The organism is Neobacillus sp. GCM10027624 (assembly GCF_042675345.1).
GTDB classification, from domain to species: Bacteria; Bacillota; Bacilli; order Bacillales; family Cytobacillaceae; genus Neobacillus; species Neobacillus cucumis_D.
Genome location: NZ_JBHTHD010000002.1, coordinates 1 through 115,343, shown reverse-complemented (window position 1 = coordinate 115,343; position 115,343 = coordinate 1). Strand labels below are relative to the sequence as shown.

The following is a 115,343-nucleotide window of genomic DNA, read 5'->3' as shown; positions in this document are numbered from 1 at the left end:
ACCATTTAGCGGATGAACGGTTCCCCGGGTCAATGGATTTTGATTGGGAAACGAACTGGGGCTTGGTTGTCCAATGTGTTCGAAATGTATTAAAAGACACAGGAATTAATGCAAGGAATATCAAAGGCATCAGCGCAACCGCGATGCGTGAAGGAATTGTCCTTTATGATGATCAGGGCAAGGAGATCTGGGCGTGTGCCAATGTGGATGCAAGGGCCTCAGAAGAGGTAAAGGCGCTAAAAGATCTAAATTCCGGAATAGAAAAAGAAATTTATAACGTATCTGGACAAATGTTCGCTCTAGGGGCATTGCCAAGGCTGTTATGGATCAAAAACCATTTACCGGAAATCTATGAAAAAGCTGCGGTGATGACGATGATTAATGATTGGCTTCTATTTAAACTATCCGGCAAGCTTCAGGTAGATCCATCAAATGGCTGTACCACCGGTATTTTTGATTTAAGGAAACGGGATTGGGAAAAGAAAACGGCCAGTTTATGCGGAATTAAGGAGAAACTATTTCCGTCTGTAAATGAGGCAGGGACAGTCTTAGGGGCATTGACCGATGAGACCGCAGTCTTAACAGGATTATGTCCTGGAACCCTTATCGTCTCAGGTGGGGGAGATGCGCAAATGGCTTCTGTTGGCGTAGGGGCTGTTCTCGAAGGGCAGACTGTGGTTTCAGGCGGCTCCTTTTGGCAGCAGGAAGTCAATGTTTCAGAGCCCATAGTAGATAAAGGGGGACGAATCCGGGTGAACTGTCATGCAGCACCAAATCTCTGGCAGCTTGAAACCATCGTCTTTTTCCCTGGTCTTGTAATGAGATGGTTCCGTGACGCATTTTGTGACATGGAAAAAGCGGAGGCGGCTGCAACCGGCCGCGATCCATATGAGATTTTAGAAGAAAAAGCCAAGGATGTGCCGATTGGCGCGAATGGAATTATCCCGATTTTTTCCGATACGATGAATTTTGGTTCCTGGCGACATGCCGCTCCATCCTTTATAAACCTCACACTTGATCCTCAGAAAACAGGAAAAAAAGAACTCTTTAAATCCCTTCAAGAAAATGCAGCCTTAATTACTTTAGGAAACTTAAAATTGATTGAAGAAGCGACAGGTACTTATCCAGAGGAGGTTATTTTTGCAGGGGGAGCTTCGAAAGGAAAGCTGTGGAGCCAAACACTTGCAGATGTCTTAGGGGTTCCGGTTAAGGTTCCTGTGGTAAAAGAAGCTGCCGCTTTAGGCACAGCTTTATATGCAGGAATCGGGGCAGGACTCTATGAAAATATTGAAAAAGCAGTCGAACAGGTAGTGAAGTGGGAGCGGACCTACCAACCTAATTTAGAAAATCATAGGGTTTATCTTGAAATTTTTGAAAAATGGAGGCGTGTCTATAAAGAACAACTGATCCTAGCCGACCGTGGTTTAACCACTAATATGTGGAAAGCACCTGGATTGGATTAAGTTTTGAAAGGGGTGAGAGGGATGAAGAAGGTGAATGAACATGAATTTGAATACCGGTTTGGGGACAACGGACCGAAATACTTAACAAAGGGGCCCAATGTGGATGTAGGAGTTGTCGTATTGAAGCCGGGACAGGACTTTCAAAACCATTATCATTCCGTTTGTGAAGAAATTTTCTATATTTTAGAAGGTGAAATTGACTTTTATATCAATGGAGACCATATACAGGCAAAGCCGGGGGATATGATTCAATGCCGGCCACATGATTCCCATTATTTAATCAATCAATCAGAGCAACTATTTAAGGCTGTGTTTATAAAGTCCCCGCATATTACGGAACGGGATACAGTAAATATACCGAATCCCGTCATTAAATAAAGGAGTGTGTTACGAATGAGCTGGGGGTTTCAAAACCGTTTGAATAAAATTTTACCCAAAAGAAGGGCCGTCATGCTGGCAATTGACCATGGTTACTTTTTGGGGCCAATCAGGGGATTAGAAAAGCCGGGTGAAACGGTAAAAGATCTACTTCCCTATACAGATTCCCTCTATTTAACGAGGGGTACACTAGCATCTTGTATTCCAAATGATACAGAAAAACCGATGGTCCTGCGTGTATCCGGCGGTCCGACAACGGTTGGTAAGGATCTGGCAAATGAAACGATTGTCACCTCTGTGAAAGAGGCAATCCGTCATAATGTGGTCGGAGTGGGTGTTTCTGTTTTTATTGGTTCTGATTATGAAACGCAAACGGTTACGAATCTTGCTCATGTTGTCAGTGATGCCCATGATTACGGGCTACCGGTTTTAGGAATTACTGCAGTAGGCAAAGAGCTTGAAAAACGGGATGCGAGGTTCCTTGCATTAGCTTCGAGGGTAGTAGCGGAAATGGGGGCAGATATTGTAAAAACCTATTACTGTGAAAATTTTGAAGAGGTGACAAGCAAGTGCCCGGTACCGATTGTAATTGCCGGGGGACCGAAGTTTGATACAATCGGGGAAGCTCTCGAAATTACATTTAATGCAATGGAGCAAGGAGCGGTCGGGGTGGATATGGGGAGGAATATTTGGCAGTCTGATTACCCGCTTGCGATGATCCAGGCGATCCATTCGATTGTGCATGAAGGTTTTTCAGTGAAAGAGGCAGTGGAATTATATGAAACGAATACGAAAATGAAAGCATAAAAAAATACACGCCTGAAACCTCTAGTGTAGGTTCAGGCTTTTTTAATCCAAAAACCTCTTTTTCAACTCCGGGGAAGGAAGTATACAGCTGTTTTTCCTGCCAAACCATGTATAGCGATTTTTCGCAATGATATCATATATGTAGTCTCTACTATTCGTTGGGATCATCTTCATTAGGATTGCGAACAGTTTCCATGTACCCTTGAGCTCCTGACAAACCCGTAATGCAGCGGTCGATTTTATATAAACCTTATCGTTTTCAATTAAAACAAAGCTATTCAGATCTGGAGGGAGACCGTATTTCGTCATCATTCGTTTTCCAGTTTCCCCTTGAAGGGATGCGAACTTAAATTTCTCAGATGCATCTCGCTTGATAATAAACTGCACACTATGATTACATAAATTACATACACCATCAAAAAGAACAATTCGCTCCATCTGATCACCACCCATTCTGATACAAATCCGGTGTCCACTCCACACGGACAAAACAAACGATTTGTCCACGGACGGTGCCTGTCACTATTATATTATGAAAGGCGGAAGAAAAGCATGTGGCAAAATGATTTAACAAATAAGTTAGGTATTCAATATCCAATTATTCAAGCTCCAATGGCGGGGGGGCCGACTACGTCAAAATTAGTTGCGGCTGTTTCGAATGCAGGCGGCCTCGGAACAATTGGTGCGGGTTATCTCACTCCAAGTCAAATTCGGAAGCAAATACAGGAAGTAAAACAGTTAACGGAGAAAAACTTTGGAATTAATTTATTTGTTCCTTCCAACTATCAACAGGATGAGCAAAAAATAAAGACAACCAAAGAACTTCTCCAACCAATTGAACAGGAGCTTAAAGTTGACTCCACCGCTAAAATCCCAACTTTCGAACAGGACCTGGAAACTTTTCATGAGCAGGTACAGGTCGTTGTGGAAGAACAAGTGCCGGTTTGTTCATTTACATTTGGATTGCCTTCCCAAGAAATCATCGATCATTTAAAAAAGAATTCAATCATCGTCATCGGTACCGCCACAACCGTTCAAGAAGCCATCCTAAACGAAAAGGCCGGTATGGATATGGTCGTTTTGCAAGGAAGTGAGGCCGGCGGACACCGCGGCACCTTCGAAAATAATGCCGAGCAAGGTTTAATCGGCTTAATGTCGCTAATTCCTCAGGCGGCAGACCAAATAAACATTCCAATCATCGCTGCCGGAGGCATTATGGATGCACGGGGAGCAATCGCTGCAAAATGCCTTGGAGCGCTGGCTGTTCAAATGGGAACCGCCTTCCTCGTTTGTGAAGAGAGTGGAGCATCGCAAGTACATAAGGAAACCATAATCAAAGCTTCCGAAGATCAGGTGGTATTAACAAAAGCTTTTTCAGGGAAAATGGCAAGAGGAGTGAACAATCGTTTTATAGAAACAATAAAAGAAATGGAGCCCAAATTGCCGCCATACCCAATTCAAAATGAATTGACAAAAGGGATCCGCAAAGCATCCTCAACATCACGAAACCCAGACTTTATGTCCCTTTGGGCAGGTCAAAGCCCGCGATTAGCGAAAGCCTCAACTGTTCAAGAATTAATAAACAAGTTAATTGAGGATACAGAAGCTTTAAAAATGAGGTTATCATTTTAAATTGTAAGGAAAAAATGTTAAAATAAAACTACTGTTCATTTTTCAGTTTTAACATCAATCCTTACAAAATTCTATTCAGCCAACAAATGTAAGGACCGAACGAAGGTGTCAGCCTCCGTTTTGTCCTTTTTCTTTTACCAATTTTTATTATAAATTTGTAGTTTAATTGGAAAAATTATGCACAAAAACTATGTATATGGTACTATAAACTAGGAGTCTATTGCTTTTTAAAAAATGAATGGCTAAAAACGGACTACCAATCTTTAAAGGGAGGAATAAACAATGAAAATAGTTATCAAAAAAGCTCCCTACTTGCTTTTATTGTTTGTAATTCCCCTATTGGCGGTTATTTATCAGATCCTAAATGAACGGACACATAAAGCAGTAGATATTTCCACTTCCATTGACCAGGTTATTCCCTTTCTGCCTTTATTTATCATTCCCTATATTGTGTGGTATGGCTATATTTTCTGTTATTTAATTTATTTTTGCTTTAAAGACACAAAAGTATATTTAAAAACATTGATCCTTATTGTCGCTGCAGAACTTATTTGTTTTGTCGTGTATTTCTTTTTCCAAACGACCGTGCCAAGGCCCGAGTTAACAGGAAATGGCTTGCTAATCAAGCTTGTCCAATGGATATATGCGAATGATCAACCAGTCAATTGCTTTCCAAGCATTCATGTCCTAACTACTTTTACAATCATGCTTGCTTCACTGCATTTAAAAAACAAACACATTCTCAACACACTGTGTATAAATATAGTCGGGACCTTAATTATTGTTTCCACATTATTTGTTAAACAGCATGTTATTTTTGATATGATTGGCTCAGTCATTTTAGTAACCTTTTTATACGGGGTAACTTTTGAACTATTATCCTTTCGTGTTAGTGAAAAATCAGAAACGGTTTATCTCAAAAATAAATAGATCCTTTTGAAGGAAAGAAGCGGACTAAATCAGTCCGTTTTTTTTTCAAAAAAAAGTGTCCTGAAAAGACACTCCGTTAAATATTTTAGGTCATATGAACAGTTTTGACGTGTTGGAGATGCAAGTACACCGGGTCTTCTTTAGCCCTAATAATTTCCACAAAATTATTTTTAATCCCCTGAACTTTCCCTATAAAATTTTCACTTTCTCCCATATTAAAAACAATTAATTCTCCAACTAACTTTTCAATTTGCACTTCAAAAGACCTTGCAAAGGAAATGTTTGAAGGATTCACTGGAAAATTCGTGTTGCTTAGTCCATAAGGACGTTGGTTTTCCGAATAAGGAATTAACCATTTTAGATGGTTGAGGGAAATAAACATTGTTTTGTAAATGGGGGAGTAAAAAATGAAATAATTATTCATGATGCTAATTATATAGCCATGCAATGCTTTGTTTCCAGTTACATAAATTTCTGTAAAAATTCCTTTTGCGGAAGTAAGTGTCTTTCGTAGGGATATTTCTTCGTTATGATTATAGATCGGGGAAGGTTCTGATGAAATATAAAGCTCGTCAATTTCATCTTCGGCAAGAAATTGCCAATTTTGAATATGGATAGTAGGAATATATAAATAATCATAGCCGTCAAACAGGACCCATAAATCACTTCCGATGTCGATAAGCATGCCACTTAAAATTTTTTTACCTGAAATCTCTAGTTTTATATATTTTCCGATCTGTTCTTTTAAATTCATAAAATCTTATCCTTTCATAGGACTCGCAATTTACAAGATGAGATGGACTAGTGTTTAAGGGGAATGACCTTGAAAAACCAGTCCAAATCATTTTGTAAGGATTTCTTTAGGATGCTATAAGGGACATTGACACGGAAGAGAAATATGATGATTTTCATATCGACTATCCTTGATAGAGGCTGTGGAATTAGAAACGGTTCGCTCTATTTCTCCTACTTGGCCAGCCGGCGAATGGGAAAGCACCTTCGCTATTATGTGTAATCGGTTCGCCTGCAAAACGATTTGACCGTTTCTCTTCAGCCTTCTGAAGGTTCGCAGCACTGGTTTCCACGGTTTTCTTCGTTTCTCTATTTTCCTTCACTGAGCCGAAGATATTTGCTGTATCGGTAAACTTTAAGGCAGTTGTTTCTTTCGTCGTTTCTTTCGTTGTTTCTTTCTTTCCTTTTACCTCTTCGACCTCTTTCCTTGAGGAACTCTTAGACTTTGAACTTCTCTGTTCCTTACTGGAACTGGAACGTTTGCTTTTCTTACTTTTTTCTTCCTTGGAGGAAGTAGTGCGATCACTTTTGGATGATTTTGTTTGTTGGTTTGTTGATTCCTCTTTTTCAACAGTTTTCGGTTTAATGGATTGTGACCAAACCATCGCAGAGGAATTATCAACGGGCAGTAGGCTGGAAAGATCGATGCTTTCTTCTTCCTCGACAGCGGTAATTTCCTCTACAATGTCGTTTGTTTCGTTAGAACTATTTTCAGCTTCTTCCTCTTGATATGTTACCTCGGTTTCATTTTGCTCTTCATCATTGGAATCTGAGTCTGAGTCTGAATTCGAATCTGAACTTGAGTCTGAATTCGAATCTGAACTTGAGTCTGAACTGCTTGAGTTTTCTTCAATAACTCCTTTTACAATATTGGAGACATGAGATAGTTTAATAAGAATTCTTTCCTCACCGCTAACTAAGGTGACGAAATCGGAGTCCACTTCACTGACAATCCCGCTGAACGTTTGTTTATTTAAACAAAGGATACTTACCCAAGAATGAGTTAATGAATCAAGTAAATCTTTTAAGCTGGTCGTTTTTAAAAATTGACTTGAAACTTCCTCACTTTGGAACTCTTTTGTGTTCTTTGTGATCGCTTGGATCTTATCAAGACTATAATAAAAAATGTAATTATTTTCGTTTTCTAAAATGATATGGTCTTCTTCTACGCCCATTAGTTTTCCTTTGACTACTTCTTCACCTACATACAGATTTACACTAAAGCCTTTTAATAAATCCAGAGTAGATGAAAATCGATCTTGGCTCATTCATAAATCCTCCTTATGGGATTAATTGTCGCTTCCCTGTGAAGAGAAGCGACGAGTTTCAACTCATTACTTTTTCTTATCGTTATTTTTGTTCTTTTCTTCTTTGCCCTTCTCTTCAGACCCTTTTTCGCCTTCATTCGTATTTTCAACTTTTAGGCCGTAGCTGATATTTCGAATATGGAACATAGAGAAGCGAACAATTTCATCCTTCACAATAATGGCTACATACTCCGGAGTAATCTCACTAAGCACACCTTCAATGCTCTCAGGACCACGGTTCATGTGTACCCATTGATATTGCAAGCTTTTTAACAAATCGTTGAAGGTATTTGCCTTTTTATATTCAAATCCTTCTGGTGCTTCTACCCCAGCATCGATTTTGTCCTGGGTGCTTTCCGTAATACTTTTGATATGCTGCATATTGTAGTACAAAATCCCATCCTTTTCGGTTAATAAGATAAATCCGTCATCGAAAACCTCTAATAATTTTCCGACCCTTGAATTTGGACCATGTCTATCAACCTTGATGGTTTTGCCGACAAAGTTACTCATCATTTCTTTATTCATACCACCATTTTCCTCCTTAAAATTAAATAAACATTTACACTGCATCTATATGTATCACGGGGTGATGTTGTACTATTATAGGTGCCTGTTTTTCAATTTTGAGTAAAAAATAGGCAAAAAAAAGTATATGGTATTTGCCATATACTTCACTTTGCCTATATAACGGTCATCGTCTTTTCTTTAAGGTAAGAATTTCGTTTTTTAATAAACCTTAGAATGTATAATTTTTCTTTTTCAAGTGTTTGTTCATTAATGGTTAAATAAGGATCTAAACTAATATAGGGCTTTAGTTCATTGAATAGGTCTGTGATAATGGGTTCAAGTTTATTAACAGTAAATTGATTTTCTAAGGCAGATGAAAGGGTGGTTACATACTTTTCTTTGAAATGAGGGATAGTGAGAAGTCTGTTCGTTAATGTATTGTAACCAGTAATCGGCACGAAATCATGGCTTAATTTCCTCCCGTGAAGATCCCTTCCCCAAGTGCCATCATAATCCCAGGGAGTCATTTCATAAAGTTTGCTTTTCCCATTATGATATAAAGCATAATTATGGATAAACCCATCAAAATTTTGCGTACAAACGACTCCTGTCAGCCATTTTACATATTGATCTATATCCAAAAATTTAGGGATAACTTTTTCAAAGTCATCGTTATTTAAAGTGTTTACCTTTGCGATAAAATCTTCTAGTCTTGCAAGATCCTTTTCTGACCCATATTTGACTGTATACCCTTCGTCTAAGCTGTTTTTCAATTTATTTTTGGGAGTGGTTAGGGAGAAGTTCGCATGATAATTAGTGGCATAAATAATTGCCCCATGAGGCAGATTTCTTTTATTCAATAAGTACTTATCGAAAGATTCAAGCTCTAAATAAATCCCTTTACAATATCCATTAATAAAAAGAAGAACATGCTTAGATTGCGGCGAAATTACTCCTAAGGAATGAAAAAAATCCAGTGCGAGTTTGTTTCTGCTTAGTGAGATATCCGAATACTCTGCATTAAGGTGGATTTCATGGGCTCCATTTAGGGTATAGGGTTTTTTAAAAATAATGTGATAAGATTTTTTTTTCTTCTTTCTGATGACGTTTCCGCGGTAGGCAAGGGTAATTGCATATTGATTTCCCTCCATTTTTAGTACTGCGGGCACAGGATCTGTCCAAATATCCTGTTCTAAGTTTTTTAGTATTTTTGGATTTATAAAGATTTCATATTTAAGCAACTTATATACCCCTAAATAAATTATTTTTTAGAATTGTATGCTTTGAGATAGGTAAATGTGCAGTTTGGTAAAATTCGAATAGGCAAAGAATTAGGTGAATTTTATTAAAAATATATAAATGTCCATGTCAATCCCGACAGTTTTCCCATAAGTTAGAAAGGAAAATATTTATTTTTGGAAGTGGTGAAAAAATGGTATTAAAGTTGGACATGGACCAATTATTAGCTAAGGCGAAAGAAAATGGTGTGTTAACCTTTTTAGATAGTAATCCAAAAGAAGTCGTTGCAAAGCATAAAGGGAAGGGGCCTAAATCGCAAGGTGGTAAAAAAGGCCCTAAATCTAAAGGGAAAAAGCATAAGTCCGACAGCAGTGGATCTAGCGGAAGCAGCGGATCCAGCGGTAGTAGCGGCTCCAGCGGTAGTCATGGTAAAAGGGGATCCAGTGGCAGCAGTGGCAGCAGCGGGTCCAGCGGTAGTCACGGTAAAAGGAGATCCAGTGGAAGCAGCGGGTCCAGCGGTAGTCATGGTAAAAGGAGATCCAGTGGAAGCAGCGGATCCAGCGGGTCCAGCGGTAGTCACGGTAAAAGAAGATCCAGTGGCAGTAGCGGAAGCAGCGGCTCTAGCGGCAGTCATGGTAAAAGAAGATCCAGTGGAAGCAGCGGCAGCAGCGGCTCCAGCGGCAGTCGTGGTAGAAGGAGATCCAGTGGCAGTAGCGGAAGCAGCGGATCCAGCGGCAGTAGTGGTAGAAGGAGATCCAGTGGCAGTAGCGGAAGCAGCGGCAGTCATGGTAAAAGAAGATCCAGTGGCAGTAGCGGAAGCAGCGGATCCAGCGGCAGTCATGGTAAAAGAAGATCCAGTGGCAGCAGCGGCTCCAGCGGTAGTTCCGGGAGCATTGGTAGCAGTGGGTCCAGTGGAAGACAAAGTTCAAGTCGGAGCAAGGGTATCCGCGGCCCATTAGGTAGACGTCATCGTTCAAGTTCTTCAGGCAGCAGTGGCTCACGTGGAAGCAGCGGATCGAGCGGTAGTAGTGGGTCCAGCGGTAGTCACGGCAGCAGTGGATCCAGCGGTAGTCGTGGTAAAAGAAGATCCAGTGGAAGCAGCGGCTCCAGCGGTAGTCGTGGTAAAAGAAGATCCAGCGGAAGTAGCGGCAGCAGCGGCTCCAGCGGCAGTCGTGGTAAAAGAAGATCCAGCGGAAGTAGCGGCAGCAGCGGCTCCAGCGGCAGTCGTGGTAAAAGAAGATCCAGCGGAAGTAGCGGCAGCAGCGAATCCAGCGGCAGTCGTGGTAAAAGAAGATCCAGCGGAAGTAGCGGCAGCAGCGGCTCCAGCGGCAGCAGCGGATCCAGCGGTAGTCGTGGTAAAAGAAGATCCAGCGGAAGTAGCGGCAGCAGCGGCTCCAGCGGCAGTCGTGGTAAAAGAAGATCCAGCGGAAGTAGCGGCAGCAGCGGCTCCAGCGGCAGTCGTGGTAAAAGAAGATCCAGCGGAAGTAGCGGCAGCAGCGGCTCCAGCGGCAGTCGTGGTAAAAGAAGATCCAGCGGAAGTAGCGGCAGCAGCGGCTCCAGCGGCAGTCGTGGTAAAAGAAGATCCAGCGGAAGTAGCGGCAGCAGCGGCTCCAGCGGCAGTCGTGGTAAAAGAAGATCCAGCGGAAGTAGCGGCAGCAGCGGCTCCAGCGGCAGTCGTGGTAAAAGAAGATCCAGCGGAAGTAGCGGCAGCAGCGGCTCCAGCGGCAGTCGTGGTAAAAGAAGATCCAGCGGAAGTAGCGGCAGCAGCGGCTCCAGCGGCAGTCGTGGTAAAAGAAGATCCAGCGGAAGTAGCGGCAGCAGCGGCTCCAGCGGCAGTCGTGGTAAAAGAAGATCCAGCGGAAGTAGCGGCAGCAGCGGCTCCAGCGGTAGTCGTGGTAAAAGAAGATCCAGCGGAAGTAGCGGCAGCAGCGGCTCCAGCGGTAGTCGTGGTAAAAGAAGATCCAGCGGAAGTAGCGGCAGCAGCGGCTCCAGCGGCAGTCGTGGTAAAAGAAGATCCAGCGGAAGTAGCGGCAGCAGCGGCTCCAGCGGCAGTCGTGGTAAAAGAAGATCCAGTGGAAGTAGCGGCAGCAGCGGCTCCAGCGGCAGTCATGGTAGAAGGGGATCCAGTGGTAGTAATGGCAGCAGCGGATCCAGCGGTAGTTCCGGTAGCAGTGGTTCCAGCGGGAGCGGTGGTAGCAGTGGTTCCAGTGGTAGACAAAGTTCAAGTCGGAGCAAGGGTATCCGCGGACCATTAGGTAGACGTCATCGTTCAGGTTCTTCAGGCAGCAGTGGCTCACGTGGAAGGAGCGGATCGAGCGGTAGTAGTGGGTCCAGCGGTAGTCACGGCAGCAGTGGATCCAGCGGTAGTCACGGCAGCAGCGGCTCCAGCGGTAGTCGTGGTAAAAGAAGATCCAGCGGAAGTAGCGGCAGCAGCGGATCCAGCGGTAGTCGTGGTAAAAGAAGATCCAGCGGAAGTAGCGGCAGCAGCGGATCCAGCGGCAGTCGTGGTAAAAGAAGATCCAGCGGAAGTAGCGGCAGCAGCGGATCCAGCGGCAGTCACGGTAAAAGGAGATCCAGTGGCAGTAGCGGATCCAGCGGGTCCAGTGGCAGCAGTGGATCTAGCGGTAGTCATGGTAGCAGCGGTTCCAGTGGTAGACAAAGTTCAAGTCGGAGCAAGGGTATCCGCGGACCATTAGGCAGACGTCATCGTTCCGGTTCTTCAGGCAGTAGCGGATCTAGCGGTAGTAGTGGAAGCAGCGGGTCCAGCGGCAGTCACGGAAGCAGCGGGTCCAGCGGCAGTCACGGAAGCAGCGGGTCCAGCGGTAGTCACGGAAGCAGCGGATCCAGCGGTAGTCACGGAAGCAGCGGATCCAGCGGTAGTCACGGAAGCAGCGGATCCAGCGGTAGTCACGGAAGCAGCGGATCCAGCGGTTCTAGCGGTAGTTCCGGAAGCAGCGGATCCAGCGGTTCTAGCGGTAGTTCCGGAAGCAGCGGTAGTAGTGGATGTAGCTGCGGTAGTTCTGGTTCATGTGGTTCTTGCGGAAGCAGCGGCTCCAGCGGTAGTCATGGAAGTAGTGGATGTAGCTGTGGTAGTCCCGGAAGCAGTGGTTCTAGCGGTAGTTCCGGAAGTAGCGGATCGAGCGGTAGACAAAGTTCAAGTCGGAGCAAAGGAAGTAGTGGACCATTAGGAAAACGTCACCGTTCAGGTTCCTCAGGAAGCAGCGGCAGTTCCGGCAGCAGGGGTAGCAGTGGATCACGTGGAAGTTCCGGAAGTAAGGGAAGTCATGGTTCTAACGGTAGTTCCGGAAGTAAAGGAAGTCATGGCTCTAGCGGTAGTTCCGGAAGTTCTGGAAGCAGCGGTTCCAGCGGCAGTTCCGGCAGTTGGGGAAGTAGCGGGTCAAGTGGACGAAAAAGCACAAGCGGAAAAAGAGGCAGTTCAAATGGAGATAATGGTTCTAAAAGTAAGCGCCGCAAGCATACCAGTATAAGCAGCGGCTCCAGCGGCAGTTCCGGGTCAAGTGGCAGTAAGGGGAATCATAAATCTGCCGGAAGTAAAGGCTCAAACACCAACCCAGGAGGCCATACATCTAGCGGAAATAATGGCAGCACGGGCAACTGTGCCTGTGAAGATAATAATCATGGTTCCAGTGGAAGCACAGGAGACCATGATTCTGAAAGAAAATCGAAATATCGCGGAAGTACAGGTAACAGCCAAAATAGAAGAGAATTCCGAGGGAGTCTTGGTTCACTTGGAAAAAGGAGTAAAAAACGGTAACTAAATAGGATTATAGAAACTAATTGGAACTTTATAGTTTCAATGATCCAGAAAATATTAAAAAAACCGGTACATTCAACTGTACCGGTTTTTTTATTTTTACTAAAAGCTTGGGCCGATACCCGTCAAAACCTTTTTGGGTATTCGCCTGTTGGACAAAAAGTGGGTACAAATCTAGTAAATATTTGTAGGGTTTTTGCTGAATTATCAATAATTCGAGATATTCGTTTAGTTCAAGCCTCCAAAATTTACGTATGATAAAACAAAGGACAAGGGGTGAACGAAACGCAAAATAGAAAGGTTTTAATCAGAAGTTTGACATCAAGGGAGTGAAAAATTTACATGTATTCGTTGTCGACGGTAATCATCACCATCTTATCATTTATCCTTACCATGGTTTTGATATTCCTCCGTCCTAAAAACATGAACGAGGCAATCCCTGCAACAATCGGAGCAATTATAGTTTTCCTTAGCGGAAGTGTTTCGCCCGGGGATTTACTGGATATAAGTTCAAAAGTAACAGGAGCAGCCATAACTATCATAGCCACAATTGTCATGGCCATAGTGCTTGAAAGTTTCGGATTTTTCAAGTGGACTGCTGCTCTCATGTTAAAAGTTTCAAAGGGATCGGGAATTCGACTATTTTGGTATACGTTGTTGCTTTGCTTTTTAATGACTCTATTCTTTAATAATGATGGAAGTATTTTAATCACTACACCCATCTTAATTTTAATTTTAAAAAACCTAGGGTTAAAGAATCGTCAAAAAATTCCATTCCTACTAAGTGGCGCCTTAATTGCAACCGCCTCCAGTGCGCCAATCGGTGTAAGTAATATTGTCAACCTAATTGCCCTAAAAATTATCGGAATGGATCTTTATTTACAAACGGAAATGATGTTTGTACCGGGGGTGTTAGGTCTACTCTTCTTAGCCTATTTATTGTATTTAATCTTTAAAAAGGATATTCCAAAAGAAATTCGCTTCCATTCCTATTCGATTCCACTCCAAAAAAACCGCCGCTACCATCCACTCCAAAAAAGTAATGACAGTTTATTTCAACAACAAAAGAAACTCATGATTTATATGCTGTTATTTGTATTTTTGGTTCGAATTAGTTTATTTGTTGCCTCCTTCATTGGAATATCCGTATCATTGGTTGCCGTTTTAGGTTCGTTAGTTTTATTAATTTGGCGATGGATTTATCTTAAGGTAAATCCCAAAGATGTAGCCGGCAAAATTCCATGGCATATCTTAATATTTGCCTTCAGTATGTATGTGATCATATTTGGTCTCCACAATATTGGTCTAACAGATTATTTATTAGTACATTTAAAGCCAATTGTTAATGATAGTCTATTCCATGCGAGTATTACCATGGGGATTATTACTGCAGTGTTATCGAACATATTTAATAACCATCCTGCCTTAATGGTTGCTACATTAACCTTAACCGAAATGGGACTAGACTCACTTTTATTAAAAACCGTATACTTATCTAATATTATTGGCAGTGATATTGGTTCGCTTATTCTGCCTATTGGTACTTTAGCCACTTTAATATGGATGCATATTTTAAAGAAAAACCATATTCCCATTTCATGGAAGGATTACATGAAAGTCACCATTATCGTGATTCCACTAACAATGATTTTTACCCTCATATCTTTATACCTCTGGCTTTTACTAGTATTTGTAAAATAAATAATTCCAGGATCCATCATTGATGGATCCTTTTATTTTGATAAGAGAATAAATCATCCAGTTTATATGTATTGGAAAGATTTTTAACCTTTTTTATACAAAATGTATAAAATTTAGAAAAAAAACTATACTCCTTGTCTAATAGATGCACTTTCTTTCTTTTGATATAATATTTGAAGAGAATGAAAATTCAGAATTTTAATTCGGAATGAATTCGCACACAATTTAACAATAATATTATACTTTGAAAAATTGTGTAATTAAAGGAAAGAATACTTTTGTAGTTTTATAGTAAAGCCTTAAAGGGTTGTTATTCCTTAAATCGCAGTACTAAGTGAACCTAAAATTTTATATACACCAAAAGGAGGTAGACATGATACAAGTAAAAAAACTAGTTAAAGCATTCGACACTAATACTGTGTTAGATGGAATTGATTTAACCGTAGAAGAAAAAGAAGTTGTTGTTTTAATTGGTGCCAGCGGTTCAGGAAAAAGCACACTCCTTCGATGCCTTAATTTCCTTGAGATGTATGACCAAGGGGAGATCACCCTACTTGGAAAAAGGGTTGTTCCCAATGAGACAAATTTGAATAATATCCGGGCGGAAGTAGGGATGGTGTTTCAACATTTTAATCTTTTTCCCCATAAGAACGTTCTAGAAAATATTATGGAAGCCCCTTTATTTGTAAAAAAATTGGACAAGCAGCAAACAAAAGAAAAAGCGCTTGATTTGCTCGAAAAAGTAGGGTTAAAGGACAAAGCTCAAGCATATCCAAGGAATTTATCAGGAGGGCAAAAACAAAGAGTAGCTATCGCCCGTGCTTTAGCAATGGAACCTCGTATTATGCTCTTTGATGAGCCGACCTCTGCATTGGACCCCGAACTTGTCGGTGAAGTTCTCCAAGTTATGAAGCAACTCGCTAAAGAAGGGATGACGATGATTGTAGTAACCCATGAAATGGGATTTGCTCGTGAGGTTGCCGATCGTGTTGTATTTATGGGGAATGGCAAAATTTTAGAAGAGGGACCACCAAATGAATTCTTTCTTAATCCAAAGCATGAAAAAGCTAAACAGTTTTTAAATAGTATTTTATAAAAATAACGAGGAGGATTTTCATGAAAAAGAAATGGGGATTGGGTCTATTTATCGGTGTTATTATTGCTGCTTTGATGCTCTCAGCCTGTAGTAATAAAACAAGTACTGACTCAACAAAGGAAAAAGAATTCCATTACGCGATGAGCGGATTATACAAGCCTTTTAATTTCAAAGAAAATGGCAAATTACAAGGCTTCGATGTAGAAATCGGAGAAGCACTTGCTAAGAAAATGGGAATGAAGCCTGTTCCTGTCACAAATCCTTGGGAAACTCTCATTCAGGGACTACAAACAAAAAAATATGACGCAATTATTGGCAGTATGACAGTAACAGACGAACGAAAAAAATCAGTTGATTTTACTGACACGTATTATCGTTCAGGAGCACAAATTTTTGTATCTGAAAATAACAATAGTATTCATTCAGATTCTGATTTAAAAGGCAAGAAAATTGGTGTTGTCAAAGCAAGTACTTATAAGGACCTGGCATTAACCTATACGGATAAAAAGAATGTTGTAGAATATGACAGTGATATTACTGCACTTATGGATCTACCAACAGGCAGATTAGATGCAGTGATTACCGATCAAATGGTTGGCCTTCCAATTATCAAAGCAGGTTCAATTAAAATAAAAGATATTGGAAAACCGTTAACTCATGATGATCAAGCGATTGCTGTACGAAAAGAAGATAAGGAATTAAAGGAAAAACTTAATAAGGCGTTAAAGGAAATCATAAAAGATGGAACCTATGAAAAAATTAGCGATAAATGGTTTGGACGCAATATTTTAGGAGAATAAGAGCAGGGAAAGGGTGTGGATTGAATCGCACCCTTTTCAATAAGATAGGAAGGTGATTATTATTTTTGATATTTTTTTAAACACCTTTGATGTTTTTCCAAAGGCAGCCTTTCTAACCTTGAGGTTAACCATTACATCGTTATTTATTGGAAGTATCATTGGACTGATATTCGCATTTTTTAGAATATCTACAAATAAATGGTTAAATAAATTTGCAACTCTATATATCGGATTAATTCGGGGAACTCCTTTAATTGTTCAAATTGCTATCCTCTATTTTGGAATTGCTTCGGTTGTTACACTTTCACAATTTTGGGCAGGGGCCTTAGCATTAGCCATTCATAATGGGGCCTATATTGCTGAAATATTTCGAGGCGCCATTCAATCTGTTGATAGCGGACAGATGGAAGCGGGACGTTCACTAGGCATGAGTTATCCTCTAACAATGAGAAGGATTATTTTACCGCAAGCATTTAAATTTTCCATTCCGCCGCTTGGAAATCAATTTATCATCGGGTTAAAAGATTCTTCGTTAGTTGCCTATGTGGGAATGTCGGATTTATGGGGTTCTGGGTTAAGTGAAGCAGCAGCCAATTACCAACAGCTGCAAACATATATAGTTGTTGGCTTTTACTATTTGGTCCTAGTTTTAATTTTTACCTTCCTTTTAAGAAAAATGGAGAATCGTATGAGTCTAGATCTCAAATAGAATGCAAAAAAGGACGGAGGGGGCAAGTCTCTGTCCTTTTTCGTTCTCAAATCATTTCAGTTTAGGCAGCGATTTAACATATTGATCTGAGAGTTTCATGTATTCGATGATCTTTTTTTCTTCCTTTATGGCACGATTCGGTGCCGGACTTTCAATTCGACGGTTTATACTTAATATTTTCCCCTGGTCATTGGTTTTTCCAGGAGAAAAACGATAAGATTGGTTCACAAATGTTCCCGTCGGGGCATAAAAGCGAATTCCGATTTGATTCTTATTTGCATTAAGCAAATCAGTACCAAATACAATTTGTTTGCTAATATTGAGGCCTAAAAGATTCGCAACGGTTGGATAAATATCTACCAAACCCCCGACAGTAGAAATCTTCTTCGCTTTTTCCACTGATGGAACCTTCACAATTAAAGGGATATTTAAATGGTCTAAAACAGAATCATATTTTCTCCCAAAAATCTGCTGAACTAATTGTTTATCCTGTTCACTTTTCATTTGCAGTCCTTGATGGTCCCCATAAACGGCTATTACGGAGTCCTTATAAAGACCTTCTCGCTTCAAACCCTCGACGAACTTTCCGAAAGCATAATCCGCATAGCTAACCGATTTAATATAGGAGCCTACGAAGGAATTGTCATATTCCTTTGGCAATTGAACCGCATAGGGCTGTTTTGATTCCGGAAGCTTAAAGGGGAAATGACTGGATAAAGCAATAATATTTGCATAAAATTTCTTTCCGTCTCGATGAAAGTCAGCTAATTTTTCAATTGTTTTTTTATACATCACCTCATCCGAAACACCAAATGAAATGATATCGTTTGTACCAAAATACTTTTTATCATAAAATTCATTAAAACCTAAGGACTGATAAAGCTGATTTCTGTTCCAAAAAGAAACACTATTGGCATGAAAGGTAGCAGTATGGTAGCCATTTTCCTCGAGCATTTTAGGAAGACTCGGCACCGCTTTTCCTTCAATTGCAGTAGACATCGGCACATCTCCTAGAGGATAGATCGATGTATTGGTAATAAATTCAGCATCTGATGTATTGCCTTTTCCCACTTGGGAGTAAAAATGGGGGAAATAATAGGAGCTCCTTACCAGCTTATTTAAATTAGGAGTTACCTCTTTGCCATTTATTTTTAAGTTAATAAAAAAATTTTGAACGGATTCTAATTGAATAATGATCAAATTTTTATCCGATGCAACCCCGCGCAGTCTCATACTGCCATTATCCGAGCTATTCCGATTCTTTTCTAAGGATTCAGCGCTAATGTCATTATTTGAAAAAATAGACTGAATATCCGTAGCCGCCTCTGAGAACTGATAGCCCATAATCCCTAATTTTTCATATTTACTTAATTCATTTATGATTTTAGATGAAGAAAATAGGCTTGTACCGGTAAAAAATAATAAAAAGGCAATGGTTAACCCGAAAAGTTTTGGCCCTAGATGCAATTGACTAAAAGGTAAAATCCGCTTAAGTTTTGGCCAAAAGCAAAGCAAAATAAAATCGAAAAATAACCATATATATTGGAGTTTGAATAGTGCAACGATACTGTCAGAAATTTCTCCAACCTGATCAATCTCTCCTAAAGATTTATACGTAAAAATGGTGTTGTAGTAATCAAAATAGAGTAGGGTGGTTAAGCAAAGAATGGAATAGCCAAAGTTCAGGATTAAAAGCAAAATACTTGAAACCCTGTTTCGAATAGAAGAGACTGTAATAATAAATAAGGCCAAAAAGGCCATTTCCGTTAAAAAACCAACTATATTTAGCTCATCCATAATCGAATATTTTACATAGAGTGATTTTAATAATAACGATAAAAACACAAATAGTCCGAGTTGAGAAGATCTTTCTTTCATCCTGCACCTGCCAGTTTTATTTTTGATTGTTTCTTTTCTATCCTTGCCAATATGATATGCCTGATATAACTCCAGAATCGAAAAACCTGTTTTAGTTTAAACCTTCCGTTTTAAATGCGTTCTTTATGGATACCCTTATTGAAAAGGGGTAACAGACACACACCCCATTAAAGTTGAGGTGTACTATGTTTATCATATTAGTGGCAATTTGCTTAGTGCTGACGGTTGGATATGGTGTTTTTACACATGGCTGGAGTGAAGCTTCGGAGTTTGGGATTTACCTTTTTTTATTAGCCGTACAGGCCATATCTCTATTTTTTGTCGGCTATCAAACCTTTATGAGTTATGCAGGACTTCGAAAATTTAAAAAGACGGTCATTAAAGAGCCTAAAAATAGGTTTGCCGTCCTTGTTGCAGCACATAATGAAGAAAATGTGATCAGCCAAATTTGTGAGAATTTAAAAAATTTAAATTATCCGAAAGACTTATATGATGTATATGTTATTTGTGATAATTGCTCAGATAGTACAGCATCTGCGGTCCGTGCTACAGGTGTGAAGGCGATGGAAAGACATGATCCGACTCACAAGGGGAAAGGCTTTGGACTTGAGTGGATGTTCGAACGCTTATGGGAGATTGAAGAGGACGGAACCTCCTATGATGCTGTGGTCATGTTTGATGCCGATAACCTGGTCGGAAGGGATTTTTTACAGATCATTAACTCCAAACTGATGGAAGGGAATGATGTCGTTCAAGCCTACTTGGATTCTAAAAATCCTGAAGATACATGGGTAACCAAATCCTATTCGTTTGCGTACTGGTCAACGAATCGAATTTATCAGCTAGTCAGGGAGAATTTAGGTTTAACTGCCCAACTAGGCGGGACAGGGGTTACGGTCACCACCAAGGTTTTAAAAGAAATTGGCTGGGGGGCAACTTCCTTAACAGAAGATCTTGAATTTACACAAAGATATATTTTAAAAACAGGAAAAAGAGTGGCTTGGGCCCACGATGCAAAACTATATGATGAAAAACCGTTAGGCTTTAAGCAATCCTTTAGACAGCGAATCCGCTGGATGCAGGGACATTTTGACTGTATGACAAGATATACATTCCCATTATTACTCGAAGGAATAAAAAAACGAAAGTTCATGCTTATTGATTCTGCAATCTATTTAGTCATGCCTTCCCGATCGATTTTGGCATTAATTCTGATTATTGCCGGATTTCTTTCATATACGGGTGTATATGAGGTGGATGGCTTTTTAGGAGATGTTGTCGATAAGTCCATAATCTTTGATGGGTGGATTTACGGGACCTTTATTGCGGCCTATTTATCCTTGCCAATTCTTGCGATGATTTTAGAGAAAAAAGGGAAAAAACTTCACTGGTTTTTTGTTTCTTATATTTTTGGACTCTCCTGGATTCCCGTTACGATTTTAGGGTTTCTAAAAAAGAATCAGAGAGAATGGAATCATACCGTGCATACTCGTGCTGTAGCCATCGAGGAATTAGAGTTAGAACCGGAAGAAGAAACAGAAACAGCCTATCAAGCATCACCAACAAAATAATAAAAAACATTGGGTATGGATGCCCAATGTTTTTTTGTTGATTAAATTTTGGACGATCGTTCAAGCCCTTTTTGATAGTAAACCTCAAGCGATTCTTGCGGAACCATACTTCCGCCAGTTGCCCAAACAATATGGGACGCGTTTTTCATCTTATCCTTTAAATTGTGTTTCGCGATATAATCAGAGCCTTTTTTAAATAATTGGACCGGACCCGCCATTCCTGCTAATGCGGAAGGTTCTAAGCGAATTTCTTCTTGGTCCACTAATTCCTTTAAAAGCCAGTAAAGCTGCTCATCACTGACGGTATAACAGCCACTTAAAAAAGGCTCCATGGTTTTCCCAACAAAACCAGAGGGTCTGCCAACTGCCAACCCATCGGCATCTGTACAATTATCAATTCCTATATCCTGAACAGAAATTTTATCGTGAAGTTCGGTTACTAACCCAAGCAGCATACAAGGGGAGTGTGTGGGCTCGGCAAAGAAACAATGGACATGATCTCCAAACAATTGTTTTAACCCAAAGGCTACACCACCGGGACCGCCACCAACACCGCATGGCAGGTATACAAATAGCGGATGATTTTCATCCACCATTACTGCTAATTCCTCTAGTTGTTTTTTTAAACGAGAGGCAGCAACAGCATATCCTAAAAATAAATCATGGGAATTTTCATCATCGATGAAATAACAGTTCGGGTCAGCTTCCGCCTGTATTCTGCCTTCTTCAACTGCTTTACTATAATCTGCCTCATATTCAATCACGTTAACGTTTTTGCTGCGTAGAAGGTCTTTTTTCCATTGTTTTGCATCGGCAGACATATGAACCGTTACATGAAAACCTAGCTTTGCACTAATAATGCCAATACTAAGACCTAAATTTCCAGTTGAGCCAACTGCGATGGAATAACCTGAGAAAAAGGTACGAAACTGATCGCTGTCAATGATAGAATAGTCATCCGCTAGTTTTAATAATCCATGCTCAATTGCCAATTTCTCAGCATGCTTTAAAACCTCATAAATTCCACCTCGTGCTTTAATCGATCCGGAAATCGGAAGGTGGCTGTCACATTTTAACCATAATTCTCCTTCAATCGATTCTTGGTTGGCTTGTTCTAAATAGTGTTTCATCGAAGGAATTTTCACTAAAGAAGACTCGATTATTCCGTCTGTTGGTTTCGTTTCAGGGAAAACCCTTGCAATGTAGGGTGCAAATCTTTTTAATCTTTCCTCAGCATCCCGAATATCATCCTTGGTTAACGGAGCTTTTTCAAACTTTTTTTTACCGGTTTCAAGATGAGGATTGACCCAAAAAACTTCATCCAATGCGATTAAATTTTGTAGCAGGGGATGTTGCGCGATTAGTGTTTTTTTGTCAAGGTTATTCATAAAATTTACCTCCACTTGTATTTCTAGGATAAATTTAGTTTAACACATCAGAAATGGATAACTGGCTCTAAAAAAGAAAAAAGACGGCAGGTTTACCGTCTTTTTTCCTATATTTGAAAGAATTGATTGATTTGATCTTCTGTTAAAAGATTACCAATATAGAAGGAACCGAAAATCCCGTAAACAGCGCTAACCTCATCAAATCTTGTATCATAGATTAATTTTTTAAATTGTAGGGCATCATCACAAAATAGGGAAACGCCCCATTCATAGTCATCAAGACCAACGGAACCTGTTACAATCCGTTTCACTTGCTCCGAATATGGTTTTCCTGTATCAATATGTTCAAACATTAACCGTTTCCTTTCCTCCATAGGAAGCATAAACCAGTTCGTTTTATCGCCTCGAAGTTTACTCATAGGATAAAAGCAAATGTATTCTGTTTTTGGGATTGAAGGATAAAGTTTTGCCCTCATCGCAGGATCTTCAAATGGATTAGCCGCCATCTGCGAGTAACTGCTTTTTTCGATAACGGAAACATAGGAATAAGCAGGTTTTGTGTAATCTGCCAGCAATGTTTTATTAAATTCTGTCTTCACTTCGATTATTTCTTTCATTGTAGGACGGAGAATCATAAACATTAGGTCGGCCTTTTGTCCTGCAACCGTATAAACAGTATGGCTGCCTTGTTTATTTTCCTCGACCAATTTTAAAAGAGCTTTAAATTCACTTAATGCCTGTTCACGCTGTGCTTCTGTTGCCGCCTTCCATTTTGGCCAATCGATATTCCTGAAATCATGTAAACTATACCAGCCCTCAATTGTTTTCATTGCTTGATTCATTATTATCACTCCAAATAGGTTTCAATCTCTTTAATACAAATGATAATCATTTTCATTATATTTTGATGTGATTTAAATCACATTTTAAAAGCTTGCTATGCAACGCGTTTCATATTTTAAAATTTAAAATACAAAATAAAAGGGAGGAAATAAAAATGTTAGAATTAATCCTAATGTGTATGATGATCTGCCTAAGTACTTTTTTCTGTTTAAAGCTATCAGAAGAGGATCCTGTAGTGAAACCCTTTCATAACTTTGAGGATTTTTTTAAATAAGGTGATTAAGTGACAAATATTAGAGATTTGGCTAAGATGGCAGGTGTTTCTGTCACCACCGTTTCACGGGTTTTGAATCAACATCCATATGTAAGCGAGGAAAAAAGCAAAAGGTTTTAGAAGCTATTGAACGAAGTAATTATCACCGAAATCTGAATGCTGTTCATTTAAGTAAGGGCAAAACTTTTCTTATTGGAGTCGTGATTCCATTTACTGAACATCCTTATTTTGGTTTAATCATCAAGGGGATTGCAAATGAGGCCTTAGTCCACAATCATCACCTTGTATTAATACAAACCAATTATGAAGTAGCGAGAGAACAAGAAGCCCTAAACATGCTAAAACAAAAACAAATTGATGCATTGATTATTTGTTCAAGAAAATGTGATTGGTCTGCAATCGATGAATATCTCCAATATGGACCCATAATTTTATTCGAGGATACGAGAGGAAAGAGAGTTTCTTCGATTTTTGTTGACCATTATAAAACGTTTGATTATGCCTTAGAATACTTGAAATCGAGAGGACATCAAGAGATTGCCTATTGTATTGGACGAACGTCGGGAACAAATAGTCAAGCAAGGGAATCAGCCTATAAAAATTTTCTTAAGAAAAACAACCTGCCCTTTAAACGAGAGTATATCTTTGATAACTGTCTATATATTGAAGATGGAGAAAGAGTGGTAGAACGGATTAAACAAATGTCTACTCCGCCAACTGCCATTTTGGCAACCAGCGACCAGGTAGCCGTTGGGATCATTACGAGCTGCCAGCAGCGAAATATTTCGATTCCAGGAGATCTTGCTTTAATCGGCTTCAATAACGAACCAATTGCTAAAATGATGAATATTACAACGATTGAAATTCCACTAATAGAAATAGGAAGAAGGCTTTTTCTACAATCAATTGAACATGGGGTAGTTTCTTACCAAGAAATTTCTGTTAACTTAATTGAAAGGAAAACCGTCTAATTAAAAGGAATGTTACAGAAGTTGATTGGAGCGGAAAGCAACAACCAAGTTTAACTGAGCCAATTAAAAAAAGATTCCTAAATGTTGAATTTTGCTTGTATGATAGATGGAAGACACTTAACAAATTGCCCATTTTACGATAATATTATTTAGTGAATTATTTCAATTGATTCAATGTTGAAAGAGAGTTGGAAAACGATGGGACGTAAGTGGAATAATATTAAAGAAAAGAAAGCCTCTAAAGATGCAAATACAAGCCGTATTTATGCTAAGTTTGGCCGTGAAATTTATGTAGCAGCAAGACAGGGCGAACCAGATCCTGAATCCAATACAGCATTAAAAGTTGTACTCGAACGCGCGAAAACATACAGCGTACCAAAACATATCATTGACCGTGCGATTGAAAAAGCAAAGGGTGGCTCAGAGGAAAGCTATGACGAGCTTCGATATGAAGGATTTGGACCAAATGGTTCTATGGTTATTGTTGATGCATTAACAAATAACGTAAACCGCACCGCTTCTGACGTGCGTGCTGCTTTCGGAAAAAACGGCGGTAATATGGGAGTAAGTGGTTCTGTTGCCTATATGTTTGATGCCACAGCTGTTTTTGGTATTGAAGGGAAGACAGAGGAAGAAGTTCTTGAAATTTTGATGGAAGCAGACGTGGATGTTCGTGACATTATTGAAGAAGAGGAACAGGTAATTGTTTATGCTGAGCCTGACCAATTCCATGCTGTTCAACAAGCATTCAAAAATGCCGGCATTACGGAATTTACTATTGCTGAATTAACCATGCTTGCACAAAATGAAATTACCCTTCCTGAAGATGGACAAGCAAAATTTGAAAAAATGATTGATGCACTTGAAGATTTAGAAGATGTTAGGCAAGTGTACCACAACGTTGATTTAGGTGAATAATTGGTCATGCAGCCCTTTTTAGCAAAACTGGGCTGCTTTTAATTGCCCACATATTTTAATGAATGCCCGCCCATTCCATGGACATCTATCCCGCATACATTAGAGAAAGTAAGGCTTTTACCTAGCAGGGAGAGGATGGACATAATGAATATCAGAACTCATGGAGGGCATCATGGTGGTTATCATGACCATAACCACCATGGTGGATATTATCACGGAGGACATGGTGGATACGGTGGTTATGGCGGTTACGGTGCACCGTTTGTTGGAGGACTTTTAGGAGGTTTAACAGCCGGTGCTTTACTATCTCCTGGGATTGGTTATGGCGGCTACGGCGGCTATCCTTACCCGGCAGCTGTTCCATATCCAGCGCCATATCCAGCCCCGTATTATCCATATGGTGGATATCCATACTATTAAACAATTGACTTTCTATTTTGGAAGACACTTACTCGATTAAGAAGTGTCTTTTCGTTTCTAAAAGGGGCAATAAGATACTAGGACTTGGATTTTTAAAAGACTACGGGTAAAATTTATTACATAAAAGATTTTATGACAAAATTTTAGATTGGGGATTTACCATGATTGTAAAAACAGAAGAAGATATTAATGGCATAAAAGAAATCGGCCGAATTTGTGCGGCAATTCGAGATGAATTAGTCCAAAAAACTAAACCAGGTATCACTACAAAAGAGTTAGACGAAATTGCCGGTGGGCTTTTTGAAAAAGAAGGAGCCATTTCTGCACCAAAAGGAGAATATGATTTTCCGGGCTATACCTGTATAAGTGTGAATGAAGAAGTAGCCCATGGTATACCGGGAAATCGAGTGATTCAAGAGGGGGACCTCGTCAATATTGATGTTTCAGGTTCCAAAAATGGTTATTTCGCCGATACCGGCATCTCGATTGTCGTGGGAGAAGGAGATCCTGTGTTAAAAAGAATCTGTGAAGTAGCACAAGAAGCTTTTGAAGCCGGTCTTACGAAAGCAAAGCCGGGTTCAAAAATAAACGGTATGGGGAAAGTAGTTTATCAGACGGCTAGAAAACAAGGATTCACCGTGATCAAAAACCTTACGGGCCATGGAATTGGACGGACCATCCATGAGAAGCCTGAATATATTTTTAATTATTATGAACCGTCAGAGAGTGGCTTGTTACGTGAAGGAATGGTTATTGCGTTTGAACCATTTATCTCTACACATGAAGAAGAAGTGCTCGAAAAGGGTGACGGTTGGACCTATATAACTGAACAAAGCCGCGTTGCCCAATATGAACACACCCTAATTATTACTAAAGACGGTCCGATTATTGTCACAAAATAATTTAAGGATAATAGCTGATAGTTCCCATACTTGATGAAAAATCGGTTAATCGGGCACTATCAGGGGTTCAATGTTCCCGTACTTGATGAATAATCAGTTCATCGGGCACTATCAGGGATTCATAGTTCCCTTAAAAGGTGATATATCGGTTCATTAGGCACTATCAAGGGTTCATAGTTCCCGTACTTGATGAAAAATCGGTTTATCGGGCACTATCAGGGGTTCATAGTTCCCGCACTTGATGAAAAATCAGTTCATCGGGCACTATCAGGGGTTCATAGTTCCCGTACTTGATGAAAAATCGGTTTATCGGGCACTATCAGGGGTTCATAGTTCCCGTACTTGATGAAAAATCGGTTTATCGGGCACTATCAAGGGTTCATAGTTCCCGTTCACGGTGAAATATCGGTTCATTAGGCACTAACAAGGGCTCATAGTTCCCGCACTTGATGAAAAATCGGTTTATCGGGAACTATCAAGGGTTCATAGTTCCCGTTCACGGTGAAATATCGGTTCATTAGGCACTAACAAGGGCTCATAGTTCCCGCACTTGATGAAAAATCAGTTCATCGAGCACTCTAAAGGGTTCATAGGTACCATTTTCAATTTCCACAAGTTAACAATGTAAAAAAGGCCTCATGAAGAGGCCTTTTTTGCTGAACCACATTATTGTTTTGCATCTTTAGGACTACTATTTTCTTTGACCACTTCAATTTTCACATAGTAGCAGTCTGATTTTTTCTTTAAAAATTTAAACAACTAGACTTAAAAAGCACTATTTGAAACCATTTTCAATTTTTTCCGTATGTAATAGAAATTAATCAATGGGAAAAATAGAGCAAGAGGATTATAAAATGAAATTAGGTGGCTAAGAAATGGAGTCAAAAGAGGAATTACTAAAAGAACTATCCATTATTGAAAAATGGGAAAAAGACCAGAGCGGTCTGTGGTTTTGGGAACGGATTGGGCGTCTTCCATTTAAGCTGTTAGATAAGATTACACCCCCATTTATTCATAATAAGATCGGTTTATTGCTTGAAGAAATTGGGGCGTACATCCAAACTGGTGGAAAATATTTAATTAACGAAAAAAGTTTATTCAACATGGTTCAAAAAGAAACAAATCAACCCATTGAAAAGGTTTCAGATATTCAGGATTTGCCGTTAAAAACAATGGATAAAATTAGCCATGAACTGAGCGGGCGAAGAAAGAATTTTGCTGCACTCCAAGGCGCAAGCACAGGAATTGGGGGAATATTCACCCTAGCAATTGATATACCGGCTATATTGGCTATTTCCTTAAAAACCTTACAAGAAATTGCAATTCTTCACGGCTATGACCCAAACGATAAAAATGAACGAATTTTTATCATTAAATGTTTGCAATTTTCATCAGCCGATGTTGTGGGGAAACGTGCGATTCTGAATGAACTGACAAACTTTTATCAAAGAGATAAAAAATCAGATGAGATGATGTCCCAATTACAAGGCTGGCGAGAGGTTGTCTATACATACCGGGACAACTTTGGGTGGAAAAAGTTATTTCAAATGGTACCAGTAGCCGGGATGATTTTCGGCGCCTTCATTAACCGGTCCATGATTAGCGATCTTTCCGAAGCAGGGATGATGCTTTATCGGAAAAGAAAAATTTTAGAAAGATTAGAAAAAACTCAGGTTCCTTATTAAACCTGAGTTTTCGTATTTTTTTATTTCAATGGGAAATCTATCTGTACTATTCATTTAATTCAATTTATAATATGATATAACTGATCAGTTGATAAGTAAGAAGGGCTGAAACAATCAATGGCTATTACACCGAATAAACAATCTGAGATTTCTGCACTTGAAACGAAGCAGAATATAATCAACATATCTCAAAAATTATTTATGACCTATGGCTATCGTTCCGTCTCCACTAGACAAATTGCACAATCATGTGGTATTACTCAACCAGCTTTATATCATCATTTTCGAAATAAGCAAGAAATTTATATCGAAGTGGTGAGAGCAATAATGAGCCGCACGAAATTCCAAATGGAGAAAATAAAAAAGCAATATACATCTTTTAGAAAACGAGTGCATCAGATTGCCTATTACATGCTCATGAATCACCAAGAAGATTTATCACAAATGTTTCACGACCTAAAACACGAAATGAACGATGAAACACAGCTACTAATTCGTAAGTGGTGGTTAGAAAGTTATTTCAATCCCATTGTTGAGATCATCGTGGAAGCGGAAAAAGAAAAACAAATAAAGGACTTGTCAAAGCTTGAAAGCAATCCAATGGAAATGTCGTACTTCATTTTAGATATTCTTAAATCCTTATTACAATTTTCCGGCCTTAAAAACCTGGATGATGAAGAGAGAATGAAAGAGTCTGAGCGAAAAGCGAAATTAATTGTTAGTGTCATTTTAGATGGAATAGGGAGTTAGGCTAGTTGGCCTTCTCTTTTTTTGCCACCTACTTATCAACTGATAAGGAAATGAAGGGAGACGAGAATTGTGAAGAAAAATTGGTTAATGCGTTGGTGTCAGCTAGTTAGCGGGAAAAAAGGTCGATGGATTACCATCCTTATTTGGGTATTCGTCATAATTCTATTAAATATCACTTTCCCCCAGGCAAATTCACAAAAGAATGAAAGAGCGGATCTCTTTTTAGAGAAAGTTGACTCTCAAAAAGCAAATGAAATCATTCAAAAGAATTTTGGTAATAAGACTGGAACCCCTGCACTGATGACTTGGTATAAAAAGAATCAGTTATCGGATGAAGATCTTGCATCCATACAAACACTAACAAAGAAACTTGTTGTTGATAACCCGATTGAAGGGGCGGAGGTGCCCCCGTTTTATAAAATGCCGCTTCCTGTATTAAAACAACAAGTATCCAAGGATGGAACAACCTTCGTTTTACCGGTAGTATTTGATCAAGACCTTGAGACTGCAGAGATACAAAAACGATTGGATAAATTGAAACAAATTTCAAAACCTATTTTCTCATCCAATCCATTTACGAAAAAAATCAGTGATGAAAACTCTTTACTCGTTAGGGTTACAGGACCTGCAGGAATATCAGTAGATGCCACTGAACTATTCAGCCAAGGAGATCTCTCCTTACTTTTTGGTACCGTTTTACTTGTTCTAATTTTCCTTCTGGTCATTTATCGTTCGCCGATATTAGCCCTCATACCATTAATTGGGGTTGGGATGGCCTATATGGTGATCAGCCCGATTCTTGGATTGTTAGGGAGGGAAGGAGTAATCGACTTTGATTCTCAAGCTATCTCGATTATGACTGTATTACTATTTGGAGCTGGGACCGATTATTGTTTATTCCTAATTGCTCAATTTCGAAACAGTTTAAAAAAAGAGGAGAGCAAATTCCGTTCGATCAAACATGCATTTACAAGATCATCTGGTGCGATTATCATGAGTGGACTGACTGTTGTGATCTCTCTTCTTGTTTTATTAGTGGCCAACTACGGATCCATCCACCGTTTTGCGATTCCATTTAGTTTGGCCATTCTCATCATGATGGTTGCGAGTTTAACGATTATTCCGGCATTTCTAAGTATTTTAGGCAGAGCCTCCTTTTTTCCATTTATCCCAAGAACAGAAGAAATGGAAAAGAAATCAGCAGAGAAAAAAGGGAAGGTATATCGGGGTCGAAACAATGAGAAACGTTTAGGAAACATCATAGGCAGTTTTGTTAGCCAACACCCTTGGAAGGTGTTTTTAACTACATTTTTGATCTTGGGTGTTTTAGCTATTTATTCTTTAAAAATTGTATATACTTATGACACATTATCATCTTTTCCAAAAAATATGCCGTCTCGTGAAGGATTTGAAATCTTATCTACACATTTTAGTGCAGGTGAATTGGCACCTACGACCGTTATCGTTAAAGGGGTTAAAGACGAAAACAGCGTAAAAGCAAAAATGGAAAGATTACCATACATTGCGAATGTTTCGAGTGTTCAGCGAAGTGAAAAGGATCCAAGCTTGGTCAAGTATGTAGTGGAATTAAAGGATAATCCTTATTCAAATAGGGCGATGGAATCCATTCCTAAACTAAAAAAGGACTTGAAGGAAATTTTAGTGAACGGTAGTTCAAAGAGCAAGATTTATATCAGCGGGCAAACGGCCGAACAATACGATACGAAAGAGACTACGAAAGCCGATTCCTCCATGATTATTCCGATTGTCCTTGTGATGATCTCCATTTTACTATTGTTCTATCTTCGTTCCATTATCGCTACTATCTACCTAATCGGAACGGTGCTCTTGTCTTATTTTAGTGCATTAGGGTTAGGATGGATTATCTTGCACTATGGGTTCAACGTGAATGAAATCCAAGGATTTATCCCTTTATATGCTTTTGTATTTATTGTAGCACTTGGAGAAGACTATAATATTTTTATGATTTCAAGCATTTGGAGAAAAAGTAATGAAATGACCCTTGTTAATGCAGTCAAAGAAGGGGTAGCTGAAACCGGGGGAATTATCACCTCAGCTGGTGTAATTCTAGCAGGTACATTTGCAATCTTAACGACTCTTCCAATTCAAATACTTGTCCATTTTGGAACGATTACGGCCATTGGTGTACTTCTAGATACATTTATTGTCAGACCGTTTTTGGTTCCTGCCATCACATCGATTTTAGGAAAATGGGCGTTTTGGCCGGTAAAGAAGCAAATGGGGAAGGTTGAAAAATTACAGGGATGATAAAATTCAGCTGAAATTAGTGATTCTTCTTAAGTGTAGAAAATGTGAATCTTTTCCTTTTCAAACAAAATCAGGCGCAATTTCATTCGAAAATTGCGCCTGATATCTTTATTTTTTAATGAAATGTTCTTTTTGGAACAAAATATAGTTTTGTTTCTTTATTTCGAATCTCCGCTTCTGTTACTTCATCCATTAAGCTTAGACACATACCAAATAATAAGGTAATGATAGATGCAATGACGACACCAACACCAGTTGCAGTATAAAAGTACCCTCCATTGGCAGCGCTTACAAAAAAGCTAGAAATAAAAATGAGTACACCAATACCGATTCCAAACATAGATACTTTAAAAATTTTCAAATATTTATACTCCATGATTATCACTCCCTTACTGAATATTCTATCAATTGTCACAAATTTGTCAAACTTTTTTTAAAAATAATTTTAATAGTGCAAATTACTTGATTTTAAGAAAAGGATAGAAAAAGAGAAATAAAAAAATCCTAAACGATTCATTTAGGATTTTTGCCTAGCCATTTTGAAAGCAGATGATACTTTGGATTCCAACTAATAGAGAAAGAATGGAAACATGTAGGAGCACCGCTCCCAAACTTAAATGGGTATAGATTAAAAGGGCACCACTTAAACCTTGCAAAAGTATGAATAAAAAATTAATTTGACTGAAGCGATAAATGTCCGGACGTTCTTTACGGTATTTTTTTGAAAGGTGAATTAGCCCGAAAAAGAGAATGATTAGACCAAGGGCAAATGAACGATGAATGATATCAACCCAAAAAGCATTTCCAACATCCCCGAAGCGTTCGGTCGGAATCGGAAAACCACGGAAGGCTTCACCCGAACCTGTTTTGGCAACATAACCCCCGAAATAAATAGCTGCATAAAGAAAGATAAAAGTATACCAAGAAAAAACGGAAAATGAAGCGGGCATCTTTTTCAAGGAAGGAATTTTCTTTTCCTCCAGATAAATCACATAGGCAATATTGATTAATGCTGAAAATGATATAAGTGCAATTCCCAAATGCGCTGCCAGCAAAAGAGGGGAGAGTGAGATCATCACTGTTAAGGCACCAAGCGTCGATTCCCCAAGGATACCTAAAATCGCAAAGAATACCAGCATTTTCACTTTTCGTGATTTATAGCGTATCCAAGCCATTGCTGAAACAACAAATAATAACAGGCTTGCAAGCCCCACAACGATACGATGGGTGTATTCAATGACGGAATGATAATCAGAAAAATCAGGATATAATTTACCATTACACAAAGGGTATCCGCTCCCGCATCCCATTGCGGAATTTGTCATCGTGTCAATAAATCCAATAATATTTACTAGAAACAGTGTTGCCGCTGCAATGATAGAAAGCCAAAAGTATTTCATCTTAGAGCACCTCCTATGTAAGAAACCATTTCTTTTCTGTCTATTAAGATATAGTGCCCAGCGGTCTCTAAAATCGCTGGGCACTTAGTAACATTAATGAACTTGAGAGTTGAATGACATTATCCAAACCGATCCGGCAACAATTGTTGCAACGAAAATAATCCCAAGGATTAATGCCATCACATTGTACTTCGGTCCTTCACCATCACGAATATGCATGAAGAAGAATAATTGAAGGACAAACTGTAAAACAGCCGCCAGCAATATGCTGAACATAAGCGCTGATTTTGCCATCATATGATTTAAAACAAGAACAAGAGGGATGATAGTCAATATTATCGAAAGAATGAAACCTGTCACATATGCTTTTATGGAACCAGTGTGTTCGTGTTCGTGTCCATGTACTGACATGTTACATCACCCCCATTAAATAAACGACAGTAAAGATAAAAATCCAGACAGCATCTAAGAAGTGCCAATACAGACTGACAATGGAAACTTTTCGTTTTGTAACTTCAGTAATTCCTTTTTTCTTGATTTGAACAATAATTCCACTGATCCAAAGGATACCGAAAGAAACGTGAACGCCGTGTGTTCCAACTAAACAAAAGAAGGAAGTAAGGAAGGCGCTGCTTTGAAGAGTTGCACCTTCATGAACCATATTTACAAATTCGTTGATTTCAAGTCCTACGAATACAGCACCAAGAGCAATTGTTACAATTAACCATTTAATAAGACCTTTTTTATTGCCTTTATGCATCGCGAGTACTGCCAAACCACTTGTAAATGAACTAATTAAAAGGATAAATGTCTCAATGATAAAACCTGGAACATCAAATTCCTTTGCTGTGAACCCTCCATTTGTATGGGTATTCAGGACCGCATACGCTGCAAAGAAGGTTGCAAATAATAGACAGTCAGTTACAAGGAATATCCAGAATCCTAAAACCTTTAATCCTTCTTGGTCAACATGACCATGATCATGGTCAGAAACATGAGCTGAAGCGCTATGTTGCATGTTTTTAACCTCCTAGTTTGCAGTTCGTTGAACCGAAATATTGTTTCTTAATGCTTTTTCAGTTCGCTCGATTTCTTCTACAGTAATATAATAATCCGTGTCATATTGGAATGAACGAGTAAATAACGTTATGGCAACCCCGATTAATCCGAGGACTCCCATCCAAATCCAATCAAATGTAAATCCAAAACCAGCAATAAAGAAGAAGCATGACATGATGAAAGGAATACCTGTATTTTTTGGCATATGAATCGGTTCATATTTAACAGGTTCAGGTTTATATCCTTCTTTTTTCATTTCTTCTTTTTGATACCACCAAGCATCTTTACCATTTGCTTTTGGTAAGATCGCAAAGTTATAAACTGGAGGAGGGGATGGAATTGACCATTCTAATGTACGGCCATCCCAAGCATCACCAGTTACATCGCGTTCACCGTGTTTAATGCTATAAAGAATTTGCCAAACTTGGAAGACGAAACCGATACCCATAAAGAATGCACCGACCGTTGAGATTAAGTTTAGCGGTGCCCAACCCATGTCCCAACCTGCTGATTGGTTATACGTATAAATACGACGAGTCATACCCATGAAACCAAGAGCGTACTGTGGCATAAAGCATACATAGAAACCAATTTGCCACAACCAGAATCCCCATTTTCCTAAACGTTCGTTTAACTTGAAACCGAATAGCTTTGGCCACCAATAATAAAGACCTGCAAGGTAACCGAATACTACACCACCGATTAATACTTGGTGGAAGTGGGCGATCAGGAAGTAACTGTTATGGTATTGATAGTCTGCTGGCGCAGCTGCAAGCATAACACCTGTTGCACCACCAACAAGGAAACATGGTACGAATGCATAAAACCAAAGCATAGGCTGTGATAAGCGTACACGGCCGCGGTACATCGTAAACAGCCAGTTAAAGATCTTAACACCAGTCGGGATTGCGATAATCATCGTACATATCGCAAAAACAATATTTACGTCCGCACCGGCACCCATTGTAAAGAAATGGTGCACCCAAGTGTAATAAGAAACTATCGAAATGGCAATCATAGAAAATACCATTGAACCATAACCAAAAATACGTTTTTTCGAGAATGTAGCAACAATCTCAGAGAACACACCAAAGGCAGGTAATACAACAATATATACTTCTGGGTGACCCCACATCCAGATCAAGTTTACCCATAACATAGGATTACCGCCGGCAGTCATTGTAAAGAAGTGTCCGCCAAGTAAGCGGTCAACCGTCAACATGATTAAAGTAACAGTTAAAATAGGGAATACACCTAAAATGGCAATTGATGACGCTAATACAGACCATGAAAATAATGGCATATCTTTTAAGCGCATAGATGGTGTCCGCATTTTTAAGATCGTTACAACAAAGTTAATACCTGTTGCCAAACTACCTATACCTGAAATTTGAATTCCCCAAATCCAGAAGTTTTGACCAGGACCCGGGCTAAAATCGTTTTCAGATAAAGGGGGGTAGGAGAGCCATCCGGCACTCGCTGAACCACCGATTACAAAGGAAATATTAAAGAGCATCGCTCCGATAAAGAATAACCAGAAGCTTACAGCATTCAACATTGGATACGCAACATCACGCGCACCAATTTGCAATGGAACAACCATGTTAAATAATCCGAACATAAATGGCATCGCCATAAATAAAATCATAATCGTTCCATGTGTTGTAAAAATTTCATTATAGTGTTCAGATTGTAAGAAATGCATATCAGGAAACGCAAGTTGAATACGCATTAAAATCGCATCGACCCCACCGCGGAAAAGCATAAGTAAAGCGGATAGGAGATACATAATACCAATTTTTTTATGGTCAACGGTTGTAATCCATTCTCTCCATATCCATCCCCATTTTTTGAAGTATGTGAGAGAAAATACAATCCCAATCATGGCTAGAACAATCGAAACATCGGCACCATAAATCATAGGATCGCCGGTGACAAAAAAATGCGAGTTATCCATTGATAATTTCCTCCTGTTTGTTTATTTTCCCATATCCATTCCAGGCATTGACTTCATTTCAGCACTATCACTCATGTTCATATGATTCTTATGATTATAGTAAATACCACCGTTTTTGTTCACAATGTCTTGGAATAATCCATTAGGATATGCTGAAAAGCTTAACTCTTTTTCGGTACTTGGCTTGGACAATTTTTCATAACCAGTTTTTGTTAAGACAGGAGAGCCTTTCTTAATACCTTCTGCCCATTTATCAAAATTAGCTTGACTTACTGATTTCACTCTAAATTGCATATGTGCAAAACCTTTACCGGTGAAGTTTGCACCGGAACCAAAGTATTCTCCAACTTTATTCGCCTGCAGCCATAAGCCCATTGACATTCCCGGCATCGTATATTCTTGACCGCCTAATTGAGGAATCCAGAACGAGTTCATCGGTGCATCAGACGTTAAAACAAATTGTACCGGAACACCAGCAGGAATCTCAGCGTAATTTACGGTGGCAATTTTTTTATCTGGATAAGTAAACATCCACTTCCAATCCAGTGAAGTTACTTGTACAACCAATGGTTTTACATCTTTCACAGGGGGTTTTGTTAAATTAATTGTTGTTTTCGCAGTAAAAACACCAAGAATCGCAACGATGATAACCGGAATTCCCCACCATACGATCTCTAAAATTTTACTGTCTGCCCATTCTGGTTGATATGGTGCTTTGTTGTCCGGACGGTCTCGATACTTAACCGCAATATAAACAAAAATACCTAAAACAGGAATAATAACAACTGCACATAAAATAACCGAAATGATAATTAAATCTAGTTCTTGTTGGGCAACCGGACCTTTTGGGTTTAGAACAATAAATTTACTTTTATCACACCCAGCCAAAAGTACCATACCCAAGAATGCTAAAATAGAATATTTAGCAAATTGGTTCCATTTACTCAATGTAAGTACCCCTTTCATTCGATTTGTTTTTTATTTATTCACGAGGATTATGTTAAAAAGCTATACAAATATACCAAATTTAATTTCATTTGAGTAGAGAATTTTTTATGTTTCACATATTTGTCACAGAAAGTTCATTTTTGGAATCAAGATATTTCCTTTCATGTAAATAGTTATTTTAAACCCCAGTTTTTTCCATACTTAGAACTAAAAAAAGGTCTCCCCAAACGGGAAGACCATCACTAAAATTATTCTGTTTATTAAATTTATGCAGGTTTCACTTTTTCTTTAATGGCTCGTGCTCCTCGGACATTTCCATACCGTATGCCAGCCGGTCAGGTACTGCATTCTTTTTGGGGCTGCTTTCCTGCCTTGGACTATGCAACATTCGGTGAACGAAAAACTCCCCAACTGTTATTATGATTGCTGAAATAATACTTCCCCAAGCAATCTGCATATAATTGTCAAGAAGTACACTTCCAAAAATCCAAACCACCATATAGGATAGGATAAAATCTCCAATAAGGGCATTTTTATTTCCGATTCGCGAAAGTAACATCCTATCCCCAAGATAAGAAACAATTGTCATTAACACACTGAACCAAACAATATCCACCCAAGTCGCATTAAAAAAAAGATCTAATGCTACCGCATAAGCAACCAGACAAGTAACAAATTTTACTATTAATGCCATTGTATTCATTTTTCTTCTACCTCCTCATCTACCATTTTAGACAATTTTAAAAAATCCATTCATCCTCTTATAAAATAGAATCAATAAGAATTTTGTTTAAATGAAAGAACTAGTGAAACAATAATAAAAGGCTACCGGGTCGGCAGCCTTTTCTATAGAGGATTTACCCCTCATTCACCATAATTTTGACTATAATCCCAATATTTTAATGTTTCGGTATGGTCAGTGGGTATCTCTTGTTTGACTTTTCCATCTTCATCCTTGTACACTTCATATTCCTGATAGGTCTCCACGAAATATCCATCCACTTTTTCAACCTTTTCAAGTTTTTCTACTAGATCAGGGCCCTCATCAGAAGGGGCGGCCGTTACAGGCTTTGCTATTTTTTGTTTACTCGCCGTTGCTGTGTAGGAGTAATTTTTATTGATAAACGAAAAGGGCGAATCCAGATAGGCGGCAAAAATTAACAAGAATAACAGGGCTATCAATGACGTGGTTTGAGTGAAAGATTTCATGCTCCCGGCTCCTTTACCAATTACATCTTCATAACCCATTTTATGCATGTCCGCACGACATATGATTAAATTAAATTCAGAATTTCTCCTTCCGCTTTTTTGCCAGTATTTAAAACGTAATCATTTATTTACCATTTTGTAATTTAATTATTCCTATGAATCACTTAAAATATTAAGGGTATTGAATTTGTGAACTTGGTATAGACAACCGGAGGTACGAGATGGAAAAAGTACGTAAAAGAAGGAAAGTTAGATGGAAAAGGGTATTTGGCCTGCTTTTTATATTGATGATTATTTTTACCACGGCTTATTCAATTTATCAATATAAGCGAGGACTATCGATTGCAGAGGCTGGAAGTTACATAGGTAATAAAAAGCAAACTGATACATTTAAAGGGAAGGAAGTACAGTTTGGGAAAATCAATGTTCTTCTTTTAGGAAGCGACTCACGTGGTGAAAAGCATTCACGAACAGATTCCATTATGATTGCCCATTATGATCAAAATTCTCATCAAGCGAAATTGGTTTCCATTATGAGAGATACATACGTTGATGTACCCGGTCACGGAATGCAAAAGATAAATGCGGCTTATGCTTTTGGCGGTCCGGAGCTTTTAAGACAAACCATTGAAGAAAATTTCCATATTGATGTGAACTATTATGCAATGGTAGATTTTAAAGGTTTTTCCAAAGTGGTGGATGTCCTTGCACCAGATGGGATTGAAGTAGATGTTCCGCATCAAATGTCTTCCGGAATTGGCATGACGTTAAACCCTGGAAAGCAAACGCTTCACGGGGACAAGTTATTAGGATATGTCCGGTTTAGACATGATAATCTAAGTGATTTTGGCCGTGTGGAGCGGCAACAGGAGGTCCTAACTAAACTTGAGGATCAGGCATTAAGCATGGGAAGTGTTATCAAGATTCCGAAGCTATTAGGTGTAATCAATCCGTATATTGAAACCAATCTGGATTCATCAACGTTATTTTCTTTGGGGAAGGATTTAATTACGAATCGTTCCTCTAATTTAAAAACACTGCGGGTTCCAGTTGATGGTTCCTTCACAAACGAACGATTTAACGATGTAGGTGAGGTTCTAAGTATTAATCTCGATCAAAATATTACAGCAATCGAAAATTTTTTAGGGTCAACTAACAGCTAACCATTTTAAGAAGGCTAATCGATTTAATTCGATTGGCTTTTTTTGTAAATAAAAATATAGTGAAATCGCCGTTTCAGCAGGATGGACAACTCCGTAATCTATATTAATACCTCGTTTCGAAAGGAAATTCAGTAATGTAAAAGGGGGATTTTTTTTTATAAAGGCAGGTGAAGAGAATTGTATTTGGTTGGTTTCTATTCTCCAAAAGCAAAATCAGGTGTCACAGAATTATCTTTATCAATTTATCATTGGCTTAAAACAAACACCAGTCTTTCCGCGGCTTTTATTTCTTACGGGACTTTAGAAAAAGAAGAAATTTCAACGGAATTGATCCATGAATTCTCAAAATTATCTCTTGCAGAGAAAAAACGGAAAATTAAACAAATGAAAAAGGAATTTGATATTATCATATACGATGCATCCAGTCAGCTATCAGAAGGAGTGTTAAGCCTATTACCCATTGTTGACCGCTTATTTGTTGTTGGCGAAGAACATCGGGATTTCGCGGTAAAACTTCAGGAAATCATTGAATTTGATAAAATTTTTGATAAGCACGTAAAAAATTTTATTACCCATTTAAAAGGAAATAAAACCTTTATCATTCGCGAAAGTAAGGAAAATCATGTGATCGGCTTTAATTATTCCAATAAAGAAACAAATGATATTGGGCAAATGATCTATACAGATTATGTCACTCATTATCTAAATAAAAACCTGATTGAGAAAAACGAAAGGGTTTACAAAAAAATAAAACAAATTCCAAAAGATGAGTTAGCTTTCGGCTTATATGAATTAGGGATCGATTTTGAAAAAGCATTATTATTTCATAGCTATGTTCATATACGAGAAGAATTAGGTCAGGATTATAATGAAGCTTTAGAAACTTTATTTCCACAATTAATCCATTCCTCGTTTGAAGAACTTCTAGACAAGTTCCGAAGTGAATTATTCTTATTTTCACAATTTAAACTTTAGCCCTTCTCCATTAAGTAAACCATCGGTAAAATTTCTTTTCCGGCTAAAAAAACAGATCATAAATTGGGTTCCGGCGCAATAATCTAGCGCCGGAAGTCAGAGGTCTCAATTCTCTTGCACCATTTTAGCAACAGGGCGATAAATCTGAAATAGAATCAATGCCAGGATTGATATGACTGCCCCTGAGATGTAGGGTAAACCTATCGTTATCGAAAATAGCCAGCCTCCCAATGGCGGCCCGATAATTCTTCCTAATGAATCAAAGGAAGAGAGTAAACCGGTCGTGCTTCCATGTCCTGCTGATGAAGTTTTCGTAAGTAAAGCAGAAACACTGGGACGAATTACGCCATTACCTATTCCGAAAATCGTTAAATAGACCGCTGCAGATAGAAAACTATCTACTAGAAGAATGAGTCCAAAACCAATTGCTGAAACAATAATGCCTCCTTGAATAACTACCCTTTCTCCATATATTTTCGTTAACCGGCCAACCATCCCCCCCTGTATAATCGCACTGGCGAACCCCATAATCATAAATACATACCCAAGTTCTGATGTATCCATACCCGCTTTTTTTGCAGCAAAATAAGCAAAAGTTGCTTCTAGACCGGAAAGAGATAAGGAAATCAATAATTGCATAATAAATAGAATGGATGTTGGTCCGTTAAAAGCCTCTAGCAAAGATGGTCTTTTTTCTACCGATTTCTTCACTGAGGACTCCCTAAGTAATAAAAACACAAGGATTAAAGTAATAAAGGAGGAAGCACTGGCAAGTAAAAATGGTAATCCTAAGCTTATTTTTGAAAAAATCCCCCCAATAGCGGGACCAAAAACAAAGCCCAAACCTGTAGCCGCTCCAATGATTCCCATTCCTTTCCCGCGATTTTCTTCCGAGGTGATATCTGCGACATAGGCCATAGCAGTTGGCATATTCGCTGAAGAAAGCATCCCGCCGAGAATTCTTGCTGCAAACAGCATCCATAACTGTGTTGATAACCCTTGAATTAAAAAGGATATTCCAAGACCTGCAATTCCAATCATCATTACGGGTTTGCGACCGATCCGGTCAGAAACCCGCCCCCAGATGGGAGCAAAAATAAGCTGCATAAATGAATAGACCGCCATTAATAGGCCCAGCTCTGTAGGTGAGGCTCCGATTTGTTCTGCGTAAAAAGGCAGGACAGGGATGATGATCCCAAAGCCAATCATCACGAGAAACATCACAAAAAATAAAATCGGTAAAGCATTTTTGTTTTGCAAAAAATCAACTCATTTCTGTAGAAAATAGCAATTAATTTCTATTAATAGGATAAAGGAATGCACGTTTTTAAGCAATTTATTCCAATAAAAAGCTTCTATATGCCAAAAGTACTAAAACCAATAAAGAAACAATTTCGGCCAAATTCCCACCTATGAAGAAGCAGCGGAAATTGTAAAAACCTATGGCCGGCATTTCGATGGCGGCAAATTAGTAAGAAAAGCCAGCCAGCCGAAGGATCCCAATCGAAAACCTAGCTAATGACATCTGTGTTATCGCAATGATCTACTATAGTGATAGCGAATGCTAGCAATTGAATAGCAATATAATTGGGTGGAAAAAGCAAACGAAAAAGCAGCGGAGTTCCGCTGCTTTTCATATACTGTTTGTTGGACATTCTTCGACATTCCAAACCTTTGTGACCCAATCTTCATAAAAATCAGGTTCGAGGATTCGACAAGATTTTTTCCAAGAAAATTCATTGGAAATTATATTTTTCATTTACTTCTTATAAGCAAACAGGCGGTAGGCATTGGATCGCATGAAAGCCTGAGAGATCCACATTCACGCAGACACCTGTTGCCTTTAAGTCATCGATATTTTCACAATTTAATTGGGAACAGGGGGAACAAATAGGCTTACCTTTGGAATTACACTTTTGATGGTTTTTAAATTTTAGTAGCTCCAATACGGCACAATCATCTTTGATATCAATAATCCGAAAAACGAAGGTAATAAAACAGACAAATGTTTCGCTATTTGAATTTTTATCCCGGCAAATAGTCACTCCTTCCACCTTAAAAGGATCACAGTCACAATAAAGGATAAATGGAATGGTATTTTTGCTATAATGATTGCCTAACTCTCCAAGTGGAGCTAAGCAGGATGTTTGGCATGAATCGCCTTTTTTCTTTTTTGCTTTTCTTTGTGCTTCAAGGATTTTTTCTAGTGTCTTTTTAATACACCTGTTTTCCTCGTAACAACTCGCTTCCATATATAATCGCTCCTTCTTGTTAAAAAAGTACATGCTATATCATATGGAAGGTCGTCCTATTTGGAATAGGTCAAACACCTTTAAATCCCTTCTATCTATTAAAGAACAGACTGCCATCAAGGACAGTCCGTTTAACTTATTTTGTCTAGTCATGATGCTAGTCATGATGCTGGGTTTTGCCGTTATAAAATAATTTTTCAAGCTGGATCGGGTTTTCCTTTGCACTTAGCTCCAGAGCTTTTATCTTATATACAGCGGTTCTGCTGCCAAGCGAAGAACGGTATCTTTCTACGTGTGAACTTGAAAGGGCTTGTTCGTAATAGCCTGGAACATATTTATCGAGCATTTTCTGCATGGCCTTGACCGCTTCATCAAGATCTACAACTAATTCTGCTTCGCCAAAAACCATTACGCTCATATAGGCAGTATCTGTCTTAGCAGGTACAGGGTGGGTTAGGGTGCCAAGGTTCGCACTCACCGTAAAACAAGCCTTGGCATTTTCCTCCATAATATTTACCTTTCTGCCTTCAGCAGCTCCGTGAAAATAAATCGCCCCCTCCAGCCAAACAAAATTAAGCGGGATTACATAGGGAGTGTTACCGTCTGCCAAACCTAAAAAACCGGTTTTCTCCTGTTCTAAAAACAGATGTATTTTTTCTTGATCCTTGCATTCTAAAGCTCTTTGTCTCATTGGAATCATAATCTTCTCTCCTCAATATATTTTAGTGTTATACTCATTTTAAAAATGAATTGCCCTTGTTAAAAGAGACAGTATTAGATAAATTCATAGGGACAGATAAGGAGGAAGATGTGGATATCATTCCCTTTATCAAAAAAGAAGACGTAAATCCAATGTATTTACAGCTCTATCAATATTTCCGAGAACAAATTGAAACAGGACAATTACCGGCAGGAACCAAACTGCCATCTATTCGGCAACTTTCGCATACAACCAATATTAGTAAAAATACAGTCGAAATGGCGTATCAACAGCTTGTTGCGGAAGGGTATGTTGAAGGGAAGGAAAAAAAGGGGTTATTTGTTTTACAATTGGACGATTTTCAATTTAATGATAGACACCGTAAAACTCAACCACTAATGGAAAGTGTAAATGCGATCCAAGAAGAAAAAATTAAGATTGATTTCCAATATGGCGATATTGATTTGGAACATTTTCCGCATAAGACATGGAAAAAATGTTTAGTCGATACATTGGAAAATCCAAGTCAAGAAGTTTTTTCTTATGGTAATAAAAAAGGGCATCTTGGACTTCGAAGTGAAATCGCCCATTATCTCTATCAAGCGCGAGGAGTAAAATGTTCCCCGAATCAGGTCATTCTCACTGCCGGGACGCAAACAGCCATTCAATTGTTATGTCAGCTTCTTTCGTTAAGAAATAACAGGGTAGCTATGGAGAATCCAGGATATGATGGGGTTCGGCGTGTTTTTGAAAGTCAAAATTGTCGTATCACCCCGATCTCGCTTGAAGAGGATGGGATCAAGATGGAAGAGTTGGAGAATAGTGCTGCCCTTTGTGCATATGTAACCCCATCCCATCAGTTTCCATTTGGAATGGTGCTGCCCATTCAAAAGCGAATTAAACTGTTACAATGGGCAGAGAAAAATTCCAGTTATGTTATAGAAGATGATTATGATGGAGAATTTCGTTACCAAGGCCAGCCGATTCCTTCCTTAAAATCACTGGATACGAATGGGAACGTCATTTATCTCGGAACCTTTTCAAAGGCTTTTCTTCCTGCAGCTCGAATCAGTTATCTTGTACTGCCAGAAAAATTACTGGAACGATTCCAAACTGACTATTCTTTTTACAATCAATCCGTTTCTCCCTTGATTCAGGAAGCACTTTATCGATTTATGAAAGATGGTTATTTTAGCCGGCATATTCGAAAAATGAGGAAAATCTATCAATCGAAACAAAAAGTGCTGTTAGCGGCTATCGATGAATTTTTAGGAGAAAATGTCAAGGTGATTGGCCAAAAGGCTGGCCTGCATCTGCTGCTTGAATTTTACCATCTGGATACCAGGAAACTGGTGCAGCAGGCAGAAAAACTGGGAGTAAGGATTTACTTGACACAACAGTATTGGCATCAGACCGCACCTATTTCTAATCAGCCAATCATTATCGGGTATGGGGGAGTATCTGAGGAAGACATTCAAGCCGGTATTCAAAATTTGGCTGTTGCATTAAAGAGTTGTTAAATCTCTTGTCCGTGAACAATATTCTCCTAATATAGTGAAGAGTTTAACCAAGGCACCTGCTTGTACATATACTATTTTATATGGACAGGGGGGAGGTGCGGTTGAATTGGACATCAATAAAGACGGCATAAATATTGGTACTATTTCAGGTGGAATTGTCAATTTTGGCGGAGCAGTATGCATTTCCCCAATCTCCGTTACAAGGACAATCTCCGGTTCTGATGGAGGCAATTCAGGAACATCGGTTACCACCAATACCAGATTAAGTTCTGTCAACCAACAAACAGTGACTGATATACTAAACTTAATAAGGACGATGCTCTAAAATAGCATCGTTCTTATTTTTTAGTTTAGGAAGCCTTTACTTCGATACTCTGCGTAACAGCTTGTTTCTGCTTTGCTGGTTTAATAATATTGAACACAATATTTAAGAAAATTGCTGTTAAGCTACCAGCAACAATTACATTTGTCTGTTTTTGTCTGTATTCCCCGAATTTATGTATCTAAAGTCGTCTATATATCTTAGGTCGTAAAATGTTAAAATGTAAATTGTGTACAAGATACCTCATAAGATTTGCATATATACACAGTTATCCTAATTTTTAGAGGTGTGAGTCCATAATGAAACCAGCAGATTTGGAAATGGCTATAAAGAAGAAAAGAGCAGAGATGATTAAGTTAGGAATGGAAAAAGGTTTGTCGTTTCATGAAACAATTAAATGCAGCCAAGAACTCGATATGCTGCTTAACGATTATAATTTAGTATTAATTGAAACTGAACGGACCGATCCTATGGATGTATACCACGAATTTTTAATATTTCTACAAAAATCTATTTTTAAGTCTTTACATATCGGTTACAATTCTATTTTCCCTGTCCTACAATATGGAAATTAATATTTCATTTTGATATGGAGTGGCAAAGATGTCACTCTTTTTTTATATAATCTTAATTATCTTCAACTAATGGAATAATTTGTTATATTGCTATTGATAAATATTTTGACATAAAAAGTCCTCTCAAGATATTCTTGAAAGGAATCACGTTTGTTTTGCGTTTTCAAGTTTCGATTTAATTTGGTTATTTTGAGATATTATGACACTGCTAAAAATTATTGTTGCAATAAAGCCTAAAAGTGAAAAAAACACAGTAACAGCCAAATTGGTGTTATCGCGCATAATAAAACCTCCCTTTAATAATAACTATAGTTTGTATAAAAAAACTATTAATTATTCGTAATGCATTCCTCGAAGAAATTGTGTCTTATGATTTCTCTATTTAAAATAAAAAAACCACCAAGATGGTGGTTTTTCTTTACCTTAATTTTCCTCTTCGCTTTTCCCTTAAATATTGAACAAAGTTTAGGAAGCTTTTACTTCGATACTCTTCGTAACTGCTTGTTTTTGCTTTGCGGGTTTAATAATATTGAACACAATATTTAAGAAAATAGCTGTTAAGCTCCCAGCAACAATTCCGCTATTCGTAAGGATTTTCACACCATCCGGAAGGTGTTTAAATAAATCAGGCACTGCCGTTACGCCTAATCCCATCCCGACTGAACAAGCGATAATTAGTAGGTTTTCTTGGGAAGTAAAGTCAATTTTACTAAGCATCTTAATCCCGGAAGCAATCACCATACCAAACATAGCAATCATTGCACCGCCAAGAACCGCTGTAGGTATAACCGTTGTTAACGCAGCGATTTTTGGTACAAAGCCTAAAAATACAAGGATTCCGGCCATTGTGTAGATCACGCTTTTACTTTTTACACCTGAAAATTGAACAAGCCCTACGTTCTGTGAATAAGTTGTATATGGAAAAGAATTAAATAAAGCTCCAAGGATACTTGCGAGACCTTCCGCACGATACCCTTTCACTAAATCCTTTTCGGATAATTTTCTCCCAGTAATATCACTTAAAGCAAAGTATACACCTGATGACTCGATTAAGCTGACAATGGCTACCAATGTCATAGTAATAATTGGCGCCAATTCAAAAGAAGGGGCAGCAAAGTGTAATGGACTTACCATATGGAACCATGAAGCCTCTCCAACAGAAGAAAAGTTTACTTTTCCCATTAAAGTAGCAGCAATCGTACCAGCAATCAAACCTAAAAGAATCGAAATCGAACGAATAAATCCTTTCGAGAAGCGGTAAAGCAAGATAATAAATAATAAAGTCCCAAATGCAAGAGCAAGATTTGTTCGAGAACCAAAATCAGGACTGCCTTGTCCGCCGGCAACATTATTCATCGCAACCGGAATTAGGGTTAGGCCAATAATTGTAACAACCGACCCTGTTACAATAGGAGGAAAGAAACGAATCAGTTTTCCAAAAAAGCTGGCAATGAGAATGACAATTAAGCCTGAAATCAAAATCGAACCATAGATGGAAGATAGACCGTATTGACTGCCAATCGCAATAATGGGTCCAACAGCCGTGAACGTACAACCAAGAACGATTGGAAGACCAATTCCGAAAAAGCGATTCTGCCACACTTGCAATAACGTGGCAATCCCGCTTGTCAGAATATCAAGCGATACGAGATACGCTAATTGTTTACCTGAAAAATGAAGGGCGCTGCCGATGATTAGAGGAACGATTACGGCTCCGGCATACATTGCCAATACATGTTGAATTCCTAAAGAGGCAATTTTAAAAGGATTTTGTTTCATTAGACTAACTCCTCCACTTTTTCATTTACAAATGTTACTTCTCCGTTTGATAGTTTGGCGATTCTTGCCAATGATTCAACCCTAAAACCAAGATCCTTTAACTTTTGAGCACCTGGCTGGAAGGACTTTTCAATGACAATGCCAATACCAGCGACCTTGGCATTTGTCATTTCAACTAGATTGACCAATCCAAGTGCAGCCTCACCGTTTGCAATGAAGTCATCGATAATAAGGATTCGGTCATCCTCGGATATATATTTTTTTGAAATGGAGATATCATTAGATTCTTGCTTCGTAAAGGAATACACTCTTGTTGTCAGCATGGCTTCGAACAATGTTAATGATTTGCTTTTTTTAGCAAAGATCACAGGAACATTCATATGCAATCCAGCCATTACAGCAGGAGCAATCCCTGAAGTTTCAATTGTTACAATTTTTGTTATTCCCTCATTGGCAAAAAGAGACGCAAATTCCTTGCCAATTTCGTTCATTAAGTGAGGATCAATTTGGTGATTCAAAAAGGAATCAACCTTTAAAACATTTTCATTAAGGGCATTCCCGTCCGCTATAATTCTTTCTTCCAATAATTTCATTGGTTAAACCTCCTAAAATAATAAAAGCCCAAAGGTCCGCTCACATCAAAATTGAGTGAGGCAATGACCTTTGGGCTTGAATTCCAAGAGGAAACAAGTGGTGCGCAATTCAGGAAGAAGAGCGCGTTTCATTGCCCACTCATAGTCAGATTGTTTACGGCAATCCGGTAGAAACTTGCAGGCCATATCCCTGCGATTATATGAGTGAAACGGTTTTAAATTTATTCACATTATAACCACGATGAAAAGGTAAAATCAATCCTTTTTTAATAAAAAAGCGAATAATATTTTATTTTTTAAAAATATCGTTCGTGTTTGAAAACGTTTTTTAAATACATAGGTTATGATTGAATATTCATTCATTTTCAGCTACTATATAATAGTGAGAAGTCTGTTCAGAAAATTCTAAATTGAAAAGAGGGGTAAAATGAACAAATCCATACCAGAAAACTGGTGGACTCAATTGCGTTTACCGATTATCTCTGCACCGATGTTCTTAGTATCAGGCCCTGATTTAGTCAAAAATTGCTGTTTGAATGGGGTCATTGGTTCATTTCCAGCACCAAATGCACGGCCGATTGAAGTACTTGACCAATGGATGGGGCAATTAAACACGGAATTAGAAGCGGCGAAAACGCAGGATCCCGGCCGTAAAATCGCACCATGGGCGATGAACATGGTTGTACATAGCTCATATGGTAGACTGCTGGAGGAAATTGAATTAGTTAAAAAGCATCAGCCCCAGCTGGTTATCACCTCGCTAGGCAGTCCGAAGATTGTCGTTGAAATCGTACATGAATATGGCGGTCTTGTTTTTTCAGATGTAAGTGATGTGAAATTCGCAAAAAAAGCGGCGGAAGCAGGAGTTGACGGACTCATTTTAGTGGCAAGCGGGGCAGGCGGGCATGCCGGTCAAATCAACGGCTTTGCTTTTGTAGATATTGTGCGCTCCTTCTGGGATGGAATCATCGTACTTGCCGGTGCGATTTCGACCGGAAAGGGAATTTTAGCGGCACAAGCAGCAGGAGCAGACCTTGCCTATATGGGTACAAGATTCATTGTAGCAAAAGAAAGTATGGCCCGTGATGAATACCGAGAGATGCTTGTCGAAGCTACCCAAGAGGATATCATTTTGACAGACGCCTTTTCTGGGGTAAAGGCGAATATGTTAATTCCAAGCATTGTAAAAGCAGGACTTGATCCGGCCCAACTTGCAAAAAAAGAAAAAATTGATTTTAATCATATGCAGCAAGAACCAAATGTCAAAGCTTGGCGCGATATCTGGTCTGCTGGACATGGCGTCGGAGCAATCGATAAAATCGAAACGGCTGGAGAAATTATTGAGCGGTTAGAGGTAGAATACCAAGATGCTCTTCAAAAAGTGAACAAAGCAGCTGAAAAATTATCCATTCAAAAAGTGAAATAAATACGGAAAGAACCTATCCAGCGGGTAGGTTCTTTTATTTTTTCTTTTTCACCATTTTTACGATCTTGTACCCTGGTTTTACTTTTACTTTTTTCGTTTCGCTATTTGTTTTTACCTGATACATTGTAAATTTTTTGGGCTGATGTTCTAAAAGGTCAATCTTTTTTACCGTTTCTTTACGGAAATGCTTATGTATTTTTTTCATTTGCTTATCCCGTTTTTCACCATAAAAAAAATCATACGTAAAAATGAATAAATAGATAAATGCTCCACCAATAAGGATGGTATAGAGCAGAGAAGAAAGAAATGACACAAAAAACACCCTTTCTGTTACGTTCATTCGAGTAAGTCTATTATACCGTTTTTTCTTTCCAATAAAATTATTTTTATATAATGAAAATTCAAAGGATTTAATCCAAATATCCTTCACGCAAATATCCTGTTTTTGAAATGGTTACCCTAAAGGAGTAAATAAAAAATTTTTTAAAAATTTGTCCTCTAGGTATGAACATTTTGAAAAAAGTATGATAAAGTAATTAACAAGAATGCTTTTATATAGGCAATTGAGTTGAATTCCAGTGTCCGCGTCCAGTAGACAATCGTGCTCTGGATAACGACAAATAACCGCTGATTTGATAGGGAGGTATAAAAATGTCCAGTCATATTTTGGAGCATTTTTTAAATGAAAATCTTGAAGATTTAAAGGGAAAAGGTCTATACAATGTTATTGACCCTTTAGAAAGTCCAAATGGTCCTGTCATTACGATTAATGGGAAGGAGCTTGTGAATCTTTCTTCAAATAATTATTTAGGTTTAGCAACAGACGAGCGTTTGAAACAAGCTGCAAAAGAAGCGATCGAACAATACGGTGTCGGAGCCGGTGCCGTCCGTACCATTAATGGTACGCTCAAGCTTCATGTAGAACTAGAGAAAAAATTAGCAGAATTTAAACATACAGAAGCTGCGATTGCTTATCAGTCTGGTTTTAACTGTAATATGGCAGCGATTTCAGCAGTTATGGATAAAAATGATGCGATTCTCTCTGACGAATTGAACCATGCCTCCATTATAGATGGATGCCGTTTATCCAAAGCGAAAATTATCCGCTTTAACCACTCCGATATGGAAGATTTACGGGCGAGAGCGAAAGAAGCAATGGAATCAGGCCTTTACAATAAAATAATGGTCATTACAGATGGCGTATTTTCCATGGACGGCGATGTCGCCCTATTACCGGAAATCGTAAAAATTGCTGAAGAATTTGATTTAATTACGTATGTCGATGATGCCCATGGATCAGGTGTACTTGGTGAGGGAGCTGGGACTGTAAAGCATTTCGGTTTATCCGATAAAATTGATTTCCAAATCGGTACGCTTTCTAAAGCAATCGGTGTCGTCGGCGGATATGTGGCTGGTAAGAAAAATTTAATCGACTGGTTAAAGGTTCGCAGCCGTCCATTCCTTTTTTCAACTTCCTTAACCCCTGCAGATGTTGCAGCAAGTAAAAAATCGATTGAAATTTTAATGGAAAGCACCGAACTGAATCAAAAGCTTTGGGAGAATGGAAATTATCTGAAAAAAGGCTTGAAGGAATTGGGCTTTAATATCGGCAATAGTGAAACGCCAATCACTCCATGTATTATTGGGGACGAATCGTTAACCCAAGCATTTAGTAAACGTTTAAATGAAGAAGGCGTATATGCTAAAGCGATTGTATTCCCAACGGTACCGCAGGGAACAGGCCGTGTTCGTAACATGCCAACTGCTGCCCATACCAAAGAAATGCTTGATAAAGCCATATCCATTTACGAAAAAGTCGGTAAGGAAATGGGTGTCATTTAATCTTTCTATATACATCATGGTGAAGAGGACGGGGGATTTAATATGAAAAGAATTTTAATCACAGGAGCATTGGGGCAAATTGGTTCTGAATTAACAATGCGTCTTAGAGAAATCTACGGAGCAGACAATGTAATTGCCACGGATATAAAAAAGAGCGATAACTTAAATTTCGAAAGTGGCCCCTTCGAAATTTTAGATGTAACGGACGGAAAACGGATGGTTGAAATCGCAAAAAAATATAATGTGGATACGATCATGCATTTAGCTGCACTTTTATCCGCTACAGCAGAAGCAAAGCCATTATTCGCTTGGAATTTAAATATGGGTGGACTTATGAATGCCCTTGAAACAGCAAGAGAGGTAAATGCCCAATTTTTCACACCAAGTTCCATTGGTGCATTCGGACCAACTACTCCTAAAGACCAAACACCCCAGGATACGATTATGCGGCCAACAACCATGTATGGGGTAAACAAAGTTGCTGGGGAGTTATTGGCTGATTACTATCACCAAAGGTTCGGAGTGGATACACGCGGCGTGCGTTTCCCGGGGTTAATTTCGTATGTAGCACTGCCTGGCGGCGGAACAACCGATTATGCAGTTGAAATCTATTATGAAGCAATTAAAAATGGCAGATATACCTCCTATATTGATAAAGGCACCTACATGGATATGATGTATATGCCGGATGCATTGAATACCATCATCGATTTAATGGAAGCAGATTCTTCAAAACTGATTCACCGAAATGCCTTTAATGTCACAGCTATGAGTTTTGCACCTGAGGATATCGCAGCAAGTATCATGAAGTATATCCCAAACTTTAAAATGGCCTATAATCCAGATCCTGTTCGCCAAAAAATTGCAGATAGCTGGCCAAATTCAATTGATGCCACCGCTGCAAAACAAGAATGGGGCTTTAAATTTGAATATGATTTGGACAAAATGACCCAAGATATGATTGAAAAATTATCCCAAAAACTGCAAATAAGAAAGATGGCATAAATAAACAGCGAAGCAGATGCTTCGCTGTTTATTTTCTTACATAAATTAATTTTTCCCTATTCTCAGTGACATGTCCGATGATCGATGCTTGGGCAAGTCCATTCGTATGAAGATTTTCGATATATGTTCGTGCATCCTTTTCATTCAATGAAACCAGTAAACCACCAGAGGTAATGGCATCACAAAGAACAAGTTGTTCATCTGGATGAATTTCCTCATAAACAACATCATCCTGAAGCCATTTATGATTAGATTTCGATCCGCCCGGTACGACACCATCCTTAGCTAGCTCGATGGCTCCTTCAAGGATTGGAACTTGGGAGAACGAAATTTCAAAGCTTACACCACTGCCGCGAGCCATTTCACTGCCATGACCGAGCAGACCAAAACCAGTGACATCTGTTACAGCGTGTGGATGGAAGTTCGTTAAAACCTCTGCAGCCGTTTTATTAAGCGTCGCCATCGTTTCGGTTACTGATTGTTCTTGTTCCTTCGTAACCACATTTCTTTTAATTCCGGTTGTAAGTATACCCACACCGATTGGTTTTGTTAAAACAAGAGCATCACCTGGTTTGGCACCGACATTTTTCCACACCTTATTCGGATGTACAATACCAGTCACAGAGAGACCGAATTTCGGTTCTTGATCATCAATCGAGTGGCCGCCCACTGTTAAGGCACCTGATTCTTTTACCTTATCCGCTGCCCCCCGTAGAATTTCGGAAAGCATATCCGGCCCGAGCTTCTTGATCGGATAGCCGACAATATTCATAACGGTTTTCGGTTGTCCGCCCATGGCATAGACATCACTTAATGCGTTTGCGGCCGCAATCTGTCCGAACATATAGGGGTCATCCACGATTGGCGTAAAATAATCTAAGGTTTGAATGAGTGCGATTGAGTCTGTTAATTGAAATACACCGGCATCATCGGACGTTTCATGTCCAACAAGTAATTCCGGTACAGGGTCTTGTTTTGGCAATAGACGCAAAACTTGCGCCAGGTCCTCAGGACCAATTTTGCAGCCTCAGCCAGCTTTTGTTGACAATGAGGTTAGGCGAATTTTTTCTTGTTCACTCATACTGTCCACCTCCATCTACCTAGTATAACTCTTTCAGGTTATTTGCGCACGAATGGTGCAAAATAATTGCTGTAATATAAGGGATAAGGTAGAATGTTTTTACTATCTTGATGTAGCAAAATAGGAGGTCTGTATGAAAAATTATCATGTAATTGTTGAATTTTGCATGCAATGAAACTTCGCACCAAAAGCTGCGAGTTTCGCAGAAGAATTATTTACCCACTTTAATAGAAATATTAAAAAGATGGAATTAATACCTGCTTCAGGAGGGGTTTTTGAAGTTACCGTTGATGGAATAAAAATATATTCCAAGGATGAAACGGGCGTCTTTCCTGATACAGACGAAATCATCAAAACAATCGAAAGCATGTAAAAAAGCCCTCAAGTCCATAAGATGGATTTGAGGGCTTTTTAATTGCTGATAATAGTATTATGTAAACTGCAACAAAAAAAAGAAAAACGGTTACGGAAGTGTAATAAAACGATCGTTTCCTCCACCTTTTTCTATTTTGGAGATAAATATTTCTAATATACCATTTTGAAAAAAGGCACAGACTTTCTGATTTTTAATCGGAAAGGGGAAGTCAATGGTTCTTATCTTTTTAATGTTTGAAGAGAGAGTTTGTTTTCGTGCCGTTATAATTAGCTTCATATCCTCCACTTTTACGGAAAGTTCCGCTGCTTTAAAATCATCTAATACGGCTTCCACAATCCAGTCTTTTTCTGTTTCATAAAGGTCAATCCGGAATTGGGTCATGTCACAATAGGAGGTTAATGGGTCTAGAAAGTAATTTTCTAACCATTTTTCCATTTGCTCCAAATCATAACATTGCTCATCTTTCTTTCTATTCAAAGCGATTCCCCCTTGCTTGGTTTATTTTATTCAAACTATCGTGAAATGTGAAAAATGCTATAATAGGGCATAAGTATCAATTTAAAGGAGTTATTAAGGTGAAACAATGGTTACGTTCGATCCCAGCTGTTCATGAATTGCAGAACTACCCGCAATTTTTAACCCTCCTTGAAGAGCGGGGTTTAGATTTTAATCAATTAACGAAGCAGTTAAAAGAGGTACTGGATCAAATAAGAAATGAATTGTTAAAAGAAACCTGGAAGGGTGCAATGCCTGGTTCCAGTACGTTTATTGATGATGTATTTTTTTGTCTTACAGGAAAAGTAGAAAAACAATTCACCTATACATTAGAAAAAGTTATTAATGCTACAGGGACGATTTTACATACAAATCTTGGCCGTGCAAGGCTAAGTGAACATGCAATCGAACATGTCGTCGAAACCGCAAGGAATTACTCAAATCTTGAGTATTTAATTGATGAAGGAAAACGCGGTTCACGTCACACTCATGTGGAAGCCTTGTTAAAAGAAATCACAGGTGCTGAAGCAGTGATGGTGGTTAACAATAATGCAGCTGCCGTTTATCTAGTGTTATCTGCGTTGGCAAAAAATAAGGAGGTTATTGTCTCACGCGGGCAGCTCGTTGAAATCGGCGGTTCCTTTCGCATTTCTTCGATAATGGAGGAAAGTGGTGCCAGGCTTGTAGAGGTAGGAACGACGAATAAAACGCATCTCTTCGATTATGAAGAGGCGATAACTCCAGACACTTCAATTGTTATGAAGGTTCATACGAGTAATTTTAAGGTAATTGGTTTTACAAAATCAGTTGCAACAGAGGAACTAATTCAATTAACTAGAAATCACGAACAAATTATTTTTTACGAAGACTTAGGCAGTGGTGCTCTTTTTGATTTCCGAAAACACGGGATTGGAGAGGAACCGCTTGTAAAAGAATTGATTGCAATGGGTGCGGATCTTTTAACCTTTAGTGGAGATAAACTGCTGGGCGGGCCGCAAGCGGGAATCATTGCCGGCAAAAAAGAACGAATCGATCAATTAAAAAAACATCAGCTGGCTAGAGTGGTTCGGGTGGATAAGATGACTTTGGCGGCTCTAGAGGGCACTTTAATGGATTATGTCCGGGGAGAAAAGGGGCTGCAGCATATCCCGACAATCCGTGATTTACTTGTTTCTGTCACTGAATTAGACGAACGATCACAGGAATTTGTTTCAAAGCTTATAGCTAGGACAAGTCAATTTGATGCAAAAATTTTTCCTGGAAGCAGTCAAGTGGGCGGGGGCACAATGCCTGATGTCGAGGTTCCGACAATGGTTATTGCTTTAAAACATAAAACATTAACAGCTGTACAACTTGGTAGAAAATTGCGGACCGAATCAGAACCTGCGATTATCGGACGGATTCACAATGATGAGTTTTTAATTGATTTACGAACTGTTACGCCGGAAGAAGAAGCTTTAATATTAAATGCTTTAACCGCAAGAGACCCCTTTTAAGAAAAAGGGGGGCTTTTTTAACTTCTATAATAAATTTTCGACTTTGAGAATTGTCCAGCTTAAGCGCCTGGTCCTCCAGCACTTGCCTTAGGCTGACCAAGGCGCATCCGCTTTTCTACATATCATGGTGCGAGTTATGCTTGGCCCGCGTATGATTGCGATTCTTCACTTTATGAGAACCGCTCATTGGTTCCGGCTGGCCGGATTGTTTTGTAGCATTTTTACGCATATCTTTACCATCGTTTTTGTTCACCATTTTTTCATCCCTCCTCTTTTATTAGGATGCTGTGAAGACCAATTTTTCATGCCTGAATATTTTTTTGGGTTCTGTGCAATTTAACGGTAAATAAAATGAAGGGGTGAAACATAGATATGCAAAAAAATCCTTACCATAAGGACAAACAACAGGCTTTCCAGGCTGCCCAGCAGGGATATGAAAATGCTCAAGGTCTTTATTATGATATTGTTACCGATAGTGCAAGTTACGGTCATCAGCTGAAGCATTTGAAAGATGAAGTGAATGAAGCTTATCAGCAAATTGAAAATGCATTAGAAGTTGCCTCTGAACACCAAAGAGCCCAGCTGGAACGCTTTCAGCAAGATCTTCAATCAATGGTTTCGGAAGTAAACCAATAGGAATAGGCAAAATAAAAGCAGGGGGGAGACCTCCTGCTTTATTGATTCTTTTTTCGTTTTTTATTGTTCATTCTCTCTTTTACTGTCAACGGCTCTTTTGCGATTTCTTCGTTAAATCCTGCACCTTGTCCTTGAGCGCTCGCTGCATTTGCTCCCGGAATGACATGATTCGCCTTGCGTTTTCCCATACCAACCACCTCCTTATCTGTTAATATTTCCTTTGAGCCTAAAAACATGACATCAAAAAGTTTTTTTGACATAATAATAACGAGTACAAAGAATTCCCGACAAAGGAGAATCATCTTAGCCCTATAACATTTTCAAAATATTTCGAACTCTTTTTATGAAAGAGTATAAGTAAAACTTATCGACTACAATAACTTTCTTGTTATTTACTTATGTTAAAGGTTGTATTAAGATAAGAATTGTGAGAAAAGTTGGGGTAAAAGAGAATATTCACACTTTTCGTTTATTTTTGTATTTAGTTAAGAATGAGGGGGTTAAACTCATGGTAAAAAATGATGTTTATAACGCAAAATCTTCTTTTGAAGCAAACGGTAAACGTTATCACTATTATCGTTTAAATGCGTTAGAAGAAGCTGGTATTGGAAAGGTTTCGAAATTACCTTATTCCGTAAAAGTACTACTTGAATCAGTACTTCGCCAATATGATGGCCGTGTTATTACAAAAGAGCATGTTGAAAACTTAGCAAAATGGGGAACAAACGAGCTAAAAGAAGTAGATGTTCCATTTAAACCGGCTCGTGTTATTCTTCAAGACTTCACAGGTGTTCCTGCTGTCGTTGACCTTGCTTCCTTAAGAAAAGCAATGGCTGACCTTGGTGGAGACCCAGACAAAATTAATCCAGAAAAAACAGTTGACCTTGTTATCGACCACTCTGTACAAGTAGATGCATATGGTTCAGCTGATTCATTAAGAATTAACATGGATTATGAATTCGAACGTAATGCTGAGCGTTACCAATTCTTAAGCTGGGCACAAAAATCCTTTAACAACTACCGTGCCGTGCCGCCTGCAACTGGTATCGTTCACCAAGTAAACTTAGAATTCTTAGCAGATGTTGTCCATGTTGCTGAAGTGGACGGCGAATTAGAAACTTACCCAGATACACTAGTAGGTACTGACTCTCATACAACCATGATCAATGGTCTTGGAGTATTAGGCTGGGGCGTTGGCGGTATCGAGGCTGAAGCAGGAATGCTTGGACAGCCTTCATATTTCCCTGTTCCTGAAGTAGTTGGGGTTAAATTAGTAGGTGAGCTTCCAAACGGGGCAACTGCAACTGACCTTGCTCTTAAAGTAACACAAGTACTTCGTAAGCATGGTGTAGTTGGTAAATTCGTAGAATATTTCGGACCTGGGGTATCTACATTACCACTTGCTGACCGTGCTACCATTGCAAACATGGCTCCTGAATATGGTGCAACATGTGGTTTCTTCCCAATCGATGGGGAATCCCTTGAATACTTACGCCTAACTGGCCGTGATGCAGAACAAATAAATGTAGTAGAACAATACTGCAAAGCAAACGGATTATTCTTTGATCCATCTGTTGAGCCAGTTTATACAAGTGTAATCGAAATCGACCTTTCTGCGATTGAAGCGAATCTTTCTGGTCCTAAGCGTCCACAAGATTTAATCCCTCTTTCAAAAATGAAAGAAGAGTTCGTTAAAGCGGTATCTGCTCCTCAAGGAAACCAAGGCTTTGGCTTACAAGCTGACGAACTTGAGAAATCTGCTACCATTAAGTTTAACAATGGCGACGAAGCAGATATTAAAACGGGTGCAGTTGCAATTGCATCGATTACAAGCTGTACAAATACATCTAACCCATACGTTCTAGTTGGCGCAGGACTTGTTGCGAAGAAAGCTGTTGAACTTGGAATGGAAGTTCCTAAGTTTGTAAAAACTTCTTTAGCACCAGGATCTAAAGTCGTAACTGGTTACCTTCGCGATTCCGGTTTACTTCCATACTTAGAGCAAATTGGCTTTAACCTTGTTGGTTACGGCTGTACAACATGTATCGGTAACTCCGGTCCTTTAAAAGAAGAAATCGAAAAAACAATCGCTGAAAACGATCTACTAGTTACATCTGTACTTTCAGGTAACCGTAACTTTGAAGGCCGTATTCATCCGCTTGTAAAAGCAAACTACCTTGCTTCACCACCGCTAGTTGTTGCATATGCACTTGCTGGTACAGTGAACATTGACTTTGCTAACGAGCCAATCGGAAAAGATAAAGATGGCAACGATGTATTCTTCAAGGATGTTTGGCCGTCTACTGCTGAAGTAAATGATGTTGTTAAACGTACCGTTACACCAGAACTATTCCGTAAAGAATATGAAAATGTCTTTGGTGATAACGAACGTTGGAACGAAATCAAAACAAGCAATGAGCCATTATACACTTGGGATGAAGATTCTACTTACATTGCAAATCCGCCATTCTTTGAAGGATTATCACCAGAGCCTGGCAAAGTAGAACCATTAACAGGTCTTCGTATTGTTGGTAAGTTCGGTGACTCTGTAACAACTGACCATATTTCACCTGCAGGAGCTATTGGTAAAAATACTCCAGCTGGTAAATATCTATTAGAAAAAGGCGTTCAGCCACGTGACTTTAACTCTTACGGTTCTCGCCGTGGTAACCATGAAGTTATGATGCGCGGAACATTTGCGAACATCCGTATTCGTAACCAAATTGCTCCTGGCACAGAAGGTGGCTTCACAACTTACTGGCCAACTGGCGAAGTTACATCTATCTACGATGCTTGCATGAAGTACAAAGAAAACGGCACTGGCTTAATGGTTATTGCTGGTAAAGACTACGGAATGGGCTCTTCACGTGACTGGGCTGCCAAAGGTACTAACCTTTTAGGCATTAAAACAGTTCTTGCTGAAAGCTTTGAGCGTATTCACCGTTCAAACCTTGTGTTAATGGGCGTGCTTCCACTTCAATTTAAAGAAGGCGACAACGCTGAAACACTTGGTTTAACTGGTAAAGAAACATTCGAAGTACAAGTAGACGAAAACGTAAAACCACGTGATCTTCTAAAAGTTACTGCGACTGACGAAGCTGGAAACAAAAAAGAATTCGAAGTAGTTGTACGTTTCGACTCTGAAGTTGAAATCGACTACTACCGTCACGGCGGTATTCTACAAATGGTATTACGTGAAAAATTACAAGAAGCGTAATCTTATGTTAAAACCACCATGTCAATCAGGCATGGTGGTTTTTTACAAGAAATGAATTGACAATTTCAAAGAGAATACCATAATATAGTATTACTAAACGAAAAGGAATGATAAAGAGGCATGAAGTTTTAATCTTATGATTCAGCTCATATTTCGAATAACCGAAAAATGATGAACCTGAAGAATAGGATTAATCTGTCCTTTTTACGTCCATAATTTGATTTTACCCTTAAATGCCTTAAAAGGTTTTTTTCTGCGCATTTTTTGGGAACTTCTTATAAATGTGACATAACTCTCTTCAGGTTCATTGAAGGGGGTTTTTTTATGTTTAATGAATCCATGACAGTTTTAAAGGCAACAGGAATAGAAAAAAGCTTTGATGCAAGAAAAATATTTGACCAAGTTGATTTCGAGGTAAAAAAGGAAGAAAGAATCGGTTTAGTCGGCTATAACGGGACAGGAAAGACTACACTAGCAAATTTAATTTTAGGCAGGCTAAAACCGGACAAAGGAACGATTGAAATCGCGAATGACTGTAAGATTGGTTTTCTTTCACAATCCATTGATTATGAATTTACGAGCTTTGGCAGTTCCTTGGTGGAAAAAAATGATTTATACGAACATACAAGTGAGCTAGGCCTTGGAAAGGTCTATGATTGGGAGGAGCACCGGTTAGAGAATTTAAGCGGAGGTGAGAAGTTAAAGCTTGCGCTATCTCTGATTTGGTCCAGCAAGCCAGATTTTTTAATCCTAGATGAACCGACCAATCATTTAGATTTAAAGGGGATTAATTGGTTAGTTGCTGAATTGAAAAAATTTCAGGGACCGGTATTAATCATCTCACACGATCGTTATTTTTTAGATAAAACTGTAAATCGAATTATTGAAATAGAAAATAAGAAACTTAATTTTTACAACGGAAATTATCGTGAATATCGTAAGGAAAAACAAAAAAGGACGGAGGACCAGCTTCATAAATATACCGTTCAGCAGAAGAAGCAGGAAAAAATCGAATTACAAATAGACCAATTAAAATCTTGGTCTGATCAAGCACACCGCAATTCAACAAAGCAGGGAAGGGATTTTGGTTTAAAGGAATATCACCGCGTTAAGGCGAAAAAGCGTGATAGTCAGCTCAAATCGAAAATGAAACGGCTACAAAATGAATTAAGTAAAAGTAAAATTGAGAAACCCGCAGAAGAAGCAAAGGTTCGCTTTCAGTTTGAAGCCGAAGGAAAGAGAGGAAAACGAATCATTGAGGTAAAGGATTTAGGAAAGACCTATGAGAATCGGACCCTGTTTCGGGACACTAATTTCTATATAAACCACGGGGAACGAATCGGATTGTTTGGCGAAAATGGCTGTGGGAAAACCACATTAATCCGAATGGTTTTAGATCAAGAACCGCCTTCGCACGGGATGGTTTGGAAAAGTGACTCGATTAAAATTGCTTATCTTAGTCAGGATGTTCACGACCTGCCAGAAGAAAAAACAGCGATTGAAGCATTTGGCCTTACCGAGCGGAAAGACCTTTACCGCGCCAGAACCTTATTAGCCAATCTTGGATTAAAAGAGGAGCTCATCACCAAGCCAATTGCCACCCTTAGTTTAGGTGAGCGTACAAGAGTGAAATTGGTGGATATGCTTATGAAAGAATATGATGTTCTTATCCTAGACGAACCAACCAATCATCTTGATTTGCCAAGCAGGGAACAATTAGAAAAAACATTAGCGGAATTTACTGGGACTATTATTACGGTGTCTCATGATCATTTTTTTCTCAATAAAATATGCGATAAGCTTTTAGTTTTTGAAAATCAAAAAATCCAGCGCCTTGAGATTAAACCGGAAGAATATCTGAATAAGGAAAAAACCACTGAAAAGGCCAGTAAAAAAGAGGAATTATTGGTCATTGAGAATCGATTAGCAACCGTAATTGGAGAATTATCGCTTCTTGATCAAAATCATCCGAAATATATTGAATTGGATCGTGAATTCAAAGAGCTTTTAGCTCAAAAAAAGGATCTTATCAGGTAATTTTCTAGCAATTCAACCAATTAAAAGGATAATGAAAAGTCTTGCATCTATCGAAGATATTGATAAAATTACTAGGGAAGCAATAATTCATGAAATCGAGTATTTGTTTAGATTAAAGAGGAGATGGGTTAAACATGACAGAAACATTTTTACAATCAGTTTTCTTCGAAAATGGTGTATTGAAAATACTTGACCAAACAAAAATTCCTAATGTAACGGAATTTCTAGAGATTACAAAAATTGAAGATGCCTGGGATGCCATTAAGCAATTAAAGGTCCGCGGAGCACCTGCGATCGGGATTGCTGCTGCCTATGGTTTATTGCTCGGAATTAAAGATGCCCCAGATCATTCATTTGATGATTTTTATACTGCTTTTAAAAAGCAATCGGATTACCTGGCGACTTCGAGACCAACGGCAGTGAATTTATTCTGGGCGCTTAAACGGATGGATGAGAGAGCTAAAAAGGAAAAAGCTCGCCCTGTCGCACAAATAAAAGAAGCGCTTGAACAAGAAGCACACTTCATTCGAAACGAAGATGAAGAAGTTTGCCGAACCATCGGCGAGCATGCGCTTACCCTTTTACATGACGGAATGGGCATCCTTACTCACTGTAATGCTGGCGGAATTGCCACTGCAAGGTACGGTACAGCACTTGCGCCGCTTTATTTAGCAAAAGAACAAGGCTGGGATATAAAAGTATTCGCCGATGAAACTCGCCCACTTCTGCAAGGAGCACGCTTAACGGCATGGGAACTGATGCAGGCGGAAATCGATGTAACCTTAATAACTGATAATATGGCGGCAATGGTCATGCAAAAAGGCTGGGTACAGGCAGTTATCGTTGGCTGTGACCGTGTCGCTGCTAATGGAGATGTCGCGAATAAAATTGGTACGTACGGAGTTGCTCTGCTGGCAAAGGCACATAATATACCTTTTTACGTTGCTGCTCCGATTTCAACCATTGACTTGGAAACGAAAACAGGTGCTGATATTCCAATCGAGGAAAGGGATGCATCTGAAATTACTGAGGGATTTGGTAAAAGAACTGCTCCAGAGGGTGTAAAAGTATTTAACCCGGCATTTGATGTGACACCGCATGAATTCGTTACAGCTATTATTACAGAAAAGGGCATACTATCAGGTAACTACGAAGAAGAGCTTCCAAAACTTTTTCAATGATAAAGAATGGAAGGCAGGGTGCCAATGATTACGGAAATTAAATTTAAACAGCAAATATGTGAAATCGGAAAAAGGGTTTATCAAAAAGGCTTTGTTGCCGCAAATGATGGCAACATTTCCACTCGTGTCAGCGAGAACGAATTCCTCATTACACCTACCGGGGTGAGTAAAGGTTATATGACGCCGGAAATGATTGTGAAGGTCGATGGTCAGGGAAATGTTCTTGAAGGAGATTTTAAACCCACTTCCGAAATGAAAATGCATCTGCTTGTTTATCGAGAACGTCCAGATATTCATTCTGTTGTTCATGCTCACCCACCTTATGCAACAGCGTTTGCAATTGCTGGAATCCCGCTTGATCAAGCCATCATGCCCGAATCTGTTGTTTACTTAGGGAATATTCCGATTGCGGAATATGGTACACCATCAACGGAGGAAATTCCAGATGCCGTTAAAAAGCATGTGCATACCCATCAAGGGGTGCTACTCGAAAATCACGGCGCTCTAACATGGGGAACAAGTTTGGAGCATGCCTATTATTTGATGGAATCACTTGAATTTAGCGCAAAAATCAATTGGATTAGTAAACAAATGAATGGTGATCGTGAACTTTCGAAAAAGCACGTACAGAGACTTGTTGAAATGAAAATAGCAATGGGAATCATGGGCGAAACACCGATTGGTTCTGACGCTCCTGAAGGATCCCACGCCATAAAAAAATCCAAGGGTGTAGAATACTCATTATCTGACCATGATTTAAATTTGATTATTGAAAAGGTATCGAAAAATGTGATAGAAGCTTTAAAAATACAGGATTAAAAGCAAGCCACCTGAGCTTGCTTTTTCTTTTGAACAGGAAATGTTCACAGATTTGGCATATCCAATCTTTGTTTCAACAGAGTTTATAGTGTAAAATCGAAATAGCACAACATTGGGACGAAGGAGGTTTCGGGGATGGTTAAAAAAGTAATTGCCGCAGTCGTATTAATCACTTTGCTAACGGTAGCAATTGTTCAAGCGATGGATAAAAAGGCAGAGCCCGAAAGCACAACAACACAAACAACTGCTTCAGATGGACTGAAAGTCGGGGCAAAAGCACCTGATTTTGAATTAAAAACCCTTGCAGGAGATAAAATTAAGCTTTCTGATTTAAGAGGAAAGAAAGTAATGCTAAACTTCTGGGCAACCTGGTGTCCTCCTTGTAAAGCAGAAATGCCTGCGATGGAAAAATTCTATAAAGAAAAAGATAAAGACCTTGTCATTCTTGCCGTTAATATTGATCCGCAATTAGATGTCAAAGGTTTTGTTAATAAAAATAAAATTACCTTCCCGATTCTTCTAGATGAGGACGATCATGTAAATGAGACGTATCAAATTTTATCAATACCAACAACGTATTTTATTAATAGAAAAGGAATCATTGAAAATAAATTTACCGGTGGAATGGAATTAGCGCAAATGAAACAATTTGCGAATAAGCTACATTAAAACATTGGCCAACTAGCCAATGTTTTTCTTTTAACTAGTTTAAATAATAAAATTTTCAAAAAGTTGTAATAATTTCATCGGTTTTTGGGCATAATACCTGATAGAATAGTTAGCAAGGAAGGTGATAGACATGAGAAAACCAAGAAAACGCTCATTTGCAGAGCTTGTCTCTGAAAATAAAAATCAATTAATGAAGGATCATGCAGCATTGGAAAAAATCGAAGAACGTATTGAAGCAAAACGCCTAGGAAAAGCTGAATAAACTTTCAGTCATTACCAATTATGAACTCCTCCAAACAGGTTAAACTGTAAAAGAGGAGGGATACAAATGACGAATGCAAATGGAAAAGGTGAACATTTTGTTCCTAACCATATTGGTACACAATCACGTGGCTTTGGCGGAAACAAAGGAAAAAAAATGCAGGATACATCTGGCAAACACGCCCAGGTAATCCAAACAAAAGGCGAATAATGAAATCAAGACTCGTCGCTAACCACTTAGCAGCGGGTCTTTTTTTGTTTTAAATTTTTGTGATATTTTTCGCGCTTCGTTACAAACTATATCTGTATCACGAACAACTTTAATTGGAGGAATTTAAAATGACTTATAACAACCAGCCAAAACCAGATGATCGCAGCGATAACGCTGAAAAATTACAAAAGATGATTTCTGACACGGAACAAAATATCCATCAAGCAGAAGAATCCCTACAATTTACCGACAGCGAAACACAACGCCAGCAAATCGAAGCAAAAAATGACCGCCGCCGTGAAAGTATTCAATCATTTAAATCTGAAATTCAAGATGAAATCAATCAATAATCGAAAGACCTGTCCTTTGCGGCAGGTCTTTCTTTTTAATTTCCTGAATCACAAGTGCTTATGGTAATATAGAAAAGGAAATTAGGAAAAAGAAGTGATGAAGGTGATTCAACAAGAAATGGTAAACTGGGAAACCGAGCTTAGAGATAAAGGCTATATTGCAGAGGAAAGCCAACTAATCGAGGCATTACAAAAGGAAAGCAATCCACAGCTTCTTTCAAAACTGCTTACCCTTACTGCTCTTTCACGGATTGGCCGCAATCAGCACCAAACTCTCACAGTCCTCATGATGGAGAAAGCTCTTGAATTGGATCCAACCAATACAAAAGCAAAAGAATTTTTCATCCAATTTGAATGGAAAAAGAAAGAGCATTTACTTACCCCACTTTCCTTTCCCTCCATCAGAGAAACAGATAATCGGACAGCTAAAAAGAAAATTGCAGAAGAATATATACATATTTGCACAGTTTTTTTAGAAGAAACGGATGAGCATCTAAAAGAACTCGAAAACAATAGGGACATTGCATCATCAATTGATAACATAGAGCTCTATGAAAAGTACCTATTACTTTCCGAATATCTTCAAGAAGCCGTTAAAATCGTGGGAAACCTCCACAAAGCAGCAATAGAATACGATCAATCGATTACAGGAGTCTTTCATACATCCACCTATTACGAGGAATTAAAAACCCAATTATCCGCATTAGAAGAACTAAAAAAGCGGTGGCAGACATTTTTCCTCGAGATAAAACCGAATGAAAGTAAACTTGAAAAAAATGCACTTGACCAATTAAATGAAATGATTGGCATGGAACAGGTGAAAAAACGAGTAAATGATTTTTACCGGTTTTTGAAATATCAAAAACACCGCAAAGAACATGGATTTCACATAAAGGATGAGTTAATTCTTAATATGGTCCTAACCGGAAATCCCGGAACCGGTAAAACAACCATTGCCCGATTACTTGCTAGAATCTACCACGAGCTCGGAGTTTTACCGAGGGAGGAAGTAATCGAAGTGGACCGTGCACAATTAGTAGGTTCCTATGTTGGACAAACGGAAGAAAATGTCCGGACTGTTGTGGAACGGGCGATTGGCGGGGTGCTTTTTATTGACGAAGCTTATAGCTTGAAACGTGAAGGGCAGGCAGGAAATGACTATGGTCAAACAGCGATTGACACGCTTGTTTCGCTTATGACAGGGCAGGAATATGGCGGAAGATTTGCCGTTATTTTAGCCGGCTATCCGGAAGAGATGCGCTCGTTTTTAGATGCCAATCCTGGATTACGCAGCCGCTTTCCACAATCCAATCTTCTCCATTTACCAAACTATTCAAATGAAGAGTTAGTAATGATTGCTGAAAAAATTGCGGATGAGAATGACTATGTTTTGACTGAAGACGCCAAAATCGAAATTCAGCATCGGCTGGAGAAAGAACGGGTAGATGATACCTTTGGGAACGCCAGGACCGTCCGCAACATTGTTTTAGATGCGATATTTAAAAAGGGCTCCAAAGAAAATATTCCAGAGTTTTTTCATTTCATGATTCTGGGGAAAGAAGACTTCTTAATTGAAAAAACGGAGAATATGATTTCCCCCTATGTTAAATTGGGTCGTTTAATTGGCCTGGAATCATTAAAAGATGAGATTCAATCCCTCATCTCTTTCGTTAAAATGCAGCAATATCGAAGAAAGCAGCAGCTTCCAACCGTTCCTATACAGCTACATGCGGTTTTTACAGGAAACCCCGGAACAGGTAAAACAACGGTAGCGCAAATCTATGCTGAACTCTTACGGGATTGCGGCATTTTAAAAAGAGGCCATTTAATCGTTGCCAGCCGGGCAGATTTTGTGGCCGGATACGTGGGACAAACAGCTGGTAAAACGAAAAAGAAAATCAGAGAAGCATTAGGGGGAGTTCTATTTATTGATGAAGCTTATTCCTTGCTGGGGCATTCTAGCCATGATTTTGGAAAAGAAGTCATCGATACACTGGTGGATGAAATGACGAAGCAAAATGAAAATCTTGTGGTGGTTCTGGCAGGTTATCCAAATGAAATGGATCATCTCCTTGAAAGCAATCCAGGACTAAGGTCGAGATTTAAGAAGTTCTTTCTTTTCCCTGATTATTCACCGGAAGAACTATTAGCAATCATGGAAGCCTATGCAGAAGGTTTTCAATATCAAATCATAAGTGAAGCTCGTGAATTATTAAAAGATACTCTAGATGCGAAAAAATTCAACGGTAATGGACGTTTTGCAACAAACTTAGTAGATGAAATGATTCAAGCTCAGGCACTACGGCTGATGAAGGATCGATTAGTTGAAGAACTAGCAGAACAGGTCAATTTTATTACGCCTGAAGATGTAACGGTCGCCTTAAAAAAATAGAAATTAAATAAAAGGAATGGTTGAAAGTGGATCAATATTTTGTTTCAACAAGAGAAATACAGCTATACTATGCGGATACAGATGCCATGGGGGTCATCTATCACGCAAATTACTTAAAATTTTTTGAGCTTGGCCGGACAGGCATCATTGAAGACCTTGGCTATAACTATGTTGCTATGGAGGAAGCAGGTTTTTTTGCTCCGGTTTATGATGTTCAATGTACCTATAAAAAACCTCTCCGCTATGGGGATAAGGGTTTTGTGAAAACATGGGTGGAATTGAACGACGGCATTAAAACCGTATACGGCTATTCGATTGTAAATGGGGAAGATGAAGTTTGTGCAACTGGCACTACCACCCATATCATTGTTAAAAAAGAGAATTTCCGGCCAACTTCTTTTAAGAAGGCATTTCCGGAATGGTTTTTGAAATACGAGGAAATTAAGAAAAAGTAATCTGTAGCAGGGGTGAGCAGGGATGGCGTTTGGGATTAGAAGAGACGAACTGAATGAGTGGAAACGGAAAATTGATCGCGGTGAAATTGCTTTTTTGACCCATTATTGGCTTGATGACCGCTTCCCAGAATACAAAACCGTTACCAAAGTAGGCTGCAATGATTTGGAAAAATTAGCAGAGTGGGGCAGTAAATACGGACTGAAAAAGGAATGGATTGATCATCGAAAGGATGGCTATTCCCATTTTGACCTGCTTGGCAAGCGGCAAAAGGAAATACTCCAGGCAGAAGGCCTGCTTGATCATATTTGGGAGTAAATTTTATCCGTGGAGCGGAAGGACAAAATTTGCTGGAATTCCTAAAAAGTGTCCTTCTATCGGGGATGGAAAGACAAAATTTGCTTAAATTTATAAAAAATGTCCTTCCACCAAACCTGGAAAGACAAAAATCTCTTGAATATCAAAAAAGTGTCCTTCCAACCATCCTGGAAGGACACAACTCACAATAATTCAATAATAGTGTCCTTCCAAAATCTCGGACGGATATACCTCAATTACGTTCTTCCCTAAAAATATTAAAGAGTAGCCTTTTTGTACTCAATCACAGGCTCATCAGATCCAGCTGGCAGTTCAACGACTAAGTCATGCTCATCAAAATACCATTCATCTTTTTCTTCAATATAAAAGATAATCCCTTCAGCCTCTTTTTTTACAGCTAAATTTATCGGTTCTTCATTGGAAACTCCTAATGAGAAACCGCTTTGTACGTTGCTGCACCCGCCATACCGCGCAAAAAACCGGAGATAATCACCATTTGATAGGCCGAGTTCCTCTTTATACCAAGCCGCTGCATCCTTACTAATTTGAATGTTCATATGAAACTCCTTTCTAAAATCGCTACCACACATTATATTGCTATTCTTCACAGAAATCGAGGAAAATACATTTTGAAAAAGAAAAAGCCCCTAATTAACGGAGCCATTGAAACATATGATTTTCAATTTCTTTATACTTTGCTTCAGGATTTGAAAGTCCGTATGGGCCGGCTTTTTCCATTGGATAAACCTTATAATGTTTCTTTTTTGATACAAAGGTCGGATAAAAGCGCGGATTCGATAAAGTGATGGAAGATCCTTTTTCCGAAACTTGCTTTGAAATTTCAATGGTCGCTAGACCACCGATGTCTTTGTAATCCTTGGATTGGCCAGAAATAAAATTACCTAATGAATAAACGACAAATGCCTTCCGCCCGTCCTTTGTTTTAATCCAATCCATAGGCTGCAAGACATGTGGATGGGATCCGAAAATAATGTCTGCGCCTTCGTCTGCTAGAAATTGAGCCAAATTCTTTTGCTCGTCTGTAGGAAAGCGTTGATATTCATTTCCCCAATGAATGCTCATGACAACAACATCGGCTACATTTTTCGCCCGATGAATTTCATCTTTCATGTGATCGCGATTAATAAGATTCACGAGAAAATCCCGATCATCCGGAACAGGAATCCCGTTGGTCCCGTACGTATAAGCAAGAAAGGCAATTTTGATTCCATCTTTATCCAGAATTCTTAATTTTTTGCGGTCCTCTTCGTCAATAAAGCTTCCTACATGCGGCAGACCAATACTGTTTAAATATTTCGCTTCCGAGTCTATTCCTTTTTCACCCTTGTCTAAGGAATGGTTATTCGCAGTGGAAACAATATCAACACCAGTATGTACTAACGCATCGGCAACCTCATGTGGACTATTAAATGTTGGGTAACTTGAGAGTCCAAGTTCTAGCCCTCCCAATGTACTTTCTTGATTGGCTGTTAAAATATCAGGTTTTTTAAGTAAACTTTTTACATCTGTAAATAGCGGGTCAAAATTGTATCGGTGCCCATTGTACGCATACTGATAAACTCGATCGTGCATCAGTATATCGCCAATTGCCCCGATGGTTATTTTCTGACTTACACTACGCCCCAACACAGGCTGAGATCGGAGGGAATTAAGGTTTGTTAGATGAACCTTCACATCAGCTTTTTGATTTTGGCGTTGCTGAATCACAAGAACGGCGGCAATGATTATGCAGAACAAAATAATAAAAACTGATAAAACAGGTGTTTTCTTTTTCATACTTGCTCCTAACTATGCAAAATTAAGCATATTCGTTTTAAAAAGTATACTGAATGCGATAATATATATGTATTATTTTACGGGTTTTTGTCGAATTATTAAATAAAAACTTAGGAGTTGTGACGATGTTTAAAATCACTGGCAGTGCCGGGCAAGTTTTACTGGAGATTGTAGAGTCAGAAAAACAGACGCCTGATGAGAAGCTATTCGTTCGCTTAACGATGGGAATTGGCTGAGGGGGCCCAAAGCTTAATCTGTCTCTGGAAGAGCGGAAAATACAAGGTGACCAATTGTTTACATTTGATGACTTAAAAATCCTTATTCATGAAAAAGATTATGTCTACTTTGATCATACAAAGCTTGATTATGTCAAAGATGTACTTGGAAAAGGCCGGTTCCAATTATTAAAAATTTAAAGTGGAGCATAAACGCTCCACTTTTTTCATTCTTCCAGTTCTTCAAGAAAATCAATTAATTCATCAAAGTTTTTTGTCACCTTAATCGGCTTTTCGTGCTCATTACAAGATTCACAGGAGGAAAATTGAATTAAAAACTCGCTTGGGTCTGCATTTTCAGAAATCGTTGTTGAAAAAGTAATTAGTTCTTTCACACTCTCCATAAAAATCCCCTCCATAATATGGTAGCCTCTACATCTATTTTATCGTAGTTCCTATCATTTTTATGGAAGCTAATTTGAAGATTTTATGAAAAAAACAAGAGCTTTGTGCTCTTGTTTAATGATTACGAGACAGCCACTTCACTTTCGGCTCTGTTTTATTGATAATCCGTTTAATATTTGCCCGATGCCGATAAACCACGAAGGAGGCCATAAAAAAGACGACAATGATTAAAGGGATATCCCTATCCATAAGGAAAATTGCATAAATCACGGCAAACACACCAGCAATCATCGATGAAAGAGAAACATATTTTGTGATAAACAAACTAATAAAAAATACGACCAAGACAGTTAAGAATAGAAATGGAGCGTAGCACAGCAGAACACCGCCTGATGTGGCCACTGCTTTTCCGCCGCGAAAACCCGCAAAAATAGGATAGGTATGTCCGATAATCGCAAAAATCCCAAAGATTAATTCATTTAAATCCAAATGAAAAATATGTGGCAGATAGGCCGCTAGAGTCCCTTTTAATATATCTGCAAGTGTCACAGCCAATCCAGCTTTTACACCCAGTGTTCGAAAGGTATTCGTTCCACCTAAATTACCGCTGCCGTGCTCACGAATATCTGTCTTATAAAATACTTTTCCGATGATTAACCCGGACGGAATCGAGCCCAGCAAATAAGCAAGGATCATGCACAAAATAATTTGAACCATTTACTTTTATCTCCTTCTACAAATAGATCCAGTGTATTTATTTTATCATGGATTTACGAAAACGCCATCCTTCCTTTATTTTATGAGCGAAAATGTAGATTTCCTGATAAAGTTCTATCAGAAAAAGGAAAAAGCACCTTCTCAATTCCAATTCGATACTTTACGATAGTCATAAGGGGGAAAAAGAAACATGGCACGCGTTGAATACTGTAAGAATCAAAAATTATCACCGAAATGGATGATCGGTGGATTGTTTATCGCCATTTTGCTGATTATTTCTTCGATTCTCTTAATCCTTTATCCTTTCGCATCGAAAGAAAAAACAGCCTATTTTCATGGTACATACCCGATTCTATTTAATAAACAGCAGAAGGGAAATGCCTTACATGAGGGAAGCACTGTTTATATCCCACTTTCCTTCTTACAAGAAAATATCGATAAAAGCATTGTCTACGATGAAAAGTCGCATTCGATCATTATCACAACGGCAGATAAAGTCATTCAAATGCCTACGGATTCCTTAACCTATTTCGTGAATCAGAAACCGGTTAAGCTGCAGATATCACCGATTAAAACAGATGATGGAGAAATTTTCGTCGCTCTTGATCCTATCCTATCTTTGTATCCGATTCAATATCGAAAACTGCAGGATAGTGGCGCCATCTGGATTCAAAGGAATGGTGAGAAACTGGTAAAAGGGCAACTCACATCCGACGATATAAACGAGGAAAAACTAAGACTTAGGACAAAGCCGACACTAAGGGCACCCTATACTGTACAAATGAAAAAGCAGGAACCTGTTTGGATAGAGGGAGAGAAAGAAGGTTATTATCTCGTTCGCAACCAATCCGGTATTAGTGGCTATATCAAAAAAGAATTTGTCCATAAACAGGAAACGGTAACTATTAGAATTAACCGGGAAAGTAAACAGGTACATCCTAAGAAAATAAACGGACCGGTCCAATTAACCTGGGAAGCAGTCTATACAAAAAATCCTAACCCTTCGCATATTCCCAATATGGCAGGGGTGAATGTCGTTTCACCAACATGGTTTTCACTTGAGGAGAAGGATGGGTCGATTAAAAACCTTGCGTCCCTTGCCTATAGTAAATGGGCAAAATCAAGAGGTTATCAGGTTTGGGGATTGTTTTCTAATGGCTTTGATCCGGAACTAACCCATGATGCACTAAAAGACTATGAAACTCGTCAAAAAATGATCCGCCAGTTGTTGCTATTCAGTAAAATGTACAAGCTGCAGGGAATTAATTTTGATATTGAAAATGTTAACAGCGAAGATGGACCATTGGTCACGCAATTGATGCGGGAAGCCGCCCCCTATATGCACGAAGCAGGCCTGATCGTTTCTATGGATATCACCTTTTCAGCAGGGGATAATAACAACTGGTCCTCCTTTTATGAACGAAAAGAACTTTCCAAATTAGCGGATTATTTGATTGTCATGGCATATGATGAACATTGGGGAGCAGCTTCTGGGGCGGGCAGTGTAGCCAGTCTGCCGTGGGTTGAAAAGAATTTACGGACATTGCTAACTGAGGTTCCGAATGAACGGTTGATTCTCGGTGTGCCTTTATATGCCAGGCTATGGATGATTGAAACGGAAAACGATGGAACAGAGAAGATTTCTGCAAAAACACTAACAATGGATCGTGTAAAGTCATGGATGAAGGAAAAGAAATTGAAGCCAACATATGATGAGGAAAGCGGTCAAAACTATGCGGAATACTATGATGCGAAAGAGAAAACCAGGTATAAAATTTGGATTGAGGATGAACTTTCTTTAAAAAAACGAGCAGAACTAGCAGCCAAATATGACCTAGCAGGAGTTGCCAGCTGGTCAAGATTCTTTGCTGATCACAATGCTTGGGTTGCCTTAAACATGAACACAAACAAATCCATCACCAAAAAATAACCGGCAAACCGCTGGTTATTTTTTTATTAAAAAAGAACAAATAAAGGCAAATTCATTACGAAAATATGGAGATTTTTCAAAAGATTTGATTCTTTATTGCTTGCAACAACATCCCCAAATATAATTTAAGTAACCATTAAAAGGAAAAACAAAGATAAGAGCCGGCCAATTCGACATAAGGAATGGTCGGTTTGTTGCATATAATCAACAACCAATGAAAGCGGTGGTAGTTTATGAACAAGCAAGAGAATCGTGATGATGCCTATCAGGAACTAACTGAAAAGTATGAGGCAATGATTCAAATGTTAGAAAACCGTATTCAAGATGAGATTACAAAAAACAGACAAAAGGACCAAATGCTGATTCAACAGGCAAAACTAGCAGCGATGGGCGAAATCATCGCAAGCATAGGGCATCAATGGCGCCAGCCCCTTAAACACTTGTCACTTTTAATCCAAGACATAAGAGATGCACAAAGATTTGAGGAAATGAACGACCAATACATGGACCAATTTACAAATGAGAGTATGATATTAATTGATTTTTTGGCCGGCACGATTCAAGATTTTCGTAAATTTTATCGTCCAAGTAAAGAAAAATGTGCGTTTTCACTAGCAGAATCGATTGAGGCCGCATTGTCCATATTCTCCTTTTTTCTTAAAAAACACAAGATTCGTGTTTACTTTGAGTATCGGGAGCAGCAAAAGGCCTATGGATATTCTAACGAATTTAGCCAGGTGGTCCTCAATCTCTTAACTAATATAAGAGATACATTTGTAAAAAAAGAAATAAAAGATCGAAAATTATTTATCACGATCAATGAAACTTCCGACCATCTTGTCGCGGAAATCATGGATAATGCCGGTGGAGTAGAACCAGAACTCCTATTAAAAATGTTTGATGCAAGCAATTGCAGTTGGTCCGAGGATTCGAAACTCGGCTTATACATTACCAAGGTCATTCTTGAAAACATGAATGGCTCGATAACTGCTGAAACTTTCGGTGAAGGAACCCGCTATCGCCTTTCCATTCCAAAAATCACTTCCTAAATAGATTCAAGTGATTCTCATTATGAAAAACTTACAAAATGCAAGACACACACAAAAAATAAGTATTGTTTTTTGGATTTCGCTTGAGAAAGAGGTAAAATAGAGGAAAAGGATGAAGGAAGTGGCATGAATGGCAATTGAAAATCCAAGTCGGGCAGAATTAGGCGCGATATTAAAAAAAGCAAAAAGAATTGCAGTGGTTGGATTAAGTAATAATCCAGATCGCACTTCTTACATGGTATCCGAAGCCATGCAAAAGGCGGGGTATGAGATCATTCCTGTCAATCCAACAATTGATGAAGCGCTTGGTATAAAAGCGGTAGCTTCGTTAAAGGATATCGAAGGTCATGTTGATATTGTCAATGTCTTCCGTCGTTCTGAGCAATTATTGGAGGTTGCGAAGGAATTTGACGAGATTGACAGCGATATCTTTTGGTCACAGCAGGGATGCATGAATGAAGAAGCATATCAATTTTTAAAGGATAAGGGTTATACCGTCATTATGGACCGCTGTATTAAGGTGGAGCATGCGTTAACCAAATAATAAAGGTGACTTTAAAAACTGCTAAAAAACAGCAGTTTTTTTGTTTTTATTTTCCAAGGAAATTGTCAAATATGGATGATAAAATGATGTTCTTTTAGAGAACGTATTTGCCAAATCGAAATAAATCGCTACAATTAAGCATAGACGCCGCAAGAAATGTGATAAAATAAAGTCGGCAAACATTCGTTCTATTTTAAAATTTTTAAAGGATTTTTAATTCTTTTAAACGAATGATTCATTTACTAATTAGATATGCAAACAGAATTATGTTTTCTTTTGTAAGGGATGAAAGGGGTATTTTAGTGGCAAGAACTCAGCAAGCTTTTGATTATAATGATGATGCCATACAAGTGCTAGAAGGTTTGGAGGCCGTCAGGAAACGTCCCGGGATGTATATCGGGAGTACGGATTCCAGGGGTCTGCACCATCTCGTTTATGAGATTGTCGATAATTCCGTCGATGAAGCGCTTGGCGGCTTCGGTGATCAAATCATCGTTAAAATACACAAAGACAATTCCATCAGTGTTGTAGATAAAGGACGCGGCATGCCAACAGGAATGCATAAAATGGGGAAGCCAACACCTGAGGTGATCTTAACGGTCCTACATGCCGGAGGAAAATTCGGTCAAGGCGGTTATAAAACGAGCGGAGGGCTGCACGGAGTAGGCGCTTCCGTCGTAAACGCTTTGTCAGAATGGTTAACCGTAACGATCAAACGTGACGGTTTTGTTTATGAACAGCGTTTTGAACATGGGGGAAAGCCGGTTACCACGCTTGAAAAAATCGGCAAAACCAATCAGACGGGTACGACCATTCATTTTAAGCCGGATCCAACCATCTTTTCGACTACTACTTATAATTTTGAAATATTATGTGAGAGGTTAAGAGAATCAGCCTTTCTTTTAAAAGGTTTAAAAATAGAAATTCATGATGAACGCAATGATGTCCACGAAATATTTCATTACGAAAATGGAATTGAAGCGTTTGTTGAATATTTAAACGAGGAAAAGGATGTTCTGCATCCTGTCGTCAGCTTTGAAGGTGCCCAAAATGGAATAGAAGTCGAATTTGCCTTTCAATTTAACGATGGTTATTCCGAAAACGTCCTTTCGTTTGTCAATAACGTTCGAACAAAAGATGGCGGCACCCATGAAGCAGGGTCAAAGACGGCTATGACCCGGGTGTTCAATGACTATGCCCGCAAGGTTGCACTTTTGAAGGAAAAAGACAAAAATCTCGATGGTGCTGATATTCGTGAGGGTCTTTCCGCCATTATCTCGGTCCGCATTCCAGAGGAACTTTTGCAGTTTGAAGGACAAACAAAAGGAAAATTGGGGACGAGTGAAGCAAGGTCCGCTGTTGATGGTGTTGTATCAGAACATCTTTCTTATTTTCTCGAAGAAAATCCTGATATTAGCTCATTACTTATTAAGAAATCAATTAAAGCCTACCAGGCCCGGGAAGCAGCAAGAAAAGCCCGGGAAGATGCGAGAAGCGGGAAAAAACGCAAGCGCTCAGAAGCCGTGCTTTCCGGTAAACTGACTCCAGCACAATCACGGAATCCCCAAAGAAATGAGCTTTATTTGGTCGAGGGTGACTCTGCTGGCGGTTCCGCCAAACAAGGACGTGACCGCCGTTTCCAAGCAGTACTTCCTTTACGAGGTAAAGTCATCAATACCGAGAAGGCAAAACTAGCCGATATTTTTAAAAATGAGGAAATCAATACAATTATCCATGCAGTTGGCGGCGGTGTAGGCGCTGATTTTAACGTAGAGGATATTAACTACGATAAAATCGTCATTATGACTGATGCCGATACGGACGGAGCACATATTCAGGTACTTTTACTGACCTTCTTTTATCGTTACATGAAGCCGCTTCTAGAGGCGGGTAAAGTGTTTATTGCCCTTCCGCCATTATATAAAGTGAGCAGAGGGACTGGAAAAAAAGAAGTAATCGAATACGCCTGGAACGAGGATGAACTACAAACAGCCATTAAAAAAGTGGGCCGCGGCTATATCATCCAGCGTTATAAAGGTCTTGGTGAAATGAATGCAGATCAGCTTTGGGAAACAACAATGGACCCGGAGACCCGAACATTAATTCGAGTGAAAATCGACGATCTGGCAAGGGCTGAGCGCCGTGTAACCACACTTATGGGTGACAAGGTAGAACCGCGCCGGAAATGGATTGAAAGCAATGTCGCGTTTACCTTAGATGAACAAGATACGATACTAGAGAATGAAAACATCATGGTCGCTGAGGGGGAATCTGAAGATGAGCTCAATTGAAAAATTTCGTGACTTACCTTTAGAAGATGTACTTGGTGATCGTTTTGGCAGATATAGTAAGTACATTATTCAAGAGCGTGCCCTGCCGGACGCACGTGATGGTTTAAAACCGGTACAACGAAGAATTCTTTATGCCATGCATGTGGAAGGCAATACACACGAAAAAGGCTTCCGAAAATCAGCGAAAACAGTTGGTAACGTCATCGGCAACTACCATCCTCATGGTGATTCTTCTGTTTATGAAGCAATGGTACGAATGAGTCAGGACTGGAAGGTTCGCAATGTCCTAGTCGAAATGCATGGAAATAACGGTAGCGTCGACGGTGACCCTCCTGCAGCGATGCGTTATACCGAAGCAAGATTGTCAGCCATTGCGGCGGAACTCTTGCGGGATATTGAAAAACACACCGTTGAGTTTATTCCAAACTTTGATGATACCTCAAAAGAACCAACCGTATTGCCTGCAATGTTTCCAAACCTTTTGGTAAACGGGTCTACCGGTATTTCTGCAGGGTATGCAACGGAAATACCGCCACACCATCTTGGAGAAGTCATTGATGGTGTTATTATGAAAATGGATCAGCCGGACGTAACGGTTGAGGATTTGATGACCGTTATCAAGGGTCCAGATTTTCCAACCGGCGGGATTATTCAAGGGATTGACGGTATTAAAAAAGCCTATGAAACTGGTAAAGGGAAAATCATTGTCCGCAGTAAAGCCGAAATTGAGGAAATCCGCGGCGGCAAGCAGCAAATTGTTATTACGGAAATTCCGTATGAAGTGAATAAAGCAAATCTCGTGAAAAAAATTGATGAGTTCCGATTGGATCGAAAAGTAGAAGGAATTTCCGAAGTCCGGGATGAAACGGACCGAACCGGGCTAAGAATTGTCATTGAATTAAAAAAGGATGCTGACGCAGAGGGCGTATTAAACTACTTATATAAAAATAGTGATCTGCAAGTTACCTATAACTTTAACATGGTTGCAATTTATAATAAGCGGCCAAAACAAATGGGCCTTCGTGAACTACTGGATGCTTATATTGAACACCAAAAAGAAGTGGTAACAAGACGGACTGAGTTCGAGCTCAATAAAGCGAAGGAGCGTCAGCACATTGTTGAAGGCTTAATGAAGGCTTTATCGATTCTCGATGAAGTGATTGCGACCATCCGTGCATCAAAGGATAAGCGGGATGCGAAGGATAACTTAATCGCAAAATTTGCCTTTACCGAACCGCAATCAGAAGCCATTGTTTCTTTACAACTCTATCGTTTAACAAACACAGATATTACAGCACTCCAAAGCGAAGCAGAAGAGCTAGCCAAGAAAATTGAGGAGTGGACAGCGATTTTGGCGAGCGAGAAAAAACTCCTTTCCGTGATTAAAAAGGAATTAAAAGACGTGAAAAAACGCTTTGCTGATGAGCGCCGTTCAAAAATTGAAGCGGAAATCGAAGAATTGAAAATTAATCTGGAAGTTATGGTTCCTAGCGAAGATGTTATTGTCACCGTTACGAAACAAGGCTATGTGAAACGGACAAGCCAGCGTTCTTATGCTGCATCAAACGGGCAGGATTTGGCCATGAAGGATACCGACCGCTTATTAGCACAGCTCGATATGAACACAAAAGATGTTTTACTTCTCTTCACCAATAAGGGAAATTATCTATTCTGCCCTGTTCATGAACTTCCGGATATCCGCTGGAAGGACCTTGGACAGCATGTCGCCAATATTATTCCAATTGAACGTGATGAAGAAATCATTCGAGCAATACCTGTAAAAGATTTTGAAGCCGATGCCTATTTAGTCTTTATCACTAAAAATGGAATGGTGAAGAAAACAGAACTGAAAGCGTACAAAGCACAGCGTTATTCCAAGCCGCTTGTCGGCATCAATCTAAAAGAAGACGATCAAGTGATTGATGTCCATTTAACAGATGGTTCGCTGGATGTTTTCTTAATCACCCACCTGGGGTATGCTTTATGGTTTGCAGAAGAAGAAATTAGTATTGTCGGGGCACGCGCAGCGGGTGTAAAAGGGATTAACCTAAAAGACGACGACTACGTTGTTGGCGGAAAGGTCCTCACTCCTAATAGCAATAAGTCTATCGTCATTACGACACAGCGTGGGTCTGTTAAGAAGATGAAATTGAAGGAATTTGATAAAGCAACAAGGGCGAAGCGAGGACTTGTCATCCTTAGGGAGCTAAAAACAAATCCACATCGAGTCATTGGCTTTGTGATGACGAACGAACACGACAAGATTTTTGTTCAAACAGAAAAAGGACACACAGAAAGTATTACCGCAGAAGATATTCGTTCAAGTGACCGGTATTCAAATGGGTCGTTTATCCTTGATGAAGGCGAAAATGGTAAGGTCAACTCGATTTGGAAAGTAGTTGCACCTGAAAACACTGGGGAATAATTATTATATTAAAGAGACGGCTGAAAATGGAGGCCGTCTCTTTTATTTTTTTCTGGAAAGTGAAGATTACTTTTGAAATATTTCGATTCATAAAACAAAAAGTCATAACACTTCATTGCATTCTAATTAAACTCTAATTTGACGTATAAATGACCAAAGAATATACTTAGGCTTACTAATAGATAAGTAACCTAACTATTTGTATCCTTAATAAAAATGAGGTGAAAGAAATGGCAGATATTGAAAGTGCCACTGCACAAAAGCTTTTAAAAGCGTTTATGCAATTCAGAAGGACCGGTTGGCACGAGCGGAAAATTGCTGGTTACAACCCAAGTGAATTCAAGGTCTTAGCGGCCATTTACCGTGAAGGAAACAACAAAAGGGCGGATATGAAGGTTTCAGAAATCAGTCAGAAGTTACACGTTACCTCGCCGACAGTCACACAAATCATTAATACACTAGAAAAGGATGGATTGGTTGAACGGAGGATTGATCAAGATGACAGACGAGCTGTTAAAATTAACCTTACATCAAATGGTGAAAGTGCTGTGATCGAGGCAAGAAAAGCCTTCTTTGAAACTTTTAGTGGGTTAATTGATCATTTAGGGGAGGATGATAGCGAACAATTGGCGGAATTACTCTCCAAAGTGATGGCTTACTTTAACAATCATTTGAATCGTTGAACGGAATGGAGTGACCAAACTTGATCAAATTAAGAAAATTTTTAAAACCATTTGGACTATCTGTGTTGGCCGTACTTATATTAGTCCTTTTGCAATCATTATCTGAGCTTTATTTGCCAACCTTGATGTCAGATATAGTGGATAAAGGTGTGGTCACCGGGGATACCCATTATATTTGGAAAATAGGCGGATTTATGCTGCTTGTAGCAGCAGGTGGAATGGTATGCTCCGTCACAGCAAGCTTTTTTTCAGCAAAGGTAGCCTCTGGATTTGGAAAGTCACTTCGTAGGAAATTATTTGCACATGTAGGAGATTTTTCACTTCATGAGTTTGATAAAATTGGTACCGCCTCACTGATTACTAGAACTACCAATGATATTACGCAAGTTCAACAAGTTTTAGTCATGATGCTTAGAATGATGGTTATGGCCCCGATGATGTGTATTGGCGGACTAATCATGGCATTATCCAAAGATGCAAAGTTAACCTTAGTACTAGCAGTCTCATTACCTATTTTAATCATTGCTATTGTGATCATCGCAAGAAGCGGAATTCCGCTTTTTAAGGCTATGCAGGTAAAATTAGATACACTGAATCGAGTTCTTCGCGAAAATCTAACTGGAATTCGGGTCATTCGTTCTTTTAACAAGGTAGAGCACGAAAAGAAACGCTTTGATACGGCAAACCTTGATTTAACGAATACGGCAATTAAAGTAAATAAAATCATGGCGGCTATGATGCCCATTATGATGATGGTCCTAAACCTTACATCCGTCGCAATCGTATGGTTTGGAGGGATTCGGATAAGCAATGGTCATATGGAAGTCGGGGATATGATGGCTTTTATTCAATATGCTATGCAAATCATGTTTTCATTTATCATGCTGTCGATGATGTTTGTCATGGTTCCGCGAGCATCTGTCTCTGCAGCAAGAATAAATGAAGTCCTTGAAACGATTGCAGATATAAAGGATCCAACGGAAGCTGCGACAACCGAAGGTAAAAAAGGACTTGTAGAATTCGAAAATGTTTCCTTTAGTTACCCTGGAGCTGAAATGCCAGCGATTTCTGATATCTCTTTTTCAATGAGACCAGGGGAAGTGACTGCCATAATTGGTGGAACAGGATCGGGTAAATCAACGCTTATTAACTTGATTCCTCGTTTTTACGATGTTGACAGTGGAAGAGTCCTTGTAGACGGTGTTGATGTCCGCAAAATGAGACAAGAAGAGTTAAGAGAAAAAATTGGCTTTGTACCGCAAATGGCTGTCCTTTTTACTGGAAGTATTACCGAAAATATTCGTTTCGGCAAAGAAACAGCGACAGATGAAGAAGTACAGCACGCAGCAAAAATTGCCCAAGCGACAGAATTTATTACAAACATGCCAGATGGATACAATTCGGTGATTGCCCAGGGGGGAACAAACGTTTCAGGAGGACAAAAACAGCGTTTATCCATCGCAAGGGCACTTGTTAGAAAACCAGAAATCTATATTTTCGATGATAGCTTCTCCGCTTTGGATTTTAAAACAGATGCGAAGCTTCGTGCTGCATTAAAAGATGAAACAGTTGATTCAACTGTATTAATTGTTGCACAACGAGTAAGTACCATAATCGATGCAGACCAGATCATTGTTTTAGATAATGGCGAAATTGCCGGAATTGGAAAACACCGCGAACTTTTGGAAACAAATGAGGTTTATCGTGAGATTGTAATGTCGCAGCTATCTGAGGAGGAAATCGCATGAGCAAAGAGACTCATTCCCAAAGGCAAGGTGGACCGGGCGGTGGTGGATTCGGCTTTCGCGGCGGGATGATGCCTGTCCAAAAAGCAAAAAATTTTAAAGGAACCTTAAAAAGACTAGTCAGCTACTTAAAACCACATAAATTCCAACTTTTAGCTGTGCTCATAACCGCCATCATTAGTACGATATTTTCGATCGTCAGTCCAAAGATTATGGGAAAAGCGACCACACGGCTTTTTGAAGGATTGATGATGAAGCTTAGAGGGGTTCCTGGAGCCAAAATTGATTTTGACTATATAGGAAATATCATCTTGCTTTTAATCGGATTATATATTTTAAGTGCGATTTTCGCCTATATTCAGCAATATATCATGGCAGGTGTCGCTCAAAAGACGGTATACCATTTACGTAAAGAGGTGGAGGAAAAACTCAATCGACTTCCATTAAAATACTTTGATGCTAGGACACACGGGGAAATTCTAAGCCGTGCCGTAAATGATGTCGATAACATAAGCACGACCTTACAGCAAAGCTTAACACAACTAATCACGTCCGTTGTTACCATTATTGGTATCATCGTCATGATGCTTACGATTAGCCCATTAATGACACTCATTGTCGTCGTGACATTACCGCTAAGCTTTGCGGCTACTGCAGGTATAGCAAAAAAATCACAAAAGTTTTTTAAAGGACAGCAAAAAGCACTTGGAGAGCTTAACGGGCATGTGGAAGAAATGTATACAGGTCACAAGGTCGTAAAAGTGTTTGGTCGAGAGAAAAAATCAATTGAAAAATTTGATGAAATCAATGAAACACTTTATCAAACTGGATGGAAGGCTCAATTCGTTTCCGGTATGATTATGCCGTTGATGTCCTTTGTTAGTAATATTGGCTATGTTCTTGTTTCTGTTGCCGGCGGTATATTGGTAACGAAAAGGGCGATTGAAATCGGGGACATTCAAGCATTTATTCAATATGCAAGACAATTTTCTCAGCCCATCACGCAAACCGCAATGATTGCCAATGTGATTCAATCAACGATTGCCAGTGCAGAACGTGTATTTGAAATCTTAGATGAATTAGAAGAGGTTCCAGAAGCGGTTGATGCAAAAATGATTGCATCACCAAAAGGGGAAGTAATCTTTGATCATGTTTCCTTCGGCTATAACGAAAATGAACCGTTAATTGAGGATATGAATATTGAGGTAAAACCCGGTCAAAGAGTTGCGATTGTCGGACCAACTGGTGCGGGTAAAACGACATTAATTAATCTATTGATGCGATTCTACGAAATTCAAAACGGGCAGATTTTAATCGACGGGATTGATATTCGCGACTTAAAGCGGGAGCATTTAAGAAGTATGTTTGGCATGGTTTTACAGGATACCTGGCTATTTAATAGCACAATTCGTGATAACATTGGTTATGGAAAAGAGGGAGCAGGGGAGGATGAAATTATTACGGCATCGGAAGCTGCTTTTGCCGACCATTTTATCCGCACCTTACCAGAGGGCTATGACACGATTTTAAATGAGGAAGCCTCTAATATCTCACAAGGACAAAAGCAATTATTGACGATAGCTCGTGCGATATTGGCAGATCCAGCCATTCTTATTCTCGACGAAGCTACAAGTTCTGTGGATACGAGAACAGAGGTACAAATTCAAAAAGCTATGGACCGATTAATGAAAGGGAGGACCAGCTTCATTATTGCCCATCGACTTTCAACCATTCGTGATGCTGATCTGATTTTGGTTATGAATCAGGGTACGGTGATTGAAAAAGGAAATCATGCTGAACTGCTTGAAAAAGGCGGATTTTATGCAGAACTTTATAATAGTCAGTTTTCTAGCGGAAATGCGATGGCAGGGTGATAATGAAATCAGAGCGCTTAGTTGATCTAGGCGCTTTTTTTGTAATTATTCGTGGATAGTTCATAGTAGAATTTGAACCGAAAAAAAGAAATTTTTCTCCTCCGTCTCATTTTCTTAAGTATACTTAGGGATTGAGACAGAGTTTATTTTTTATAATTAATTAACTATAATTATATTATGTAAACTAATAAAAATAAAAACAAGGCTGTTACCCAACCAGTAACAACCTAATCTTTAGGCATATCCATCTTATCAACAGCACTTTTTAAATCCTCATTACGAATATGGGTATAGATCATGGTCGTTTGAATCGATGAATGTCCCAACTGTCTGCGTAATTTCGGCACATCATTTATTTCTGTATGGTATCTGGTTGCAAATGAATGACGTAATTTATGTACAGATAATGATGGTTTCCCGAATGCTGCAGCATACTTTTCAACTAGTTTTTCAACCGACCTAGCGGTAAGTCTTCTTGATTTTCCTTTTGGACCCATTGGGGCAGAAATAAACAAGGCTTTATTTGTTTTATCCACCTGATACTTTTCAGTCCTTATAGTAAGATACTCCTGCAAATCAGCCATCGCCACCTGACTAAAAAAAACAAATTGTTCCTTATTGCCTTTACGAATCACCCGGGCAGAATACTTGCTAAAGTCGATATCATCAAGGTCCAATCCAACAAGCTCAGAAAGGCGAAGTCCGGAACCTAGAATTAATGAAATAATCGCTGTATCACGCTGTTGATTCATTTTATAAAAGTTGTAGATTTTCTTATTATCCTTGTTTAATTCGCCAAATCCATGAGCAACAAACAGCCGAAACTGCTCATATTCATCACCAAGCAAAATTTTACCTTCCATTTTATTTGCCCGCGTTTCCATTGTTTCTTTAATCTCATTAAATTCAATTTTGGCCATCACATTTCGATTGATATAGGCTTGTAAATCCTGTGTTTCCGCAATGTTTTGAAGGTAATTGAACAGCGATTTTAACGCTGATAGCTTTCGGTTTACGGTCAATTCTTTATTATTTAACTCATAATGAAGGAAGTTTAAAAATCCTTCAACTTCAAGCACAGTTAGCCGTTCGAGCCGCTCTAACGGGATTTCTTTCATGCTGCCGGTCCAAAGCTGTTCACTGATCATCCAATTAAAGAAAATCTTATAATCATGACAGTAATTAAACAAGGATGCGGTCGATAGTTTTCTAAGCTTGTGATTGATATATTCGTCAACATACCAAGGGAGCTCATTGAGCAAGGATTGTAGTTTTTGAAAATTTTGTTGTTTTGCCGGATTTACCATAATAACACCTCACTTCTATATTTTACCTTATACACATTAGTGCGTCAAATTTATATTTTACGTAATTTTTAGCGCGATAAAGCATTAAAACAATTCTAACTCTAATTGCTCATTAAACTCTCCTCTATCTCAACGACTTTATGAAAAAATGCGACTGCTCTTATTGAACAATCGCATCTTTCACTTCAACCTATCAACACTGTTTATTCCTAAACCGATAAAATCCAGCAGCATTAAATCGCGCCGTATATTATTTATATAATTTTTGATTACCTTGGGCCGTCTCCCAAACCATATATAAAAAATCATTTTCTCTAATAAATGTAAGACATGTTTCAAATAGAGTTTGTTCAACTTTCTCTTTTCTACATTCTGGTATTACAAATAAATCGTGCAATACAGCGATTTTCTTGACATCAGGAGTATTATTAGTAAAATATAAAGTTGCAAACCCAATAATCTTGTTATCTTTTTCTGCCACAAATTGCAATCCTTTTTTTGGATCGTTGTAAATTTCGTTTAAAATATGTTTAAGTATTTTTTCGTCATTACGGGGACTATCATAAAAATTGATCATATAATTCACCATTAATGGTAATAGTGAAGAAAGGTCTTGTTTTACAGCCCTTCTGATTTTGATCTTCTTCAATTGTTCAACTGTCATAAAATTCATCCTCCATTTATAAAAATATTCTTCAATATTTAATACGCAATAATCGTGCCAAACATACTAAAGTGGATGAATCAAACGATATAATTTCAAATTAAAAACAGTTTATTATAAATTGCATAACTTATGCGTACTAGATTTGAATGCAGATTTATGTCCTTATATAAAATCTAAGAAGTTTCGAAGTTTTCCCCTTAAAAAATCGATATTATTTACTTCTCTTCTTAGTACGAGAATTCCTTCTCAAACAATACTGCCCATTAATAAAAAAAGCGACTGCTCTTAATGAACAATCGCAAACTAATAGGTTCCGTTTTGTCAAGCTTATACAGAAGCGTTAAATTGAATGTATTCTTCGGTTGGGAAATCAACATTTAATATTCTCTCTTACATCATCTGGATTCCTTAAACTTACCCATTTATTAAATGTTCTCGATCATCGGCTTGTGGAGGCTCTTCCATCCAACCATGATTGATCATGATATTCGCTCCATCTTCCGCATATAGGGATATTTCTGGAACCAAGGAGGCATACCTCAATCCCAACTCATTGGTGCTGGTAAGTCTTCCTTCTTCAAAATATTACTAAAAATATCCAAATGTTTTTGTGCTATTTGTTTTCCTCTTAAAAAAATTGCTTTATTTCTTCATGTTGTGCTATTTGAGCAAATCCAGTAATTAATGCTTTTCCGATAGCATTTGTTTGAACATTCATAAATAAATGTGTAACTTCTACTGAAGTTAATGATCTTTTTTTACCAAAAAAACCCGCCAAGAACTGCTGCTTCTCAACAAAATCAACTACATCGGGCGTCGAAATATATGGTGTTCGTACATAGGTTCCTTGTTTTAACATCAGCAATCGAGTTTGGTCCTGTATATCAATGGATGCTTTTAAGACACCTTTATGAAAATCGACAATATCTTCACGTGTTACTATTCCTATTGCTGAAGCATTGGCAGCCATTGCAAGAATAGACATTTGCCTTAAATACATTAATACAAACGTATCCGAAAATAACCTGGTTGCATCGGAATTCACATCTTCCTCCGTAAATCCAATTGGTATCGGAAAGTCTTCCTTATTAAAAAGTTCTTGTAAAAATGAAATATTCCTTAAAGATGTGTTCAATGCAAATTCAATTACTGGCCGTACCTCTTCATCCTCCACTTTCCGAAGAAAATGACTATTAACACAAATCGATACAGTATCATTTAGGTATTGAATCCATAAACTTGACATTTCAGCAGCGGTTAAACGAATCATTGTATTATCTTCTATAAACCTCTACCTCCAAATATTTTTCCTTTTTAAAGGCACTTATGGAATGGATAAAAAAGGTGCTGTCCCCATAAATAATAAAAGAATGAAATTGAATAAATTTCATTCTTCAAAGTGAAAATAAAACAAGTGTTATTTTTAACACTAATATTCAATGTGGAGGGATATATTTTGAATAAACTTATTGGCTTATTATCATTATTGATTTCACTGGTAATTAAAGCTGCCTTCCTAATGGAAAAAATCGATACTAGGTTAAAGTCTATGTTAAGAATGCCAGCTTTAACAAAAGCCTTGAGTACACCATAAGTATGTTCTATTCCCACATTGTGTAAAAAAGGTGCGCACATTACTCTGCCCTTGAACAAAAAATCCCTACATAACTTAGCCTAAGCTGGTCATGTAGGGATTTTCATTTATAAAAATAATTATTTAAATATTGTTGAAATAATCTGGTCACGGGACATGTCACTGTCCACTACAAATGTACCTGGTCGCAGTTTGTTTTCAATCCCTTTTTTCTCAATATCTTTCGAGAATTGAAAGGCATTATCAATGATTTTTGCTTTTTCAAGTGCCCTGCCGACATCAATACTTGTCATCCCATTTGCCACATTCAGAACAACTCTGTAAACCGTTTTTTTCGATTTATTGTCTTCTGCCGGAGTTGCCTTTTGTGCAGCTGCTTTCGCATCATTTAGATTTTTATCATAATCTGTTTTTGTTTGAACAACATAACCTGCTGCTGCAAGCTTATTTTTCATCTCATCCTCTGTTGGCTGAACGGTTACTGTTTTGGTTTGTTCAGTTACCTTGACAGGTTTAGTTGCAGCTTCTGTTTTATTTGTAAAATAAACAGCGCCGCTAATCGTGGTAGAAATAAGAATTCCTGCTGCAAAACTGGTCAATAGATTAACCCGCATTTGAAATACTTCTCCTTTCATCCTTAGATCTTAGGTAAGGAGCAAGAAGTTCTTTAATTTCTTCTGCAGAAACCTGTTTTCTCTCAGCAATGCTTTCAATTGAATAATTGCGTTTATATAAGTCTAGTATTTCACGCATAAACACTTTTTCCTTAGGAGAAAGTTCAACTCCTGCTTCATTCATGACAACTTCAATATCAAGCTCAATATTCCGAATTGATTCTTGCAAATCATTGATTTCTTTCATAACCTCAACGTGAACTAAATCAATTCCTTTATTCTGTGCTTTTGTAGCTTGAGCTGTTTTTGTCAGCGAAATAATTAAAAGCAATACTGAGACTCCAAACAAGCCCGCTAATGTCCATTCCATCATAATGCATTCCTCCTTTTTTAGGTGGTCACAAGTTGTAATTATACATGGAAACGATGGATTTTTCGACAAATTTCTCTTAAATTAAGCAAAAAGTCGTAGAAAAGAAGTTCTTTTCAAGCACATTTCATAAAACGGAGTGTATTGGTGAAGTCTATAGATAGAAACAAAAGTTGAAAGGAGTTTTTGTCATGCAAAATAATCAACCCCCCATTCCCTATCCACCAAGGGTAATTACAACTAAGGATCTTCTTTATATCAAAGACGTGCTATCTTGGGAACTTTTGGCTTTTAAGAAATTTCATCATCTCGCCCAACAAGCAACCAATCCACAATTTAAACAGGCACTCGATAAAGCGGGGAGAATGCATCAAAATCATTATCAAAGATTGCTTACTCACCTTCAGGTTAATAACAATATGGCGATGGCGAGTGTCCCGAAACCACAGCAAACACAACAAATGCAACAATCACAAATTTAGTAAGGAGGTTTATGTGGTATGATGCAGAATCAACAAGCTCAGCAAAATCAACAAAGCCAGCAGTCGCAAAACCCAAATCAAATCGCAAACCCGCAAACAGGTCAATTGCCCAAAGTAAAAGGACCTGAAATGAACGACCGGGACTTTCTGAATGATGGCCTCAGCACCTGTAAATATATAACGGACAGTTTAAATATTGCTATTCGGGAAGCAAGTCATCAGCAGCTACATAACGACTTACTTCAAATTCTAAACGAAACCCACCAAAGCTGCCGTGAGCTCTATCATTTAATGTTTCAAAGCGGCTGGTACAAGCTTGAAGCTGAAGAACAACAAAAACTGGATCAGGCGTATCAACAGTTTAACAACTATTCCTCACAGTTCCCTTATAATGATATAAGCCCGGTAAATTGATACCGGGCTTTTTTAAAGAAACGCACAAATTTAATGAACACGAATAATTTCTCGCAAATCCTCATCATGGCGAATTCTTGTATGCTTGGACTCCAAACGATAAAATTCTTCTACGTCCATGTCATCGGTAGGTTTTCCAGCCCACAAGTTTTTAAAATCACCAAAAAAATCCTCGAACATGCTATCAACCTCCCTATTCATGCTCCTTACTAGTATGGCTAAAATTTATTAAATTAAATCAAAGGATTTATAGCTAAACCTCTTGGATTTTCCCATCAATAATTGTCATTTCAATAGAGGTATCCAACAATTCATCTGGTTGTTGGATTTCAAAAAGGTTTTTCGAATAAACCGTCATATCTGCTAATTTTCCTCTTGATAGCGTTCCCTTTATCTTCTCCTCGGAGGTTGCATAGGCACCGCCAATTGTAAACACCTGAAGCGCTTCAAGCATGGATAACTTTTCTTTTACATTCCAGCCTTCATGCTGATCCCATGGTGCCCGGCGCGTAACAGCCGAGTGAATTCCAAGCAATGGGTCAACCGGCTCTACCGGTGCATCCGAACCACCGGCACACAACACTCCTTCTGAAAGTAAGGATTTCCAAGCATATAAATACTGCTCACGTTCCGCACCAATCCGCTCTTTAATCCAAGGATAATCTCCAACCACAAATCGTGGTTGAATATCTGCAATCCGGCTTTGATTTGCTAAACGCTGAATCAAATCTTGGCGAACAAGCGATACGTGGATTATTCGGTCACGATGGTTCACCGACTGAAACTGATCCAATGCATCTAAAACCAATTCCAAAGCTTTGTCACCAATCGTATGTACAGCTATTGGCATTGAATACTCTCTGGAATCCTTTACCATTTGATAAAGTGTCTCTTTATCATGCATTGCGTCGCCAAATTGTTCAGGAGCATCATGGTAAGGCTCTGAAAGTAAAGCGGTTCTTCTTCCAAATGCACCATCAGCAAAAATCTTTATCGCGCCAATCTGCAATTTATCATTGCCATAACCAGCGAACATCCCTCTTTCTTTTAAATCTTTAAGAAAAGGATAATCAATCAGCAAATTACAGCGTAACCCATATTGTTCTTGGTTGATCAGTTCATTATATAACCTGTAGGTTTGGTTAAGCCCGCCAAAGTAAAGGGGATCATTCGTATGCGCGCTAGTTAATCCCTTTTTAACAGCAAATTTCATCGCTTGAGCCAAACCATGCTTTAACTCTTCATACGTTTTTTCTGGTATATGTTTCGTAAACAATTTCGAAGCTGTTTCCAATATTAGTCCAGTTGGTTTTTTTGTAATCGGATCCAAGACAATACTGCCGCCCATTGGAATTTCCATTGAAGGATGAAAATTCGATCTTTCCAGGGCTTGGCTATTGACTAAAAAAGCATGATGGCAAATTCTTTTTAAATAAATCGGGCAATGCGGTGCTGCATAATCAAGTTCTTCAATCGTTGGGGTTGTCCCATCTTCAAAGAGATTTTCATCCCACCCCATTCCGACGAGCCAGCTTCCCGGTGCAACGGTGCTTGCTTTCTCTCTGATTTTTTCAAGCATTGCTTTTTTCGACTTCACGCCTGTCAAATCCAAGTCTAAAAAGTTAAATGCTACCCCTGATAAATGTAAGTGGCTGTCAATTAATCCTGGGGTAATCATTTTTCCTTGTAAATCAATAATATTTACACCGTGTCTGCCCCATTGCAATTGCATATCCTGATGTGAACCTAAATCTACAATTCTACCGTCCTCAACTACGACTGTTTCCACCACTGGATTCTCGGAATCAAGTGTATAAAATACTCCATTCGTGAAAATGGTCTTTCCCATCCAAATTCCCTCCTCGAAAAACTGTATATTATATATTATATAATAAAATAAGAAACGAAAGGTATATAAAGATTTATTATTCAGAAAAAAACGACTAAGAATTTTATTAGCCGTTTTGTCATCATAATTTATATTTTTCCATCTTATATTTTAATAATTGTTTGGAGACACCCAATCGTTTGGCAGCGTCCGTTAGTTTTCCGTTCATATTGGTTAGTTGCCTTTGAATCATTTCTTTCTCAAAATGTTCGACCGCCTCTTTTAAGTGATCAAAATTCTCTGTGCCAATAGGTAATCGTGTTTCTTTATTTTCACGAATTCTCTTCGGAATATCTTCCATTGTAATAATAGAAGAGGTTACATTATTAAAGGCCGTTTCGACCGCATTTTTAAGTTCCCTTATATTCCCTGGCCATTGATACCTTTTAAAACACTCCAATACCTCAGGCTCAACACCCTCAATGTGTATGTTCATGTTATTATTGTAAAAATCAATATAGTATGTAAGCAGTTTTTCAATATCCTCTTGCCGTTCAGCTAAGGTTGGCAAATCAATTTGTACAACACCCAAACGGTAATAAAGATCTTCTCTTAAACGCTTTTCAGCAACTAACAAATCAGGGTCTTCATTGGTGGCAGAAATCACCCTAATATCTACATTAATATTTTTTGTCCCGCCGATTCTTCTAATCATCTTTTCCTCGATAGCCTTTAGAAGTTTAACCTGCAGGTAAAAATCAAGTGAATTGATTTCATCCAAAAATAATGTCCCGCTATTTGCTTGTTCAAATACACCCGGCATGTCCACTGCCCCGGTGAAACTTCCTTTAACGGTTCCAAATAATGTACTTTCCATCAGGTTGGGTGGAATCGCACCACAGTTAAGAGATATAAAGGGGCCGCTGAACCGGTCGCTTAAATTATGAATAGACTGGGAAACCAATTCTTTTCCAGTCCCTGTTTTACCATAAATTAAAACAGTGGAATTTGTTTTAGCGATTTTCCCGATTTTGCTTTTAATCGCCTCCATATTTGGATTTGTGGTAATCAAATTTTCTATCGTATAAATTGTATTATTTTTTCGAAAGACTTTGTGGCTTGCGAACTTTTCTAGAGATTGAATATTTTCCCTCGAATAATAATGTTTAGAAAACTCGATGGCACCAATGATTTTATCATGATCTTTAATCGGATAAGTAGAACTTACAAGAACAAGTGTATTCCCATTTTTCACAATTAATTCTTGCTTTACATTACAGACGGCCTTTCCGTTTTTTAAAACGTTAATAATCGTACTGTTTTCAAACGTAAGATTTTGATAAGAACTAAGGATATGCTTACCCATAAACTCTTCTGGTCTAACGCCCATCTCGTTTAAAACTTTTAGATCAGCCATGTCATAGAAAATAATTGTTCCGTTCTCATCCGTTACCAAAATATTGTCATAGTCCTTTAAATGTTTAAAATTATTTACATCAATCTTCATTTTTTCACCCATTTAGTCTAAAAATACGAAAGATACCTTTTTACTTAATTTAGTATATAGCAATTTATGTCGAAATAAAATCAAAGAAAAAACAGCTCCCCCAACTAAATGGGAGAACTGTTAAGTTTTTTAATGAATTATTGGTTTTCATTAAGATATTGGTAGACAAGGCTTAAAAAGGATTTACCTGCAACCAGCATCGCCTTCTCATCAAAATCAAAGCGAGGATGATGGTGCGGGAATACAGCATTCTCATCGGCAAGGGCGGCACCTGTCCAGAAAAACATCCCTGGGACATGTTCGAGATAATATGAGAAATCTTCGGAACCCATTAGAATTTCAGGTTCCACCACATTTTCCTCTCCTAAATCATTTGATGTTACTTTTCTAAAAAACTCAGTTTCTTTATCATGATTGACGACTGAAGGGTAGCCGCGCTGATAGGTAATCTCCGCTTTCGCATGGTGGGCCGAACTAACCTGTTCAATAATTCCTTTTATTTCACTTTCCATTAAATCTCTGACATCGGAAGTCAAAGTTCTGACCGTTCCAGTAAAAACGGCTTTATCTGCAATAACATTGGCTGCTTCCCCGGCATGGAAAGATCCTACGGTTAAGACGGCTGGTTTAAGTGGGTCAACCCTGCGACTGACAACTAATTGGAGCTGATTAATAACCTGTGTCGCGACAATGATCGAATCTACGGTTTCATGCGGGGCAGAGCCATGTCCGCCTTTACCGTAAATCGTTACTTCGAAGCCATCCACAGCTGCCGTTAATGGCCCTTTTCTTGTTCCCACAAGGCCTAACGGTGTTTGGGAAGAAAGATGTGTCCCGAAAATCACGTCCACACCTTCTAGGCATCCATCTTCAATCATTAAGATGGCACCGCCTGTACCCGCTTCTTCTGCATGTTGATGAATCAAAACCACATTGCCTGCCAACTGGTCCCGTTCTTCACTAAGAACCTTTGCAACTCCGAGAAGCGTGGCGGTGTGACCGTCATGTCCGCAGGCATGCATAACCCCCTGAACTTTTGATTTATAGGGAACATCTTTCTCATCTTGAATCGGAAGAGCATCAAAGTCTGCTCTTAATGCAATCGTTTTGCCGGGTTTTCCTCCACGTATAATCCCGACAACCCCTGTACCGCCTACACCTTCTCGCACTTCAATGTCATAGCTAGTCAAAATTTCAGCGATTTTTTTAGATGTTTCAAATTCCTCAAAAGAAAGCTCCGGATGCTGATGGAAATGTCTTCTCCATTCCACCATTTGACCGTACATTTCATCTAGTTTTTGATGAAGGTTTGATAACAACATGAAAATCCCCTTTCAAAAATAGGTTCCTGATTTTACATTGATCAAAGAACCTATTCCCCTATTTATTTTTATTGCTCAATATCCCAATCCTGAATGTTGTAGAACATACCGAGATCTTTTGGTACTGCATTTTTCACCTTTTTAGACACTGCACCCGGTGCAGTAGAAGACATTAAATTTGCGACTGGAAGATCTTGTTGTAATTTTTCTACCAACTGAGCATAAATTTCATGTCGTTTCACAGGGTCCGCTTCTTTTTTCCCTTTATCAAGAAGTGCATCTACTTCAGGATTGCTGAATCCTGCAAAGTTGTACGGTGCTCCCGTTTGGAAGAAAGCACTTCTATCAGGGTCTAATTGGAATGGAATCCCAATCAATAAAATATCAAATTCATGTTTTGAACCCTTTTGCAAGATCGTTGGTAAATCATATTTACTGATTTTTACTTTTAACCCAATTGACTGAAGGTTTTGAGCCATAACGGTAGCTTGCATTTCACGGGTTTTCATTCCTGCTGGAACGGCAAAATCAATCGTTTTATTAAAATCCCAACCTGCTTCTTTTAATAATTCTTTTGCTTTTTTAGGATCATAATCATAGTTTGTCATATCCTTATTGTAATAAGGGTGAACCGTACTATACGGACCGTCATTTACTTCTCCTTGCCCTTTATACAATTTGTCGACGATCGTTTTCCGATCAATTGCAAATGCAATCGCTTGACGAACCTTTACATCTGATAGAGTCTTCACGTTGTAATATAAGAATTGGGGATAGATAGGTGTTCCTGGAACAAGATTAACGGTTGACATATTTTTGACTTTATCATAGTCTTCCGCGGCAATTGGTCCTACCGATGGTACAGTCATTTGAATCTCTCCCGTTTGCAATTGGGCAACAAGATTCGCTGAAGGCAATACTTTAAAGAAAAGTTTATCCAACTTTGGTGTCCCGCGGTAATAGTCTTTGTTAGCTGCGAATTCTACATATTGATCCTTCGCAAATTTTACTAACTTAAAGGCACCATTTGTGACATTTGGATTTTGCATAAATGGATTTGACTGTAATTGTTCAGGATTCACATCTTTTAAAACATGTTTTGGTAAAAATCGAATATTTACTCCTAGTTGTTCTTTTAAGTAGTTAGGGTCGATTGGATTTTTTGTTTTAATATTCAAAGTATGGTCATCCACCACTTTAAGGCCGGTAATGTCTTTTTGTCCCGCCGGTAAAATTCCGGTATTGTCTAATCCATCAATAACGGAAAGACCTTTTAGACCTGTACTGGCTACTTTAGGATTGGCCATTAATTGAAGGGTAAATACAATATCCTCAGCTGTAAAAGGCTGCCCATCAGTCCATTTTGCTTTTGGATTTAGCTTCAATACATAGTTTTGGTTATCCTTAGATTCCAAGCTTTCAGCTAATTTTGGCTGGAACTGCAGTTTATCATCCAAATCGTAAAGTGTTTCAAATAAAATTGATGTAACAATTTGTGACGATACATCTGCTGCATTAATTGGATTTAATGTACCTGGAGGGTTCGTTAAACCGAGATACATGGTTTTTTCACCTTTAGAAGTTGTCCCGGCTCCCCCGCTATTTGTGGATGTGGTCTCTTTGGATGAATCCGAGCATGCTGCTAACGTGAGTAAAGATAGTAAACAGATAGCATAGAAAAGCTTTTTAGTCCATTTCCTCATTACAATTCCCCTATCCTATTATTATTTTAGAAGTAAACCAATGAAACTAGTTAACTTCAGGTTTCCGAAAAAAACAATAATCTTTATTTTAAACTTTTAGGATCCATAGCATCTCGTAAACCATCGCCGATAAAGTTAATGGACAATACGGCAATCACAATCATTAGGCCGGGTGGTACCCAGAGCCATGGTTGTTCAGTTAGTACTGTTAAAGACTGGGCATCTGTCAGCATATTCCCCCAACTTGCGGTTGGCGGCTGTACTCCTAGACCAAGAAAGCTTAGGGAAGCCTCCATAATAATCGCACCAGCCATCCCAAAAGTCGCATTTACGAGGATCGGTGCAAGGGCATTTGGCAGAATATGCAGGAAAAGAATCCGCCAAGAGCTTAAGCCAAGTGCAGTACCTGCCTTCACATAGTCCATCTGCTTTAAAGACAAGACACTCCCTCGAACAAGCCTGGCAACTGGCGGCCAGCCAAGCAGGCCTAAAATCCAAATGATATTGGTTAAACTGGGACCTAAAACACTGACAATAACCAAAATTACCATTAGTGAAGGAAATGACATAAACACATCTGTAACACGCATAAAGAGCATGTCTATCCATCCGCCATAAAATCCGGATATCGCTCCAAAGAAGGTCCCAATCACGATATATATAGCAACTGCACCGATCCCAACTAAAAGCGAAACCCTTGATGCATAAATCAAACGGCTGAATACGTCTCTACCGACTTGATCTGTACCAAGCCAGTGTTTGGACGATGGCGAAACACCAAAATCATTCGATATTGTATAGGGATTTTTCGGTGCAAGCCATGGGGCGAAAATAGCAGCAAGGATGATAATAATCAGCATGATTAATCCAATTACCGCTAGTTTGTGCCGAAAAAAACGTTTACTGACTAACCGAAAATAGCTTTCTTCTGGTTCCAGCTCCTGAAAATCTATTAGCGGTTGATTTTCAGGAGCTGATTTACGTTTGAGTTCTAACTCAGACATTGACATGACACTTCCTCCTTTCTTTATTGATATTTAATTCTTGGGTCAGCTACTGAATATAAAATATCCGTCAGAAGATTAGAGACTAACACCATAATCGCTGCGATAAAATTAATCGCCATTAGTGTCGGATAATCGCGGGACATAATGGACTGAATCGTTAGTTGGCCCATTCCCGGCCATTGAAAAATTTGCTCTGTAATGACCGCTCCGCCTAGTAAAAAAGGAACTTCAAGACCAATAACCGTAATAATAGGGACTAGAGCATTTTTAAGAGCATGTTTGTTTGTCACCATAAACTCCCGCAGCCCTTTAGCACGTGCAGTACGTAAATAATCACTTCCCAATATTTCTAACATACTAGCTCGGACGTATCGGATCGTTCTTCCGGCAATATAAATACTTAAGACGGAAACTGGCAGGATAAGATGTTTTGTGCGATCAATGAGTCCGCCTTCACCGCCCAATGTCATCATTCCACCTGTAGGCAGAACCTTAAATTGTAAAGCAAAAATATAAATTAAACCTAGTCCAAGGAAAAAGTTAGGAATGGAAATCCCTAAAAAGGAAGCTCCCATTAACGAATAGTCCAACTTACTATATTGCTTTGTTGCAGTCATAACCCCTAATGGAATCGCAATTAGGACTCCAACAATGAGGGATATGCCCATTAGAGCAAATGTAGGGCCAACACGTTCGGAAATCATTTGGGAAACAGGTTGAAAGGTATTGAAGGAAAATCCGAAATTCCCATGAATCAATTCATTTAACCAATGAAAGTATTGGACCCAAAGGGGGTCATTCAAACCAAGCTGTTCTTTCCTGAGAGCAATTTGTGCGGGAGATGAATTCGGATTTAATAGCATTTCTGCTGGATTACCTGGTGCTAAATTAATGATAATAAAATTAAAAACTGTAACTCCCAGTAAAACAGGTATTGCAATTAGAAGTCTTCTAATTATGTAAGAAAACATCATAACACCTTCTTTCTTTAAGGCTAATCATGGGCAAAACAAGCTACCATATGTTCCCCACCTTTTAATAGTGGTTCATGCTCTCGGCAAATTGCTTTCGCTATAGGGCACCGCGTATGAAAACGGCAGCCGTTAGGAGGATTAGCAGGACTAGGCACATCACCTTGAATTACAATTCTCTCTTTCGTTCTCATATGTGGATTCGGTACAGGATACGCACTTAATAAAGCTTTCGTATAGGGATGCTTTGGGTCCTTAAAGATAGCCTCCGTATTGGCAACCTCAACAATCTTTCCTAAGTACATCACCGCAATCCGGTTACTGATATATTTCACAGCTCCCAACCCATGTGCAATAAATAAATAAGTCAATTGAAATTCTTTTTGTAAATCCTTTAACAAATTTAGTATTTGCGCTTGAATAGATACGTCTAATGCGGAAACGGGTTCATCACAAATAATTAATTTTGGGTTTAAGGATAGCGCACGTGCAATTCCAACCCTTTGGCGCTGCCCACCGGAAAACTCATGAGGATATCGACTTTTATAATTTTTTGGCAGCCCGACGATGTCCAGTAAATAATCCACTTGTTTGTTGATTTCACCAGATTCTACAATTTTATGGACCTTCAATGCCTCTCCCAAAATATCCCCTACTCTTTTCCTTGGGTTGAGTGAAGAATATGGATCTTGAAAGATAATTTGTAAATCTTTTCGAATCGACTTCATTTCGCCATTAGAGTATTCCGAAATTCTTTGCCCTTGGAAAAAAATTTGACCTTGGGTAGGGCTTTCTAAACCAATTAAAGTTTTGCCAATCGTAGACTTTCCACAACCCGACTCACCCACTAGCCCTAAAGTTTCCCCCGGGCTAATCGTAAAGGTAACACCGTCAACTGCCTTTACATGTCCGACAGTTTTTGAAAAAATTCCTTTTTTAATAGGGTAATAGGTTTTTAATTCTTCCACTTGCAGCAAAGGAGATTCATTGGTTAAGTTTTGCATATCCACGGACTTCCTCCTTTCAACCATTTACAATCTTTTCATCTGACCCAATCAGCCAGCACCTAGCTTTATGACCTTTTCCAGCTGAAAACAAAGGGGGCTTTTCTTGTTTACAACGGTCAATTGCAAGCGCACATCGGGCATGAAACCTGCATCCTTCCGGCATATGCTGAAGCGATGGCACAGTACCAGGGATCGCTTCAAGTCTCTCATTGTCTTCATACTCAATATGTGGAATGGATGCCATTAATCCTTTTGTATAGGGGTGTTTCGGATTATCAAATAAAGTATAAACATCCGCTTCCTCGACCACTTGACCCGCATACATGACAATGACTTTATCCACCATTTCCGCAATGACACCCAAATCATGTGTGATTAACATAATGGCAGTACCTGATTCATCCCTTAATTTTTTCATAAGCTCCAAGATTTGTGCTTGAATGGTCACATCTAATGCCGTTGTGGGTTCATCAGCAATCAAAAGCTTTGGTTTACAGGAAAGGGCCATCGCAATCATCACCCGTTGTCGCATCCCTCCAGATAAAGCATGGGGGTATTCGTCCAAAATGGTATCCGCCCGAGGAATTCCAACCCTTTTCAACATTTCAATTGAATATTCCCTCGCTTCTTTTTTATTCAATTTCAAATGCAGTTTAATTCCTTCCATCATTTGGTTCCCAATCGTAAATACAGGATTAAGAGAAGTCATCGGCTCTTGGAAAATCATTGAAATTTCATTCCCTCTAATTTTCCGCAGTTTATCCTCTTGTAATTGAACAAGATCCAAATCTTCAAAATTGATTTTCCCATTTTTAATTCGACCGCTTTTTCCTAGTAAACGCATAATGGATAAAGAAGTTACACTCTTTCCACAACCGGATTCTCCAACAATCCCAATGGTTTCCCCCGGCTTCAGCGTAAAGCTGACATTGTCTACAGAAATCACTTCCTTCCGGTCAGATTGAAAGGCTGTTTGCAATTCCTCTACTTCTAATAGATTTGTCACTTTTTCACCCCTTGCTTTTTTAGCTAAAGTTAAACGTTCTAAAAATACAAAATATTAAGAAAATTAAAGCGCTGCCTTTCTTTTAAAGAAAAACTATAATTCTTATTTAACAGCAAACAAATAGGTAATAAAAGGTACAACGTTTCATATTTGGTATCATTAATTGACAACTTTAGTAGTTAGGAATTAAAAAAGTATCATTTCTTTGTAATGGTGTCATTAAATGTTCGATGTTTTGTTTTATAGACATAGAAAAAATTAAGTCATATACTAAATAGAGTGAAAATTAAAATAGTTTTTAAAGGATGTCTATTTTATGTACAAGCTTTTAATAGCAGACGACGAATTAGAAATTCGAAATGGATTAAGCCATTATTTTCCTTGGAATGAAATCGGTTTCGAAGTAGTTTCTCAAGTTTCCAATGGTTTGGAAGTAATACAATATCTATCTGAGCATACCGTTGACGTGATACTTTCCGATATTCGAATGCCCATTATGTCCGGTATTGATATGGCTAAAGAGCTCTATTACCAAAAGTCACCGATTAAAATTATCTTTTTGAGCGGGTATAAAGAATTTGAATATGCTCAGGCAGCCCTTAACTTTGGGGTAAAAAACTATATCCTTAAACCAACAAAATATAATGAACTGGTAAATGTGTTTACAATGATAAAAGGAGAACTAGATCAAGAAAAGCAATCAGTATCTCCTATGCCCTTTATCACTGATCGCACCGTCAATCAAACAGAAGAAACGTTTGAGTCAGACAAAATCATTGTGAAGATAAAAAATTATGTATGGGAAAACTTCCAGGATGCCACACTTGAAGGGGCATCTCAAATGGTACATATGAACCCAAACTATATAAGTAAATATTTTAAGGATAAAACCGGCGAAAACTTTTCAGATTTTGTTGTAGGTGTCAGAATGAAAAAGGCTGCGGAATTAATAAAAGAAATGAACCATAAGATTTATGAAATCAGTGAAGCAGTAGGCTATAGTAACTCTAAAAACTTTACACGAACCTTTCGGAAGTACTTTGGAAAAAGTCCTCGTGAATTTATGAAGGGATCCATATGAAAAAGATTTATCATGCCTTTTTTATCAAAAATTTAACAACCTTCGTCATTCCAATGCTGATTCCTTTAGTGGTACTTGGATCACTTTCAACCATTCTTATCCAGCACTATGTTACAAAAAGAATTAATGAGGATAACTTAAATGTGTTGAAACAAACAAAGGAAAATATGGAGCTTATTTTTAATGAATTGGATTCATTAAATCTTTATGTGGTGGCAAGTGCAACCCAATTTATCAACTTAAAAAAAATGCTTAATCAAGATTGGCTGGATGCAAACGATACGAGAAATTTAGCTTCTCTGAAAAACTTTATTGACTCCCCAAATATTGCAAGACCTTATATTGATTCTATATATTTATATTTAAATAATGATAAGGGTCAGTTTCTTACGTCTACAACCGGCGGATTGGTAAGTTTAGACGACTTTTATGATCGAAATTGGTTTAATACTTTCAAGTATCATTCAAATAAAGAAAACTTATGGGCTGAAGCTAGAACCATCACCAAACAATATCCGGGATTTCCAGAAGAAAATGTGAATTTGATCACCATGTTTCGTAAAATAACAGGGGAAAATGATGGGGTCATCGTCTTAAATATCAATTCAGATTATATCGAGAAACATCTTAACAGTCTTTCCACTACAAACGGGCAAATCTTTTTAGTGATTGATAAGGACGGCAAGACTATCTTTAATAACCAAGAAAACCAATTGAAAGATTTAGATAACGAAAAATTGATTTCTCAACAAAAATCCTCTTTTTCTATTAAATTAGGGAAAGATGCTTTTATCGTATCCAAGATTTTTTCTGACAAGTACGGCTGGACCTATATTTCCATTACGCCTAAATCCGATTTATATCAGGTCCCAATTAAATTAAGTAAAATAACAATCATTTTATTAATTTTATCTATAATTAGCGGCACAATTCTTGCTTATTATTTAACAAGAAAGAATTATCAAGACATGAAAACGATTATCACGATTCTCCAAGCAGCAGAAGAAGGGCAGCCCTTACCCCCGGTACCATCAAGGGTGAAAAAAAACGTATATAGCTATATCATTCATACCATCTTGAAAAATTTCATGGAACACAATTATTTAAAAGTACAGCTGTCAGAGAGAAAATATAAAGCCCAAGCAATGGAATTTGCAGCCTTACAATCGCAGCTCAACCCGCACTTTTTATTTAATACATTGGAAACGCTTAATTGGAAAGCCATTCGTTTAACAGGCAGACCGAACGAACTAAATGAGATGGTTGAACATTTGGCAGATATTTTAAGGTACTCTTTAGATGGTGAAAATAAAATGGTCCATTTAAAAGAGGAAATTACGTATACAAATAGTTATATTAAAATACAAAAAATGCGTTTTAAAAATAAGTTTGATGTAATCTGGGATTATCATGAAGAAGACCTAAAATATCACGTCATAAAATTAATCTTACAGCCTTTACTTGAAAACAGCCTTTCACACGGAATAAGCGAGGATAGGAAATGCTTGATTAAAATAAAGATTAGAGTTTCTTCAACTTTATTAAAAATATCTGTGATTGATAATGGAGATGGTATTTCTCCTAAAAAATTAGAAGAAATTCGTTCAAGATTAAACTCGAATCAAGAACAATCAAAACATATCGGGTTGGTCAACACACACAGAAGACTAAAAGTAACATATGGGGAACCTTATGGGATTGTCATCAAAAGTAAAATGAATTGGGGAACAGTTGTTCATATAACGATACCGAAGTAATCGAAATTTCACCTGTAAAGATTGACCTGTGGATTGGAGTGATCGTATGGAATTTTCAGTCGTCTTTCAATCAATCTTAAATATCACCTTATTGATTTTAATAGGCGTCCTTTTATCTAAAACTTTTTCCTTTAATGACGAAACAAGGAAGATGTTTATTAATTTAATCGTTAATATCGCCATGCCATGCATGATCCTTTCCAGCATTTTCAAAGTGGATTTGAATGCCGGAATTTTTAAATCGATGCTCATTGTTTTTTGTTTATCGATTTTCATTAATCTACTCGGAATTGCCCTTGGATGGATTCTATCGATTACTTTCCAAGGAGATTCTACAAAAAAACGTGAGATTGCCTTAATGTCCGGACTTGGCAATACCGGATTTATCGGAATTCCGTTATGTGCCACCTTGATTGGCCCGGAAGCGGCTCTGTATGCTGCCATATTTGATGCCGGAGTGGATTTTACGATTTGGACAGTCGGGGTCATCATGCTGCAGAAAAATAGAAAATTTGCTCTACAAACGTTAAAATCAATGATTAATATGCCTACTGCTGCCATTGTAATTGGTTTAGTTGTCGCTTATTTTAATGTTAAGCCCCCAGTATTTTTTGTTCACTTGACTGAACAGCTAGCCGGCCTGGCAACACCGCTGGCAATGTTTTATATTGGAATGCTGATCATGACACTACAGCGTGGAAAGGTACGGGAAAAAGGGCACCATTTGTGGATCCCTTTGATGGTTAAACTAATCCTTTTACCTTTTTCAGTTGCTGTATTTATCCATTTTTTTAAGTTAAATCCAAAGATTATCCAAACACTTCTGATTCAGTCGATGATGCCAACCTTAACCCTTGCTTCCATTCTATTTGCCAAATATTCTGCAGACGAAGAAATGGGTGCACTGACAACCATCATATCGACAATTATTTCGTTATCCACGATTCCACTAATGCTATTTTTAATCAACTTAATTGGTGTATTTTAAATAAAAAAAGAGGCTGAAATAAATCATTTCAACCTCTTTTTTACATTTTAAATTATTCAGCATCCATAAATGGATAGGTAATTTCTGCTGTTGGAGCAAAGTTTTCTTTGATAACACGAGGACTAGTCCAACGAATCATGTTAAAGACAGAACCGGCTTTATCATTTGTACCAGAACCACGAGAACCACCAAATGGTTGCTGATTAATCATCGCGCCAGTTGGTTTATCATTGATATAGAAGTTACCAGCAGCACCAGATAAGCGGCGTTCTAAGTGAGCAATCGCTTGACGATCCTGTGCAAAGATAGCACCTGTTAAGGCATACATAGACGCTGTATCTGCTGCATCCAATGTTTCTTCTAATTTATCATTTTCATATACATAGATTGTTAATACTGGTCCAAAAATTTCTTCTACCATTGTTTTGAAATTTGGATTCGTTGTCACAATGATTGTCGGTTGAACAAAATATCCAACAGAATCATCATAAGTACCACCAGTGATAATTTCTGCTTCCTCAGAAGCTGCAGCATAGTCAATATAACCTGTAATGGATTCAAAAGCAGGTTTATCAATTACTGCACCCATGAAGTTTGTAAAGTCGCGGACATCGCCTACTTTAAGCTTCGCAGTTTCTTCCAATAAACCAGCTTTTACTTCTTCCCACATGCTAGCTGGAATGTAAGCACGAGAAGCCGCAGAACATTTTTGGCCTTGGTATTCAAATGCACCACGAACAAGATTCGCTACTACTTTATCAGCTTGTGCTGTTTCGTGAGCAAATACAAAGTCTTTACCACCAGTTTCCCCAACTAAACGAGGATAAGATTTATAGTTTGTAATGTTTTCTCCCACTGTTTTCCAAATAGTTTGGAACGTGCTTGTTGATCCAGTAAAGTGGAATCCAGCCATACGAGGGTCTGTTAATACTACCTCTGATACTTGTGAACCACGAGAAGGTACAAAGTTAATTACGCCTTTTGGTAATCCTGCTTCTTCTAAAATACGAATAAAGTAGTAGTTTGCTAGAATAGAAGTTGTTGCTGGTTTCCAAACGACTACGTTCCCCATCATTGCAGGAGCTGATGGTAAGTTCCCGCCAATTGCTGTGAAGTTAAATGGAGAAATAGCCAATACAAAACCATCTAATGCACGGTAATCTAAACGATTCCAAACATTCTTCATACTTTCAGGTTGAATTTGATAAATTTGATTTGCATAATCAACGCCAAAACGTAAGAAATCTGCTAATTCTTGTGCAGAATCAATTTCAGCTTGAATAGCGGTTTTGGACTGACCTAACATCGTAGCAGCATTCATTACGTCACGGTATGGACCAGAAATTAAATCAGCAGCTTTTAAGAAAATAGCTGCACGGTGTTCCCATGGCGTATTTTCCCATGATTCTTTGGCAGCCATTGCCGCTTCTACAGCAGCACGAAGCTCTTCTTCCCCAGCTTGGGAATAGTTTGCTAAAACATGTTGATGATTATGTGGCATAACCACTTGCTTCACTGTATCTGTTTTTATATTTTCACCATTTATAATCACAGGGATATCGACCACTGTTTCAGATTGGCGTTTTAATTCTGCTTTTAATGTTTCTCGCTCTTTTGTACCTGGAGCATATGTGTTACCAGGCTCATTTTTAGGTGTTGGGATTTTGAAAATTCCGTTAGTCATTCTTGCACGTTCCTTTCTGTTTAAAAAATTTATTACTTTAATATAGAAATTTCTTCTACCGACAAATTATAACATACTTCTTCTATTCTTTTGCTACTTACGAATAGGAAACCTTGTATTTTGAATAATTCCTGAAATACAGTATGTTATATAATTTGCAAACCTCCATGTTGGTTGTTCAGTAAAGATATAATGCAAGTTCTGTGCCAACTTTATTTTTTGCATGATCAATGGATTTTCTATCATTCTAGCGCAAAATTCATTTGCACAAATCATATTATATCATTTCTTTGGCGCAAAATAAATTTGCATTTTATGGATTTCTGCAAAAAAATAGTTAACAGTCTATTTGATTAGAAACTGTTAACCTCATCCATCATTATAGTTGGTTAAAAATATTTTCGCTTTCTGTATTTTCGTTGAATGTTAGGACTTCGTCAACCGGTTCATAAGATTCACCATAAAAATGTTTATCCTTATAAGTATGTATTAAATCATATGTTTTTTTCATCGCCTCAAATATCATTTCCTCAGACTCTTGATTAGGAGCCCAATAAAGGATTTCCATCTGATTTATCTCATCTGTCGCTAAAGACCTTCTTCGATAACCAATTGACGTGGCATGTTCAAAACCTTCACGCTTATAAAAATGCAGCCTTTTTTCAGTATCACTGTCTTCATAATTGACTGGCTCAACCTCAAGAATAATTGGCTTTTCTTTCTGTTTCATTTTTTCGAGGAGTTTATGACCCAACCCTTGCCCCCTTGCATCCTTTGAAACAAAGAGATAATCAATAAAGATAAAATTGTCCAATTCGGCATACATCATTACATGAAGCGGGCCTTCATCCTTATGGTAAATATTAGACCGCTCCTTAAGTAAGGTTTCCATATGTTCTCGTGATTTCATCTCTTCAATGGGAAAATATTGATTTAATTTTTCATACCAATGCATAACAGTACTCCTTATCATCGTTTTCAATGCTCTACTAATGGAAGTATGTGTTGATTTAAATTTTTCATACAAAAAAACCCACAACGTTTCCAATTAAATAGAAACATTGTGGGGTTTCTTCTATAGCTTCGAAAACTCCTCCACCAATTCGCCAAACCGTTTTAAGGAATTTTCGATCGGATATGGCGTGGTCAAATCCACTCCGGTTTTCTTCAATAATTCCAGTGGATAATCGGAGCTGCCGCTCTTTAAAAACCCGATATAGGAATTTAATGTTTGCTGGTCGCCTTCCAAAATCTTTGTTGCTAAATGAATAGCGGAGGCAAATCCAGTTGCATATTTGTAAACATAAAACGGACGATAAAAATGTGGAATCCGTGACCAGCCATACTTTACTTCTTCATCCAATACAATCTCATCCCCATTATATTCGCGGAATAAGCCTTCATAAAGCTGATTAAACACCTCAACATTTAATGGCTGCCCTTTTTCCGCCATTTCATGAGTCTTCATTTCAAACTCGGCAAACATCACCTGGGTAAAGAAGGTGCCCTTAAATTGATCAATAAAATGATTCAGCAAATGTTTTTTTATTTCCGGATTCTGTTCAGTATTTAATAAGTAATTAATTAACAATACTTCATTAACGGTGGAGGCTACTTCCGCTACGAAAATACTATATCTTGCCGTGATTTGAGGCTGATGTTCTGAACTCAATCTGCTGTGAACGCCGTGACCGCATTCATGAGCTAATGTAAACAAACTGTCCAAATCATCCTGATGGTTCAGCAGGATAAACGGATGGACACCATACACGCCAAGATTATATGCCCCAGAGCGCTTTCCCGGTGTTTCACGAACATCAATATACCTGCCAGCTTTAAACTCTTTAAGGATGCTGACATAACTTTCTCCCAAGGGTGCTAAAGCCTTACACATGATCTCAAATGCTTCCTCATAGGAAATTACTTGCTTTACACCACTGACGAGCGGGACACTTAAATCATATTGGCGGAGTTCATCTAGCTTTAATTTCTCCTTGCGAATTTGTGTATAGCGATGCATCGGCACAATATTATTTTTCGTCGTTTGAATCAGATTCTTGTATACCTCTTTTGGCACCTTATCCCCAAATAGCGCTTTTTCAAGAGCGGATGGATATTGGCGGATTTTTGCTAGCTTGACATTATTCTTTATGGCAGCGGAAAGGGTCGAGGCAATCGAGTTTTTCAACTGAACATATGGCTGATAATATGCCTTGTAGGCCTCCCCTCGCTTTTCACGGTCCTCATCCTCAATTAATTTTGAATACATTCCCCTCGTTAATTCCACTTTTTCCCCGTTATCATTCGTTACTTCGCCAAACTTAATATCCGCATTATTGATCATCCCAAAGGTATGACTCGGAACGGAAAGTGCCTCTCCCAATTGAGAAAGAAGTTCCTCCTGCTCCTTACTTAACACATGCTGCTTATATCGGAATGATTCCAGTAAATCCTCTTTAAAGTATTGCAGCCCTTCTTCTGAAGCGATGTATTGGTTTAAAGTTTCCTCCTCCATGCTTAATAAGAACGGCATGAAAAAGGATATGGATGAACTAACCTTAACACTTAGCTGTTTGGCCCGATCCTGTAAGACTTGGGACGCGGTTTCCCTTGTATCCTCATCCACTTTCAGCATGGCATATGCGTATAATTTGTTAAAAATAAAAGATAACTCTTCACTCAATTTCAGATATTGGTACAGTGATTGCCCATCTACAATGTTTCCATCAAATTGCTTAAGTTTCTCGGCCATTTCTCCGATACGTTCATAATCTTTTTCCCAGGTGCTTTGAGATGGATATAAATCAGCCAAATTCCATGTTTCATTTAGCGGAATTTCATTTCTATTTGTATAGGTTGTCATATAAGGACTCCTTTACCACAATTTTCTTATTAACTATTATCACATTTTTATTGAAATACTTAAAATATTTTACTTCAGTTTTGAACTAGATATTACCAGCCCTGATTAGGCTTTTTTTCTGTTACAATTTTATAGGTGAAGCTATAAGGGGGGAATAGAACTCCATGAAAAAACACTCGATCCTCCTAACCGTGATACTTTTAATCATTTTTATTGGAGGATTTATTTCAGGAATTTTATATTCTGATAAAAAGAAAGAACAAGTAAAAGTGCTTAATATAGAACAAGCTCCAAAATCGGCAGTAAATCCGGAACAAAAGTCTTTACCTAACTGGGAACAGCCGAAGCAGAATTCAAAAGTGATCATTAGCTATGTACAGGATTTCCGTGATCCTAACGTAGTGGACTATTCAAAAATAACTCACGTGATTTTTTCTTTCGCCCATCCTATGAAGGACGGCAGCATTGAAATCAATGGCAAAACAGCACTAACCAATCTAAGGAAAATGGTCTCAAAAGCACATAGCCATCATAAAAAAGCGATGGTTGCGGTCGGCGGCTGGTATCATATGAACGGTGGGGAATCGTATGAATATTTTAAAACCGCGATCTCTAATCCTTCTTCCCGGACAAAACTAGTGAGTGAACTTACTAGTTTAGCAGACCGTGAAAAGCTCGATGGTATAGATATCGACTTTGAATTTCCTCGTTCGTCTGCAGATGCTCAAAATTTGACTAAATTTACTAAAGAATTAAGCGAAAAATTACACTCGGAAAACAAAGAACTATCTATGGCGGTTAATTCCAAGATTCATGCTGTAACCGGTACGGTTGTGGGTTTTATCGTATATGATCCTGAGATGTTCCAATACACCGACCATGTCAATATTATGGCTTATGATGGACAATGGGATGGCGGCTATCATGCGTCCAATTTGTCTCCCTACCCGTTAACGGAGAAAATTGTTAATTATTGGACAAATCTGTTTAAAACTAACCATCTATCAACCGAAAAACTGGTACTTGGTGTTCCGGCTTATGCACAGCCGGTTAATCCTAAAATTAAACAAGTCTCCTATGCCGCGATTGTTCATAAAGATCCGGCAAATGCAACAAAAAATGTTGTACAAATGAATGGCACCACTTATTACTATAACGGTGAAACAACGATGAAATTGAAAACCAAACTGGCCCTTGACCATGGTTTTGGCGGGATGATGATGTGGGAAGCCGGTCATGATACAAAAGGTCCAGCTAGTTTAACCAGTGCAATTTATGACGAGCTGCAAGAATCAAAACAATATACCTATAATCAGTAAGGAGCAATAGCAGTTATCTTTTTTGGAGATAACTGCTTTTTGTTTAAACGTCTTTAAGGAATTTGATTATTTCAGAAATGAGGTCATTAGGGTTCTCATACATACTCATGTGACCAGAATCTCCTATAACTCGCTGTTTAATATTGGGTTTTGTAACGGAAAAGGCTTTTTCTTTTGGGATAATCTGATCCTTTTCACCAGCTATTAATAAAACAGGAAGATTCGTTTCTTCTAAAACATAATTACGATCTGGTCTGTTTTTCATGGCAATAAGGGTATGAATTGCACCTTGAGGTGATGTAGAATACCCGATTCGTCTCGTTATTTCAACATATTCAGCATTTTTCTCAACATTTTCTGGTGAAAAAAGTTTAGGTACTAATCCATCAATAAGACCTTTAATGCCAGATTCTTCGACCTTTGTAACATTTGCTTCCCTACCCTTTTTCGCCTCATCAGAATCCGGGAATGCCGTGGAATGCACAAGGGATAAACCACTTAAACTGTCGCTATACATTTCCGCAAAAGCAAGAGTTACGTATCCTCCGAGTGAATGACCAAACATAGTGACTTTATCAACATTTAACTCGTCCAAAAATTCCTTGATGACATCAGCGAAATCTTCAATCGTTTCATTTCCTGTAAAAATAGATGTGATCCCATGACCAGGGAGGTCTGGAGCAATAACCCGATATTTTCCCGCTAAACTTGGAATGACTTTCTCCCAATAACGGCTGCTTCCGCAAAATCCATGAAGAAGAAGAATCGGTGTTCCTTTTCCTTGGTCAAAATAGGCAATTTTTCCATTTTTTAATTGAATGGATTGCGTTTCCATTACATATTCACCTTCCTCTTTAAACTATTAAATACCTTTTGTTTCCCCGCCATTTATTGAATAGCTCGCATGAATGCCTGCACTTAATGAATGGGATACAGAGCAATATTTATCCATGGAGAGCTGGATGGCTCGAAGCACTTTATCTTCAGGAAGTTCTCCTTCTAATGCATAATGAATATGAATTTCAGTAAATTTTTTCGGATGGTCATCTGCCCGCTGACCTTCGACTTCCATGTGAAATTTAGTTGGATTTAAACGCATTTTTGTCAAAATCGAGATAATATCAATCCCCGTACAGCCGGCAACCGCATTTAACAGTAATTCTGTCGGTCTTGCCCCGCTATTTGTTCCTCCTACCTCTTCTGCAGCATCCATTTTGATGTCATGACCTGACGGAGTCGTACTGGAAAAAGCCATTTTCTCTGTCCACTCAATTTTTGTCTTCACTGATTGAAACCCCCTTGTTTTTTATGTAACCAATTACCATATTAGTACAATTATTTAATAATGTCCCAAATAGTCAGGTATTTTAATCTTTTTGTTTATATAAAAAAAACAGACCTATTAAGTCTGTTTTCAAAAGTATTATCCAAATTGCCATACACTATGACTGAGGTTTCCGTAGCGAAAACTTCTATGAAGCAAGGTAGCCTTTTTCACATCATCTGCCGCTCCCATCGCATAAAAAAGTGGAACAAAGTGTTCATTTCCATAAGGTGGAACGGCATATTGTGCATTCGGGGCATTCTTCTCATAATTGAACAATGAATCTAAATCCCATTTTTTCAAATGAAAGGCTAACCATTCATCAAAATCAAGTGCCCAGGAATCAACTTCATTATCTGTCCATTTTACTGCTCTAAGATTATGAACAGTCCCACCGCTTCCAATAATTAAGATATCCTTTTCCCTTAAACTTGCTAAAGATCTACCAATTTTATATTGCTCTTCTGGTGTAAGTTTCGGATTAACGGACATTGCAATAACTGGAATATCCGCATTTGGATAAAGCAGCCGAAGGACTACCCAAGCACCATGGTCTAAACCGCGAGTCGTTTCAATTTGAAAAGGGACTTCATTTTGAGTGAACAAATCCTCAATTTCTTTTGCAATTTCTAATTGACCTTTTGCGGGATATTGAATCGTATATAAAGACGGATCAAAACCACCAAAATCATAAATAGTGGAATAGGAATCGACTTCACTCACTTTTTGAGCCCTCGATTCCCAATGAGCTGAAAACAGGACAATCGCCTTTGGTTTCTGGATTATTTGGCCCAACTGGCTTAAAAATTGAGTATACTCATTATTTTCAATTGCAATTAAGGGTGCACCATGAGCGATAAAAAATGATGGCATCATTTTACTTCTTCCTCACTTTCTGAATAAATTTCTGTTTTCACTTATTAAAGAGAGGTTGTATTCGTCTTCTGTCCTTTGAAAATCAGTGAATCCAACGCAAACATCTTACTCCCATTGATTGCGATAAAGATCGCCATTGCAAGGAATGCAAGATCTAATTCATAACCAGCCATTTGACCATTCCCTAAAAATCCAACTGCTAATTTTACTTTTAACGTTGCTCCAGCCATTAACAAAACAAATAATCCAGCAACCACTCTGCTTCCTAAACCAATAACAAGGAGAATACCTCCAAGAATTTCAAATGAAGCTACAACATAAGCCATGAATCCTGGTAATCCCATGCTGCTAAACCAGCCGACAATATTTTCAATCCCGCCTTGGAACTTAGCTAACCCATGTATAAAAAATGTTATCCCTAAAATTACACGTAATATAATTGTACCAACCTCATATTTCTTTAACATTCTTATTTCCTCCTCTATTTTTCCACTTTTTTTATTTATTTCTTTAAACTATCTGTGATCCATTCCATAAAATCCTGCTGGTTCCTTAATGAAACGGTATGTCCTTCATGATAGGTTTTGAACGTAACATCCGCACCTAACTCCCTGAAATATTCAGCATTGGCAGCTCCCCATTCATATGGAAGAACCTGATCCATATCACCATGAGAAATAAACAAAGACAAGTTATTGACTGGTTTGATATCATACTCTTCTTTAACGAAACCAGGAATATATCCACTGAGTGCAATAATTCCTTTAATCCGATTGCCTAATGTTAAACCAAGCGTCATCGAAACAATTGCACCTTGACTAAAACCGAGCAAATACAATTGATTGGGATCAATTGGGTATTGTTCGCTAGCATAATCAATAAAGCTGGTTAGCTTACGAATTCCTTCATCAAACACCGATCGATGCGGTTTTCCATACCCTTCAATCGTAAAGAAAGCATAGCCGGGCGGCTGTGTTAAATGTCCTCGAACACTAAAAATGAAAAACTTCTCTTCTAGCCTCTCTACTAAAGACAACATATTTTGTTCATTGCTGCCGATTCCATGCATCACAAACAAGGCAGGATAAATTTCATTTGGGTCTGTTTGTTTTGGTCTTCTTAGTTCATAAATCATCGGTGAATTCATGATTGATCATCCTTTCATTTATTTCTTTTACTAATAGGTTGGCTATTAATGAATATAAAATCCAAAACATTAGTATCCTCATAATAATATTAGATTCATATTACAAAACTCAAAATAAATAATGTTTCCTAATATGAATATTATTTATTTATAAGATAACAATATTGCTTATAGAATGTCAATTATTTTTTTGCTAATATATAATTATGTTTCCTATTAGAAAACTTACGAGGTGGTTATTCTGGATATTGGTTCAAAAATTCGCGCAATACGTAAGAGAAAAAAAATTACCATTGCCCAAATGTGTGAAAGTACTGGTCTTTCAAAAGGTTTTATCAGTAATGTGGAAAACAACAACACTTCCCCATCCATTAACACCTTGCAAACCATTGCTGAATTTCTGGAAGTACCATTGCCCTATTTATTGTTAAAAAAAGAACAACATATGCGGGTAGTGAGGAAAAATGAGCGCTCGCAAACAACTTTTCATACGTTAAAAATCGAACATATCTCATCAAAAGGCGGATTGCGAATGATGAGTGTGGAGTTCCCCCCTGGGGCGTCAATGGGGGAAGCGAATGCGCATGAAGGGGAAGAATGTCATTTGGTCTTAGAAGGCAAAGTCCTGGCGGAACAGGGAGAGGATTCCATTATTTTAGAAGAAGGCGATTCCTTTAGCTGGAATGCAAGTGTCCCACATTTTGTTAAAAATATCGGTGACACAAAAGCCGTCGTATTAATTTCGATTTATTCAGATACAGAGCTGAGGGATTTGTTTTGAGATGAAAAAACAGCTGCGAATACTTCGCAGCTGTTAATCATTTTTAAGCCCATACCAAAAGTTTGTCCAGATATTTGCAATTCTTGGTTTCATCTTTTCTGCTCCATAAAAGGATAATTCAATGAAAATACCGTCAATTAAACAATAGAAAGACATGATGAAATCCTCGATATTCCCTTCGCGAATTTCCCCTTTTTCCATCCCTTCCCTAATAAGCGTCCGAAGAATATCAGACATTTCTTCTTCCGAACGGAAAAACTGATGGTGTAATTGTTCCTTTAATGGCTCTGGAGGAAAAACCATTGCTCTATTTAGAAAAGTGGATTGATCTTCAAACTCTATATAATATTCAAAAGTTACCTTAAGAATTTGAAGTAGCTGCTCTTCAGCCGTTAATCCTTTAATACTATCCATGATATTTTTAATTTTTTGAACATGAAACATCAAAATATTCTCGTAAATCGTAAGGAAAATCTCTTCTTTACTTTTGAAATGGTTATAAATAGAAGGCTTTTGAATCCCAACTGCCTTTGCAATTTCAGATAAGCTCGTTCCCTCATATCCGTTTTTTGCAAAAAGTGATAATGCTGCTGCGATAATTTTATCTCTTGTCATAACTGTCCCCCGAAAAAATTACATCTTTCGTCAATTATAAACCGTAATGATACGAAAAGTCTAAAGCGGACAGTTTTCATCAATAAAAAAAGTTCTGTTTTGGTTGAAAACAGAACTTTCTAAAAATTTATACCATCTCTTTTTTAATCTTCAAGGTTGCTAAACTAGCAAATTCATGGACAAGCGTTGCTGCTAATAATGAGGTAATTCCTGTTGGGTCATAAGATGGCAATACCTCTACCAAGTCATAACCAATAAAATTGAAATCAGTTAAGGAACGAACCATTTTCAATGTTTCAAGGCTGCTAAATCCGCCTACTTCTAGTGTTCCTGTTCCAGGTGCACAAGAAGGATCAACGAAATCAATGTCAAATGTTAAGAAACATGGTGTGTCACCAATTACTTCTTTCATCTCACGTAAAACATCTGCGAAACCACGTTCACTAAGTTCCGGAGTAGTAACGACTTTGTAACCTAACTCATAGCTGGCATCTAGGTCACCAGGATCGTTCAATGTTCCTCTAATTCCAATCTGGAATACTTTTTCCGGGATTAATAATCCTTCTTCATAAGCACGAATAAATGGTGAACCGTGCCAGTATTTTTCATCATAATAAGTGTCCCAAGTATCTGTATGGGAATCAAAATGAATCATAGCCACTGGGCCATACTTTTTAGCTGCAGCACGGAGGTTGGCTAAAGTCACAGAGTGGTCTCCGCCTAAACCGATAGGGATAATATTTTTGTCCATTAATTCAGACACTGCTGCTTCAATTAATTGATAGCTGCGATGGATATTATGTGGAACAACTGAAATGTCACCAACATCGATGGCATTCGTATCTTCAAAAGGAAATACCTTATGAACTGGATGATAAGGAAATAATGTCATCGAAGACTGACGAATAGCCTGCGGTGCAAAACGTGCTCCGACCTTAAAGGAAGCAGCTGTATCAAAAGGCATCCCTATTATTGCTAATTTCGCATTTTCTCGTTCAATTGGTAATCGCATAAACGTTCCGCTTGTACAAAATTCTGGTTTCACATCAGGACTTAATGGGTATTTCATGTTTGTTTGTCTCCTTAAAATTAAATATTAACTACCGGTAGTTAGTTTAATTAAATTATAAGGTGGGAGTATTAAATAGTCAAACAATTCTTTAAAAATATTTTTTAGATTTTAAGGCAACTTATACCGTTTTATTTCTAATAAGCGGACCGCTTCGAACTTATGAAGGATTGTTTCTTTGCTTCCCTGATGAATTTTGGCCTTCATCGACCTTATGAAGGTCATTTCTTTGCTTCCCTGATGAATTTTGGCCTTCATCGACCTTATGAAGGTCATTTCTTTGCTTCCCTGATGAATTTTGGCCTTCATTGACCTTATGAAGGACGTTTCTTTGCTTCCCTGATGAATTTTGGCCTTCATCTACCTTATGAAGGATGTTTCTTTGCTTCCCTGATGAATTTTGGCCTTCATCTACCTTATGAAGGACGTTTCTTCGCTTCCTTGATGATTTTTGGCCTTCATCGACCTTATGAAGGACGTTTCTTCGCTTCCTTGATGAGTTTTGTCCTTCATCGACCTTATGAAGGACGTTTCTTCGCTTCCCTGATGAATTTTGGCCTTCATCGACCTTATGAAGGTCATTTCTTTGCTTCCCTGATGAATTTTGGCCTTCATCGACC

Annotated in this window: 115 protein-coding genes, 2 pseudogenes and 1 riboswitch (1 of these 118 running past the window's edge); of the genes and pseudogenes, 61 read left to right on the top strand and 56 right to left on the bottom strand. The window is 38.5% G+C overall.

What is annotated here, in order from left to right; all coding sequences use genetic code 11:
* The 3 genes in view from lsrK to lsrF are tightly spaced (at most 21 nt apart) and all read left to right on the top strand, a layout consistent with a single transcriptional unit that may run on beyond the window.
* A protein-coding gene (gene lsrK, locus ACFQZ9_RS00590) for an autoinducer-2 kinase (RefSeq protein ID WP_498941849.1) crosses the window boundary here: on the top strand, positions 1-1,463 show its 3' portion. It extends 100 nt beyond the left edge of the window; 1,463 of the gene's 1,563 nt are visible here — the last part of the coding sequence; its start codon lies off the left edge, out of view; it ends in the stop codon at positions 1,461-1,463.
* A gap of 21 nt (positions 1,464-1,484) precedes the next feature.
* Complete coding sequence (locus tag ACFQZ9_RS00585; protein WP_498941848.1) at positions 1,485-1,841, top strand: cupin domain-containing protein; 357 nt, start codon at positions 1,485-1,487, stop codon at positions 1,839-1,841.
* 15 nt (positions 1,842-1,856) lie between these two features.
* Positions 1,857-2,648 (top strand): beta/alpha barrel domain-containing protein, encoded by a 792-nt coding sequence (gene lsrF / locus ACFQZ9_RS00580; RefSeq protein ID WP_498941847.1) that lies wholly within the window; start codon positions 1,857-1,859, stop codon positions 2,646-2,648.
* Positions 2,649-2,690: 42 nt separating this feature from the next.
* On the opposite strand, the gene ACFQZ9_RS00575 is transcribed toward lsrF, so the two are convergent.
* Complete coding sequence (locus tag ACFQZ9_RS00575) at positions 2,691-3,086, bottom strand: thiol-disulfide oxidoreductase DCC family protein (protein WP_498941846.1); 396 nt, start codon at positions 3,084-3,086, stop codon at positions 2,691-2,693.
* A gap of 114 nt (positions 3,087-3,200) precedes the next feature.
* On the opposite strand from ACFQZ9_RS00575, the gene ACFQZ9_RS00570 reads away from it, so the two are divergent.
* Positions 3,201-4,280, top strand: a complete 1,080-nt coding sequence (locus ACFQZ9_RS00570) for an NAD(P)H-dependent flavin oxidoreductase (protein WP_498941845.1) — start codon at positions 3,201-3,203, stop codon at positions 4,278-4,280.
* A gap of 282 nt (positions 4,281-4,562) precedes the next feature.
* Entirely contained in the window at positions 4,563-5,210 is a 648-nt protein-coding gene (locus ACFQZ9_RS00565; protein ID WP_498941844.1) for a phosphatase PAP2 family protein, read from the top strand.
* Positions 5,211-5,295: 85 nt separating this feature from the next.
* On the opposite strand, the gene ACFQZ9_RS00560 is transcribed toward ACFQZ9_RS00565, so the two are convergent.
* From ACFQZ9_RS00560 to ACFQZ9_RS00545, 4 genes are all read right to left on the bottom strand, one after another.
* Complete coding sequence (locus ACFQZ9_RS00560; protein WP_198313250.1) at positions 5,296-5,964, bottom strand: YwrJ family protein; 669 nt, start codon at positions 5,962-5,964, stop codon at positions 5,296-5,298.
* Positions 5,965-6,151: 187 nt separating this feature from the next.
* On the bottom strand, positions 6,152-7,270 hold the full coding sequence (locus ACFQZ9_RS00555) for a hypothetical protein (RefSeq protein WP_498941843.1): 1,119 nt from the start codon (positions 7,268-7,270) through the stop codon (positions 6,152-6,154).
* Between the two features lie 66 nt (positions 7,271-7,336).
* Positions 7,337-7,837, bottom strand: a complete 501-nt coding sequence (locus ACFQZ9_RS00550; protein WP_198313248.1) for a hypothetical protein — start codon at positions 7,835-7,837, stop codon at positions 7,337-7,339.
* Positions 7,838-7,992: 155 nt separating this feature from the next.
* Positions 7,993-9,060 carry a CotH kinase family protein gene (locus ACFQZ9_RS00545; protein ID WP_498941842.1) on the bottom strand — a complete coding sequence of 356 codons (1,068 nt, stop codon included), beginning with the start codon at positions 9,058-9,060 and terminating at the stop codon, positions 7,993-7,995.
* Positions 9,061-9,378: 318 nt separating this feature from the next.
* Here ACFQZ9_RS00545 and ACFQZ9_RS00540 point away from each other — a divergent pair, with 318 nt between their 5' ends.
* From ACFQZ9_RS00540 to ACFQZ9_RS00495, 10 genes are all read left to right on the top strand, one after another.
* Positions 9,379-10,017, top strand: a complete 639-nt coding sequence (locus ACFQZ9_RS00540; RefSeq protein WP_498941841.1) for a hypothetical protein — start codon at positions 9,379-9,381, stop codon at positions 10,015-10,017.
* A gap of 42 nt (positions 10,018-10,059) precedes the next feature.
* The gene (locus tag ACFQZ9_RS00535; protein WP_498941840.1) at positions 10,060-11,313 is read left to right on the top strand and encodes a hypothetical protein; all 1,254 of its coding nucleotides are present in this window, start codon (positions 10,060-10,062) and stop codon (positions 11,311-11,313) included.
* A gap of 42 nt (positions 11,314-11,355) precedes the next feature.
* Positions 11,356-11,754 (top strand): hypothetical protein, encoded by a 399-nt coding sequence (locus ACFQZ9_RS00530; protein WP_498941839.1) that lies wholly within the window; start codon positions 11,356-11,358, stop codon positions 11,752-11,754.
* A gap of 51 nt (positions 11,755-11,805) precedes the next feature.
* Entirely contained in the window at positions 11,806-12,246 is a 441-nt protein-coding gene (locus ACFQZ9_RS00525) for a hypothetical protein (protein ID WP_498941838.1), read from the top strand.
* Positions 12,247-12,306: 60 nt separating this feature from the next.
* Positions 12,307-12,546, top strand: a complete 240-nt coding sequence (locus tag ACFQZ9_RS00520) for a hypothetical protein (RefSeq protein WP_498941837.1) — start codon at positions 12,307-12,309, stop codon at positions 12,544-12,546.
* Between the two features lie 30 nt (positions 12,547-12,576).
* Positions 12,577-12,837 carry a hypothetical protein gene (locus ACFQZ9_RS00515; protein ID WP_498941836.1) on the top strand — a complete coding sequence of 87 codons (261 nt, stop codon included), beginning with the start codon at positions 12,577-12,579 and terminating at the stop codon, positions 12,835-12,837.
* Between the two features lie 338 nt (positions 12,838-13,175).
* Positions 13,176-14,534 carry an arsenic transporter gene (locus tag ACFQZ9_RS00510; RefSeq protein WP_498941835.1) on the top strand — a complete coding sequence of 453 codons (1,359 nt, stop codon included), beginning with the start codon at positions 13,176-13,178 and terminating at the stop codon, positions 14,532-14,534.
* Positions 14,535-14,907: 373 nt separating this feature from the next.
* Positions 14,908-15,630 carry an amino acid ABC transporter ATP-binding protein gene (locus ACFQZ9_RS00505; protein ID WP_198313243.1) on the top strand — a complete coding sequence of 241 codons (723 nt, stop codon included), beginning with the start codon at positions 14,908-14,910 and terminating at the stop codon, positions 15,628-15,630.
* Positions 15,631-15,650: 20 nt separating this feature from the next.
* Positions 15,651-16,430, top strand: coding sequence for an ABC transporter substrate-binding protein (locus ACFQZ9_RS00500; RefSeq protein ID WP_498941834.1), 780 nt, complete (start codon positions 15,651-15,653; stop codon positions 16,428-16,430).
* Positions 16,431-16,491: 61 nt separating this feature from the next.
* The gene (locus tag ACFQZ9_RS00495; protein WP_498942581.1) at positions 16,492-17,139 is read left to right on the top strand and encodes an amino acid ABC transporter permease; all 648 of its coding nucleotides are present in this window, start codon (positions 16,492-16,494) and stop codon (positions 17,137-17,139) included.
* Positions 17,140-17,190: 51 nt separating this feature from the next.
* Here the strand turns inward: ACFQZ9_RS00495 and ACFQZ9_RS00490 are convergent, their stop codons facing one another.
* Positions 17,191-19,017 carry an LTA synthase family protein gene (locus tag ACFQZ9_RS00490; protein WP_498941833.1) on the bottom strand — a complete coding sequence of 609 codons (1,827 nt, stop codon included), beginning with the start codon at positions 19,015-19,017 and terminating at the stop codon, positions 17,191-17,193.
* 185 nt (positions 19,018-19,202) lie between these two features.
* On the opposite strand from ACFQZ9_RS00490, the gene ACFQZ9_RS00485 reads away from it, so the two are divergent.
* Entirely contained in the window at positions 19,203-20,588 is a 1,386-nt protein-coding gene (locus ACFQZ9_RS00485) for a glycosyltransferase family 2 protein (RefSeq protein ID WP_498941832.1), read from the top strand.
* A 41-nt stretch (positions 20,589-20,629) separates the two neighbouring features.
* Here ACFQZ9_RS00485 and dsdA read toward each other — a convergent pair whose 3' ends face one another.
* Positions 20,630-21,976, bottom strand: a complete 1,347-nt coding sequence (gene dsdA, locus ACFQZ9_RS00480) for a D-serine ammonia-lyase (protein WP_498941831.1) — start codon at positions 21,974-21,976, stop codon at positions 20,630-20,632.
* A gap of 107 nt (positions 21,977-22,083) precedes the next feature.
* A complete protein-coding gene (hemQ, locus tag ACFQZ9_RS00475; protein WP_498941830.1) occupies positions 22,084-22,818 on the bottom strand; it encodes a hydrogen peroxide-dependent heme synthase in 735 nt (244 codons plus the stop codon).
* Between the two features lie 284 nt (positions 22,819-23,102).
* On the opposite strand from hemQ, the pseudogene ACFQZ9_RS00470 reads away from it, so the two are divergent.
* The 7 genes and pseudogenes from ACFQZ9_RS00470 (at position 23,103) to ACFQZ9_RS00440 (ending at position 31,028) form a co-directional block, all read left to right on the top strand.
* Positions 23,103-24,064, top strand: a pseudogene (locus ACFQZ9_RS00470) (LacI family DNA-binding transcriptional regulator).
* A gap of 198 nt (positions 24,065-24,262) precedes the next feature.
* Positions 24,263-24,982 carry a YebC/PmpR family DNA-binding transcriptional regulator gene (locus tag ACFQZ9_RS00465; RefSeq protein WP_498941829.1) on the top strand — a complete coding sequence of 240 codons (720 nt, stop codon included), beginning with the start codon at positions 24,263-24,265 and terminating at the stop codon, positions 24,980-24,982.
* Positions 24,983-25,126: 144 nt separating this feature from the next.
* Entirely contained in the window at positions 25,127-25,402 is a 276-nt protein-coding gene (locus tag ACFQZ9_RS00460) for a hypothetical protein (protein WP_232490243.1), read from the top strand.
* A 161-nt stretch (positions 25,403-25,563) separates the two neighbouring features.
* Positions 25,564-26,304: a type I methionyl aminopeptidase gene (map, locus tag ACFQZ9_RS00455; protein WP_198313234.1), complete on the top strand. Its 741-nt coding sequence runs from the start codon at positions 25,564-25,566 to the stop codon at positions 26,302-26,304.
* An 875-nt stretch (positions 26,305-27,179) separates the two neighbouring features.
* Entirely contained in the window at positions 27,180-27,989 is an 810-nt protein-coding gene (locus ACFQZ9_RS00450; protein WP_498941828.1) for an EcsC family protein, read from the top strand.
* Positions 27,990-28,106: 117 nt separating this feature from the next.
* The gene (locus ACFQZ9_RS00445; protein ID WP_498941827.1) at positions 28,107-28,739 is read left to right on the top strand and encodes a TetR/AcrR family transcriptional regulator; all 633 of its coding nucleotides are present in this window, start codon (positions 28,107-28,109) and stop codon (positions 28,737-28,739) included.
* Between the two features lie 69 nt (positions 28,740-28,808).
* Positions 28,809-31,028 carry an MMPL family transporter gene (locus ACFQZ9_RS00440; RefSeq protein ID WP_498941826.1) on the top strand — a complete coding sequence of 740 codons (2,220 nt, stop codon included), beginning with the start codon at positions 28,809-28,811 and terminating at the stop codon, positions 31,026-31,028.
* A gap of 115 nt (positions 31,029-31,143) precedes the next feature.
* On the opposite strand, the gene ACFQZ9_RS00435 is transcribed toward ACFQZ9_RS00440, so the two are convergent.
* The 8 genes from ACFQZ9_RS00435 to ACFQZ9_RS00400 all read right to left on the bottom strand — a co-directional run bounded on the left by ACFQZ9_RS00435 (position 31,144) and on the right by ACFQZ9_RS00400 (position 37,601).
* Entirely contained in the window at positions 31,144-31,404 is a 261-nt protein-coding gene (locus ACFQZ9_RS00435) for a hypothetical protein (protein ID WP_198313231.1), read from the bottom strand.
* Positions 31,405-31,558: 154 nt separating this feature from the next.
* Complete coding sequence (locus ACFQZ9_RS00430) at positions 31,559-32,428, bottom strand: COX15/CtaA family protein (protein WP_498941825.1); 870 nt, start codon at positions 32,426-32,428, stop codon at positions 31,559-31,561.
* A gap of 93 nt (positions 32,429-32,521) precedes the next feature.
* Positions 32,522-32,839 carry a cytochrome o ubiquinol oxidase subunit IV gene (gene cyoD, locus ACFQZ9_RS00425; RefSeq protein ID WP_498941824.1) on the bottom strand — a complete coding sequence of 106 codons (318 nt, stop codon included), beginning with the start codon at positions 32,837-32,839 and terminating at the stop codon, positions 32,522-32,524.
* A gap of 1 nt (position 32,840) precedes the next feature.
* The gene (gene cyoC / locus ACFQZ9_RS00420) at positions 32,841-33,446 is read right to left on the bottom strand and encodes a cytochrome (ubi)quinol oxidase subunit III (protein WP_498941823.1); all 606 of its coding nucleotides are present in this window, start codon (positions 33,444-33,446) and stop codon (positions 32,841-32,843) included.
* Positions 33,447-33,458: 12 nt separating this feature from the next.
* Complete coding sequence (locus ACFQZ9_RS00415; protein WP_498941822.1) at positions 33,459-35,444, bottom strand: heme-copper oxidase family protein; 1,986 nt, start codon at positions 35,442-35,444, stop codon at positions 33,459-33,461.
* 21 nt (positions 35,445-35,465) lie between these two features.
* Positions 35,466-36,392 carry a ubiquinol oxidase subunit II gene (qoxA, locus tag ACFQZ9_RS00410; RefSeq protein ID WP_498941821.1) on the bottom strand — a complete coding sequence of 309 codons (927 nt, stop codon included), beginning with the start codon at positions 36,390-36,392 and terminating at the stop codon, positions 35,466-35,468.
* A 277-nt stretch (positions 36,393-36,669) separates the two neighbouring features.
* Positions 36,670-37,095 (bottom strand): YndM family protein, encoded by a 426-nt coding sequence (locus ACFQZ9_RS00405; protein ID WP_498941820.1) that lies wholly within the window; start codon positions 37,093-37,095, stop codon positions 36,670-36,672.
* A 161-nt stretch (positions 37,096-37,256) separates the two neighbouring features.
* Entirely contained in the window at positions 37,257-37,601 is a 345-nt protein-coding gene (locus ACFQZ9_RS00400; RefSeq protein ID WP_498941819.1) for a hypothetical protein, read from the bottom strand.
* Between the two features lie 221 nt (positions 37,602-37,822).
* Here ACFQZ9_RS00400 and ACFQZ9_RS00395 point away from each other — a divergent pair, with 221 nt between their 5' ends.
* Together ACFQZ9_RS00395 and ACFQZ9_RS00390 are read left to right on the top strand one after the other, a co-directional pair.
* Positions 37,823-38,764 carry an LCP family protein gene (locus ACFQZ9_RS00395; RefSeq protein WP_498941818.1) on the top strand — a complete coding sequence of 314 codons (942 nt, stop codon included), beginning with the start codon at positions 37,823-37,825 and terminating at the stop codon, positions 38,762-38,764.
* Positions 38,765-38,947: 183 nt separating this feature from the next.
* Entirely contained in the window at positions 38,948-39,739 is a 792-nt protein-coding gene (locus tag ACFQZ9_RS00390; RefSeq protein ID WP_498941817.1) for a hypothetical protein, read from the top strand.
* A gap of 105 nt (positions 39,740-39,844) precedes the next feature.
* Here the strand turns inward: ACFQZ9_RS00390 and ACFQZ9_RS00385 are convergent, their stop codons facing one another.
* The 3 genes from ACFQZ9_RS00385 to ACFQZ9_RS00375 form a co-directional block, all read right to left on the bottom strand.
* Positions 39,845-40,999: an MFS transporter gene (locus ACFQZ9_RS00385; protein WP_498941816.1), complete on the bottom strand. Its 1,155-nt coding sequence runs from the start codon at positions 40,997-40,999 to the stop codon at positions 39,845-39,847.
* A 506-nt stretch (positions 41,000-41,505) separates the two neighbouring features.
* The gene (locus tag ACFQZ9_RS00380; RefSeq protein ID WP_198313220.1) at positions 41,506-41,991 is read right to left on the bottom strand and encodes a CotY/CotZ family spore coat protein; all 486 of its coding nucleotides are present in this window, start codon (positions 41,989-41,991) and stop codon (positions 41,506-41,508) included.
* 157 nt (positions 41,992-42,148) lie between these two features.
* Positions 42,149-42,691 (bottom strand): pyridoxamine 5'-phosphate oxidase family protein, encoded by a 543-nt coding sequence (locus ACFQZ9_RS00375; protein WP_498941815.1) that lies wholly within the window; start codon positions 42,689-42,691, stop codon positions 42,149-42,151.
* Positions 42,692-42,801: 110 nt separating this feature from the next.
* Here ACFQZ9_RS00375 and pdxR point away from each other — a divergent pair, with 110 nt between their 5' ends.
* From pdxR to ACFQZ9_RS00360, 3 genes are all read left to right on the top strand, one after another.
* Positions 42,802-44,211 carry a MocR-like pyridoxine biosynthesis transcription factor PdxR gene (pdxR, locus tag ACFQZ9_RS00370; protein ID WP_498941814.1) on the top strand — a complete coding sequence of 470 codons (1,410 nt, stop codon included), beginning with the start codon at positions 42,802-42,804 and terminating at the stop codon, positions 44,209-44,211.
* Between the two features lie 106 nt (positions 44,212-44,317).
* Entirely contained in the window at positions 44,318-44,536 is a 219-nt protein-coding gene (locus tag ACFQZ9_RS00365; RefSeq protein WP_498941813.1) for a spore germination protein, read from the top strand.
* A 296-nt stretch (positions 44,537-44,832) separates the two neighbouring features.
* Entirely contained in the window at positions 44,833-45,108 is a 276-nt protein-coding gene (locus tag ACFQZ9_RS00360) for an aspartyl-phosphate phosphatase Spo0E family protein (RefSeq protein ID WP_498941812.1), read from the top strand.
* 465 nt (positions 45,109-45,573) lie between these two features.
* Here the strand turns inward: ACFQZ9_RS00360 and ACFQZ9_RS00355 are convergent, their stop codons facing one another.
* Together ACFQZ9_RS00355 and ACFQZ9_RS00350 are read right to left on the bottom strand one after the other, a co-directional pair.
* Entirely contained in the window at positions 45,574-46,887 is a 1,314-nt protein-coding gene (locus ACFQZ9_RS00355; RefSeq protein WP_498941811.1) for a nucleobase:cation symporter-2 family protein, read from the bottom strand.
* The gene (locus tag ACFQZ9_RS00350) at positions 46,887-47,480 is read right to left on the bottom strand and encodes a xanthine phosphoribosyltransferase (protein ID WP_198313216.1); all 594 of its coding nucleotides are present in this window, start codon (positions 47,478-47,480) and stop codon (positions 46,887-46,889) included. Before ACFQZ9_RS00350 ends, ACFQZ9_RS00355 begins: the two co-directional genes overlap by 1 nt.
* A 122-nt stretch (positions 47,481-47,602) precedes the next feature.
* Positions 47,603-47,704, bottom strand: a riboswitch (purine riboswitch).
* Between the two features lie 203 nt (positions 47,705-47,907).
* On the opposite strand from ACFQZ9_RS00350, the gene ACFQZ9_RS00345 reads away from it, so the two are divergent.
* Complete coding sequence (locus ACFQZ9_RS00345; RefSeq protein ID WP_498941810.1) at positions 47,908-48,906, top strand: NAD(P)H-dependent flavin oxidoreductase; 999 nt, start codon at positions 47,908-47,910, stop codon at positions 48,904-48,906.
* A gap of 34 nt (positions 48,907-48,940) precedes the next feature.
* Here ACFQZ9_RS00345 and ACFQZ9_RS00340 read toward each other — a convergent pair whose 3' ends face one another.
* Positions 48,941-49,219 carry a hypothetical protein gene (locus ACFQZ9_RS00340; RefSeq protein WP_198313214.1) on the bottom strand — a complete coding sequence of 93 codons (279 nt, stop codon included), beginning with the start codon at positions 49,217-49,219 and terminating at the stop codon, positions 48,941-48,943.
* Positions 49,220-49,557: 338 nt separating this feature from the next.
* On the opposite strand from ACFQZ9_RS00340, the gene ACFQZ9_RS00335 reads away from it, so the two are divergent.
* Both ACFQZ9_RS00335 and ACFQZ9_RS00330 read left to right on the top strand, forming a co-directional pair.
* On the top strand, positions 49,558-50,748 hold the full coding sequence (locus ACFQZ9_RS00335) for a PLP-dependent aspartate aminotransferase family protein (protein WP_498941808.1): 1,191 nt from the start codon (positions 49,558-49,560) through the stop codon (positions 50,746-50,748).
* A gap of 42 nt (positions 50,749-50,790) precedes the next feature.
* The gene (locus tag ACFQZ9_RS00330; protein WP_498941806.1) at positions 50,791-51,753 is read left to right on the top strand and encodes an L-threonine 3-dehydrogenase; all 963 of its coding nucleotides are present in this window, start codon (positions 50,791-50,793) and stop codon (positions 51,751-51,753) included.
* Positions 51,754-51,781: 28 nt separating this feature from the next.
* On the opposite strand, the gene selD is transcribed toward ACFQZ9_RS00330, so the two are convergent.
* Positions 51,782-52,834: a selenide, water dikinase SelD gene (gene selD, locus ACFQZ9_RS00325; RefSeq protein ID WP_498941804.1), complete on the bottom strand. Its 1,053-nt coding sequence runs from the start codon at positions 52,832-52,834 to the stop codon at positions 51,782-51,784.
* 187 nt (positions 52,835-53,021) lie between these two features.
* Here selD and ACFQZ9_RS00320 point away from each other — a divergent pair.
* Positions 53,022-53,207: pseudogene (locus ACFQZ9_RS00320) on the top strand (Rdx family protein); the annotation flags it as partial.
* Positions 53,208-53,297: 90 nt separating this feature from the next.
* Here the strand turns inward: ACFQZ9_RS00320 and ACFQZ9_RS00315 are convergent.
* The gene (locus ACFQZ9_RS00315) at positions 53,298-53,687 is read right to left on the bottom strand and encodes an Hsp20/alpha crystallin family protein (protein ID WP_498941802.1); all 390 of its coding nucleotides are present in this window, start codon (positions 53,685-53,687) and stop codon (positions 53,298-53,300) included.
* 98 nt (positions 53,688-53,785) lie between these two features.
* Here ACFQZ9_RS00315 and selA point away from each other — a divergent pair, with 98 nt between their 5' ends.
* Positions 53,786-55,201 carry an L-seryl-tRNA(Sec) selenium transferase gene (gene selA, locus ACFQZ9_RS00310; RefSeq protein WP_498941800.1) on the top strand — a complete coding sequence of 472 codons (1,416 nt, stop codon included), beginning with the start codon at positions 53,786-53,788 and terminating at the stop codon, positions 55,199-55,201.
* A 115-nt stretch (positions 55,202-55,316) separates the two neighbouring features.
* Here selA and ACFQZ9_RS00305 read toward each other — a convergent pair whose 3' ends face one another.
* A complete protein-coding gene (locus ACFQZ9_RS00305; RefSeq protein WP_198313209.1) occupies positions 55,317-55,457 on the bottom strand; it encodes a small acid-soluble spore protein P in 141 nt (46 codons plus the stop codon).
* 116 nt (positions 55,458-55,573) lie between these two features.
* Here ACFQZ9_RS00305 and ACFQZ9_RS00300 point away from each other — a divergent pair, with 116 nt between their 5' ends.
* Complete coding sequence (locus ACFQZ9_RS00300) at positions 55,574-55,837, top strand: hypothetical protein (protein WP_026576419.1); 264 nt, start codon at positions 55,574-55,576, stop codon at positions 55,835-55,837.
* A 38-nt stretch (positions 55,838-55,875) separates the two neighbouring features.
* Here the strand turns inward: ACFQZ9_RS00300 and sspO are convergent, their stop codons facing one another.
* Positions 55,876-56,025, bottom strand: coding sequence for a small acid-soluble spore protein SspO (gene sspO, locus ACFQZ9_RS00295; RefSeq protein ID WP_198313208.1), 150 nt, complete (start codon positions 56,023-56,025; stop codon positions 55,876-55,878).
* 320 nt (positions 56,026-56,345) lie between these two features.
* Between sspO and acnA the strand changes: the two genes are divergently transcribed.
* The 11 genes from acnA (at position 56,346) to ACFQZ9_RS00240 (ending at position 67,745) form a co-directional block, all read left to right on the top strand.
* Entirely contained in the window at positions 56,346-59,054 is a 2,709-nt protein-coding gene (gene acnA, locus ACFQZ9_RS00290) for an aconitate hydratase AcnA (protein ID WP_198313207.1), read from the top strand.
* Between the two features lie 324 nt (positions 59,055-59,378).
* A complete protein-coding gene (gene abc-f / locus ACFQZ9_RS00285; RefSeq protein ID WP_498941798.1) occupies positions 59,379-61,091 on the top strand; it encodes a ribosomal protection-like ABC-F family protein in 1,713 nt (570 codons plus the stop codon).
* 134 nt (positions 61,092-61,225) lie between these two features.
* Positions 61,226-62,272 (top strand): S-methyl-5-thioribose-1-phosphate isomerase, encoded by a 1,047-nt coding sequence (mtnA, locus tag ACFQZ9_RS00280; RefSeq protein WP_498941797.1) that lies wholly within the window; start codon positions 61,226-61,228, stop codon positions 62,270-62,272.
* A gap of 24 nt (positions 62,273-62,296) precedes the next feature.
* On the top strand, positions 62,297-63,091 hold the full coding sequence (locus tag ACFQZ9_RS00275) for a class II aldolase/adducin family protein (protein ID WP_498941795.1): 795 nt from the start codon (positions 62,297-62,299) through the stop codon (positions 63,089-63,091).
* A gap of 135 nt (positions 63,092-63,226) precedes the next feature.
* Positions 63,227-63,760, top strand: coding sequence for a redoxin domain-containing protein (locus ACFQZ9_RS00270; RefSeq protein ID WP_198313204.1), 534 nt, complete (start codon positions 63,227-63,229; stop codon positions 63,758-63,760).
* A 130-nt stretch (positions 63,761-63,890) separates the two neighbouring features.
* The gene (locus ACFQZ9_RS00265) at positions 63,891-64,022 is read left to right on the top strand and encodes an FbpB family small basic protein (RefSeq protein WP_026576412.1); all 132 of its coding nucleotides are present in this window, start codon (positions 63,891-63,893) and stop codon (positions 64,020-64,022) included.
* 66 nt (positions 64,023-64,088) lie between these two features.
* Complete coding sequence (locus ACFQZ9_RS00260) at positions 64,089-64,232, top strand: acid-soluble spore protein N (protein WP_026576411.1); 144 nt, start codon at positions 64,089-64,091, stop codon at positions 64,230-64,232.
* Positions 64,233-64,360: 128 nt separating this feature from the next.
* Complete coding sequence (gene tlp, locus ACFQZ9_RS00255) at positions 64,361-64,582, top strand: small acid-soluble spore protein Tlp (RefSeq protein ID WP_198313203.1); 222 nt, start codon at positions 64,361-64,363, stop codon at positions 64,580-64,582.
* 97 nt (positions 64,583-64,679) lie between these two features.
* A complete protein-coding gene (locus tag ACFQZ9_RS00250; protein WP_498941792.1) occupies positions 64,680-66,974 on the top strand; it encodes an AAA family ATPase in 2,295 nt (764 codons plus the stop codon).
* A 26-nt stretch (positions 66,975-67,000) separates the two neighbouring features.
* A complete protein-coding gene (locus ACFQZ9_RS00245) occupies positions 67,001-67,429 on the top strand; it encodes an acyl-CoA thioesterase (RefSeq protein WP_198313201.1) in 429 nt (142 codons plus the stop codon).
* Between the two features lie 22 nt (positions 67,430-67,451).
* On the top strand, positions 67,452-67,745 hold the full coding sequence (locus ACFQZ9_RS00240; protein ID WP_498941790.1) for a hypothetical protein: 294 nt from the start codon (positions 67,452-67,454) through the stop codon (positions 67,743-67,745).
* Between the two features lie 257 nt (positions 67,746-68,002).
* Here the strand turns inward: ACFQZ9_RS00240 and ACFQZ9_RS00235 are convergent, their stop codons facing one another.
* The 4 genes from ACFQZ9_RS00235 to plsY all read right to left on the bottom strand — a co-directional run bounded on the left by ACFQZ9_RS00235 (position 68,003) and on the right by plsY (position 70,879).
* A complete protein-coding gene (locus ACFQZ9_RS00235; protein ID WP_198313199.1) occupies positions 68,003-68,302 on the bottom strand; it encodes a HesB/YadR/YfhF family protein in 300 nt (99 codons plus the stop codon).
* A gap of 94 nt (positions 68,303-68,396) precedes the next feature.
* Entirely contained in the window at positions 68,397-69,542 is a 1,146-nt protein-coding gene (locus ACFQZ9_RS00230; RefSeq protein WP_198313198.1) for a CapA family protein, read from the bottom strand.
* A 442-nt stretch (positions 69,543-69,984) separates the two neighbouring features.
* The gene (locus ACFQZ9_RS00225) at positions 69,985-70,161 is read right to left on the bottom strand and encodes a hypothetical protein (RefSeq protein WP_198313197.1); all 177 of its coding nucleotides are present in this window, start codon (positions 70,159-70,161) and stop codon (positions 69,985-69,987) included.
* 115 nt (positions 70,162-70,276) lie between these two features.
* On the bottom strand, positions 70,277-70,879 hold the full coding sequence (plsY, locus tag ACFQZ9_RS00220; RefSeq protein ID WP_026576404.1) for a glycerol-3-phosphate 1-O-acyltransferase PlsY: 603 nt from the start codon (positions 70,877-70,879) through the stop codon (positions 70,277-70,279).
* Positions 70,880-71,069: 190 nt separating this feature from the next.
* On the opposite strand from plsY, the gene ACFQZ9_RS00215 reads away from it, so the two are divergent.
* The 8 genes from ACFQZ9_RS00215 (at position 71,070) to ACFQZ9_RS00180 (ending at position 83,420) form a co-directional block, all read left to right on the top strand.
* Complete coding sequence (locus ACFQZ9_RS00215) at positions 71,070-72,809, top strand: glycosyl hydrolase family 18 protein (protein ID WP_498941788.1); 1,740 nt, start codon at positions 71,070-71,072, stop codon at positions 72,807-72,809.
* A gap of 233 nt (positions 72,810-73,042) precedes the next feature.
* Positions 73,043-73,858, top strand: a complete 816-nt coding sequence (locus tag ACFQZ9_RS00210) for a sensor histidine kinase (protein ID WP_498941786.1) — start codon at positions 73,043-73,045, stop codon at positions 73,856-73,858.
* Positions 73,859-73,988: 130 nt separating this feature from the next.
* The gene (locus ACFQZ9_RS00205) at positions 73,989-74,402 is read left to right on the top strand and encodes a CoA-binding protein (protein WP_498941784.1); all 414 of its coding nucleotides are present in this window, start codon (positions 73,989-73,991) and stop codon (positions 74,400-74,402) included.
* Positions 74,403-74,704: 302 nt separating this feature from the next.
* Complete coding sequence (parE, locus tag ACFQZ9_RS00200; RefSeq protein ID WP_198313192.1) at positions 74,705-76,693, top strand: DNA topoisomerase IV subunit B; 1,989 nt, start codon at positions 74,705-74,707, stop codon at positions 76,691-76,693.
* Positions 76,680-79,118 (top strand): DNA gyrase/topoisomerase IV subunit A, encoded by a 2,439-nt coding sequence (parC, locus tag ACFQZ9_RS00195; protein ID WP_498941782.1) that lies wholly within the window; start codon positions 76,680-76,682, stop codon positions 79,116-79,118. Before parE ends, parC begins: the two co-directional genes overlap by 14 nt.
* Positions 79,119-79,348: 230 nt before the next feature.
* Positions 79,349-79,801, top strand: a complete 453-nt coding sequence (locus ACFQZ9_RS00190) for a MarR family winged helix-turn-helix transcriptional regulator (RefSeq protein WP_498941781.1) — start codon at positions 79,349-79,351, stop codon at positions 79,799-79,801.
* 20 nt (positions 79,802-79,821) lie between these two features.
* A complete protein-coding gene (locus ACFQZ9_RS00185; RefSeq protein ID WP_498941779.1) occupies positions 79,822-81,549 on the top strand; it encodes an ABC transporter ATP-binding protein in 1,728 nt (575 codons plus the stop codon).
* Entirely contained in the window at positions 81,546-83,420 is a 1,875-nt protein-coding gene (locus ACFQZ9_RS00180) for an ABC transporter ATP-binding protein (RefSeq protein WP_498941777.1), read from the top strand. Before ACFQZ9_RS00185 ends, ACFQZ9_RS00180 begins: the two co-directional genes overlap by 4 nt.
* Positions 83,421-83,647: 227 nt before the next feature.
* Here the strand turns inward: ACFQZ9_RS00180 and xerS are convergent, their stop codons facing one another.
* The 4 genes from xerS to ACFQZ9_RS00160 form a co-directional block, all read right to left on the bottom strand.
* Entirely contained in the window at positions 83,648-84,727 is a 1,080-nt protein-coding gene (gene xerS, locus ACFQZ9_RS00175; protein ID WP_498941775.1) for a site-specific integrase, read from the bottom strand.
* A gap of 250 nt (positions 84,728-84,977) precedes the next feature.
* The gene (locus ACFQZ9_RS00170) at positions 84,978-85,391 is read right to left on the bottom strand and encodes a GNAT family N-acetyltransferase (protein WP_498941773.1); all 414 of its coding nucleotides are present in this window, start codon (positions 85,389-85,391) and stop codon (positions 84,978-84,980) included.
* A 417-nt stretch (positions 85,392-85,808) separates the two neighbouring features.
* Positions 85,809-85,922 carry a DUF3231 family protein gene (locus tag ACFQZ9_RS00165; protein ID WP_498941772.1) on the bottom strand — a complete coding sequence of 38 codons (114 nt, stop codon included), beginning with the start codon at positions 85,920-85,922 and terminating at the stop codon, positions 85,809-85,811.
* A 100-nt stretch (positions 85,923-86,022) separates the two neighbouring features.
* Complete coding sequence (locus tag ACFQZ9_RS00160) at positions 86,023-86,664, bottom strand: YvdQ family spore coat protein (protein ID WP_498941770.1); 642 nt, start codon at positions 86,662-86,664, stop codon at positions 86,023-86,025.
* Positions 86,665-86,850: 186 nt separating this feature from the next.
* On the opposite strand from ACFQZ9_RS00160, the gene ACFQZ9_RS00155 reads away from it, so the two are divergent.
* Positions 86,851-86,988: a hypothetical protein gene (locus ACFQZ9_RS00155; RefSeq protein ID WP_498941768.1), complete on the top strand. Its 138-nt coding sequence runs from the start codon at positions 86,851-86,853 to the stop codon at positions 86,986-86,988.
* A 119-nt stretch (positions 86,989-87,107) separates the two neighbouring features.
* Here ACFQZ9_RS00155 and ACFQZ9_RS00150 read toward each other — a convergent pair whose 3' ends face one another.
* Together ACFQZ9_RS00150 and ACFQZ9_RS00145 are read right to left on the bottom strand one after the other, a co-directional pair.
* A complete protein-coding gene (locus ACFQZ9_RS00150) occupies positions 87,108-87,602 on the bottom strand; it encodes an aminodeoxychorismate lyase (protein ID WP_498941766.1) in 495 nt (164 codons plus the stop codon).
* A complete protein-coding gene (locus ACFQZ9_RS00145; RefSeq protein WP_133335597.1) occupies positions 87,592-87,972 on the bottom strand; it encodes a hypothetical protein in 381 nt (126 codons plus the stop codon). The genes ACFQZ9_RS00150 and ACFQZ9_RS00145 overlap by 11 nt, the downstream gene beginning before the upstream one ends.
* A 191-nt stretch (positions 87,973-88,163) precedes the next feature.
* Between ACFQZ9_RS00145 and ACFQZ9_RS00140 the strand changes: the two genes are divergently transcribed.
* Together ACFQZ9_RS00140 and ACFQZ9_RS00135 are read left to right on the top strand one after the other, a co-directional pair.
* Positions 88,164-88,454 (top strand): ferritin-like domain-containing protein, encoded by a 291-nt coding sequence (locus ACFQZ9_RS00140; protein ID WP_498941764.1) that lies wholly within the window; start codon positions 88,164-88,166, stop codon positions 88,452-88,454.
* Positions 88,455-88,472: 18 nt separating this feature from the next.
* Positions 88,473-88,868 (top strand): spore coat protein, encoded by a 396-nt coding sequence (locus ACFQZ9_RS00135; protein ID WP_498941762.1) that lies wholly within the window; start codon positions 88,473-88,475, stop codon positions 88,866-88,868.
* 30 nt (positions 88,869-88,898) lie between these two features.
* Here ACFQZ9_RS00135 and ACFQZ9_RS00130 read toward each other — a convergent pair whose 3' ends face one another.
* The 9 genes from ACFQZ9_RS00130 to ACFQZ9_RS00090 all read right to left on the bottom strand — a co-directional run bounded on the left by ACFQZ9_RS00130 (position 88,899) and on the right by ACFQZ9_RS00090 (position 99,219).
* On the bottom strand, positions 88,899-89,048 hold the full coding sequence (locus ACFQZ9_RS00130) for a hypothetical protein (RefSeq protein ID WP_498941760.1): 150 nt from the start codon (positions 89,046-89,048) through the stop codon (positions 88,899-88,901).
* A gap of 73 nt (positions 89,049-89,121) precedes the next feature.
* Entirely contained in the window at positions 89,122-90,717 is a 1,596-nt protein-coding gene (locus ACFQZ9_RS00125) for an amidohydrolase (RefSeq protein WP_498941759.1), read from the bottom strand.
* Between the two features lie 121 nt (positions 90,718-90,838).
* On the bottom strand, positions 90,839-92,203 hold the full coding sequence (locus tag ACFQZ9_RS00120; protein ID WP_498941757.1) for a sigma-54 interaction domain-containing protein: 1,365 nt from the start codon (positions 92,201-92,203) through the stop codon (positions 90,839-90,841).
* A 137-nt stretch (positions 92,204-92,340) separates the two neighbouring features.
* Complete coding sequence (locus tag ACFQZ9_RS00115; protein WP_498942580.1) at positions 92,341-93,522, bottom strand: M20 metallopeptidase family protein; 1,182 nt, start codon at positions 93,520-93,522, stop codon at positions 92,341-92,343.
* 71 nt (positions 93,523-93,593) lie between these two features.
* Positions 93,594-95,228 (bottom strand): ABC transporter substrate-binding protein, encoded by a 1,635-nt coding sequence (locus ACFQZ9_RS00110; RefSeq protein ID WP_498941755.1) that lies wholly within the window; start codon positions 95,226-95,228, stop codon positions 93,594-93,596.
* A gap of 83 nt (positions 95,229-95,311) precedes the next feature.
* Positions 95,312-96,232 carry an ABC transporter permease gene (gene opp4C, locus ACFQZ9_RS00105; protein ID WP_498942579.1) on the bottom strand — a complete coding sequence of 307 codons (921 nt, stop codon included), beginning with the start codon at positions 96,230-96,232 and terminating at the stop codon, positions 95,312-95,314.
* A 23-nt stretch (positions 96,233-96,255) separates the two neighbouring features.
* Positions 96,256-97,206 carry an ABC transporter permease gene (locus ACFQZ9_RS00100; RefSeq protein WP_498941753.1) on the bottom strand — a complete coding sequence of 317 codons (951 nt, stop codon included), beginning with the start codon at positions 97,204-97,206 and terminating at the stop codon, positions 96,256-96,258.
* 23 nt (positions 97,207-97,229) lie between these two features.
* On the bottom strand, positions 97,230-98,210 hold the full coding sequence (locus tag ACFQZ9_RS00095) for an ABC transporter ATP-binding protein (protein WP_498942578.1): 981 nt from the start codon (positions 98,208-98,210) through the stop codon (positions 97,230-97,232).
* 19 nt (positions 98,211-98,229) lie between these two features.
* Positions 98,230-99,219, bottom strand: coding sequence for an ABC transporter ATP-binding protein (locus tag ACFQZ9_RS00090; RefSeq protein ID WP_498941751.1), 990 nt, complete (start codon positions 99,217-99,219; stop codon positions 98,230-98,232).
* Between the two features lie 316 nt (positions 99,220-99,535).
* Here ACFQZ9_RS00090 and ACFQZ9_RS00085 point away from each other — a divergent pair, with 316 nt between their 5' ends.
* From ACFQZ9_RS00085 to ACFQZ9_RS00075, 3 genes are read left to right on the top strand one after another with little or no spacing between them, the layout of a single operon-like run.
* Positions 99,536-100,300, top strand: coding sequence for a response regulator transcription factor (locus tag ACFQZ9_RS00085; RefSeq protein WP_498941749.1), 765 nt, complete (start codon positions 99,536-99,538; stop codon positions 100,298-100,300).
* Complete coding sequence (locus ACFQZ9_RS00080; RefSeq protein ID WP_498941748.1) at positions 100,297-102,057, top strand: sensor histidine kinase; 1,761 nt, start codon at positions 100,297-100,299, stop codon at positions 102,055-102,057. The genes ACFQZ9_RS00085 and ACFQZ9_RS00080 overlap by 4 nt, the downstream gene beginning before the upstream one ends.
* Positions 102,058-102,103: 46 nt before the next feature.
* Positions 102,104-103,045 carry an AEC family transporter gene (locus tag ACFQZ9_RS00075; RefSeq protein WP_498941746.1) on the top strand — a complete coding sequence of 314 codons (942 nt, stop codon included), beginning with the start codon at positions 102,104-102,106 and terminating at the stop codon, positions 103,043-103,045.
* A gap of 52 nt (positions 103,046-103,097) precedes the next feature.
* Here the strand turns inward: ACFQZ9_RS00075 and pruA are convergent, their stop codons facing one another.
* From pruA to pepF, 3 genes are all read right to left on the bottom strand, one after another.
* Complete coding sequence (gene pruA / locus ACFQZ9_RS00070) at positions 103,098-104,729, bottom strand: L-glutamate gamma-semialdehyde dehydrogenase (RefSeq protein WP_198313167.1); 1,632 nt, start codon at positions 104,727-104,729, stop codon at positions 103,098-103,100.
* A 379-nt stretch (positions 104,730-105,108) separates the two neighbouring features.
* Positions 105,109-105,684: a GNAT family N-acetyltransferase gene (locus ACFQZ9_RS00065; RefSeq protein ID WP_198313166.1), complete on the bottom strand. Its 576-nt coding sequence runs from the start codon at positions 105,682-105,684 to the stop codon at positions 105,109-105,111.
* Between the two features lie 120 nt (positions 105,685-105,804).
* Positions 105,805-107,592 (bottom strand): oligoendopeptidase F, encoded by a 1,788-nt coding sequence (gene pepF, locus ACFQZ9_RS00060; protein ID WP_498941744.1) that lies wholly within the window; start codon positions 107,590-107,592, stop codon positions 105,805-105,807.
* Positions 107,593-107,756: 164 nt separating this feature from the next.
* Between pepF and ACFQZ9_RS00055 the strand changes: the two genes are divergently transcribed.
* Positions 107,757-108,911, top strand: coding sequence for a glycosyl hydrolase family 18 protein (locus tag ACFQZ9_RS00055; RefSeq protein ID WP_498941742.1), 1,155 nt, complete (start codon positions 107,757-107,759; stop codon positions 108,909-108,911).
* Positions 108,912-108,954: 43 nt separating this feature from the next.
* Here ACFQZ9_RS00055 and ACFQZ9_RS00050 read toward each other — a convergent pair whose 3' ends face one another.
* From ACFQZ9_RS00050 to ACFQZ9_RS00030, 5 genes are all read right to left on the bottom strand, one after another.
* Positions 108,955-109,746, bottom strand: a complete 792-nt coding sequence (locus ACFQZ9_RS00050) for an alpha/beta fold hydrolase (RefSeq protein WP_498941740.1) — start codon at positions 109,744-109,746, stop codon at positions 108,955-108,957.
* A 27-nt stretch (positions 109,747-109,773) separates the two neighbouring features.
* Positions 109,774-110,196 carry an OsmC family protein gene (locus ACFQZ9_RS00045; RefSeq protein WP_498941738.1) on the bottom strand — a complete coding sequence of 141 codons (423 nt, stop codon included), beginning with the start codon at positions 110,194-110,196 and terminating at the stop codon, positions 109,774-109,776.
* Between the two features lie 138 nt (positions 110,197-110,334).
* The gene (locus ACFQZ9_RS00040) at positions 110,335-111,111 is read right to left on the bottom strand and encodes a dioxygenase family protein (protein WP_498941736.1); all 777 of its coding nucleotides are present in this window, start codon (positions 111,109-111,111) and stop codon (positions 110,335-110,337) included.
* Positions 111,112-111,155: 44 nt separating this feature from the next.
* Positions 111,156-111,578, bottom strand: coding sequence for a DoxX family protein (locus ACFQZ9_RS00035; RefSeq protein ID WP_498941734.1), 423 nt, complete (start codon positions 111,576-111,578; stop codon positions 111,156-111,158).
* A gap of 35 nt (positions 111,579-111,613) precedes the next feature.
* Positions 111,614-112,258: an alpha/beta hydrolase gene (locus ACFQZ9_RS00030; RefSeq protein WP_498941733.1), complete on the bottom strand. Its 645-nt coding sequence runs from the start codon at positions 112,256-112,258 to the stop codon at positions 111,614-111,616.
* Between the two features lie 241 nt (positions 112,259-112,499).
* On the opposite strand from ACFQZ9_RS00030, the gene ACFQZ9_RS00025 reads away from it, so the two are divergent.
* Positions 112,500-113,039 (top strand): helix-turn-helix domain-containing protein, encoded by a 540-nt coding sequence (locus tag ACFQZ9_RS00025; protein ID WP_198313258.1) that lies wholly within the window; start codon positions 112,500-112,502, stop codon positions 113,037-113,039.
* Positions 113,040-113,072: 33 nt separating this feature from the next.
* On the opposite strand, the gene ACFQZ9_RS00020 is transcribed toward ACFQZ9_RS00025, so the two are convergent.
* The 3 genes from ACFQZ9_RS00020 to ACFQZ9_RS00010 all read right to left on the bottom strand — a co-directional run.
* On the bottom strand, positions 113,073-113,654 hold the full coding sequence (locus ACFQZ9_RS00020; protein WP_498941731.1) for a TetR/AcrR family transcriptional regulator: 582 nt from the start codon (positions 113,652-113,654) through the stop codon (positions 113,073-113,075).
* A 127-nt stretch (positions 113,655-113,781) separates the two neighbouring features.
* Entirely contained in the window at positions 113,782-114,723 is a 942-nt protein-coding gene (gene speB, locus ACFQZ9_RS00015) for an agmatinase (protein WP_498941729.1), read from the bottom strand.
* A 160-nt stretch (positions 114,724-114,883) separates the two neighbouring features.
* Positions 114,884-115,343, bottom strand: a 460-nt coding sequence (locus ACFQZ9_RS00010; protein ID WP_498941727.1) for a hypothetical protein, incomplete at its 5' end; no start/stop codon positions are given.

Bases quoted from the DNA above. Each gene is read 5' to 3' on its own strand.
- ACFQZ9_RS00585 (WP_498941848.1), top strand. From the start codon at position 1,485: ATGAAGAAGGTGAATGAACATGAATTTGAATACCGGTTTGGGGACAAC.
- lsrF (WP_498941847.1), top strand. From the start codon at position 1,857: ATGAGCTGGGGGTTTCAAAACCGTTTGAATAAAATTTTACCCAAAAGA.
- ACFQZ9_RS00575 (WP_498941846.1), bottom strand. From the start codon at position 3,086: ATGGAGCGAATTGTTCTTTTTGATGGTGTATGTAATTTATGTAATCAT.
- ACFQZ9_RS00570 (WP_498941845.1), top strand. From the start codon at position 3,201: ATGTGGCAAAATGATTTAACAAATAAGTTAGGTATTCAATATCCAATT.
- ACFQZ9_RS00565 (WP_498941844.1), top strand. From the start codon at position 4,563: ATGAAAATAGTTATCAAAAAAGCTCCCTACTTGCTTTTATTGTTTGTA.
- ACFQZ9_RS00560 (WP_198313250.1), bottom strand. From the start codon at position 5,964: ATGAATTTAAAAGAACAGATCGGAAAATATATAAAACTAGAGATTTCA.
- ACFQZ9_RS00555 (WP_498941843.1), bottom strand. From the start codon at position 7,270: ATGAGCCAAGATCGATTTTCATCTACTCTGGATTTATTAAAAGGCTTT.
- ACFQZ9_RS00550 (WP_198313248.1), bottom strand. From the start codon at position 7,837: ATGAATAAAGAAATGATGAGTAACTTTGTCGGCAAAACCATCAAGGTT.
- ACFQZ9_RS00510 (WP_498941835.1), top strand. From the start codon at position 13,176: ATGTATTCGTTGTCGACGGTAATCATCACCATCTTATCATTTATCCTT.
- ACFQZ9_RS00505 (WP_198313243.1), top strand. From the start codon at position 14,908: ATGATACAAGTAAAAAAACTAGTTAAAGCATTCGACACTAATACTGTG.
- ACFQZ9_RS00500 (WP_498941834.1), top strand. From the start codon at position 15,651: ATGAAAAAGAAATGGGGATTGGGTCTATTTATCGGTGTTATTATTGCT.
- ACFQZ9_RS00490 (WP_498941833.1), bottom strand. From the start codon at position 19,017: ATGAAAGAAAGATCTTCTCAACTCGGACTATTTGTGTTTTTATCGTTA.
- ACFQZ9_RS00485 (WP_498941832.1), top strand. From the start codon at position 19,203: ATGTTTATCATATTAGTGGCAATTTGCTTAGTGCTGACGGTTGGATAT.
- dsdA (WP_498941831.1), bottom strand. From the start codon at position 21,976: ATGAATAACCTTGACAAAAAAACACTAATCGCGCAACATCCCCTGCTA.
- hemQ (WP_498941830.1), bottom strand. From the start codon at position 22,818: ATGAATCAAGCAATGAAAACAATTGAGGGCTGGTATAGTTTACATGAT.
- ACFQZ9_RS00465 (WP_498941829.1), top strand. From the start codon at position 24,263: ATGGGACGTAAGTGGAATAATATTAAAGAAAAGAAAGCCTCTAAAGAT.
- ACFQZ9_RS00460 (WP_232490243.1), top strand. From the start codon at position 25,127: ATGAATATCAGAACTCATGGAGGGCATCATGGTGGTTATCATGACCAT.
- map (WP_198313234.1), top strand. From the start codon at position 25,564: ATGATTGTAAAAACAGAAGAAGATATTAATGGCATAAAAGAAATCGGC.
- ACFQZ9_RS00450 (WP_498941828.1), top strand. From the start codon at position 27,180: ATGGAGTCAAAAGAGGAATTACTAAAAGAACTATCCATTATTGAAAAA.
- ACFQZ9_RS00445 (WP_498941827.1), top strand. From the start codon at position 28,107: ATGGCTATTACACCGAATAAACAATCTGAGATTTCTGCACTTGAAACG.
- ACFQZ9_RS00435 (WP_198313231.1), bottom strand. From the start codon at position 31,404: ATGGAGTATAAATATTTGAAAATTTTTAAAGTATCTATGTTTGGAATC.
- ACFQZ9_RS00430 (WP_498941825.1), bottom strand. From the start codon at position 32,428: ATGAAATACTTTTGGCTTTCTATCATTGCAGCGGCAACACTGTTTCTA.
- cyoD (WP_498941824.1), bottom strand. From the start codon at position 32,839: ATGTCAGTACATGGACACGAACACGAACACACTGGTTCCATAAAAGCA.
- cyoC (WP_498941823.1), bottom strand. From the start codon at position 33,446: ATGCAACATAGCGCTTCAGCTCATGTTTCTGACCATGATCATGGTCAT.
- ACFQZ9_RS00415 (WP_498941822.1), bottom strand. From the start codon at position 35,444: ATGGATAACTCGCATTTTTTTGTCACCGGCGATCCTATGATTTATGGT.
- ACFQZ9_RS00405 (WP_498941820.1), bottom strand. From the start codon at position 37,095: ATGAATACAATGGCATTAATAGTAAAATTTGTTACTTGTCTGGTTGCT.
- ACFQZ9_RS00400 (WP_498941819.1), bottom strand. From the start codon at position 37,601: ATGAAATCTTTCACTCAAACCACGTCATTGATAGCCCTGTTATTCTTG.
- ACFQZ9_RS00395 (WP_498941818.1), top strand. From the start codon at position 37,823: ATGGAAAAAGTACGTAAAAGAAGGAAAGTTAGATGGAAAAGGGTATTT.
- ACFQZ9_RS00380 (WP_198313220.1), bottom strand. From the start codon at position 41,991: ATGGAAGCGAGTTGTTACGAGGAAAACAGGTGTATTAAAAAGACACTA.
- ACFQZ9_RS00375 (WP_498941815.1), bottom strand. From the start codon at position 42,691: ATGATTCCAATGAGACAAAGAGCTTTAGAATGCAAGGATCAAGAAAAA.
- ACFQZ9_RS00360 (WP_498941812.1), top strand. From the start codon at position 44,833: ATGAAACCAGCAGATTTGGAAATGGCTATAAAGAAGAAAAGAGCAGAG.
- ACFQZ9_RS00355 (WP_498941811.1), bottom strand. From the start codon at position 46,887: ATGAAACAAAATCCTTTTAAAATTGCCTCTTTAGGAATTCAACATGTA.
- ACFQZ9_RS00350 (WP_198313216.1), bottom strand. From the start codon at position 47,480: ATGAAATTATTGGAAGAAAGAATTATAGCGGACGGGAATGCCCTTAAT.
- ACFQZ9_RS00345 (WP_498941810.1), top strand. From the start codon at position 47,908: ATGAACAAATCCATACCAGAAAACTGGTGGACTCAATTGCGTTTACCG.
- ACFQZ9_RS00335 (WP_498941808.1), top strand. From the start codon at position 49,558: ATGTCCAGTCATATTTTGGAGCATTTTTTAAATGAAAATCTTGAAGAT.
- ACFQZ9_RS00330 (WP_498941806.1), top strand. From the start codon at position 50,791: ATGAAAAGAATTTTAATCACAGGAGCATTGGGGCAAATTGGTTCTGAA.
- ACFQZ9_RS00305 (WP_198313209.1), bottom strand. From the start codon at position 55,457: ATGGTGAACAAAAACGATGGTAAAGATATGCGTAAAAATGCTACAAAA.
- ACFQZ9_RS00300 (WP_026576419.1), top strand. From the start codon at position 55,574: ATGCAAAAAAATCCTTACCATAAGGACAAACAACAGGCTTTCCAGGCT.
- sspO (WP_198313208.1), bottom strand. From the start codon at position 56,025: ATGGGAAAACGCAAGGCGAATCATGTCATTCCGGGAGCAAATGCAGCG.
- acnA (WP_198313207.1), top strand. From the start codon at position 56,346: ATGGTAAAAAATGATGTTTATAACGCAAAATCTTCTTTTGAAGCAAAC.
- abc-f (WP_498941798.1), top strand. From the start codon at position 59,379: ATGTTTAATGAATCCATGACAGTTTTAAAGGCAACAGGAATAGAAAAA.
- mtnA (WP_498941797.1), top strand. From the start codon at position 61,226: ATGACAGAAACATTTTTACAATCAGTTTTCTTCGAAAATGGTGTATTG.
- ACFQZ9_RS00275 (WP_498941795.1), top strand. From the start codon at position 62,297: ATGATTACGGAAATTAAATTTAAACAGCAAATATGTGAAATCGGAAAA.
- ACFQZ9_RS00270 (WP_198313204.1), top strand. From the start codon at position 63,227: ATGGTTAAAAAAGTAATTGCCGCAGTCGTATTAATCACTTTGCTAACG.
- ACFQZ9_RS00265 (WP_026576412.1), top strand. From the start codon at position 63,891: ATGAGAAAACCAAGAAAACGCTCATTTGCAGAGCTTGTCTCTGAAAAT.
- ACFQZ9_RS00260 (WP_026576411.1), top strand. From the start codon at position 64,089: ATGACGAATGCAAATGGAAAAGGTGAACATTTTGTTCCTAACCATATT.
- tlp (WP_198313203.1), top strand. From the start codon at position 64,361: ATGACTTATAACAACCAGCCAAAACCAGATGATCGCAGCGATAACGCT.
- ACFQZ9_RS00250 (WP_498941792.1), top strand. From the start codon at position 64,680: ATGAAGGTGATTCAACAAGAAATGGTAAACTGGGAAACCGAGCTTAGA.
- ACFQZ9_RS00240 (WP_498941790.1), top strand. From the start codon at position 67,452: ATGGCGTTTGGGATTAGAAGAGACGAACTGAATGAGTGGAAACGGAAA.
- ACFQZ9_RS00235 (WP_198313199.1), bottom strand. From the start codon at position 68,302: ATGAACATTCAAATTAGTAAGGATGCAGCGGCTTGGTATAAAGAGGAA.
- ACFQZ9_RS00230 (WP_198313198.1), bottom strand. From the start codon at position 69,542: ATGAAAAAGAAAACACCTGTTTTATCAGTTTTTATTATTTTGTTCTGC.
- ACFQZ9_RS00225 (WP_198313197.1), bottom strand. From the start codon at position 70,161: ATGGAGAGTGTGAAAGAACTAATTACTTTTTCAACAACGATTTCTGAA.
- plsY (WP_026576404.1), bottom strand. From the start codon at position 70,879: ATGGTTCAAATTATTTTGTGCATGATCCTTGCTTATTTGCTGGGCTCG.
- ACFQZ9_RS00215 (WP_498941788.1), top strand. From the start codon at position 71,070: ATGGCACGCGTTGAATACTGTAAGAATCAAAAATTATCACCGAAATGG.
- ACFQZ9_RS00210 (WP_498941786.1), top strand. From the start codon at position 73,043: ATGAACAAGCAAGAGAATCGTGATGATGCCTATCAGGAACTAACTGAA.
- ACFQZ9_RS00205 (WP_498941784.1), top strand. From the start codon at position 73,989: ATGGCAATTGAAAATCCAAGTCGGGCAGAATTAGGCGCGATATTAAAA.
- parC (WP_498941782.1), top strand. From the start codon at position 76,680: ATGAGCTCAATTGAAAAATTTCGTGACTTACCTTTAGAAGATGTACTT.
- ACFQZ9_RS00190 (WP_498941781.1), top strand. From the start codon at position 79,349: ATGGCAGATATTGAAAGTGCCACTGCACAAAAGCTTTTAAAAGCGTTT.
- ACFQZ9_RS00180 (WP_498941777.1), top strand. From the start codon at position 81,546: ATGAGCAAAGAGACTCATTCCCAAAGGCAAGGTGGACCGGGCGGTGGT.
- xerS (WP_498941775.1), bottom strand. From the start codon at position 84,727: ATGGTAAATCCGGCAAAACAACAAAATTTTCAAAAACTACAATCCTTG.
- ACFQZ9_RS00170 (WP_498941773.1), bottom strand. From the start codon at position 85,391: ATGACAGTTGAACAATTGAAGAAGATCAAAATCAGAAGGGCTGTAAAA.
- ACFQZ9_RS00160 (WP_498941770.1), bottom strand. From the start codon at position 86,664: ATGATTCGTTTAACCGCTGCTGAAATGTCAAGTTTATGGATTCAATAC.
- ACFQZ9_RS00150 (WP_498941766.1), bottom strand. From the start codon at position 87,602: ATGCGGGTTAATCTATTGACCAGTTTTGCAGCAGGAATTCTTATTTCT.
- ACFQZ9_RS00145 (WP_133335597.1), bottom strand. From the start codon at position 87,972: ATGGAATGGACATTAGCGGGCTTGTTTGGAGTCTCAGTATTGCTTTTA.
- ACFQZ9_RS00140 (WP_498941764.1), top strand. From the start codon at position 88,164: ATGCAAAATAATCAACCCCCCATTCCCTATCCACCAAGGGTAATTACA.
- ACFQZ9_RS00135 (WP_498941762.1), top strand. From the start codon at position 88,473: ATGATGCAGAATCAACAAGCTCAGCAAAATCAACAAAGCCAGCAGTCG.
- ACFQZ9_RS00130 (WP_498941760.1), bottom strand. From the start codon at position 89,048: ATGTTCGAGGATTTTTTTGGTGATTTTAAAAACTTGTGGGCTGGAAAA.
- ACFQZ9_RS00125 (WP_498941759.1), bottom strand. From the start codon at position 90,717: ATGGGAAAGACCATTTTCACGAATGGAGTATTTTATACACTTGATTCC.
- ACFQZ9_RS00120 (WP_498941757.1), bottom strand. From the start codon at position 92,203: ATGAAGATTGATGTAAATAATTTTAAACATTTAAAGGACTATGACAAT.
- ACFQZ9_RS00110 (WP_498941755.1), bottom strand. From the start codon at position 95,228: ATGAGGAAATGGACTAAAAAGCTTTTCTATGCTATCTGTTTACTATCT.
- opp4C (WP_498942579.1), bottom strand. From the start codon at position 96,232: ATGTCTGAGTTAGAACTCAAACGTAAATCAGCTCCTGAAAATCAACCG.
- ACFQZ9_RS00100 (WP_498941753.1), bottom strand. From the start codon at position 97,206: ATGTTTTCTTACATAATTAGAAGACTTCTAATTGCAATACCTGTTTTA.
- ACFQZ9_RS00095 (WP_498942578.1), bottom strand. From the start codon at position 98,210: ATGCAAAACTTAACCAATGAATCTCCTTTGCTGCAAGTGGAAGAATTA.
- ACFQZ9_RS00085 (WP_498941749.1), top strand. From the start codon at position 99,536: ATGTACAAGCTTTTAATAGCAGACGACGAATTAGAAATTCGAAATGGA.
- ACFQZ9_RS00080 (WP_498941748.1), top strand. From the start codon at position 100,297: ATGAAAAAGATTTATCATGCCTTTTTTATCAAAAATTTAACAACCTTC.
- ACFQZ9_RS00075 (WP_498941746.1), top strand. From the start codon at position 102,104: ATGGAATTTTCAGTCGTCTTTCAATCAATCTTAAATATCACCTTATTG.
- pruA (WP_198313167.1), bottom strand. From the start codon at position 104,729: ATGACTAACGGAATTTTCAAAATCCCAACACCTAAAAATGAGCCTGGT.
- ACFQZ9_RS00065 (WP_198313166.1), bottom strand. From the start codon at position 105,684: ATGCATTGGTATGAAAAATTAAATCAATATTTTCCCATTGAAGAGATG.
- pepF (WP_498941744.1), bottom strand. From the start codon at position 107,592: ATGACAACCTATACAAATAGAAATGAAATTCCGCTAAATGAAACATGG.
- ACFQZ9_RS00055 (WP_498941742.1), top strand. From the start codon at position 107,757: ATGAAAAAACACTCGATCCTCCTAACCGTGATACTTTTAATCATTTTT.
- ACFQZ9_RS00050 (WP_498941740.1), bottom strand. From the start codon at position 109,746: ATGGAAACGCAATCCATTCAATTAAAAAATGGAAAAATTGCCTATTTT.
- ACFQZ9_RS00040 (WP_498941736.1), bottom strand. From the start codon at position 111,111: ATGATGCCATCATTTTTTATCGCTCATGGTGCACCCTTAATTGCAATT.
- ACFQZ9_RS00035 (WP_498941734.1), bottom strand. From the start codon at position 111,578: ATGTTAAAGAAATATGAGGTTGGTACAATTATATTACGTGTAATTTTA.
- ACFQZ9_RS00030 (WP_498941733.1), bottom strand. From the start codon at position 112,258: ATGAATTCACCGATGATTTATGAACTAAGAAGACCAAAACAAACAGAC.
- ACFQZ9_RS00020 (WP_498941731.1), bottom strand. From the start codon at position 113,654: ATGACAAGAGATAAAATTATCGCAGCAGCATTATCACTTTTTGCAAAA.
- speB (WP_498941729.1), bottom strand. From the start codon at position 114,723: ATGAAATACCCATTAAGTCCTGATGTGAAACCAGAATTTTGTACAAGC.